This window comes from Marinobacter sp. G11 (assembly GCF_021282325.1).
Taxonomy (GTDB): domain Bacteria; phylum Pseudomonadota; class Gammaproteobacteria; order Pseudomonadales; family Oleiphilaceae; genus Marinobacter; species Marinobacter vinifirmus.
The window spans coordinates 1-102,248 of sequence record NZ_JAJSPB010000013.1; the positions used below are offsets into that span (position 1 = coordinate 1).

Sequence of the window (102,248 nt, forward strand, 5' to 3'; positions counted from 1 at the left end):
GGACCCCAGAGCGACTGACCGCCTGGGCAGCCAAGACTGGACCGGCAACTGAAAAGCTTATCCGTACCGCGCTGGGGGCAAGAAAGCATCCGCAACAGGCCTATCGGTCCTGTCTGGGCATTCTCCGGCTGGGCCAGAGTTACGGCGAGGCACGATTAGAGCGTGCCTGCCAACGCGCCCTGATGCTGGGCAGTTGCCGATACAAGAGCATCGAATCCATCCTCAAACACCGCCTGGATGAGCAGCCCCTGGAAGAGCAACAAGACCTGGCCTTACCCGACACACACGACAACATCCGCGGCCCTGCCTACTACCACTGAAGGAATCTGACATGCTGAAACACCCCACACTGGATAAGCTCCACGCCCTCAAACTGACCGGCATGGCCGCCGCCCTAGAGGATCAGTCGGCCACCCCCGACATCACCGATCTGAGCTTCGAGGAGCGCCTCGGGCTGCTGGTCGACCGGGAAATGACGGAACGGGACAACCGACGCATGAGCAGCCGCCTGCGCCGGGCCAAGCTGCGACACGCCGCCATCCTCGAAGACATTGATTACCGGAACTCACGGGGCCTGGATAAAGGGCTTATCCAGGGCCTAGCCAGCTGCCAGTGGGTGAAGGAACACCTGAACGCGCTGATCACCGGTCCCACCGGGGTCGGGAAAACCTGGCTGGCCTGTGCTCTGGCACACAAAGCCTGCCGGGAGGGGTACACCGCCCAGTACGTCCGCCTGACCCGGCTGCTACGAGAGCTGACCATCGCCAAGGGCGATGGCCAATACTCAAAGCTCCTGACCAGCCTGGCCAAGGTCGACGTGCTGATCCTGGATGACTGGGGGCTGATGAAGCTGAGCGCGGAGAACCGGCGGGACTTGCTGGAGGTGCTGGAAGACCGACATGGCCGGCGCTCCACCATCGCCACTAGCCAATTACCCATCGAGGAATGGCACGGCGTCATCGGTGACGCCACTCTGGCAGATGCCATCCTGGACCGGCTCGTACACAACGCCTACAAGATCAATCTGCGGGGCGAATCCATGCGAAAACAGCAGGCAAAGTTGACGGGCACTGAGACTTCGGAGTAAGAAGAGAAACCCCGCGTCGCTACGCTCCGATGGGTGGCAGCCTTGCTCCGGTCCGGGTGGCAGGCTTCACGTGGAATGGGTGGCAACCTTCAGCGGTTTACGCAGGCATTCACAACGGATGCCTTATCCCAGGCTTCGGTAAGCTCCTGCGCGTTGTGGACCCGTTCTAGCCGGCCACGCAACCGATCTACTTCCTGAACCATCCCCTCGAGCGCAGCAAGAGACGCACAACACTGATCGGATAGATCACCAAGCCCTGGGCACGCATCCGTTTTTATGCGCTGGATTAATGCTTCAACAGTCGGCAGAAACCTCATATTCAACCTCACTTCAACTTTGTCAGCGTCAGAAGCAGCAGGGATACCGAGCAATTCGTAAAGATCATTACCGCTCATAACACCCACCATCCACCCGATTAGTTATGCAACAGACTTGCTCTCAGTAGACTGAGGACGCTGGCCATAAATATCCGGCCGCATGAAGTAACGGTCGATGTCGCCGCCCTTTTCACGAATCGCGCCTTCGATTTTTAGAACATGGTGAGCCGGAATCCGGCTCCAGCGACACGGAGTACTTCTGTCACAGCCGAGCAGCTTCACCAGCTCAGGTCGACCACCCAACTGATCGGCAACCTGATTAACAATTGGAACAGCCATAAGAACTCCCGAAACACTTATGTTGATTTTAAGTCAACGCGTTGACTTTGCATCAACATTACGCGCTCACACTACGAGAGGTCAAGCACTACAATGCATAGCATGTCACTAGACCCTCCAAACAATGCCCGCGCCGCAAGGCTCCGCGAAGCGATTGAAGAAGGCCCATTAAAGGCCTACGAGATCGCTGACAGACTCCATTCCTCCAGAACATCAGTCCTTAACTGGAAGAAGCGGGGCGCCATCAATGTTGACAATCTCAGAGGACTGTCTGAACTCACGGGCTATCGGTTCTGGTGGCTTGCTTTCGGTGAGGGCCCGAAAACGATCGACGATACGGCAGCCGACGAGATTCAAGTTGCGGACTCGGACAATATCGCCAACGCCTCACCCGAACACACACGACTGATTAAGGTCTTGACCCAGGCTACTCAATCCGGCCGACTCAATGACCAAATGGCCGCATCCCTCGCAGACTTCATCTCAGGAATGATGAGCAGCCGCTCGCAAACCAGAGAAGACTAAGAGCACCGAACGCGACCAACAAAGAAACCTCTGCGCAATTTGCTCAGAGGTTTTTTTTCGTCCCATCAAAAAAAATGACCTGTTTTGTTTATTTTTTGAATCAACTATGTTGACTGCGTATCAACGCGATACTAGGATAACAACAAAATTGATCCGGAATAATCACAAATGGTCACTTCCAAAGGCACAGAATTCGAAATCCAAGACCCAGGCCGCACCCTGACCCCACGTCAGCGCGAAGTCCTGGTCTGGATCGTCGAAGGCAAGGAAAACGAAGCCATCGGCATGCTGATGGGCATCACGCTGGGCACCGTTAAATTCCACGTGATCGCCCTTCTGCGCCGGTTCGATGCACCCAACCGGCAACTGCTGATCAGCCGCGCCTGGAAGGCCGGGCTGGTGAAGGCACGGCAGCTGGCCATTGGCTTGCTGATTCTCGGCAACGCCATGCCAGGCACCGGAGACCAGCCGGTAACACTCCGCTCTCCCCGCGTTGCACGGATTCGACTATCCGGCCGCCGGGATGCAGACGACTACCCCATTGTTATGCCAACCAACCTTAATGATCTCCGCACCGGAGACAGGGAGGCCGCATGATCCCCGAATACATCACCCTCGCCGAAGCCGCGAAAACGCTGAACCTTGGCCCGCGCAAGATGATCCAGGCACTGAAGCGCCGGGGCATCATCGACCAGCACCGCCTGCCCAACTGGCGCTACACCCAGCGCGGCCTGTTCAAGGTGGAAACCAAGGCATTCAACCACCCCGTTCGCGGCCTGCAGCACAGCGCCAAAACACTGGTTAGCCCTGCCGGCCTGGAATTCCTGCGCAAAGAGTTCGCAGAGCAGATCGAAATGGAGAAAGCCTCGTGAAGCAGATTTCCACGTTTTTCGCCCTGATGGCCGAGTTCGGTACCGCCGAAATCCCGCTGGAAGATATCAGCGAGAAGTTTTTCGGCCTGCAGCCAGACATGGCCAAAAAGCGCGCCGCCCGCCGGCAGCTGCCGGTAACCGCCTACCGGGGCGGCACACAGAAAAGCCCATGGCTGGTGAGCGCGCAGGATCTGGCCGACTACATCGACACACAACGCACCAAAGCCAAACGTGAATGGGACCAGGTGAACGCCGCCTGATCACGGCCGAAAAGGACAAGACGATGAACATCAGAACTCTGTGCGACACGCTGCAGCCGCTGTTCGATCTCTCTAACGAGGTGATGGGAACCAACTCCCATTACCAGCAACTGCTGGCTGAACGGATACAGAACGCCGGCAAACCGCTGGAACAAATGACACTCGCCGAGGTTCGCCAGCTGGTGGACGCGGCCACCGCCGACTACCAGGCAGCAACCAACACCAGGGAGAAGCAATGAGAACCATCGATGAAATCGAGCTGCTGAGCTGGAAGGCCATCTGGCTGGCAGCGCAGAGCGGCAAGAACACCCACATTCAACGCGCGATCAACGATCACGTGGAGCGCTTTCAAGCCTCCGAGCAAGATCTGGTTCGGCTGAGAACCATCCACATTGTGCGGGACACACAACGCCAGCCACACGAGGTTGCCAGCCGGATTCAGCGGGTATCCCGCACCATTCGAACGCTGCAAAAGGGCAACTTCAACGCCCACCGCCAGGAGGAATGCCATGCGTCTTGATCTGCCAGAAAGCACACGGGTTATTGACCTGATTCGCTTCGCCAACTCCCAGGGCAAACGCCTGGTGTGGAAGCAAGAGGGGTTCCGGTACCGCGCCCACCTGGAGGATGCCGCCAATGATCAGCCACCTGTTGTTACTCGCCTGCGCCCTCGGTTGCGTGTGGTGGATAGCCCAAACCCCTGAGGACCACATCATGATCACACTCAAAGCCAGCGCCAACGATATCGAAGGCGCCCTGATTGAGCTGCACCACACGGCCAGCAATGGAGCCAACAGCGATGCCCGCCACGCAGGCAACTTCCTGCTGGCCCTTTGGGACAGCGACCACCACCCGTTGCACATTCAGGACTTCCAGTACCTGGACCCAACCCTGATGCGCAAGGCCCTGCAGCTGTTCACCTTCCTGATGACCACCGGCACCAGCCTGGACAAATTCATCAGCGCCGAGGCCATGCAGCAGGTGGCAGACAATCTGAGCACGCTGAATAGCCAAGGCTTTATCAGCCAGAACTACGCCACCAACGACTGGCGCCGAAAGCGCCCTGCTCCACCCACAGCACCAGCAGCCCGCACGCTGCCCTGAAATCACCAATAACAGAAGCAACAGGAGTATCACCATGAGCAAACCCGTACCCACACACCGGGATACAGACGTTTCCACCTTCCTGGCCGATCTGGACGGCGGTGTATTCATCCAAAAGCTGGCCCGCGCGCTCAGCGAAGTTGCCGGCGGCGTTGTCGACAACGACGACAAAGGCCGCATCGACATCCAGCTGAACCTGAAGCGCATCGGCCAAAGCTACCAGGTAAACATCGGCCACACCCTGAAATACACCGTGCCCACGCTGCGCGGAAAGATCTCCGAGGAAGACACCACCGAAACGCCCATGCATGTGAACACCGGCGGCCGGCTGAGCATTTTCCCGGAGAACCAGCACCAGATGTTCACCCGCACCGGTGAGCCTGAAACCACCCCGAAGACTGAGGACTGAACCCCATGAAGCTTGAACACACCACAGACGCCGATCTGCTGTTTGCCCAGCTGCAGGCCAACAACACCCTGGAAACCATCAAAGAGCTAACCATTAACTCAGCCATCCCGGTGCACAAGGATGTAACCATCCAGGATCTTGAAGCCTTTATGCCCTGGCGCCGCCGGTATCGCGGCACCATGACTACAACCCAGATTGACCAGTTCGCCGAGTACACCAACCGCACCGCCGGCGAGGTTCAGGCCAACGGTGAAGAGCCAGGCGTAACCGTTCCCTGCTTTGTGGACCCGGAAAACATGACCGCCAAGGTGTTTTTTGATCTGGGCACCGTGGAGCATCCCGGCCACGCGGACTTCACCGCCCGGCTGAACCTGCCCAAAACCGCCGCCTTTGAGGAACTGCTGGGCAAAGACGGCCGTGCGCTAGACCAGAAAGAACTGGCCGAATGGCTGGAAGACTGGGCACCGCAGCTGAAGGTAACCAGCGACACCGGCGAACCGCTGAACCTGCCCGCCGCCGTTGGCGCCGTGCGCCGAATCACCATCGGCGCCAAATCCGAAAGCACCAGCGAGGAACGCACCTTCGGCGGCCGCCGCAGCTCCATGGCGGAAGTGGAAGCCCAGAACAAAGACACCCTGCCGGCTTTCGTTGAGTACACCTGCGAGCCTTACCACGGCCTGCAGGAGCGCACCTTCCGCCTGCGGGTGAGCCTGATCACCAGCGAAAAGCCCCGCCTGGTTATGCGGATTGTTCGCCTGGAGCACCACCAGGAGGAAATGGCGAAAGAGTTCCGGGAGCACCTGGAGCACGCGCTGGACGGCAACCTGGTGGATACGTTTGTTGGGAAATTTCAGGCCTGACTGATCGCCCCTGCGGGGGCGCTTTAATCAACAATCATGAGTAAGAACAGGTAAACATCATGGAAAAGCGAATTCTTACCGAACAGCTGATGACCGAGATTATCCGGGAGCGCGCGCTGAAGATCTGCCAGCTGTCACTCGAAATCACCACACGCAGACTGGCCCAGGCGCGAGCAGAGGTGCACGGCCCCATCAACACCTTCAGCGCCGAAGTCCGGCCAATTGACGCCCCTATAAGTGGCGATAGTCCGCTCCTGGCGGAACTCCGCATGGAGCTGGACCACTACGATTTTTATAGCCCGAAAGAGCAAGAACAGGATTTCAGCAGGCGACTTAAGGAAGCCGATCAGTACATTGCGTATCTGAATCTGATTCTGGCCCGGGGCACAGCTATGACCATGGAAGCAGTAAGGGGCGCAGCATGAGAAACGAGAAGATAGCGGGAGATGCGGCCTTTGAGAAAGCTGAACGCTCCAACAAGCGCAAAGAGCTGATGCAACGATACACCGGCACCAGTGCCGACGATTGCAGGATCATGATGGAGCTGAGCGCCGAGAAAAACCCTGGCACCACGCTGTGCGAAATTGCTCTGATTCTGGCTGAAATGAACCACCTGGGCATCGCAAAGAAATCTCACCGGCAAGCCTTGGCCAAAGCCGGCCGCAACGCACTGAACAAACTGTCGGAGCTTTCGGAGTGAACCAGGCGCAACCCAGCCAAGCTCAGCAAGCGAACAAGAAAGGCGGCTTTCTCGCGAAGAACGCCGCCCTGCTCTGCCAGGACAGCCAATTCAGGCTGTATCTGGACAGACGCAGAGCCGCGAAATTCAACCTGTTAATCCCGGACGGCACCCATACAGAGGAAGACGCCCGGGATTTCATCTTGCAGGCCTGCGGCATCAGCTCTAGGGCGGAGCTGGATCACAACCACGAGGCTGCAACAGTTTACCGGCAGATCAAGTACCATTATCAGAGGTGGGAAGCTCGGCAGCGCCGGCGAGGTCTGCAATCTCGGTGAACAACACACCGCAGGCATCTGCCACTCTTGTAGACACCAAGCCAGAAGACAGCACCTCCTGAAGCTTTCTCCCGCTTGAGGCGATATCGCCTATGGCCACCAAGGCGTCTTCACACGGTATCCGTTTGTTCAACTTCTCATCCATTTGCATCTCTATACTCCGTTGAGATTGATAGAAAAACCTGTGGCCACGCAATCAAGCTACAACGGGTTCTTCAATCTGCAAGAGGGTGAAGCATCACATTTGACAATGTTTTTACAGTCGAAGGGCAAACATCAAATAACCTTGCGCTCCTACAAGGTTTAACCTGGCTGGTTCTGAGGGGCATTTATGATCATTGCTTGACCTAGGCTATTTTCCACTATCTTCAAGACGGGACTGTTCGCCAAGGTATGCTGGTAAGAGTGATGGACCGTAAGCACCAGATCCTGCAACTCATCATCATCTTCAAGCGCAGTAACCTTCAACCCAAGCTCCCGAGCACGGTCCATATGAATGTGCCGAGAATGAGTTTTGGTTTCGACAAAGTTATTGAGCCCATCCACTACGATTTGGGCCTTAGCTGCAGCGTCTCTCTCACCATCGAACATACCGGTTTGCAACCACTCTTCGACCAGGCTTTTTGAAAGCTCTATAGCTTGCTCACAAGATTGCAGAAACGTTGGATGGTATTTACCAATAATAGGCTGCCATATTGCTGCAGATGCTGGATCTCTGCGAATTTCCTCTTTTGCTCGGTCAAACTCAGAAATCACACCGTGAGCCGGCATCCCGTATACCTGCGGATCAATCGGGCCTATGTTTGACTGCTTCCCCATTACAATCCAGCTACATGCGCAAGCGATCATCGTGCCAGCAGACATTGCAATCTGGGGTATGATAGCCCTGATGTTTGAGCCGAACATTTGACGAAGATAGTAAACTAGAGACTCCGTTGCCGCGATGTCACCACCTGGCGTATGAAGTATTAGATCAAGCCCTTTGCGCCTATCCATAGTGTGGACGGCGGCCATAAAAGCATTCTTATCATCATCGGTAATGCTGGTTTTCGAAAGCCCCGGTTTTTGAAGCCATGCAGAGTAATAGCAGATTGTATTCCGACCGGTTCGTTCACTCAGCCTACTTACATAACTCTTGCGGACAACATCTAACGGGCTATGGTTCTGATTATATTTGTTGAGATCCGCTCCATGCTGCTGGATCTCCGCCAATACTTGGCTCCAGGAGGGCATATTACGTCCTTAATAACTCCGAGTAATCAGCTGACGCGCTGAACGACCCGCTTTCTCTGAGCGGCATACTCATCGACATATTGGGTGCTAGAGGAATAACTTACCTCAACATCCTTGAGAACTGTGCAGATCTCAAAACCCATACCAGAGCTTTCACTATAAAACTGCTTTTCACTGGGGGTTAAGTTCAGCTCTTCATAAATCCGCTGAAAGTCTTGCTCGGTTCTCATGTAGCGTTCCCTCTATCCAGTAACAACCCATATGCATTCTGCACGGTTCGTTTGGGTGGTAAGACTAGCCGATAACAAGGAAAGTTCACAGGTCCCAGTGTTATTTTTTGTACATTCTTCACTATTATTTGACTATTCGTGGCCGCCAAAGCCAACCTCGATACTTATCATGCGGCTCGTGCTGGCTGAGATGGGTGTACCTCTGGAGTGACGACCAGGTGGTATGCCCACTCACACCCGCCACCCTGGGGATATCCCACCCCCGCTCGAACAACCAGCTTACACACTCGTGCCGCAGGTCATGAAAATGCAGGTCAGGGATTCCGAGGAACTTGCACCACTCGGTAAACCGCACACTGACCGACTTTGAGTTATAGGGAAAGATTCGCTCATCCGCTTCAGGTTGCCGGTGGATGATGGCCCACGCCTCGTCTGTCAGGTAAACCCGGCGGTTGTTACCCATCTTGTGGCTCGGGTGCTTCATATCTGGAACGATCACGCTCTGGGTTCGCTTATCCAGATCCGCCCAGCGAATCCTTGTGATCTCGTCTTGCCGCCGAGCTGAGAACAGGGCGAATAGGATGATCTCGGTGGTTGGTATGGCGCTCCGGGCCTCTGTGCTTTTTCCATATTCCAGAAGCTTCTCCAGTTCAGCCAGGGATGGCCGACGATCCCGTTGATCAGGCTTACTAACTAACCGCTCCCGCCGGCAGGTTTCTGCAGCATCATTAAGAGCATCGATTGCAGCCGGAATCCCCCAGGCGCTGCGAGCGGTTTTGAACACACCACGAATCCAGATAAGGTCATTTGAGGCAGTCTGTGGCTTAACCGTTTTCAGCCGATCCATCACGTGTGCCACGAAATCTTGACTGGTAACCTCTATCGCATCGAGGCCGGCGAGATCATATCCCTGCAGGCGCTCCATATCCCTGGCCTTGCTCCGCCCAAACCCAGCGCCAAATTCCTCCTGGTAGCGCTTGATCAGATCGCCGATGGTCACCCCTCGGTGCTGAACTTTGTTCAGTGCCCCGGGCTCCTGGAGCTCCAGCTCCCGCCGGTTTGCCCAATCCTTCGCCAAAGCCTTACGGTCAAAGGTGCGGCTTTCACGATATACTACCTTCCCTTTCCGTTTGAGGCGGATAGCAGCCCGGTATGATTTGGTACCATCGGCACGGGTTCTGACAGTAATGGTAGCCATGGTGCTCCACGCTCCTTGATGCGGTGCTCCAAATCGATCTCAGGAGCATTTTTGGAGCACCAAGAATACAAAAACGGGTAAAAACAGGCAATAAATGGTCTATATTAGTGACACAGAAAAGGCAGGAAATTCAGCGGGAAGCGTTGGGAATGCTGGTGTAGAGCTGTCTCGGCGGTTCAGCGTTGCACCGATGATGGATTGGACTACGCCGCATTTTCGGTACCTGGCGCGTATTCTTAGCCGCAGGGCTTTGTTGTATACCGAGATGGTGACGACCGGGGCGTTGATTCATGGCGATACGGCGCGGTTTCTGCGGCATGATCCGTCGGAATTTCCGCTGGCGTTGCAGCTGGGTGGTAGTGATGCCAACGAGCTGGCGCAGTGTGCGAAGCTGGCGCAGGCGTTCGGGTTTGATGAGGTGAACCTGAACGTGGGCTGCCCGAGCGATCGGGTGCAGAACAATATGATTGGCGCCTGCCTGATGGGCCACCCGGATAAAGTGGCGGAAGGCGTGGCGGCGATGATCGAGGCTACGGATTTGCCGGTTACGGTGAAGCACCGCATTGGCATTAACGGCCGCGAGTCCTGGGATGAGTTGTGCGAGTTTATCGAGACGGTGGCTGCCGCTGGCTGCAAGACCTTCATTGTGCATGCACGCATTGCCATTCTTGAGGGCTTGAGCCCGAAGGAAAACCGCGATATTCCGCCGCTGAAGTACGACTGGGTGTACCGCCTGAAGCAGGCCTATCCGCACCTGGAAATCATCATCAATGGCGGCATCAAAACCTTCGAGGAATGCCACGAGCACCTGGCCCATACCGACGGCGTGATGCTGGGCCGCGAGGCATACCACAACCCCTGGCTGCTGGCCGGGGTGGATTCTGAATTCTTTGGCGAACAAGCCGCGGTCACCAGCCGCCACGAGGCGCTGCGGGCGATGTTTCCGTTCATTCAGCAGGAGCTGGACCGGGGCGTGTACCTTACCCACATTACCCGCCACATTATGGGCCTGTTCCTGGGCCAGCCCGGCGGGCGGCAGTTCCGCCGGCACCTGAGCGAGAACGCCAACAAGCCCGGTTCCGGGCTGGAAGTGATCGAACAGGCCCTGGCCAAGGTACGCGAGCCGCAACCGATAGCGGAAAGCTGATAACAGGCATACCTTTTGTTGTCTTGTTCCTGTTGTAACCTGCCGTTATTGTAGGGGTTGCCAAAGCATTCGGGAGCTGGATGCTGCACCAAAACAGAACAACCGGGACGACAGGACGAATGACCAGCAAGCTAGACCAACTGAAAAACATGACCACCGTGGTAGCCGACACCGGCGATATCGACGCTATTGCCCAATGGCGGCCGGAAGATGCCACCACCAACCCTTCCCTGCTGCTGAAGGCCGCAGCGTCTGACGCCTATCGCCCCATGCTGGATAAAGCCGTGGCCATTGCTGCGAAACACGGCGGTTCCTCGGCAGACCAGCTCTCGGTGGCTACCGATATGCTGGCCGTTCTGGCCGGCAAGGAAATCCTGAACCTGATTCCCGGCGTGGTATCCACCGAGGTAGACGCCCGCCTGTCGTTCGACACTGCCGCTACCCTGCAGAAGGCCCGTGGCCTGATTGAGCTGTACGACCAGCAAGGCGTAGACACCAGCCGGGTGCTGATCAAGATTGCCTCCACCTGGGAAGGTATCCGTGCGGCCGAGCAGCTGGAAAAGGAAGGCATTCGCTGCAACCTGACTTTGCTGTTCTCGTTTGTGCAGGCGGTTGCCTGTGCCCAAGCCGGCGCGCACCTGATTTCACCGTTTGTGGGCCGCATCCTGGACTGGCACCTGGCCAGTTCTGGCCGCGACAGCTATCCGGCGGCGGAAGACCCCGGCGTGCAGTCGGTTACCCGCATCTATAATTACTACAAGGCCCATGGCTTCAACACCGTGGTGATGGGCGCCAGCTTCCGCAATACCGGCGAGATTGAAATGCTGGCCGGCTGTGACCGGCTGACCATCAGCCCTGCCCTGCTGCAGGAACTGAAAGAAGACCAGGGCGAACTCAGCCGCAAGCTGAGCCCGGATTCCGCCACAGTCTCCGAGAAGATGGGCTGGGTAGACGAAAAGCTGTTCCGCTGGGAATCCAATGAAGACGCCATGGCCACCGAGAAACTGGCCGACGGCATCCGCCGCTTTGCGGCCGACCAGATCGAGCTTGAGAACCGGGTGCGCCAGCTGGCTTCCCGGGCCGCGTAATTTTAAGGACGAGGACGTTCCATGCTAGCCATTCTTCACCCCAATACGGCGCTGGACAGCGATGCCTATCGCCAGACCATGCATTACCTGGAAAACCTGCCTGGCGTGAGCATTCGCGTTCACGAAATCCAGGGCGCCAGCCAGCGGCTGACCGAGGTCTACCTGCTGGGCGATACCAAGACCCTGGACAAGGAAGAGATCGAAGCGCTGCCGGCGGTTGAGCGGGCCATTCGCATTTCCGATGACTACCGGATTCTGGGCCGCCATAAAGATGACAATCGCCAGAGCGGTTTCACCTACAACGGCGTGGAGTTCAGCCAGAACAACCTGAATATCTTTGCCGGCCTGTGCGCGGTGGATGTACCCGAGCACGTTGAGCAGATGATGCAGGCGCTGGAAGACGCCGGCGAAGTTTGCACCCGCATGGGCGCCTACAAGCCCCGCACCAACCCCTATTCCTTCCAGGGCCACGGTAAGGGCTGCCTGCCCTGGGTGTTCGAGAAGGCGGGCAAGCATGGCATCAAGGTGGTGGCCATGGAGATTACCCACGAAAGCCACATCGAAGAAATCGATACTTGCCTGGAGAAGCTGGGCCGTCCTACCGGCGTGATGCTGCAGGTGGGCACCCGCAATACCCAGAACTTCGAGCTGTTGAAAGCCATTGGCCGCCAGACCACCTACCCGGTTCTTTTGAAGCGCGGCTTCGGTATTACCCTGAACGAATCCCTGAACGCGGCGGAATACCTGGCCAGCGAAGGCAACGCCAATGTGATTTTCTGCCTGCGCGGGATGAAAACCGAGGCCGGCCAGCCGCACCGCAACATGGTGGACTTCGCCCACGTGCCGGCGGTAAAACGCCTGACCCGTATGCCTGTGTGTGTAGACCCGTCCCACTCTGTGGGCAGCCGTGATCGCGCTCCGGACGGCATCCTGGATGTGATGCACGCCACCGCTCAGGGCGTGATTGCCGGTGCCAACATGGTGCTGGTGGACTTCCACCCGAAACCGGAAAAAGCCCTGGTAGACGGCCCCCAGGCCCTGCTGATGAACGAGCTGCCAGCGTACCTGGAAGATATCCGCCTGTGCCACGACACCTGGAAGAAGCGCCAGGCTATTTATCAACGTCTTAAGGACAACACTGCAGAATGATCGTTTATGGTCACCGGGGGGCCAAGGGTGAGGCCCCCGAAAATACCCTGCCCGGCTTTGTGCATGCATACCGGCAGGGCATCCGGCATTTCGAGCTGGACCTTGTGCTGTCGAAAGACGGCATTCCCGTGCTGGTGCACGACCTGACGGTAGACCGCACCACCGGCCAGAAAGGCAACGTGGGTAACTACACGGCAGCCGAGCTGGAAAACATGGACGCCCGGCGCAACACCAGCGCCTGGCCCCGCAAAACCGGGATTCCGGCATTGGAAACCCTGCTGGACCAGTTTGACGACCTGGAACACGTGCAGCTGGAGGTAAAGAAAGACAGCCGTTCGCGCCTGAACATTCTGTGCAACCGGCTAACCGAGGTTATCCAGCGCCGCAACCTGTACCAGACCTGCGCAGTCACCTCCACAGACCCGTGGTTCTTGCGGCAAATCCGCCGGAGAAACCGTAATATCCGCATTGGCCTGGTGGCGGAGCGCAAGTTTCCCAAGCCCCTGAATCTGGCCACCCGGCTGGGTTGCGAGTATTTCTGCGTTAACTGGAAAATCCTGAACAAGGAGATGGTGGACACCGCCCACAAGCGCAACATGCACGTGTCTACCTGGACGGTAAACCGTATTCACGACATGCTGAAGCTGGAAGAAATGGGCGTGGACAGCATTATTTCTGACTATCCCACCAGTACCAAAATGTTCTTCGATAACCGGGCCAAGGCGTTACTGAGCCTGCCGGCAAGGGAAAGCAGCCCGGAACCTGCCTGAGGCAGGCCCGGGCACCACGGCCTGGTCAGAAGATTCTGTTCAGGCCGTTCAGTGCAGCTACCCGGTAGGCTTCCGCCATGGTCGGGTAGTTGAAGGTGGTGTTGATGAAGTAGTTCAGGGAATTGGCTTCCCCTTCCTGGTTCATGATGGCCTGGCCGATGTGTACGATCTCGGCTGCCTGGTCACCAAAGCAGTGAATGCCCAGGATTTCACGGGTTTCACGGTGGAACAGGATCTTCAGCATACCGACCGCTTCACCGGTAATCTGCGCTCGGGCGAGGTCTTTGAAGAAGGCCTGGCCTACGTCGTAGGGCACCTTGGCTTCGGTCAGCTCCCGCTCGGTTTTACCCACTGAACTGATTTCCGGAATGGTGTAGATGCCGGTGGGCACATCGTTCACAAAACGGAAATACTCGTCCTGGGTAATATCGGAAGAGGCCGCACGGCCCTGGTCGTAGGCAGCACTGGCCAGGCTTGGCCAACCGATTACATCACCTGCAGCGTAGATATGCTCTACCTCGGTGCGGTAATGGTCATCCACTGCCAGCTGGCCGCGGCCGTTCGGCACCAGGCCGACATTTTCCAGGCCCAGGTTCTCGGTGTTGCCGCTACGGCCGTTACACCACAGGAAGGCATCGGCACGGATTTTCTTGCCGGATTGCAGCGACAGTACTACGCCGTGGTCGTCGCCCTTCACCGATTCATACTGCTCGTTATGACGAACCAGCACGCCGTTGTTGCGCAGGTGGTAGCTCAGCGCATCAGAGATTTCGTCATCCAGGAACGACAGCAGGCGGTCACCCGGGTTGATCAGGTCTACTTTCACACCCAGCCCGGCAAAGATGGACGCGTATTCTGAACCGATAACGCCGGCACCGTAGATAATCAGGGTACGCGGGGTGTGGGACAGGTTCAGGATGGAATCCGAGTTGTAGATCCGGTGATGGCGGAAGTCCACATCGGGCGGCAGGTACGGGCGGGAGCCAGTGGCAATGATCGCCTGTTTGAAGTGGATGGTTTCCACCGATTTGTTGCCACGGATTTCCAGCCGGTGCGTGTCAACAAACGAAGCACGGCCGTTGATCAGGTCTACCCGGTTACGGGAGTAGAACTGGGTGCGCAGCTTAACCTGCTTGCCAATGACCTTCTGGGCGTTCTGCAGCACACGGGGGAAGGAGAACCAGCGCGGCTCGCCGATGTCCCGGAACATCTGGTTGGTGTTGAAGGTGATGATCTGCTTGACCGAGTGCCGCAGCGCCTTCGACGGGATGGTGCCCCAGTGGGTGCAGTTACCGCCAACGGTGGGCTTGTCTTCAATGATGGCGACGCGCTTGTTGTGCTTGGCCGCGTTCATCGCCGCCCCTTCCCCGGAAGGGCCGGCGCCGATCACGACTACGTCGTAATGATGCTCTGCCATGTGCGCAGTGACTCCTTATCTACGTCTTGAGTGCGTAGCTGTCGTTATAGTGATTGTAGGTGACCCGTTGCGGTTACTTGTCGGCTTTGCTGGCGTCGTAGGCCAGGTCTTCCATCTTTGCCGGCTCGTCGGAGCCATTCCGGCTCTCTTCACACTTCTGGGTGTTACCACCGCAAATATCGCAGGAAGCACTGATACCCAAGGCACCAATACCACCACAGGTTCCGCTGATCGGCTTGCGACCGAAAATAACGCCGATCGACATGCCGGCAACCAGCAGTACCACAATAAACAGAACTAAAAGAAAGGTACCCATTACTGCCCTCCTTTACTGGACAACGTAAGACGAGAATGCCGGTGTCTGATGGGTTTCAAAACCGTTGTCTCCCCTTACGATAAAGTATGCGGGAATGTTTTCCCGGGTCGCCAGGCTCGCAGCCCTCTCATAACCCATCACGTTGAATGCAGTCGCCAGTGCGTCGGCTGTCATGCAATCATCCGCCAGTACGGTTACCGATGCCAGTTTGTGGCTTATCGGTTTACCGATATCAGGGTCAATTGTATGGGAATAGCGCTGCCCTTGTGATTCGTAATAGTTACGATAGTCGCCGGAGGTTGCCATGGCCTGCCCGCTAAGCGCCACAACCTTGTTTACCTGCCGGGCATCCTCTGTGGGCTCTTCCACGGCCAGCCGCCAGGCGTCGCCACCAGGCTTGCGGCCAAGGGTACGAACCTCGCCACCGATCTCCACCAGGTAAGCCTGTACCCCTTCGCTGTCGAGGTAACGGGCCACCACATCCACGCCATAGCCCTTGGCAATGCCGGACAGGTCAATGTACTGGGGCTGCTGGCTGCGGATTGCCTGGCGCTGCTCATCCAGCTCCAGTTTTTCCCAGCCGGTGGCCGCCATCCGGGCTGCCAGTTCTTGCTCTGAAGGCGCCTTTTCCAGTCGCGCTTCCGGCCCGAAACCCCACAGGTTCACAACGGGGCCGATGGTGACGTCAAACGCGCCATCGGTCAGGGCAGAGATTTCCTGCGCCCGCTGGATCACCTCGAACAGTGCCGGAGACAAGGGCGTCCACCGGGACTGGTCCTGTTTCCGGTTCAGCTCAGACAGTTCCGAGTCCGCCTTCCAGGTAGACATGCTGGCGTCTACATCGTTCAGTGCGGTTTCAATGCCATCAGCCAGGGCCTGCAACCGGGCTTCGTCTTCGGGCAATACCACGTTGATATGATAGGTGGTGCCAAAAATGCCGCCGGAGATCTCCCAGATTTTTTCCTCGTCCTGAAACGAGCAACCCGCCAGGGCAGCCATAACCAGCGCCCAGAAAACGCTGATTATAACCACCCTGGCGGGCTTCATCTTGCCGGATGTCATTTGAGTGAATTAACCCCCGAAATCATCCAGCATGATGTTTTCGTCTTCTACACCAAGGTCTTTCAACATCTTGATGACAGACGCGTTCATGATTGGGGGCCCGCACATGTAGAACTCACAGTCTTCCGGAGCCGGGTGGTCCTTCAGATAGTTTTCGTACAACACGTTATGGATAAAGCCGGTCGGGCCTTCCCAGTTATCGCTCGGCAGCGCGTCAGACAACGCCACGTGCCACTCGAAGTTCTCGTTCTCCCGGGCCAGCATGTCGAAATCTTCTACGTAGAACATTTCGCGCACACTACGGGCACCGTACCAGAAGCTGATCTTGCGCTTGGAGTTCAGGCGCTTCAGCTGGTCGAAGATGTGGGAGCGCATGGGCGCCATGCCCGCACCACCACCAATGAACACCATTTCCGCATCGGTATCCTTGGCGAAGAACTCACCAAACGGTCCCATTACGGTTACCTTGTCACCCGGCTTCAGGTTGAACACGAAGGTAGACATGATGCCCGGCGGATGATCGGTGCCAGGAGGCGGTGTTGCAATACGGATGTTGAACTTGAGAAGACCCTTCTCTTCCGGGTAGTTCGCCATGGAATAGGCCCGGATGGTGTCTTCCTTGTTAACGCCCGTGTAGCGCCAGATGTCGTGCTTGTCCCAGTCTTCGTGGAACTCTTCCTCGATGTTGAAATCCTTGAACGGGATTTCATACGGAGGACACTCCAGCTGTACGTAACCGCCAGCGCGGAAGTCTACTTCCTCGCCTTCCGGCAGCTTCAGTACCAGTTCCTTGATGAAGGTGGCCACGTTGTGGTTGGAGATAACCTCGCATTCCCACTTCTTCACGCCGAAGAACTCTTCCGGTACTTCGATCTTCATGTCCTGCTTTACAGGAACCTGGCAGGACAAGCGCCAGCCTTCTTTCTCTTCACGGTTGGTGAAGTGGGTCTTTTCGGTAGGCAGCATGGCGCCGCCGCCGTCCAGAACCTTACATTTACACTGGGCACAGGTACCACCGCCGCCGCAGGCGGAAGACAGGTAGATACCGCTGTTGGCCAGGGTACCCAGCAGCTTGCCACCGGCACTGGTTTTTACCGTGTGCTCGGGGTCGTCGTTGATCTCAATAGTCACATCACCGGTGCTTACCAGCCTGGAGCGGGCCGCGAGGATAATCGCCACAAGCGCCAGAACGATAACGGTGAACATGACCACGCCGAGAATAATTTCTGTATTCATGGTCTCGCCTTTTCGTTAAACCGAATCACCGGGTGAATTACAGGGAGATGCCGGAGAACGACATGAAACCCAGAGACATCAGACCCACAGTAATGAAGGTGATGCCAAGGCCACGCAGTCCGTTCGGGACATCGCTGTACTTGAGCTTTTCACGGATACCTGCCAGGGCGATGATGGCCAGGGCCCAGCCAACACCGGCGCCGAAGCCGTACACCACACTCTCGCCAAAGGTGTAGTCACGCTCAACCATGAACAGTGACGCACCCATGATGGCGCAGTTAACCGTGATCAGCGGCAGAAACACACCCAGGGCGGAATAGAGGGCCGGGATGTATTTATCCAGCACCATTTCCATGATCTGTACGATCGCGGCAATAACTCCGATGTATGTCAGCAGGCCCAGGAAGCTCAGGTCTACGTTCGGCAGGCCGGCCCATTCCAGGGCGCCTTCCCGCAGGATGCCGTTATACAGCAGGTTATTCACCGGTACGGTAACGGTCAGAACCACAACAACCGCAATACCCAGGCCGGTGGCCGCTTCGATCTTCTTGGAGATCGCCAGGAAGGTACACATCCCCAAAAAGAAGGCCAGCGCCATGTTTTCAACGAAGATCGCCTTCATCAAGAGGCTCAGATAATGTTCCATCAGAAGGCCTCCTTAACGGTATGGCGGGACATTTTGTAGTCCGGCTCTTCAACCTGCTCCGGCTTCCAGGTACGCAGGCCCCAGATGGCTAGGCCAATGATGAAGAATGCGCTCGGCGGCAGCAGCAGCAAGCCGTTGGTTACATACCAGCCACCGTCATTCACGGTCGGCAGCAGGGTAATGCCGAACAGCGAGCCGGCGCCCAGCAGTTCCCGGAAGAACGCTACGAACAGCAGGATAATGGAGTAGCCCAGACCGTTACCGATACCGTCCAGGAAGCTGAGCAGCGGAGGGTTGGTCATGGCGAAGCCTTCCGCGCGGCCCATAACGATACAGTTGGTGATGATCAGGCCAACGAATACCGACAGCTGCTTGGAGATCTCGTAGGCGTAGGCCTTGAGGATCTGGTCTACCACGATTACCAGGGAGGCAATGATGGTCATCTGTACGATGATCCGGATGCTGCCCGGAATCTGGGCACGCACCAGGGAGACCGCCAGGCTCGAAAACGAGGTTACTGCGATAACCGCCAGGCACATAACGATACTGACGCTCATGCTGGTGGTTACCGCCAGCGCCGAACAGATACCGAGGATCTGCAGGGCGATAGGGTTATTGCTGAAAATTGGTTCGAAGAGAACCTGTTTGGCTGATGCACCGGCCATGATCAGACCTCCCCTTCACGAAGTTTTTTCAGGAACGGGGCGAAGCCGCGCTCACCCATCCAGTAGTTCACAAGCTGCTCCACGCCGCGGCTGGTCAGTGTGGCACCAGAGAGCGCGTCAATCTTGTGTTCCCGGTCTTTGGTGTCGGAGCTTACGCCACCTTTCACCAGGCGAATCTGTGGCTCGGAGGGGTTATCGGCATAAAGCTCTTTACCCACCCACTGCTGTTTCCAGCGCGGGTTGTCCACTTCGCCACCCAGGCCCGGTGTTTCGGCATGAGCGTAGAAACCCAGGCCTTCGATGGTGTTCAGGTCGCCTTCAAGGGAGACGAAGCCATACAGGGTAGACCACAGGCCATAACCGTGAACCGGCAGTACCACACGCACCAGGTCACCGTTCTCGCTCAGGGTGTAGATCTTGGCGATGTTCGGGCGACGCTTGATGCCGGCTTTGTCTTCAGACGCCGGGATGTTGGTAGACATCGCCGGATCGGAAGCGGCCTTGTACATGTCGTACTTCATGGGGTCTTCAACGCCAACGGCAGAAGGCTCCACGAAATCACCGGTATCGAGGTCCACCAGGCGAACGTCGAAACGCTCGAAGGTCTGCTCGATCTGCTCGGCGCTGGCGCCTTGCTCAAGCATGCCGGCGGCTGACAGGATGTTGGTTTTGATGTCCAGGTTCTGGTTCTGGATCTGCGCCGGGCGCAACAATACTGCTGCGGTGGAGACCACTACCGAGAAAACAATACTCAGTACCAGCGCAACCATCAGGGTTCTGGAGACGGTATCTTTAGCTTTAGCCACGAGCAAGCCTCCGTTTGATGTTGGCCTGAACCACGTAGTGGTCCATCAGCGGCGCAAACAGGTTAGCGAACAGGATCGCCAGCATGATGCCTTCCGGGAACGCCGGGTTGATCACACGGATCAGCACGGTCATCACGCCCACCAGGATGCCGAAGCACCAGCGACCGGTGTTGGTCATGGCGGCAGATACCGGATCCGTGGCCATGAACATCATGCCGAAGGCAAAGCCACCCATCACCAGGTGCCAGTGTGCCGGTACGCCAAACATCGGGTTGGTTTCAGAACCGATGATATTCAGCAGCACAGACATACCGATCATGCCGATCAGCACACCACCGACAATGCGGTAAGAGGCAATCTTCATGGCCAGCAGGATAAGGCCGCCGATCAGAACCGCGATGGTGGAGGTTTCACCCATGGAACCCTGAATGGTGCCGACAAATGCGTTCATCCAGCCAATCTGGGCTTCCAGTGCTTCCAGGCCGCCAGAGGCAGCCCAGCTCAGGGCGGTTGCGCCACTGAAGCCGTCTACGGCGGTCCATACGGTGTCACCGGAAATCTGTGCCGGGTACGCGAAGTACAGGAAGGCACGGCCGGTCAGTGCCGGGTTCAGGAAGTTCTTGCCGGTACCGCCGAACACTTCCTTACCGATCACCACACCGAAGGTGATACCCAGGGCCACCTGCCACAGCGGGATGGTGGGCGGGCAGATCAGTGCGAACAGTACGGAGGTCACAAAGAAGCCTTCGTTCACTTCGTGCTTGCGCACGGTGGCGAACAGGACTTCCCAGAAGCCACCCACAATAAAGGTAACCGCGTAGATGGGCACAAAGTACGCCAGGCCATATACGAAGTTATCCCAAAGGCCGGCTCCGGCTCCGGTTACCGCCAGGGCGGTAATGAAGGCTTCGCGCAGGCCGCCGTCGGCAATCTGGGCGCCGGCGTTTTCCGCCAGGAAGCTATTGGCCTGGAAACCGATGTTCCACATACCGAAGAACATGGCCGGGAAAGTACACAACCACACGGTGATCATGATGCGCTTGAGGTCTACGCCGTCACGCACATGGGAGGTGGTCTTGGTTACGCTCGAAGGCGAATAGAAAATTGTATCGACGGCTTCGTACAGGGCGTACCAGCGCTCGTACTTGCCGCCTTTTTCAAAGTGATGCTCGATTCCATCGAGAAACTGTCGGATTGCCATCGTATTAGCCCTCGATCTCGATTCGGGTCAGGTTCTCGCGGAGAATCGGACCGTATTCATATTTGCCGGGGCACACGAAGGTGCACAGCGCCAGATCTTCTTCATCCAGCTCCAGGGCACCCAGTTTCTGTGCCATTTCGGTATCACCCACAATCAGCGAACGCAGCAATTGCGTTGGCAGGATATCCAGCGGCATGATCTGCTCGTAGGCGCCCACCGGCACCATGGCGCGTTCACTGCCGTTGGTCGTGGTGGTGAAGTTGAACAGCTTGGCCGGGTTGAGCTTGGACAGATAGATGTTCAGCACAGAGAACTTGTTGGGGCCCGCAGACAACCAACCCATGAACTCACGCTTGGTTTGCTCTTCCAGCACGCTTACCTGGTTGGCAAAGCGGCCGAGGTAGGCACAGGGGCCTTCGCCGCGACGACCACCGAACACAGAACCGGAGATAGCACGAACCTGGCAGTCAGTCGCCGTTTCACCATCCAGCAGCTCCTGCAGGCTGGCACCCAGGCGGGTACGAACCAGGCGGGGCTTGGAGGCTTTCGGGCCAGCAATCGCCACAATGCGCTCTACCGGCACTTCACCGGTTTCGAACAGCTTGGCGATGTCGATGACGTCCTGGTAGTTGATGGACCAGACAGTTTTGCTGGCAGATACCGGATCCAGGTGATGGATATGGGTACCTACGTTGCCGGCCGGGTGCACACCGTCAAACTGGCGTACTTCGATGTTATCGGCCTTGGGCACAGAAACATTGGCGCCGAGCTTGCCGGTTACAAAAACCTTGCCGTTGGTCAGGCGGGAGATGATGGTCAGGCCTTTTTCAAAAGCCTTGCTGTTCTCGCCGATGATAACGGTGGGGTCTGCCGCCAGGGGGTTGGTGTCCATCACAGACACGAAAATGGAATTCGGTGCGGAATCGATTTCCGGAACCTTGCTGTAGGGCCGCGTGCGGAAAGCTGTCCACAGGCCGGACTCTACCAGGTTGTCGACCACCTGCTGGCGTTCCAGGCCGGCAAGGTCCGAATCGCTGTAACGGGCATAGGTTTCCGCATCGTTGCCATCGATTTCGATAACAACAGACTGGAATACACGACGCTCACCGCGATTGATTTCTTTCACCACGCCTGCGGCTGGTGAAGTATAACGAACGCCCTCGGTCTTCTTGTCCGTGAACAGCAGCGTACCGCGCTTGACACGGTCTCCCTCTTTCACAGCCATGGTCGGCTTCATGCCGTGATAGTCAAAACCGATCAATGCCACGTGGCGAATCGGCTTGCCATCTGTAATGGTCTGTTCGGGAGCGCCGCTGATGGGAAGATCCAGGCCTTTTTTGATCTTGATCATTAGCCTCGTCCAATCATCAGAAACTGTTTCTGTGGATTATTAACGCCCGGCCCCCTGCGGCCCAGGAAAGGTTGAGAAACGGGGTGCCAGACATACCCAAAATCGCGCCAATTATAGAGATTAAGGAAACCTATTTCCACCGGTAACCAAAATGGTTTTAGCTGTCCCTTAAAGCAGGAAAGCCCCGGTAACTTACGCTACCGGGGCCGGTCCGATCACTTCTCGAGGAAGCGGCCTACGACTTTAGTCGCGGGTGCGCTTCGGGAAGATCGGGTAGGTTACGCCGGCCATCTGGTTAACGCAGCGGATAACCTGGGCGCTGTAACCGAACTCGTTGTCGTACCATACGTACAGGATCAGGCGCTTGCCGTTGGCAATAGTGGCCTGGGCATCCACAACACCGGCGTGGCGGGAGCCTACGAAGTCGGTAGACACCACTTCCGGAGAGTTCACGAAGTCGATCTGCTTCTGCAACTCGGAGTGCAGGGCCATGTCGCGCAGGTAGTCGTTTACCTTATCCGCTTCAACGTCTGACTTCAGGTTCAGGTTCAGGATCGCCATGGACACGTTCGGAGTCGGCACGCGGATAGCGTTACCGCTCAGCTTGCCCTTCAGCTCCGGCAGGGCCTTGGCAACAGCCTTGGCAGCACCGGTTTCGGTGATAACCATGTTCAGGGCCGCACTACGACCACGACGGCTACCCTTGTGGTAGTTGTCGATCAGGTTCTGGTCGTTGGTGTAGGAGTGAACGGTTTCAACGTGGCCGTCTTCAATGCCGTACTCGTCGTTGATGGCCTTCAGTACCGGGGTAATGGCGTTGGTGGTACAGGAGGCGGCAGACAGGATCTTGTCTTCGTCGGTGATCCAGTCGTTGTTGATACCGTAAACGATGTTCTTGATGTCGCCCTTGCCCGGCGCGGTCAGGATGACGCGGCTGACACCCTTGGATTTCAGGTGCAGGCCCAGGCCTTCTTCGTCGCGCCACTTACCGGTGTTGTCGATCACGATAGCGTTGTGGATGTCGTAGTCGGTGTAGTCCACCTTGTCCGGGCCATCGGAGTAGATCACCTTGATGAAGTTACCGTTGGCGATCAGCGCGGAGTTTTCTTCGTCTACGGTGATGGTGCCGTCGAACGGACCATGCACGGAATCACGGCGCAGCAGGCTGGCACGCTTTTCCAGGTCATTTTCAGCGCCGCCCTGACGAACCACGATGGCACGCAGGCGCAGGTTGTTACCGCCACCGGCCTTCTCGATCAGGATGCGGGCCAGCAGACGGCCGATACGGCCAAAGCCGTACAGGACCACGTCTTTGGTTTCGTTTTTGGAGTCTTCTTCAGACTGGCTGGCGTACTGGCCAACCACCGGGCCGATTTCGCGCTTCAGGAATTCGGCGAGGTCGCCACCTTCTTCCTTGAATTTAACGGCCAGCTTGCCGATATCCACGTGGGCACGGCCCAGTTCCAGCTTGTCCATTTCCTGCAGGATAGGCAGGGTGTCGTGAACAGACAGCTCGCTGTGCTCAACCTGGCGAACAAAGCGGTGGGCACGGATGATGTCGATCACAGACTGGTTGATGATCGCGCGGCCGTAAACAGACGTAACAACGTTGTTTTTGCGGTACAGGCGGCCGATCAGCGGAATCATGGCTTCCGCGGTGGACTCTCTCTCTGTCCAGTTGGACAGGTGCTGGTTGATCTGCTCGTGACTCACGGTTGGGACCTCGTTTAGCACAGGGAATAATTTGAGGCGCGTATTATCCAACTTAACGGCGCCTACGGCAAATAGGTTTCTGCCCGACCTTCGTCGCCCGGCCATGACACTGTCACCCCCGAACGCTAGAATAGCGGCCGCTTTCGCTTCCGATGCGCCAACCCAGGAGATTTGCCAGCCCATGCCCCAAGGTTCCGCCCGCTCCTTTACTGCCACAGCCCTTATTGCGCCCGTGGCGCCGGAAAAACCGTCAGACCACCGAAAGTGGGGGCAGCTGGCAGGTTGCAGCGACGCCCTGGCCATCTGCGAAAGCGCGAGGGACCATAAAGGTCTGACCCTGGTGATCACCCGCAGCACCGATGACGCCATCCGGCTGGAACAGGCCATCCGGTTCTTCCTGAACCTGCCACCAGAAGAAGACGGCGCCGCCATTACCGAAGACGGGCTGGAATTGCTGTCACTGCCAGACTGGGAAACCCTGCCCTACGATCTATTCTCGCCACACCAGGACATCACCTCCCGGCGAATCCGCACCCTGCACCGCCTGCCATCTACCCGGCACGGCATATTGGTGGTCCCGGCCCGCACCCTGATGCACCGGCTGGCACCCCCCAGCTACCTGCAGGGCAACACCCTGCTGCTGAAAGTCGGCCAGAACCTGGATATCGACAGCTGGCGCATGCAACTGGAAGCCGCCGGCTATCACCACGCCGAAAATGTGTACGAGCATGGTGAATACGCGGTACGTGGAGCCATCCTGGACATCTATCCCATGGGCTCCAACCTGCCCTACCGGATTGACCTGTTCGATGATGAAATCGAAACCCTGCGCACCTTCGATCCGGAAACCCAGCGTTCTATCGACCGCATCGAGCAGATCGAACTGCTGCCGGCCCATGAATTTCCCTGGCATAAGGATGCCCGCTCCGGCTTCCGCAACCGCTGGTTCGAGCATTTCCCGAATGCCGATAAAGAGGCCCCGGTGTACCAGGATGTCAGCAACGGCATTACACCGCCGGGCATCGAGTACTACCTGCCGCTGTTTTTTGACGAAACCGCCACCCTGTTCGATTACCTGCCAGCCTCCACCCTGGTGTTCACGGCCGACGGCCTGAACGATGCCGTTGCGGCATTTGATGCCGAAACCCGAGCCCGCCATGAAGACCGGCGCCACGACCGGTTGCGGCCTATCCTGCCGCCCTCGGAGCTTTTCCTGCAGCAAGACGAGGTGTTTGGCCAGCTTAAACCCTACCCCCGGGTAACCTGCGCCCCGGATCCGGTTGAGGGCGCCGGCAGCGCCAATTGCCACGCCGAAGCCCTGCCGGACGTAGCCATGGACGGACGGGCGGCGGACCCTGCCGGACGACTGAAACGGTTTATCAGGGAATTTCCCGGCCGGGTACTGATCTGCGCCGAATCCTCCGGCCGGCGGGAAGCGCTGATCGAAAACCTGGGTGACCATAAACTGAAACTGGCCACCGTCAGCGGCTGGCAGGAGTTTCTGGAGAAATCCGACTCTTCCCTGGCCATTACCATTGCCCCCATGGAACAGGGCATGGTGCTGCCGGAGCAAAACCTGGCGCTGATTACCGAAACTGCCCTGTTTGGCGAGCGGGTACTGCAGCGCCGGCGGCGCGAGAAGCCCACCGAGGTGGACGACCACGGTTACCGGGACCTGTCCGAACTGCGCATTGGCTCGCCGGTGGTGCATATCGACCACGGGGTTGGCCGCTATAAAGGTCTGGAAACCATCACGGCCGGCGGCCAGGCGGACGAGTTCCTGACCCTGGAATATGCCGGCGGCTCGAAACTGTACGTGCCGGTATCCAGCCTGCACCTGATTTCTCGCTACGCCGGCACCGACGAAGAACACGCCCCCTTGCACAAGCTGGGCACCGATCGCTGGAGCAACGCCAAGCAGAAAGCGCTGGAGAAGATTCGCGATACCGCCGCCGAGCTGCTGGACGTGTATGCTCGCCGCGAAGCCCGCAAGGGCTTCCAGTTCGAAGACCCGAAAGAAGCCTACCGGGCCTTTGCCGCCGGCTTCCCGTTCGAGGAAACGCCGGACCAGCAGGTGGCGATTCAATCCGTGTTCGAAGACATGACCGGCGAGCGCCCCATGGACCGCCTGGTGTGTGGCGATGTCGGCTTCGGGAAAACCGAGGTGGCCATGCGCGCGGCGTTCCTGGCCACCTGGTCGGGCAAGCAGGTGGCGGTACTGGTGCCCACTACCCTGCTGGCGCAGCAACATTATGAATCCTTCCGGGACCGGTTCTCTGACACCCCGGTGACCGTGGAACTGCTCAGCCGTTTCCGCAGCGGCGCCCAGACCACCAAGGCCATTGCCGCCATTGAAGAAGGCAGGGCCGATATTGTGATCGGCACCCACAAACTGCTGCAGGGCGACATCAAGTTCAAGAACCTGGGGCTGGTGATTATCGACGAGGAACACCGGTTCGGCGTTCAGCAGAAAGAAAAGCTGAAGTCCCTGCGGGCCGAGGTAGACATGCTTACCCTCACCGCCACGCCCATCCCGCGGACATTGAACATGGCTATGGGCCACTTGCGGGATCTTTCGATTATTGCCACCCCGCCGGCCCGCCGGCTGTCGGTGAAAACCTTTGTGCGCCAGCGCGACGAATCCATGGTGAAAGAAGCCATTCTGCGGGAAATTCTGCGGGGTGGTCAGGTGTACTTCCTGCACAACGATGTCTCGACCATCGAGAAAACCGCTGAAGACCTGCGCCGGCTGATTCCCGAAGCCCGGGTAGGCGTGGCCCACGGCCAGATGCGCGAGCGCCAGCTGGAACAGATCATGTCGGACTTCTACCACAAGCGCTTCAACGTGCTGGTGTGTACCACCATTGTGGAAACCGGCATCGACATTCCCAGTGCCAACACCATTATTATCGAGCGGGCGGATAAATTCGGCCTGGCCCAGCTGCACCAGCTGCGGGGCCGGGTTGGCCGCTCCCACCACCAGGCCTACGCCTACCTGCTGACGCCACCGCCCAAGAGTATTTCCACCGACGCGAAAAAACGGCTGGATGCCATTTCCGAAGCCCAGGACCTGGGCGCCGGCTTCATGCTGGCCACCCACGACCTGGAAATCCGGGGCGCGGGCGAGCTGCTGGGCGAGGAACAGAGCGGGCAGATTGAAAGCATCGGCTTCACTCTGTACATGCAGCTGCTGGACGAAGCGGTAAAAGCCATCCGCGAGGGCCGCACACCCAATGCGGAGCTGCCCCTGAGTCATGGCACCGAGATGAACCTACGCATTCCGGCGCTGATTCCCGACGACTACCTGCCGGATGTGCACAACCGGCTGATGCTGTATAAGCGCATCGCCAGTGTGCAGAACGAAGAAGAATTAAAAGAACTTCAGGTTGAAATGATTGACCGGTTCGGATTATTACCGGAACCGGCAAAGAACCTGGTGAACCAGACCCGCCTGCGCCTGAAAGCAGACGGCCTGGGCATTGTAAAAGTGGACGCCGGCAAGGAATGGGTGCGCCTGGAGTTCGGCGCAAGCACGCCGGTGGACCCGCTGGTGCTGGTTAAAAAAGTGCAATCCGCACCGGACACCTACCGGCTGGAAGGGGCCAACAGCTTCCGCTTCCGGCTGAATGATGATTCAACCAGTGGTAAACTCGACGCCATCTCAGCCATGCTCATGGAACTCGGGCCGGAGCAGAGCAAGCCGGCACCGGCAAAGAAAGCCTGAGCCAACCCGAATCAGCTGGAGTGACACACTTGCAAGCACGTGATCTCTGTTTCAAGCAGGCTTTGACTGCTGCACTGGCCCTGGCATTCGTATTGGTGCCAGCCAGCAAGGCCCTGGCCCAGACACCGGATGATTTTTACCGCGCAGAAGTGGTGATTGTCGAACGGCTGGCAGACCCCTCTGCCATTGAAGAGCAGATGGCCGGCATGCCGGTGGAACCACCCCTGAGCGGTATCCGCTCACTGTGGGTGGAAGACGCCAACGGCAACCGGGCTTCTGATGTCCGGCTGGCTGCCCGCAACGAACTGTACCTGAACCAGGCTGCCGCCCGCCTGGAAAACAGCGGCAACTACCGGGTTCTGGCCACCGCCGGCTGGTATCAGACGTTTCCGCCCAACTATAACGGCCGCCCCATGCGGGTCGCCGTGGGCAAATGGCTTGGCGAAGCCGGCGAGCGCGCCGTGGAAGGCCATATCGAAATTGATCGCCAGCGTTACCTGCACGTGAAGGTGCATCTTAACCACTGGCAGGAAGGTGAAGAACAGCAGGAGCTGATTACCTGGATTCGCGAAACCCGCCGCATGCGCAGTGAGGAAATCCACTTTATCGATTCCCCCACTGTTGGCGTGCTGGTGTTCTTCAGGAAGATCGAGGGCTAAGCTGGCCCAGGCCGGCCATTGACCGCTCCAGGACTGTCTTCACGCCTGCCATGCCCTGGTCAATGGCCTGGTCGATTTCTTCCATGGTAATGATGTGGTCGGACTTTCCGGCCGCCCAGTTCACCACCAGGGCCAGGCACACGTAACGCATCCCCAACTCGGCAGCCAGCACGGCTTCCGGCATACCGGTCATTCCCACCAGGTCACAGCCATCCCGCTCGAGTCGTTTGATCTCGGCCGCGGTTTCCAGCCTTGGCCCCTGGGTAGCGGCGTAGACTCCGAAATCCGAGAAATCCAGCTTCAGCCCCCGGGCGGCATCAATCAGCAACTGCCGGCCTTCCTTGTCATACGGGTAGGTGAAATCAATGTGGGTAACATGCTCCAGCTCGCCCTCAAAAAAGGTGCTGGCCCGCCCCCAGGTGTAATCAATCACCTGGTCTGGCACCACCACATGGGCCGGCCCCATGGCCTTGTGGATACCACCCACGGCATTCACTCCCACCACGGTTCGCACACCGGCGTCGTAGAGTGCCTGCAGGTTGGCGCGGTAGTTCACCTGGTGGGGCGGAATGCGGTGCGGGTTACCATGGCGGGCCAGGAACACCACGGACTGGTCACCCAGCCGGCCATGCACCAGCTTGTCTGAGGGCTCGCCCCAACGGGTGCTGACGGTTTCTTCGCCAACAATTTCGAGGTCACTCAGACTGGTCAAGCCGGTACCGCCGATAATCCCGACCGGGTTGGTGCTTGCGGTCATGCCTTGTCTCCTGCAGATTGTCCGCCCTGCTCGCTTTCGCCACGGGATTCCGGGGCTTCTTTGCTACCCTCACTGCGGGCTTCACCTTGTTCGCTCGCCTCGCCACTGAGCCTGACACCGTCCGGCAAATGCAAGGTACGGGTCGGGAAGGCAATCTCGGCGCCATGGGATTCGATAATGTCGCTGACCTTCAGCAGTACATCTTCCTTGATCTCATGGAAGCGCACCCATTCGGTGGTCTTGGTGAAGGTGTACAGCATGATATCCAGCGATGAGGCATTGAACGCCAGAAAGTTCACAATCAGGGTCTGGTTGCTGTCGATTTCTTCGTGGTTTTTCAGCATCTCGCGGATTTCTTCCACGATCTTCTGCATGGAGTGTACATCGGCATAGCGAATGCCGATGGTTTCGGAGATACGGCGGTTGGTCATGCGGGACGGGTTTTCCACGGCGATGGTGGTGAATACCGCGTTGGGCACATACAGTGGCCGCTTGTCGAAGGTGCGAATGGTAGTCAGGCGCCAGCCAATGTGCTCCACGGTGCCTTCAATGTTACGGTCCGGCGAGCGGATCCAGTCACCTACCTTGAACGGACGGTCCAGGTGAATGATGAAGCCGCCAAAGAAGTTGGCCAGCAGGTCCTTGGCGGCAAAGCCGACCGCGATACCACCCACACCACCAAAGGCCAGAACCCCGGAAATACTGAAGCCCAGGGTCTGCAGGGCGGTCAGCACCGCGGTGATGATAATAACCGCGCGCAACAGCTTGCTTATAGCGTTCACCGTGGTGTAATCCATCGGCTTACGCATTTTGATGGGCGATGTCAGGACCTTTTCGACTTCCTTCACCAGGCCGAACAGGAACCAGACCAGCACCCAGACAAAGCCGATCTGCAGCACCGTGCCGTTGGCCTTGAAGACTTCCGCGTCGCTGAAGTGATGGGCCACCTCGGCTGCCCAGTACACACCCTGCAGCCAGACAAACGCCACCATGGGCCGGCGGGCGGCATGCAGGAAGGCATCGTCCCATTTGTTTTTAGTCGACTTGAACTTGTTCTCGACGGCCAGAATTAACCGGCTGACTATAAAGGCAACGGTGGCCGTGCCCAGGACCAGGAGGAATATCAGGACGCCCGCACGCCACCCGTCTGACAGCAAGCCGAATTTTTCGATCCAGCCATTCACCAAAGCCAGCATTTGACCAATCATTGTGTTCCTCTGAGTCTGTCAGTTCATCCAATAACAACGCGGGTGCCGGCCCTTACCCGCGCAAACAGTTCGGCGATGTCGGTGTTTCTCATCCGCACACAGCCGTGGGACAGGGCCTCGCCCATGGGTTCGGTATCCGGGGTGCCGTGAATGTAGATAAAGCGCCGGAAGGAATCCACCCCGGGGCCACGGTTGCGCCCCCACTCCCGGCCACAAAGCCAGAGTATACGGGTCAGTATCCAGTCCCGATCAGGGTGTTCAGCCGCCAGTTGTGGTGAGTATATCTCACCGGTGGGCCGGCGGCCCCGAAAGACCGTATTCAGCGGCTGGCCTTCGCCGATGCGCGCGCGGATATAGTGCTCGCCCCGGGGGGTGCAGCCGCTGCTATCCTGCTCACCCGGTCCGTTCAGGGCGGTAGATATGGGGTAACGGTCCAGCGCCCTGCCATCAGCAGCACACACCGTTAGCACCTGGCTGGCGATATCAATGGTCAGATAAGCCCCGGGGGGCAAGGGGGTATTCAAAAGGGAAGCTCCCTCCGGCCGGAAACCAGAGGGAAGCCTAACCGAGGCGGGGGAACTCAGGCAACCGGCGCGGGCCGGGCCGGGGCAGAAACCAGCATTTTGTCCGGTGCGGTCATGCCGGCCGCCAGGAACGGCACCAGGCGCGCGGCAATTTCCTGCACCGTGGTGTGCACACCCAGCTTGTTTTCCAGGATGTCGATCAGGGCATCGCTGCTGGACATGGTAAAGGCGGTGGCTCCCAGCATGAACTGGATGCGCCAGTAGCGGTCTACCGAGGACAGCTCAGGGGTGGCCTCTTTCAGAAGACGCATGAAACGACTGAACGGCTCGCTGTATTCCTGCTCCAGGAACTTGCGCAGGTGGCCCTGGCTCTGGGTGTAGGCCAGCCCGAGCAGGCGCATGAAAATGGAAATGCCCTTTTCGTTACGCTGGGGCATGCGCACAGCACTTTCCGTGAGCGCCCAGAGGGTCTGGTTCAGGGTAGCCGGTTTGCCGTCACACTTTGCTTCCAGTTCGTCGAACGCAGTCTCGAGAGTTGCGGAGAAAGGCGTCAGAAAACGCGCGAAAACCGCGTGAATCAGCGCGTTCTTTGAACCAAAGTGGTAATTGACAGCGGCCAGATTTACTTTAGCCTTACTGGTAATCATGCGAAGGGACGTTTCCGAGAAACCACGCTCGGCAAAAAGCTCTTCAGCAGCATCAAGTATGCGGTCTACGGTATCTGACTGCGCCATTTTGTTATCCATGCCTCTAACAAACGTCTGTTTGAAACATACGTTTGACACCCCGCCGTGTCAAGCATACCTTGGCATGACTGCAACCGTTCAGGAGATTCGTGATGTTTACAGGTATCGTTCAGGGGGTGGCCACCATTGCGGAAGTCATCAAGGCACCGGGGCTGAACACACTGGTGGTGCGCTTTCCGGAAGCCAAGGTGCAGGGTGTAACCATCGGCGCCTCGGTGGCGATAAACGGCACCTGCCTGACGGTGACCCGCCAAGACGGCGACCTGCTGTACTTTGATGCCATGCAGGAAACCCTGAGGCTGACCACGCTGGGCAACCTGGCCGAAGGGGATTCGGTAAACTTTGAACGGGCAGCCCGCATTGGTGACGAGATTGGCGGCCACCTGCTCAGCGGCCACGTGCATACCACTGCGGTTCTGGCCGAGATTATCCGCACAGAGAACAACGTCACCCTGTGGTTCGAGGTGCCGGAGAGCTGGATGAAGTATGTGTTCCCGAAAGGCTATATCGCCATCAACGGCGCCAGCCTGACCATTGGCGAGGTCACCGGTAACCGCTTTAACGTTCACCTGATTCCGGAAACCCTGCGGGCCACGACTTTCGGTACGGCCGAACAGGGCCAGTCAGTGAACATCGAGATCGACAGCCAGACCCAGACCATCGTCGATACCCTGGCCCGGCTGGGTTACGACCGCCCTGCCCCTGCCCTTTAACTGCAGCTCTTTAACCGCGGTTAACAGCGGCGCTCAGGGCGCCGCCTCGAATACCACAAAGCGCGGGCTTGCCGCCCGCTGCTCTACCTTGCCAAAGAAGCGCTTCAGGGACTTGTGGTAGCCCAGGTGGCGGTTGCCCACCATCAGCATTCGCCCGCCCGGCACCAGGTGTTTTGCGGCGTCCCGGAACAGTCGCAGGGCAATGTGATCCCCCACCACACCGCCTTCATGGAACGGCGGGTTCAGCAAAATCACGTCGTACTGCCCGGTTCCTTCCCGGATTCCGTCGCTGTGCTGGCACTGTCCGGCCCGGTAACCACAGGTACCCAGGTTATGCTGCACGCTGGCAATGGCCTGGCTCGACACATCGCTGAAATCCACCGTAATATCAGAGCCACAAGCCAGTGCAATTAAGCCCAGCACGCCATTGCCACAAGCGAGGTCCAGCACCCGCGCGCCAGGCTTCAGCCCGGCTACGGCAGGGCCCACAAGCGGCAACAGTTCCCGGGTTCCGATGTCCAGCTTGTCCCGGGCAAAGACTGCCGGTAATGCCTCTACCGGCGCAGGCAGACCCTCCTGCGGATAACCTTTCCAGCTTTCAGCCCAGCCCTGCAGTTGTGCCTGCCCTTTGCGACAGACCACTACCCGGGCCTTTTTACGGGCCGGCAGTACCGTTTCGGTATCCACGGCTTCGGCAAACACATCCACGCTGCGGTCCGGCAAATGCTTGATCATGCCGCCAGCCAGCAAACAGCCGTTGTCTGCCAGCACAGAGTTTACCCAGCGCAACAGCCAGCCCAGATAGGCGCCGTGGCGGGGAATGCGCAATACCACCAGGTCAAACGGCCCCTCCGGCGGGTTCAGCCAGCTGTGCAGCAGCGCTGGCCGGGCGATACCGGGATTAAGCCTGGCGTTGTAATCGAGGGCATCCGGCAGCACTGCACTGTCGGCCACGCTGGTTACCGGCCCGTGGGCCTGGGCCAGCCCGAGCGTAAGCGTTCCGAACTGGTCGTCTACCACCAGCACGCGGGGGCTGTCCGCCAGCCGGTTACCGGCTTCTGCCAGCAGCAACTCGTCCGCCGCATCCCAGGCCCGCAGGCCAGGCTCGGCGCCGGGGCGGCTGAGCTTCAGGTTACCGGCAGTCAGCGGCAGTACTTCAGCGGATGGCACGATTGAAAGCCCTGTAAACGGTGAAACGGCGATCCTGGGCCAGCTTCTCGACCGGCCCGATAAAGCGCTGGATAACGGACTCATAGGGCAGGAAGCTGTTGGCCACCAGCCGCACCTCGCCCCTGGGGGCCAGGTGGGCGGCCACTTCCCGAAGGAACTGTTCGGTCATGGAGGTATCGGTTTTCACGCCACTGTGAAACGGCGGATTGGTGACCACCGCCGGCCACCGGCCCTGAATGCCGGCCAGGCCATCGGAGGCGTAGATCTGGCCTTCCGCGCCGGCCCGGGCGTAGGTTTCCCGGGCGCAGGCAACCGCCTGGGCCTGGACATCCACACCGTCTACCACACCCAGTGGCAGGCCCTGATCGCGACGGTAGCCTTGCAGCCAGCTGCCGATCACGCCGGCGCCACAGGCAAAGTCCAGCACCTTGTCCGCTTTCAGCGGAGTTTGTTCCAGGGTTTCCAGCAACATCCGGGTGCCGGCATCCAGCTCCCCTTCGCTGAACACACCGGGCAGGCCGGCTACGTCAAGGCTTACGCCGGCACAGGAAACCTGCGTCCAGCGCAACCAGTCGGTCAAGTCAAAACGGGAAAGGGGTTGGTGGTTGCTGCCGGTCCACACCTGGCAGTGGCGGGCACTGTCGACTTTCAGGGCGTCGGCCACCATGGCGGTGAACTGTTTGACGGCTCCGGCGATGCCTTCTTTCTTTTCGCCCACCAGAACCAGGCTGGCGCCTTCGCGGCCCAGATAACGGGCCATGGCCAGGCGTAATTCCAGTTCCGCCCGGGCCTTGGGCAGGAAGATGACCAGGGTGTCGAACCCCCCGGCGCTCTGGTCGTTGCACTGATAGCCGAAACAGGCTTGCCAGTTTGCATGCTGGCACAGCTGTTCATACACACCGGCGTGTTCGCTCATGGCCAGCCCGGGCTCTGGGCAATGGGCCAGCAGCGCCGGCTCGGATACGCCCAGCAGGGCCACCTTGCCGGTCAGCAATTCGGCATTCCGGAGCAGAACGTCGTGTGTGTTGGTTTGTAGCTGCGCCATAAATCCTGCCTTTGCGGTTGATTCCCGCGCGGAATTGAACGGGAATCAACAGCATAACGCAAGCCTCAGATACTGCCGTCGCTGTCCGTATTCTGGTGCATGGTGCTCTGGGCCAGGTCCAGCAGCTCACGCAGGGCAACGGAGAACATGGCGTATTCCGGCTCCCGCACACTCTTCAGCTCCGCCAGCATGGCACTCCAGCGCTCGATCATGTGCTGGTGCTTCTGCTCCCAGGCTTCCACGCTTTCGGGCACCTTGCCGGCCTTGCCCGCCAGGCGCAGTACGCCGGTGGTCAGGGCGCGTTGCTGCCAGTCCAGGTCTTCCCGGAAGCTTTCCCTTGCCAGCGCCTGCCAATGGGAGTTGGGCGTGAGCGAGGCAATGGAGTTGGCAAACCAGGTCAGGTCGAGGCGGTCGCCCAGGTCGTAGTACAGGTTAGCCACGGTTTTCAGCGGCAGGCCGGTGGCCTCCTGGGATTCGATAATGCCCAGCGACGAGTACAGGTAACCGGTGCCGGCCAGTACCGAGGCCAGGTCTTTCGGCAAGCCGGATTCTTCCAGGTATGCGTGGCGTTGCTCCCAGTTGCTGCGAGCCTGGTCGCCCAGGTAGTCCGGCAGGCTGGAGGTAATCGCCCATACGCTGTCGGCAAACCGCTCCATATGGCTCTGGATATTGAGCTCGGCCCGGCGGTTACGCAGCAGCCAGCGAACGGCACGGCGCATCAGGCGCATGAGGTCTTGCATCAGCTCCATCTGCAGCTTGGCGGGCACATGGTAGTCCAGCGCCTCGATGCGGTCCCACCAGTTGTCGATCCGGAACACATCCCGGGCGATGATCCAGGCCAGGGCGATGGATGCAGCATCGGCACCGGTAGACTGGTTCAGGCGCTCCACAAAGGTAATGCCCATGTGGTTGACCATGTCGTTGGCAATCTGGGTGGCGATAATTTCCCGCCGCAGCTGGTGCTCGCCCAGCTCCTTCGAGAACTTCTTGTTCAGTTCCTTCGGGAATACCTTGTACATTTCGCCGGCCAGCAGAGGATCATCCGGCAGAGTGCTGGCGATCAGGGTCTGCTTCAGGTCACCCTTCACGTAGGAAATCAGTACCGACAGCTCCGGCCGGGTCAGGCCTTTCTTGGCCAGCTTGCGCTCGGCCAGGGCCTCGTCGTCGGGCAGGAATTCCAGCCCCCGGTTCAACTTGCCTTCGCTTTCCAGGGTGTTCATCAACCGGCGGTATTCTTCCAGCCTTGGCGCGGTATCGGCACTGGCAATGCTGATGGCCTGGGTTTGCCGGTAGTTGTTCTTCAGCACCAGGGCCGAGACATCGTCGGTCATCTCTTCCAGCATCACGTTGCGCTGCTTGGCGGTGAGATCACCCATGGCCACGGCACGGTTGAGCAGGATTTTCATGTTTACTTCGTGGTCTGAACAATCCACCCCACCGGAGTTGTCGATGAAGTCGGTGTTCAGCCGGCCGCCTTTCAGGGCGTATTCAATACGGCCCAGCTGGGTGAAGCCCAGGTTACCGCCCTCGCCCACCACTTTGCAGCGCAGGTCTTTGCCGTTCACCCGCAGGCCGTCGTTAGCCTTGTCGCCTACGTCGGCATGGGTTTCTTCAGCGCCCTTCACATAGGTGCCGATACCGCCCACCCAGAGCAGGTCCACTTCGGACTTCAGGATGTGGCTGATCAGCATGTTCGGCGGCATGCGGTCGGCATTAATGCCCAACAGTTTTTTCATTTCCGGGCTGACCGGGATCGACTTGGCGTTCCGGCTGAACACACCGCCGCCCTTGGAGATCAGCTTGGTGTCGTAATCGGTCCAGGCCGAACGGGGCATTTCGAACAGGCGCTTGCGCTCCTTGTAGCTCTTCGCCGAATCCGGCTCCGGGTCGATAAAGATATGGATGTGGTTGAAGGCCGCGACCAGCCGGGTTTTCTCGGAACACAGCAGGCCGTTACCGAACACGTCGCCGCCCATGTCGCCGATACCGATAGCGGTGAACTCGTCTTCCGCCGGGTTAATGCCCATTTCGCGGAAGTGGCGTTCAACCGATACCCAAGCGCCCCGGGCGGTGATACCCATCTTCTTGTGGTCGTAGCCGTTGCTGCCACCGGAAGCGAAGGCATCGCCCATCCAGAAGCCGTATTCAGCGGCCAGGCCGTTGGCAATATCGGAGAAGGTGGCAGTGCCCTTGTCGGCGGCCACAACCAGGTAGTGGTCGTCTTCGTCGTGGCGGATAACCCGCTCAGGCGGCTGTATGCCGGCATCCACCAGGTTGTCGGTGATGTCGAGCAGGCCACGGATAAAGGTTTTGTAGGCAGCGATGCCTTCGGCCTGGAAGGCCTCCCGGTCGGATGGATCCGGCAGTTGCTTGGCCACGAAGCCGCCCTTGGCGCCCACCGGCACAATCACCGCGTTCTTCACCTGCTGGGCTTTTACCAGGCCCAGGATCTCGGTGCGGTAGTCCTCGAAGCGGTCAGACCAGCGCAGGCCACCACGGGCCACCTTGCCACCACGCAGGTGCACGCCTTCCACCCGGGGCGAGTACACGAAGATCTCGAACATGGGCATGGGCAGCGGCATGTCGGGAATGCGCGTGGGGTCAAACTTCACACTGATGTATGGCTTGGGCTGGCCTTCGGCGTCCGGCTGGTAGTAGTTGGTACGCAGGGTGGCCTGCATCAGCTCCAGATACAGCCGCAGCACCCGGTCTTCACTGAGGTTTTCCACCTCTTCCAGGCCGGCGTTAAATTCGATTTCCAGCTTTTTCTGGGCCGCTTCACTCTTGCCCGGGCTCTTGTAGCGATCCGGGTTGAAGCGGATTTCAAAGTATTCCAGCAGAATCTGGGTCAGGTTCTCGTGGTTGACCAGGGTATTGGAAATAAAGGTCTGACTGTTAGAGAACCGGATCTGCCGCATGTAGCGGGCGTAGGTACGCAGCAGCGCAATCTGGCGCCAGCTCATGTAAGACGACAACAGCAACCGGTTGAAGGCGTCGTTTTCTGCCTCGGTGTGCCATACGCGGCGGAACAGCTCTTCAAAAATGGGCCGGATACGGTGGATATCCACGCCACCGGAATGGGCCTGCAGGGTGAAGTCGTGAATCCACACGGTTTTGCCGGTGCGGTCGATCACTTCAAACGGATGCTCACCAATAACCCGGAAGCCCAGGTTGTCGAAGATGGGCATCACATCCGACAGCGGCAGCGGCTCGTCCGGGTAGAACAGCTTGAAGTGCAGCGTGCTGTCGTCTTCTTCCAGCGCCCGGTAGAAACTCATGGCCAGGTCATCGGCGCTGGCCGCCTTGGTAATGTGGTCCAGGTCGATGGCGGCGCGACGGGGCGAGAACATCTCGGTGTAGCTGGCCGGGAAACCAGCCGCCCATACCCGGTAGAACTCGTTGCCGCGCTCCTCGCCATAGGCTTCGTGCAGGGCCTCGGCCAGGCCTTCACTCCAGGACTGGGCCAGCTCGATCACGCGGTCGCGGATTTCCGCCAGCGGCAGCTGCCGGTTCTCCACCTGGGGCACGCGGATGGTGAACTGCACCCGGGCCAGTGGCGATTCGGAGAAGTGGGTAACAAACTCGATGTCTTCCGCTTCCAGGCGCTCCAGCAACACCTGCTCGACCTTCAGGCGCAGCTCGGTGTTGTAGATGTCCCGGGGGAAGAAGGCCAGGCAGGTAACAAACTGGCCGTAGACGTCTTCGCGCATGAACATTTCGATGCGGCGGCGTTCCTGGATGTACAGGATGCTCTTGGCCACCCGCAGCAGCTCTTCGGTTTCAATCTGGAACAGCTCGTCGCGCGGATACAGGGTCAGAATCTGCTCCAGTTCCTTGCCGGCGTAGTCGGTACGCATGAAGCCGGAACGCTTCATCACGGTCTGGAACTTGCGGCGCAGCAGCGGGATCTCGTCCGGGCGTTCGTTGTATACCCGGGCGGTGTACAGGCCGAGGAAACGGCGTTCACCCACCACTTCACCCTTGCTGTTGAACTTCTTCACCGCAATGTAGTCCGGGTAGGCCGGGCGGTGTACCCGCGAACGCTGGGCCGACTTGGCGAAGATGAAGATATCGTCGGTGCGGGTCATCTCATGGCGGGTGCGCTGGGGCAATTCGTTCAGGCGAACCTTGTCCGGGCGTTCGTTGTTGACCCGGAAGATACCCAGCTCGGAGTTTTCCACCCGGCGCACGGCCATGCCCTGCCTGTCTTTGACGAAGTCGTATTCGTCGTAGCCCAGGAAGGTAAAGTGGTCTTCGGTGAGCCAGCCCAGAAACGCCCGGGCTTCTTCCTTGTCTTCTTCGCTGATACCGGCGGTGGTGGCATCCAGTTCGCCCAGGATTTCACTAACCTTGTCTTTCACAATCGGGAAATCGTCCACGGCAATGCGCACTTCGTGCAGCACCGATTGCAGGGTTTCTTCCAGGCCCCGCAGGTCTGCCGGATCGCTGTGGCGATCGATTTCCAGAACGATCAATGCTTCGTAGGAGGCCGCAGACGACTTCTTGGCCGAATGCAGTTTCTTCAGCTTGCCGTTACCGTCTCGCTCCACCTGCAAAATCGAATGCTGGATGGAATGGGTACCGATTTCCCGGCGGTTGATGGCCATACGCAGGGAATCGATCAGAAACGGAATGTTCGGATGCAGGATAAAAATAACCGAGTGGGTAGACTGCCAGCCGTCACTTTCCAGGTCCGGATTGAATACGGTAACCGGGGTTTCCTCGGCGCTGCGCTTCTGCAGGAACTGCCAGGCCGCCAGTACCGCGCCATAGGTGTCCGAGAAGCGCCGGCTGACAAGCTCTTCCAGGGGACTGTGGGCGTAATGCTGCTTTGCGAACTCTACAACCTTCCTGGCTTCGGTTTTCGCAAGCTTGTCTGCGAATGCTTCAGCCAGTTGCTCGAAAAACTGATCCTTGCTGGCAATTGTCAGCGCATTCATATCCAACCTCTGGTTTTGTGTGAAAGAAACGTAATCACGGTATCGTCACATAAGCATAGTCAAGCTCTTGATTTTTGCCGGCCAGACCTCAAAACTGCGGCAACTACCTACGGGCGCAAACACCCGCGCCGCCGGACCTTCAAAACCGAGAGCAGTGAATTCCATGTCGTTACAGCAAACGTTCGGTAATCTCAGAACACAGTTGGCAAAACGCATCATCGGTCAGGACAAGCTGGTAGACAGACTACTGATCGCCCTGCTGGCCGATGGCCACCTTCTGGTAGAAGGGGCACCCGGCCTGGCCAAGACCACCGCGGTAAAAGCCCTGGCCGATCACCTGGAAGGGGATTTCCACCGCATCCAGTTCACCCCGGACCTTCTGCCGTCCGATGTTACCGGCAGCGAGATCTACCGGGCCGAAACCGGCCTGTTCGAATTCCAGCGCGGCCCCATCTTCCACAACCTTGTGCTGGCCGATGAAATCAACCGGGCCCCGGCGAAGGTGCAGTCTGCCCTGCTTGAAGCCATGGGCGAACGCCAGATCAGTGTCGGCATGCAAACCTTCCCGCTGCCAAAGCTGTTCATGGTGATGGCCACCCAGAACCCCATCGAGCAGGAAGGCACTTACCCCCTGCCCGAAGCCCAGCTCGACCGTTTCCTGATGCATGTGGTGATCGATTACCCGGATGCCGATGCTGAGCGTCAGATTCTGCACCTTGCCCGTAGCGACTACCGTCAGGGAATACCACAGGTAGACATTCGTCTTACAGAGCAACAGGTTATGGAGGCCCGGCAGGCGGTATCCGACATCTACATGGCGGAGCCGGTGGAGCAGTATTTGCTGGCCCTGATCCTGGCCACCCGGGATGCCGCCAGCCTGGATCCGGAACTGGCCCGCTGGACAGCTTTCGGCGCCAGCCCCCGGGGCACCATTGCCCTGGACCGCTGCGCCCGGGCCCTGGCCTGGCTAGATGGCCGGGACTACGTAACCCCGGACGACATCCGCACCATGGCCTTTGACGTGCTGCGCCACCGCATCCTGCTGACCTTCGAGGCCGAGGCCGAAGGCATGACCGCAGACACGGTTCTGCAAAGGCTAATCGACCGCGTACCGGTAACCGCCTGAACACCATGGCGCAGAGCAACGCAGCAACCCATATCACCCTGCCGGAACTGGTTCGGCTGCAAGCCGACGCCAGGGCCCTGAAGCTGCCTTCTGCCCGCCCGGTGCGTTCGCGCCAGGCCGGCTTGCGCCAGTCTCGCCAGCGTGGTCGCGGCATGACCTTTGCCGAAGTACGGCAATACCAGCCCGGCGACGATATCCGCAGCATTGACTGGCGGGTAACGGCGCGGCGCCAGTCACCCCACACCAAACTCTACGAAGAAGAGCGGGAGCGGCCGGTGCTGCTGATTGCCGACCTGGGCCCGACCCTGTTCTTCGCCAGCACCGGGGCCTACAAACAGGTGCGCTGCGCCCAGGTTACCGCGCTGCTGGCCTGGCTGGCCCTGTGGGCCGGCGACCAGGTGGGTGGCCTGGTATTTAATGACCAGGAGCTGGAGGTGCTGCGCCCGGCCCGGCGCAAGAAATCCGTACTGCGCCTGCTGGATACCCTGGCCAGCCACCAACACAAGCCGGACGTGCCACCCCGGCCTTCAGCCCCCGACCACGGGCTGGACACAGCGCTGGCCGAAGCCCGACGGGTGGCCCATACCGGCAGCCGGATTTTCATCATCAGCGACTTCATGAACATCAGCGATAACACCACCAGCCTGCTCGGCGCCCTGGGCCGCCATAATACCGTCAGCGCCCTGCGCATTATGGATCCGCTGGAGAAACAGCTGCCGGACAGCGGCCAGTTTGCGGTGGCCGGGCCGGAAGGACCGATCTGGTTTGATGCTTCCAATCCCGCGTTTAAAAAGGCCTGGCAGGAAAAGGTTGTGACCCATGAACGGCTGCTGGAAGACTGTTTTCGCACCTCCGGTGTGCAGGCGGCCACCATCATGACCAGCGAAGAGCCGGCAGCCGCCCTGCGCCAGCTTTTAGGCCCGGGAGGGCGGATCGGATGAACCCGCAAGATCCGTTAGCCCAATTGCGCGATATTCACCTGCCGGAAACCGGTGGCTGGTGGCCGCCGGCGCCGGGCTGGTGGATTCTGGCGGTGGTCGTTCTGGTTCTGGCCGCAGTCGCGTTCTGGCTGCTGCGCCGGCGCAGCAACCAGAACCTGTGGAAACGCCAGGCTCGCGAGGAACTGGTGCAACTGGCCGCTAACCCGCGCCAGTGCAACGAATGGTTCAGTGAACTTAACCGGCTGCTCAAGCGGGTAGCCCGGCAGGCCTATCCGGACCGGCATCCGGAAACCCTCACCGGCCAGGGCTGGGCCGAATTCCTGCTGGAAACCTCGCCTTCCGAACGCATTGCCTCAAGGCCGGTGGCTGAAGCGCTGGTGCAAGCACCCTGGCGCCCGAACACCAACCTGGACCCGGGCCAGGCACTCGACTTTGCCCGGTTCTGGCTGGAGGCCCAGCTATGATTTCCCTGGCCTATCCCTGGCTGCTGTTACTCGCCCTGTTGCCGCTGCTGTTCCTGGCCGGCAAACGTTATGGCAAGGGTGAACCGGTAGATGCACCGGTCATCCCGGTTGGCCACTGGTTGTCGGGCATGCCCGGCGTCAGCACCCAGGGGCGCCGGACACCGCGCTGGCGCCAGTTGCTGCTTCTTCTGGCCTGGCTGTGCCTGGTGCTCGCCATCGCCCGGCCCCAGCATGTGGGCGAGCAGGTGCAGATGCCGGTCAGCGGCCGTGACCTGATGCTGCTGGTGGATATATCGCCCAGTATGGATGAGCGCGACATGGTTATTCAGGGCCGCAGCATCAACCGCCTGCAAGCGGTCAAGCGGGTGCTGGACCAGTTTATCGACCGCCGGGAGGGTGACCGCCTGGGGCTGATCCTGTTCGGCACCCAGCCCTACGTGCAGGCACCCCTGACCTTTGACCGGGAAACCGTAAGAACCCTGCTGCTGGAAGCCGGCCTGGGCATGGCCGGCCGGGCAACGGCAATTGGCGATGCCGTGGGCCTTGCAGTGAAACGCCTGCGGGATCGACCCCAGGAGCAGCGGGTAGCCATCCTGCTGACTGACGGCGCCAACACCGCCGGTGAAGTGAGCCCGGACAAAGCCACCGAGATTGCCGCGGCCGCAGGTGTGCGGCTGTACACCATCGGTATCGGCGCCGATTCCATGATCCAGCGGGGGCTGCTGGGCTCACGGCGGGTGAACCCGTCCCGGGACCTGGACGAAGCCCTGCTCACCCGCATGGCGGAACAGACCGGCGGCCGGTATTTCCGGGCCCGCAGCCTGCCGGAGCTGGAAATGATCTACGACAGCATCGACCAGCTGGAGCCCATTGAGCAGGAAGGCCAGTTCTATCGCCCGGTTACCGAACTCTACGTGTGGCCGGCGGGCACAGCGGTTGCCCTGTGGCTGCTGTTGTCAGCACTGCGGTTACTGGCCAGCCGGGCCCGCCGCAATGAATCCGGGGAGGTGCACCATGGCTGATTTTCACTTCCTGAGGCCCCTCTGGTTATTACTGTTGCTGGCACTGCCGGCGTTATACCTGGCAAGGCACAAGCTGCGCCAGGCCGATTCCGGCTGGAGCCGTTACATTCCCCAGCCACTGCTGAAACCACTGTTAAACAAACCGGGGCAAGGTGCCCCGGGCGGTGCCAGCCGTTCGCCGCTGCTGCCACTGAACATCGCCCTGCTGGTCCTGGCCATCAGCCTGGCTGGCCCGAGCTGGCGCCAGGCCCCTACCCCGCTCAAACAACCGGAAGACAGCCTGGTGATTGTGCTGGACCTGTCGCTGTCCATGCTGGCCACCGATGCCGAACCGGACCGGCTGACCCTGGCCAAGCGCAAGGTTCGGGACCTGCTGGCGCAACGGCGCGGCGGCCTGACCGCCCTGCTGGTGTACTCCGGTGATGCCCACACCGTTACGCCATTGACCGAAGACTTCCACACTATCGAAGCCATGCTCGGAGTTCTGGACCCCGCCATCATGCCGGCACAGGGTAACCGGGCAGACCTGGCCATTGGCCAGGCGGTGGATCTGCTGCAGCAGGGCGCACCGGGCCGCGGGCGGATATTGCTGATATCCGATGATGTGCCCCGAAGTTATCACAGCGCCATCAGTAATCACCTGGCCGGCACCGGCTACGCCCTGAGCACACTGGTTGTGGGCACGCCGGAAGGTGGACCGATTCCCCTGGCCAAGCGGGGCTTCCTGCGCAGTAACGGCGAGATTGTTATCGCCAGGGCCGACCCCGATGCCATGGAGAGACTGGCCCGGGACAACGGCGGTGACAGCCACGAACTGACCCTTGGTGACGCGGATATCCGTGCCCTTGCGCTGGAACCGGGAGCGGAAGAGGATTGGTCGGAAACCGATGCCGGACTGACCATCAATCGCTGGCAAGACGACGGCTACTGGCTGCTCTGGCTGGCGCTGCCCCTGCTATTGCTGGGCTGGCGCCGGGGTGCCTTTGCGGTACTGGCCCTGAGCCTTGTACCTCTGACCCTGACACCCCGCCCGGCCATGGCACTGGACTGGGGTGGCCTGTGGCAGCGGGACGACCAGCGCGGGCGGGAACTGATCGAGCAGGACGCGGAGCGCGCGGCAGAGGTTCTGCAGCAGCCGGACTGGAAAGGCTCGGCCCTGTACCGCAGCGGCCGCCACGAAGAGGCCGCCCGGGCCTTTACCGAAACACCCACGGCCACCGGCCACTACAACCGGGGCAATGCCCTGGCCCGGGCCGGCGAGCTTGAACAGGCACTGGACGCCTACCAGCAGGCCCTGGCGCAGAACCCCGACTTCGAAGACGCCCGCTTTAACCGGGACCTGGTTCAGCAGTTGCTCGACCAGCAACAGCAGCAGGAGCAAGATCAGCAACAAGGCGATTCCGGCGACCAGCAGTCGGAGAACAACCAGCAGCAGGGTGAGGATTCACAATCCGGCGAGGACAATCAGCAGAACCCGGGCGATCAAAGCGATCAAGGCGATCAAGGCAGTCAGGGTGAGCAGGAAAGTCAGCAGCAAGGCCAGCAAGACAGCCAGCAGGAATCCGAACAACCCGGCGACACACAGGATTCCGGACAGAGCGGCCAAGACGCCGAGCCACAGGCTGGCGAAGACATGCAGCAATCCGGGCAAGGCCAGCCGTCAGACCATGAGCCGGCCGACAACGGGCAGGCTGTAGAAGCTCCGGCCGAAATTTCCGAACAACCGCTGGACCAGGGCCAGGAGCAGTGGCTACGGCGTATTCCTGACAACCCCGGCGGGCTGTTGCAGCGCAAGTTCCTGCAGCAGTACCAGCAGCGCCAGACGCAACCCGACGAGGGCGATACATCATGGTAAAACGCATTCTTCTACCCGTTTTTCTGTTACTGATACAGCTTGCCGCCCTGCACCCGGCCCAGGCCAGTGAGCTGTCGGTCGAGCCGGACCGCACGCAGCTTTACGAAGGCGAAGTATTAACCCTGACCGTGCGCGGCTCCATGGAAATCGACCTGAACCTGAGCAACCTGTTCAACTTTGACCTGTCTGACCTGCCTTCCCCCGACATTGAAAAGGTAGAGCCGGATTTCGAAATCCTGGCCCGGAACCAGCGTTACAGTGTGCAGACCGTCAACGGCGATATGACCGGGGAGATCACCTGGACCTACCAACTGGCACCCACCCGAACCGGCAAACTGACCATTCCGGAGCTGACCTTCAAGGATGCCACCTCCGAACCGGTAGAGATTGACGTGGTGACCGGCACAGCGCCGAGCCAAGAAGCCGGCGCCCGCGACAGTTTTATCGAACTGTCGGCCGACAAAGCCGAAGTCTATGTGCAGGAACAGCTGGTACTGACCATACAGCTGTTTTTCTCGGGCAACCTCATACGGGGCGAATTGTCGGAGCCGGAGCACCCCGATGCCATCATCGAATCCCTGGGCAAGCAGCGCGAATTCACCCGTTACCGGGATGGCGTCCGTTACCGGGTGGTTGAGCGACGCTATGCCATCTTTCCCCAGCAGCCGGGCCAGCTGAGCCTGGCCCCGATCCGCTTCGAAGGCCAGGCACGGGACGCCAACGGCCAGCTGAAGTTCCTGCGGGATCAACAGCAGCTTTATGATGTCCCGGTAAAACCGGTGCCGGATGCCTACCCGGCAGACCAACCCTGGCTGCCGGCTCGCAGCCTGGCACTGGCTGAAGACGGCCTGCCGCCAGCAGGGGAACTGAACGCCGGAGCCAACCTGACCCGGAAAATAACCCTACATGCCGATGGCTTACCGGCAGAAGCCCTGCCGCCACTGCCGCAGGAAACCCCGGCGGCCATACGCAGCTACCCGGAAAGCCCCCTGAGAAATACCGAAACCACCGTCGACGGCCTTCGCTCCACCCTGCAGCAGGAAGCGGCGCTGGTGCCGGTCCAGGCCGGCAATGTGGTGTTGCCCGCCATCCGCATCCCCTGGTGGAACACAGAGACCGACCAACTGGAGCAGGCGATCTTGCCCGAGCGTCGCTACACCATCACCGGCAACAGCGCGGTCGCCGCTGCGCCGGTGCCGGATAACAGAGCCCCGGAGACACCGCCCGCCACTCATCCGGTCACCGCAGATGACCTGCCCCCGGCAGACCGCACGGGCTCATTCTGGCTTTGGCTTTCGCTGGTACTGGGATTGCTCTGGCTGGCTACCCTGGTGCTGTGGTGGTTGTCCCGAAAACCGTCCGGCGGCGCGCTATCATCCGGGCCGCTGGAAGACGCCACCGAAAAACACGCCTATGAGCAGCTGATTCGTGCGGCTAAAAACGGTTCCGCAGACACCACCGGCCAGCTTCTGCACTGGGCCAGGTTACGTTTCCCGGAGCAGCGCTTTGCGACGGTCAGCGATGTAGTCAGGTTCGGTGATGACCCGGAACTGGCCGGCCATCTGGAGCAACTGCAGGCACAGCTGTTCTCGCAACACCAGCAGGCGGTTTCGAATGAGGCACGACAGGGGTTGGAGAAAGCATTGGAAAGGTTGAGAAAGCGGAAGGCGCAAAGCGAAGACAGCCGCTACGGACTGCCTCCGCTGAATCCGGTCAGTCGATAAGTTCCTGGCTTATCACCAGTTCAACCGGCTCGCCACCAGCCTCCGGTGGCAGCACTTCCGCTTCCACCTGGCCCTGCCAGTCACCGGCTTGCGGGTTGATGCTGCCGCTGCGGCTCAGGCGGGCAACAATCACCACCTCTTCTGCGGAGGAAATGGTGGCCTCCGGCGACATGGCGTAGCTGTCATCCAGGCGGATATCTACCGGCAGAACACCTGCAGTCATGCGGGCGACAGCCACCGGCGCCCCACCTGATGTGCCCTTTGCGCGGGCAAAGACAAACAGGGTGGTGTCACCTGGCACGCTGTCCTTGAACGCATCATCCAGGGAAATTCTCAGGGCCACACCGGCAGACGGTGCCGCAGGCTCCGGAGCCTGCGCAGCCGGAGGTGTTTCGCCCAGGCGGTTGTAGGCTTCGGCAATGCCACCGCGAATAGAGGCAATCTGCGGATGGTCCGGCGTTACCTCAACAATGGTTTCCCAGTACTCGATAGCTTCACGGTAGTTCTGCTGGCTGAAGGCATTGATGCCCAGCAGGCCCAGCGAGTTCACTTCGTTCGGGTTCAGGGCGCGGGCTGACTCGATGGCCGCCATCACACCCGGCGTCATCTGCCCTTCACTCTGGAAGTACAATGCCTGGGCTGACAGGCCCCAGGCCACTGAGCTGGCATTGCGATCCTGCTCGGTAATTGCAGCCAGGCGCTGGAAGGCTTCGGCCGCATCCTCGTAACGTTCGGTACGCATGTAGGTCTGGCCCAGCATGGCCCAGCCGTCGGCGTTCTCCGGATCCTGCTCGAGGCGGTCCCGCAGCTGGTCTGCCAGTGCGGACATGCGCGCGGTCTGGTCATCGTTACCGGAAGCACCCATTTCCTGCATGGTGATGAACTGCTCTACCCGGTCCATAGCGCCCCATTCCTGGTAGCCCAGGTAGGCACCGGCGGGCAGCAGGAGCACGGCCAGCAAGGCAACAGCCATGGCGCTGCGCCGGCCTGCCAGCCGCTGGCGTGGCTGTTCGTTTTCCGGAACGTCGTCAAGCATGGCGCCCGCCAGCTCTTCTTTCAGTTGCTGGTAGCCTTCCGCATCCAGGATGCCGGCTTCATGTTCATCATCCAGCTCTTTCAGGCGGGACTTGTAGGCCAGCAGGTTCTGGTTTCTGAGGTCTGCATCCATCCGCGCCTTGGGGCGGTGAAAGAACACCGGGTACAACACAAATGCCAGGGCGATGAGAATGAATACCGTCGCGGCAATCCAGAATGTTTCAGTCATGGAGTCTTCGTCGCAGTTGGGGATGTGTTACGCGGATCAGCGCTCGGATGGCTGATCCTTATCGGCCAGCATCTGTTCGACCCTGGCTTTTTCTTCGGGGCTGAGTGCCGTTTCCTGCTGGCCCTGTTTGCGCGAGCGCATTACCACGCCAGCCACAATCAGCAAGCCGCCAATCACGGCAATGGCCGGGAAGGCCCAGAGGAAAATCGTGCGCTTGTCGACCGGCGGTTTGTACTGCACAAACTCGCCAAAACGGTCCACCAGGGCGCCGACGATTTCATCGTTGGAAGCGCCGCCCTGCATCATCCGGTACACCTCGTCCCGCATATCCTTGGATATGGGAGCATTGGAATCAGCGATATTCTGGTTCTGGCACTTGGGGCAGCGCAGCTCGGCAATCAGGTTCTGGTAACGCTGCTCTTCAGCCCGGGTATCGAAGTCGTAGACCTCCATCACCTCGGCCCGGAGCGGTGAAACCACAAACAGTATGGCCAACAGTAGCGGATAAAAACGCATCAGCTATTTCCCTTTGCCTGATTGAACACGGGCAGCAGGACTTCCTGCCAGACCCGCTCGTTCACCACACCCACGTGGCGGTAAAGCACCACGCCATCGGCGTCGATCACGTAGGTTTCCGGTGCGCCATACACGCCGAGGTCAAAGCCGAGCGTGCCCTGAGGGTCGAAGATGATGGTGTCGTAGGGATTGCCCAGCCGGCCCAGGAAGCTGAACGCAGTTTCACGCTGGTCCTTATAGTTAAGCCCGACGATCCGTACACCCTGCTCTTTTGACAAGTGCATCAGGTATTCATGCTCGTCCCAGCAGGACGGACACCACTCGGCCCAGACATTCAGCAGGGACACCTGCCCCTGGAAAACCGAGGTATCCAGCATATGTTCCGGGTCGTGCAGGTCCTGCAGCTGGAATTCCGGTACCGGTTTGCCGATACGGGCCGATTCCAGCTTGGTGGGATCCTTGCCGATACCGGCAAACAGGAAGACCCCGATACCCACCGCAATCAGCAACGGAACAAACAGCAGCAGGCGCCTCATGACGACGCCTCCGCCGGCTTTCCGGGAGCCGTGTTGCCAGCCTGGGCCTTCTGTTTTTCCTCAGCTTTTACACGAATGCGGTAACGCTTGTCGGCAATGGCCAGGAAGCCGCCGATGGCCATCACCAGGGAACCCAGCCACAACCAGCGTACCAGCGGCTTGTACTGCAGGCGGATGGCCCAGGCGTCGTCTGAAATCCGCTCGCCAATGGCCACAAATACATCCCGGAACAGGCCGGCATCAATATCCGCCTCGGTCATCACGCTCATACCCACCGGGTAGTTACGCTTCTCCGGGTGCAGGTCGGTAACCAGCTTGCCATCCAGGAACACATTAAAGCTGCCGTACTGGGCGGTGAAGTTGGCGCCCTGCCGCTCACCGATGTCGGTGAACACGATTTCGTAATCGCCCACCATGGCGGAATCGCCCGGAGTCATGCGGACATCCCGCTCGACACCGTAATTGGACACCACAGTGGCACCGGCCATCACCATGGCCACACCAAGGTGCCCCAGCACCATGCCCCAATAACTGCGGGACTGGCGTTTGAGGCCATGCAATCGGCCCTGGCGGGAAGCAGACTTGTCCCACAGGTCCCACAGGGTAGCCACGGCAATCCAGATGGCAGTGAACACACCGGCAAAGGCCCAGGGCGCAAAGCTGCCGTAGTTGACCATCACCGCAGCCGTCGCCACCAGGCTGATCGCCAGCGGCCACAACAGTTTACGGGCCAGCATTCCGCCGTCGGTTTTCTTCCAGCGGGAGAAGATACCGGCACCCAGCAACAGGCCGGTGGCCACGGCCAGCGGGCTGAAGGTGGTATTAAAGAACGGCTCGCCGATGGACAGCTTGCCGGCATCCAGGTAGTCCAGGACCAGCGGATACAGGGTACCGATGGCCACCAGCAGCGTGGCGGATACCAGCAGCACATTGTTCAGGAGCAGGAAGATCTCACGGGACAGGGAGCCGTAACGGGAACGCACGTGCACCACCGGTGCCCTGAACGCGTAGAGCAGCAGGCTGCCTACTACAGTGATACCCAGCAGCATGAGCAGGAAGCTGCCCCGCTCCGGATCAGAAGCGAAGGCGTGAACCGAGGTGAGAACGCCGGAGCGCACCAGGAAGGTACCCAGCAGGCTCAGGGCGAAAGTCACGATGGCCAGCAGTACCGTCCAGCTCTTGAACACGCCACGTTTTTCCGTCACCGCCAGCGAGTGCATCAGGGCCGTACCGGACAACCACGGCAGCAAGGAGGCGTTTTCAACCGGGTCCCAGAACCACCAGCCGCCCCAGCCAAGTTCGTAGTAAGCCCACCAGCTGCCCAGGGCAATACCGATGGTCAGGAACGACCAGGCAACGGTTGTCCAGGGCCGGGACCAGCGGGCCCAGGCCGCGTCCAGACGACCGTTGATCAGGGCGGCAATAGCGAAAGCAAAGGCCACCGAGAAGCCCACATAGCCCATGTACAGCATGGGCGGGTGCATGATCAGGCCGATGTCCTGCAGAAGCGGGTTCAGGTCCTGGCCATCCGCCGGTACGTTCGGCAGCAAGCGGTCAAAGGGGTTTGAGGTAACGATGATAAACAGGAAGAAGCCGACACAGACCATGCCCATAACCGCCAGCACCTGGGACACCATGGTCGATGGCAACCTGCGGCTGAAGATGGCCACTGCCAGGGTCCAGCCGGTGAGCATCAGGATCCACAACAGCAGTGAGCCTTCATGGCCACCCCACACGGCACTGAACTTGTAGTACCAGGGCAGCATGCTGTTGCTGTTGTTGGCCACGTAGGCCACGGAGAAATCGTCTACCAGGAAGGCGTGGGTCAGGATGGCAAAGGCCAGGCCGGTAAACACAAACATGCCCGACGCCAGGGGCCGGGCAAACGCCTGCAGACTGTCACGCCCGGTGAGCGCACCGGCCAACGGGACGACGGCAAGAAGCACCGAGAGCAACAGCGCGAGTATCAGTGCAAGCTGTCCGAGTTCCGGATACATCAGAAATCTCCAAGGTCAGTCATGATTCGGGGCTCAGTAAGCCGCGCTTTCTGCAGCTTTCTCTGCGTTCGCCTTGTTCAGGCCCTTGGATGATTTCTCCAGGGCATCGGCTACTTCCGGCGGCATATAGTTTTCATCGTGCTTGGCCAGAACCTGGTCTGCCACAAACAGGCCTTCTTCGTTCAGTCGACCCATGGCCACCACGCCCTGCCCTTCTGCGAACAGGTCCGGCAGGATGCCTACGTACTGTACCGGCACAGACGCGGCATAATCCGTCACCCGGAAGTTCACCTTCAGGCTTTCGGTATCACGTATCACACTGCCTTCTTCCACCATGCCGCCGGCACGGATGCGTACATCAACCGGGGCATTGCCGGCAGAGATTTCTGTCGGGTCGTAGAACAGGTTGATGTTCTGGCGCAGTGCATAGGTCGTCAGGCCCACCGCCAGCGCAATGCCGGCAACCAGGAAGGCAAGAATGGTCAGTCTTTTTTTGCGGATCGGATGCATGGGTTACCTGCTGTTCAGTCCTGGGAAACTTCAACTCGGGTGAAAGTGGCCGCCGCTTTCGGGCGGGCGCTGTCTTTGCTTCCCTGCTGCTGTTCTAGCCTGCGTCTGCAGGAATCGTATACGGCACGGTTGCGGCGTGCAGACCAGATCATCAGCCCGCCCAGCAACACAACAAATACGGCGTAGCACGCCCACACATAGGGGCCGTGCCCTTCCATGGCAATAAATGCGGAGAACGAATCGAATGCCATTGGTTATTTCCTTCCCGCCAGAACAAGTTCTCTGACCCAGCGGGTACGCTGCTCCCGCAACAGGATCTCGGTTTTCATTCGCAGACAGGCCAGCCAGCCAAACAACAGGTACAGGCCAAGCACTGAAAGCAGCAACGGCACCCACATTTCCATCGGCATGGAGGGCTTTTCAGTCAACTTGAAGGTGGCCGGCTGATGCAGTGTATTCCACCAGTCCACCGAATATTTGATGATAGGGATATTTACTACCCCCACCAGTACCAGCACAGCCACGGCGCGGGCGGCAGATTTCTCGTCGTTGATGGCACGGTCCAGCGCGATGGCGCCCCCGTACAGGAACAGGAGAATGAGCATGGAGGTCAGGCGAGCGTCCCACACCCACCAGGTGCCCCAGGTGGGCTTACCCCACACGGCTCCGGTGAACAGTGACAGGAAAGTGAGCACCAGCCCCACCGGCGCGATGGCTTTGACAAACACGTCCGCCAGTTTCATGCGCCAGACCAGGGTGACCACGGCAGCAACCGCCATCATTATGTAGATTGACTGGGCCAGGAACGCTGCCGGCACATGGATGAAGATGATCCGGTAGCTGTTGCCCTGCAGGTAATCTTTCGGTGCAAACGCCAGCCCCCACACCAGTCCGGCCAGCAGCACGATCAGCCCGCCGGCCAGCAACCAGGGCATCAAGCGGTTAGCGATGCCGTAAAACCACTTGGGGGAACCCAATTTGTGAAACCATTGCCACATCAGTTGGTCACCGTCTTTCTTTTAACTGTTAGACATGCTGATTCGCAGCGCGGCGGCGGCTGCAAATGGCGCCAGAGTCAGCGCCAGTACCAGGAATGCCCCCATCAATGCGAGATAACCGGCCACGGGCGCGCCCTCGGCTGCTGCCGCCACGGTCCCGGTACCGAAAATAAGCACGGGAATGTACAGCGGAATGATCAGCAGTGACAAGAGCACACCGGCAGACCGTAACCCCAGTGTCAACGCCGCGCCGATGGCACCAATCAGGCTCAGTACCGGGGTACCGATCAGCAGCGTTAGACACAGAATTGCCACAGAGTTCCCGTCCAGGTGCACCATTATTCCCAACACTGGCGTAAGCAGTACCAGCGGCAGGCCGGTGAGTATCCAGTGGGCCAGTGTCTTGGCCAGGATCAGCAGGAACAGGGGCTGTGGCTGTAATATCAATTGCTCCAGGGTGCCATCATCAAAGTCGTGCCGGAACAGGTGGTCCAGCGACAGAAGCACCGACAACAAGGCCGCTACCCAGAGAATACCGGCACCGGACTGCTTGAGAAATGCCACTTCAGGGCTAACCCCTAACGGAAAGAGGGTTACCACCATAATAAAGAACAGCAGCGGGTTGAGCAGATCCTGGCGCTGCCGGAAGGCCACCCGGACATCCCGCATGAAGACCGCCGCCATGGCCTGCACTGGGCCGATGGCACTCTCTACCGGTTTCAACGCCGGCCGGGATTCAGCATTCATCACTCTGCCCTCCCCCCAGTGTAATGCGCTTCATTCCGGGCAACTGCAGGTCGTGGTGGGTCGTCACCAGCACCGCACCGCCTTCTGCAGCCCGCTGCTGCAATAATTCTTCAATGGCTTTGACGCCATCCGCATCAATCGCCGTGAACACTTCATCCAGCAGCCACAAGGGTTCGTCTGCAATCAACAGGCGCGCCAGTGCCACCCGGCGCTGCTGGCCGGCGGACAGGTTGCGACAGGGTACATTCTCGAAGCCCGCCAGTCCTGTTCCCGCCAGTGCCTGCGACAATATGTCGTCGCTGACGGTGCGGCGGCCAGCCATCAGGGCCCGAAGGTTTTCCATGGGAGTGAGCAGGGGTTTGATGCCGGGGCGGTGCCCAAGGTACAGCATGTTGCGCAGGAAGGATTCACGGTGCCAGGCCCGGGGTTCGCCACACCAGAGCAATTCACCTGACCAGGCGTCGTTCAAACCGGCAAGGATTCTGAGCAGGGTGGTTTTGCCGGTGCCGTTGGGGCCTTCAATACGGGTAACGGTACCCGGCATTACCGAGAAACTGAGATTCTGGAACAACAGGCGCTCGTCGCGCTCACATTCGAGATTTACAGCCTGTAATAACGGCTCGGACATCGGGGCCCCGTCTGCAGAGCGAAGGACGCCACGCAGGCATCCGGTGAATGAGTGCGCATTATAACGAATGCGACACCGGATTACCCATGCGTGACGTCAAATACCGATGTACTCAGCAAGCCTAACTTATTGAATCAGGGTGCGCAGTGCCCAAACCTGCTGCCAGTGATCACCCTTGCGCGGGGCGACCGCAGTTTCGAAGTAATGCTTCAGGCGCCGGCGGTCATCCGGCTGGTCTTTCAGGGCCGAACCGATGATGTGGTGCACCAGGTGTTCGATGGTCATGGTGCCGCCACCGTAATACCAGGCATTGAGGCTCGCCGCATGGGCCACGGAAACCGCCTCGGCCGTCGACAGCGCCGCACCGGCCAGCCGGTCGGTACTTCGGCCGTCCAGGGTCTGGCCATTACGGAGTTCATGGAACAGGGTTACCAGGACTTCCACCACCTTTTCATCCAGCGCTACCTCTATGCCGGCGCGCTGGTTGGCCTTGCGCACTTCCCGCAGCACCACGTCCATTTCATCGGCAAGCAGGCGGATGGGGCGGATTTCCTCGAAGTCCATCCGGCGCTTGAGGGCGGCACTCATCTGGTGCACCCCTTCATCCACGCTGTTGGAGGTGGCCACCAGGTTGAAACCTTCCTGGGCGAGAATCACCCCGTCTTCGCCCAGCTCGGGAATAACCACTACCCGGTCTGACAGCACAGACAGCATGGCATCCTGCAGGGCCTGGGGGCAGCGGGCGATTTCCTCGAACCGCACCAGCCGGCCTTCCATCATGCCCCGCAACAGGGGCGTGGGTACCAGGGCCCGGCGCGTAGGGCCTTCGCTGTGCAACAGTGCGTCGTTCCAGCTGTACAACAACTGGCTGACCTGGCTGATGGCGCCGCCTTGTAACGTGAGGGTCGAATTGCCCGAGATGGCAGTACACAGCAGCTCTGACAACCAGGACTTAGCGGTACCTGGCTCACCTACCAACAGACAGCCCCGGTTGGTACACAGGGAAATGATAATACGGGTGACCATGGCCCGGTCTGCCACGAACTTGCGCTCGATACCGAGTTTTTCGTCGCCCACCAGGAACTTCTCCACTGCCCGGGGCGACATCTTCCAGCCCGGCGGCACCGGCCCCTGATCCATAGCGACCAGCTTGTCGAGCTCTTCCCGGTAGATGACTTCCGCTGGCTCCCGCTGGGCCGCTTTTACCGTTGTTTTGGTGCTGTTCATCCGTTACTCCTTCGACCACCACGGACTTCCGGTGCCATGCGCTCCCTGGGCAGGATACGCGGCAATTCAGACAGCGGGATCAAGCCTTCAATCACATGGTCCAGCGCACTGTCGCGCATGGTAATCAGTCCGGCATCCAGCGCCCGCCAACGCAACTCACCGATCGGCGGCTGGCTGGAAATGGCGTTCCGGATGTCCGAATCCACTTCCATATATTCAACGATGGCCACCCGGCCGTGGGTGCCCCGTCCGTTGCACTTGTCGCAGCCCTCCCCTTCGAAACAGCGGAAATCTGCAGGTGCCCCGTTCGGGAAGACCTCGGCCAGAATCGCCGGATCCGCCCCGGCCGGTTTGCGACAATGCTTGCAGATACGCTTGGCCAGTCGCTGGGCAATCACTGCCAGCAATTCGCCGGCAATGGAGTTGGGGTGAATACCCAGGTCGTACAGACGCTGCAGGGAATCCACCGCATCGTTACAGTGCAGGGTTGAAAGCACCACGTGGCCGGTCTGGGAGGCCCGGATGGCTTCCAGGGCGGTTTCCTGGTCCCGGATTTCGCCCACCAGGATCACGTCCGGGTCTTCCCGGACGAAAGCCCGCATGGCGTCCGCAAAACTGAAACCGATTTCGGTACGCACCCGGGTTTGCTGGATGTTGTCGATGGAGTACTCGATGGGATCTTCCACCGTAATCACCTTGCGCCGGCCATCGTCCGCCAGCGTCTGCAAACCGGCATAAAGCGTGGTGGACTTACCGGAGCCGGTCGGCCCCACCACCAGCACCAGGCCAGCGGGGTTATCCAGCAAGCGCTCATAGCGGGCGCCGATCGCCGGCGACATACCCAGCTCGGCAATGGTCATGGCCCGACCGGTTTGTGGCAGCAGGCGGATAACGGCGTTCTCGCCGTGCAGCGAGGGCTGGGTCTGGATCCGAAGGTCGTAGGAAGTATTACCCAGCTGCAGCCGGGAACGGCCGCCCTGGGGCAGCCGGTGCTCGGCGATGTTCAGCTCCGCCCTCAGCTTGATAACGTTGATAACGCCCCGGATTTCCCGGGCCGAGAGCTGGTACTGGGGCAAGTCGTGCAGGTCGCCATCTACCCGCAGGCGGATGCGCACCCGGTTCTCGTACTGCTCGATGTGGATGTCACTGGCCTTCTCGCTGACGGCATCCAGCAGGATGGCCTCGTAGACCGACACCAGGTACGGGCTGATGCTCCTGGAGTTATCCTTGCCCAACAAATCCTTGCTGGCCCCGGTTTCCGACGGCTTTACTCCGGTATTCGTGCCCTGCTCCGCGACAAAGCGGCTGCCCTTGACGGTCAGATCCAGGGCCGACCAGATGCGCCGGAAATCCGTCGGGGTAACCAGCATGCAGACAATACGGTGCCTGGGCGTCAGCCGCTCCAGCTGGTCTGTACGGGCGTCCGGGTCATCAGTGACAACGGTCAGGGTACTGTCTTCCTCCGATACCGGAATCAGCCGGGACAAATCCAGGAAGGTGCGGGAGAAGCGCCGGAACAATTCCGCGTTCAGGCTGTTCAGCACCTCGTCACCGTCGGTGAATTTCATGCCCCGCTGCTGGGCCACCGACCGGTACAGGTCGATTTCTTCCAGGTTCAGCTTGCGGCGCACCACATCCAGAACCCGGTCGTTGCCGGTGGCGGCTTCGATTCTGGCCTGGGCCAGCACCGAATCGCTGACCAGCCCCAGGTCGATCAGGATCTGCTCGGAGTTCCGGTTGAAGTCGACCCAGCCAAGGGTGCGAACCCGCTCCAGCTGGCCACCCGTGTTCCGGAATATGGCTAGGCTGGGCACCGGGCCGGCGCGCCCCTCCAGGCAAAGGATATGGCCATCCCGCTTCACGCAGGGCAACAGAAGTGCCGGATCTTTGATAAACGTTGTGCACAGCACCAGGTCGCAGAGTTCATCGACCTTGATACCGGCATCGGCAGACACCTGCATGACGTCCACATTATGCAGGCTGCACTGGAAGAACCGTTCACGGGCTTTTTCCGCCAGCACCGGGTTCTTGTCGACGTAGATCACCCGGCGGGCCAGCCGCGCCAGCACGGCCGTCAGATAGCCGGAACCCCCACCCACGTGCATAACAACCTGGTGGCTGTCGATTTCGGGTATCAGCCCCAGCAGGTGGCGGACGGTTTCTTCCCGGGGAATGGAATGGCCGGTAATGGATGGCGCGAGATCCGCACCGGAAACAAAATCCTGGCGGGATACCGCCAGCAGGGCCTCATGGGCACGGGAATACAGTTGTTTCATTCAACGGCTCCAACCAGACGCTCCACAAAAAACTCAAGATGCCCCCCGGGAGCAGAGGGTAAAGGCCAGTTTTCGACTTTTTCTGCCAGTGCCCGCATGGCGAGGGACGCCCTCGCCTTGGGGTAGGCTTCCATAAACGCCTTTTGCCGCTGCACGGCCTTGCGCACGGCGTCGTCACTGGGAATGGCTCCACTGTAGTGTAGCCCCGCATCCAGGAAACGACCGGTGACTCTGGTCAGTTTTTCAAACAGTTGGGTGCCCTCCCTGTCGTTGCGCACCTGGTTGGCCAGCACCCGGAAGCGGCTGGTGCCGTAATCGCGGTGCATCATGCGGATCAGGGCGTAGGCATCGGCAATGGAAGTGGGTTCGTCACACAATACCAGCAGAATCTCCTGGGCGGCCCGCAAAAACGCCAATACAGAGTCGGATACACCGGCTGAGGTATCGATGATCAATACGTCGGTCTGGTCGCCCAGATCACTGAAGGCGTGGATGAGCCCTGCGTGCTGGGCCGCAGTCAGGCGGGTCATCGCCAGGCTGCCGGACGCAGACGGTGCCACCCGGATACCACCGGGGCCATCTACCAGAATGTCTTCCAGGGCGCACTGGCCATCCAGCACGTGCTGAAGGTTATAGTGGACCGTCAGGCCCAGCAGCACATCCAGGTTACCCAACCCCAGGCCGGCGTCGAGCACCAGCACACGACGGCCCCGTTCGGCCAGTGCAATACCAAGGTTAACGGCTATATTGCTTTTCCCTACTCCACCCTTGCCGCTGGACACGGCAATTACCTGAACCGGACGGGGTTTATTCATGATTGTTATGGTTCTCTGAAAAACTTGCTGCGCGGCCTGTTCATGGCCCTCTGAGTGCCTGACTCGGAGCTAAAGATACGGTATCCTTGCGCCATTTATTTCAAGCAAATCCACGCCAGATTATCCGAACACACAGGTGACCACAAATGCCAATCCACGAAGTAAAGCACCCCCTGATCCAGCACAAACTTGGCCTGATGCGCCGGGCAGACATCAGCACCAAGAATTTTCGTGAACTGGCCCAGGAAGTTGGCGCCCTGTTGACCTACGAGGCAACCAAGGATTTCAGCCTGCAGGAGAAGACCATTGATGGCTGGGCAGGCCCGGTCACCGTTGAGCAGATTCACGGAAAGAAGATTACCATCGTGCCGATTCTGCGGGCAGGCCTGGGCATGCTGGACGGCGTGCTGAGCCTGATTCCGGTAGCAAGGGTAAGCGTGGTTGGCCAGATCCGTAACGAAACTACCCTGGAAGCGGAAACCTACCTGGAAAAACTGGTGGGTGAGCTGGACCAGCGTATGGCGCTGATCATCGACCCGATGCTGGCGACCGGCGGCTCGATGATTTCCACCATCGACCTGCTCAAGAAAGCCGGAAGCACCGAAATCCGCGCCCTGGTCCTGGTGGCGGCCCCGGAAGGCGTGGAAAAAGTGCTGGAGAAGCATCCGGACGTTTCCATCTACACCGCTTCGGTGGACGACCGCCTGAACGAGAAAGGCTACATCCTGCCAGGCCTGGGCGATGCCGGTGACAAGATCTTCGGCACCAAGCAGAAGGACGTCTGAGTATGCAGGACCACAACAACGACCCGGTCTGGAAGCAGGCGCTGGCCGGCTCCCAGATGCTGCTGGTAGCCTTCGGCGCGCTGGTGCTGATGCCACTGATTACCGGGCTGGATCCGAACGTAGCCCTGTTCACGGCCGGCATCGGCACCCTGATCTTTCACGTAGTGACCGGGGGCCAGATTCCGATCTTCCTGGCATCTTCCTTTGCGTTTATCGCACCGATCATTGCGGCCAAGGGCCGGTTCGGGCTGGAAGAAACCCTCGGCGGCCTGATGGCGGCAGGTATCCTGTACATTATCCTGTCCGGCGCGGTTCGACTGCGGGGCACCGGGTTTGTTACCCGCCTGCTGCCGCCGGTGGTCATTGCGCCGGTCATCATGACCATCGGTCTTGGCCTGGCGCCCCTGGCCGTGCACATGGCCTCTGGCCGCACGGGCGATGGTGCCGCAGAGCTGGTGCCCTACGATACGGCCATCTGGATTGCCATGATCTCACTGTCCGTCACGGTTGTGATGTCAGTCTGGGCGAAAGGTATTTTCCGGTTGGTGCCGATCATGTTCGGCGTGATTGTGGGCTATGTGCTGTCCTGGTTTGCCGGCATTGTCGACACCACCGCCATCGAGCAGGCGGCCTGGTTCTCGGTGCCGAATTTCGTCGCACCCGCGTTCAGCTGGGGCGCCATCCTGTTCATGATTCCGGTGGCCATCGCCCCGGCCATTGAGCACATTGGCGATGTACTGGCCATTGGCAACGTTACCCGCAAGAACTACCTGGAAAAGCCCGGCCTGCACCGCACCCTGCTGGGCGATGGCCTGGCCACCAGCGCCGCGTCTATGCTGGGCGGGCCACCCAACACCACATACTCGGAAGTGACGGGCGCAGTGATGCTGACCCGCAACTTCAACCCGAAAGTAATGTGGTGGGCGGCCGTTGTTGCCATTGTACTGGCCTTTGTGGGCAAGTTTGGTGCCGCGCTGCAGACCATTCCGGTGCCCGTGATGGGCGGCATCCTGTGCCTGCTGTTTGGTTCGATTGCCGTGGTGGGCCTGAATACCCTGATCCGCCACCAGGTGGACTTGTCTCAGTCACGTAACCTGGTGATCGTCGGTGTTACCCTGGTGTTCGGTATTGGCAACATGGTGCTGGGGCAGCTGGAAGGGATCGCCCTGTGTGCCGTGGTGGCGATTATCCTGAACCTGGTCCTGCCAGGCGAGAAAGAAGCCTGGGGCCGCAAGATCTACGAAAGCAAAAACGATTAACCGAAGTTCTCGAGGCGCTGCTGCACCTCCCGAAACTCCGTGTAAATCTGCTCCAGTACGGCCGGAGCCTGTTCCAGTGCTCCGGCCTTACCCAGCTTCTCCGCTTCAAAGCACGCCTGCCCCAGCCGGGGCGCACCAATATTGATGCTGCTGCCCTTGAAGCTGTGGGCGGTCTTGGCAAAAACGTCCGGATTATTCTCTGACAGCGCCTGCTCAAGGCTTTCGATGCGGCTCCTGGAGTCGGCCAGATAGGTCTGGATCAGGACATCAAACTCTTTTTCCATGACATCCTTCAGTTCAGCCAGCGCCTCTTCATCAAGATGCGGTTTGTCGTTCATCGGTCAACTCCCTGTCGTGCGCATATCCCGATACTTTCTCAGAAAGGCCGCCGGAATCAAAGCCCCGCAGGCAAACTCGGGGCGCTTCAGCGTCAGGAGGACGGGGTTTCTTCCCGCAGGCCGTACTTGCGCACCTTCTCTACCAGTGTGGTTCGGCGGATACGCAATTTCTCTGCAGCCCGTGCCACCACGCCCCCGGTTTCGTGGAGGGCCTGCTCGATCAGTTGCTTCTCGAGATTGGCCAGGTAGTCCTTAAGGTCAATGCCGTTAACCGGCAGCAGTACCGGCCCGTCCAGCCCCACCAGGCCGGGAACGGCAGAGGGCAAGCCCTGATCTTCCGGAGCCTGGTGTTCGTCGTGGTCATCCAGGTAGCGGAATTTCCGGGGCAGCTCCTGAACACCAATCACGCCGTAGGGGTACATGATGGCCAACCGCTCCACCAGGTTGGCCAGCTCCCGCACGTTGCCCGGCCAGTCATGCCGGCACAGGCTCATGATGGCAGCCGAGTTCAGCCGCAGGGAGCCGCGCTTTTCCTTTTCCATGCGGGAGATCAGTTCGTTGATCAGCAGGGGAATATCTTCGACCCGATCACGCAGGGCGGGCATATCGATGGGAAAAACATTCAGCCGGTAGTAGAGGTCTTCACGGAAGCGGCCGGCTTCGATCAGCTGCTCGAGATTCTTGTCTGCCGCCGCAATAATCCGCACGTTGGTAGGCCGGGAGCGGTTACTGCCGATGCGTTCGAAGTTGCCATCCTGCACCAGCCTAAGCACCTTCACCTGGGTGTTCAGGGGCAGCTCGCTGACATCATCCAGGAACAAGGTTCCGCCGTTGGCCAGTTCACAGCGTCCGGCCCGCTCGGTGATGGCACCGGGAAAGGCTCCCTGTTCATAGCCAAACAGCTCGCCTTCAAGCAGCTCCGCCGGTATGGCGCTGCAGTTTACCGGCACGAAGGGCTGGTCGCGACGGTCGGAATGGTAGTGCAGGTTGCGGGCAACCACCTCCTTGCCGGTTCCGGACTCTCCGGTGATCAGCACGCTGACGTCCCGGTCGGCGACCTGCTCCATCAGATCCCGCACCTGCTGTATGCGACGGCTGGTGCCCACCAGGCTGCGAAACAGCTGGACACCCCGCTGGTGCCCGCGGCCATTGCCCTGGTCAAACTGGGAACGGTACACCTGGGCCCGGTGCAGGGAATCGACAAACTTGGCGTAATTCAGGGGCCATTCAAGGCGGGCGATAATGCGGCTGGCGAGATCTCTGGGCAGGTCGGCAGCCTCAGGCCCGCCGGCCAGCAACACCGGCAAAGCCGGGGCGATGCGGGCAAGCTCCTGAAGGCTATTCTGCACGGCCTGGCCGTCACCTGCCAGCACGGCCACGGAGAAACCCTCCGGCTGACCCTCCCCATCCTGCAATTGCGCTGCCACTGACAGGTCGTCAGCAGCCACCGGGCCTTCACCCAGAAACTCCAGGATAGTAACAAGATCCCGGCGCAGGCCGGGATCTTCACTCACTACCAGTACTTTATTGTTGTTGGGCATTAACCGGTGTCTCTGTCAGGTATCAGCGTCGTGCTGCCCGCCGTGCCGCCGAGGCGGTAAATTCATTACCCCGGAAGCCCGGATCGAAATCGTAGGCCGGGTAACCGTTATCCAGGCCATCAATGTAATAACGCTGCGCTTTGAGGTCGTAGGTCATTTCCATGGTGGTCCAGAACACCGGCACACTGTAGTAGCTGATGTTGTGGGCTTCCGACACGCGCCACAGCTCACCCTCTTCGTTGTACTCTTCAGAGGCCATGATTTGCCAGCTATCTTCATCAATGTAGAACACCCTGCGATCGTAGATATGGCCAATACCAACGCGGCGCTTGGCTTCCACTACCCAGACCCGGTGCAACTCGTAGCGGGTCAGCTCCTGGTTGATGTGGTTCGGGCGAATCACATCCGAGGGGCGAATGTTGTCGTCATGCAGCTTGTACGCATTGTACGGCACCAGCAGTTCCCGCTTGCCTTTCAGCTCCCAGTCGTACTGGTTAGGGGCACCGTTGTACATGTCTTTCTGGTCAACGGAACGCAGCGACGAGGAGTTGGGCAGATCTGTCTCGTAGGCCAGGTTCGGTGACCGGCGCAAACGCCGTGAACCGGAATCATACCGCCATGCCAGCCTCGGTGAACGGACCTGGTCCAAAGTTTCGTGCACCAGTGTGATGGTGCCGGCCAGGGTGCTGGGCGCGATGGTCTCGGTTTTCAGGTAGAAGATCTTGTTGTCGATATCTGCCAGCTCGGCGCCAATCTGGCTGTAGGCAAAGTAGTAATCGTACTGGTTAACCACTTCGTTGTAGGCGCCATCCCGCTGGGGCGTGGCGGAGGCACTGCGGAACGAAACCTCTTCACCCCGATAACGGAGGATGTGATTCCAAATCGCCTCAAGCCCATTCTGGGGAATGGGGAACGGACTGGTCATGATGGTATTTCGCACGCCGTTGCCGTTATCCAGCAGCTCTGCGCTCAAGGCATTCTCGAAAGACTTTTCGTAGACATGCTCGGGGAAGGCTGCAGTCCGGCGCGTCTGGTAAACCGGCATAAAGAATTCCGGCCCGTACTGTTCCAGCATCCGGATATGGCCATCCGACAGCACATCACGGTACTGGTCCATGTTATCGCGAGTAACGGTATAAAGCGGCTTGTCTTCCGGGAACGGATCAATCTCCTTGGTTCCCTCTCGCCAGTTTGCCGGTGGTGTTGCCAGGCCGCCGTTCCAGGCCGGAATAGTGCCTTCGGCATTACCGGCGCGTTCGGCACCGACCGGTGTGAGCTCATTGTTCAACCGCTCTGCTTCGGCAGGTGAAACCTTTGCCACAGCGGATCCGGACAACCCCATTACTGCTGCGGTAACCGCCGCAACCAACTGGTTTCGCATCCCTCAACCTCCATTCTGAATGGTCGGGCGATCGACCTTCGCCCGAATTGCGGGTCTTTTTGCCAGTTTCAAACGCCCGTTTCAAGTGAAGGTTTGTAGTTTCTTGTGAACAGGCACCTGCATCAACAGCGACCATCAAAGGGGAGGAAATGGGTGGACAAAAATGATACTATTAGTCGCTTGGCCTGATCGATATACAAGGGTGTGGTCTTCAGGCGGGCAACTGATCATCCGGCACTGCATGTGGGCAGGTATTGCATGGCTTCAACGTGGTATTCACTGGTTTCACAAAAACTGTACCTGGCCCAGGTACTGATCCGGGAATTTGACCAGCCAGCCAGTACCGCCAGCACCGGACTGCCGGCAGCCGTGATCGGAGAAGCCCGGTCCCAGGCAGTGGCAGAAGTTCTGCTGAGAGCCCGCGACGTACTACTGACCATGATCGCAAGGCTGCACCAGAAAAAGACGGAAACGCCGCACAGCCTGGCCGAGTTAAAGGCGCTGTTCGAATACGATGTGGCGGAAGTCGAGACTCTCGACAGCCTCGCACAGCAGCGGGACAGCTGGTGGAACCACCTGGTTCAGCTGGACAAGGCCCTGGGCCAACCACCAGCGCAGAAAAAGACGGTCTCTGCCGACAACATTATTGCGGTAGCCGCAGAAGAAGGCCCGGACCGCTCCCTGCAGGCACTGGAACAGACCAGGGCAGCCATGGCCATTTTTGCAAGGGAACTTGAAGAGCGGCACGGCGAGTGGTAGCAGCCCTGACCACGGCTGCACCGAAACAACCCGAATGACGACAAAGGTTTAACGAATGTCACCATCGTTTTTTGAAATTGTACAACTCTCTGACGGCGACTACGCGTTGCGCCGGATAGATGATGATGCCGCCCCACTGGTGCGCATTTCTTTTTCCGAAGAAGCCCGGGAAATGATGGAGAACCGGGATATGAACGTGGCAAAGGCCATGATTGCTGCAGGCATTGAAGCCGCCGGCAATATCGACTACGACATGGGCCATGAAATGGAATGGGATGACGAAGACGGCGACGCAATCGACCCCCAGCCCAGCTATACCCTGCACTGACCGATACTGCGCCAGCCTTCAGCGCTGGCGCAAAATCACCCCGTGACTGTTTCCTTTCGCAGAAGCCTTTTGCAGTGAATCGAAGGCGGCGCGCCCCAGCTTGTTGGTCCAGAGCACTACCGCATGACAGGTACCTGCGCCCAGGGCGCGCTCTGCCAGCTGCTGGGCCGGGTATTCCGCGGTTGAACGCAGCACCAGGATCTCATTCGCCACAATGCCGTGCATCTTCTGCCACTTGGCCACCAGCGCCTGAGGCGGATCAATCCACGCCAGCCAGCGCTTTTCCTGGTTCAGCTGGGTGAGCATGGGCAATAACAGCTGAAAGTTCTCTACCTGCCCTTCCGGCAGGATAATCTCCGTCACATTGCCGCCCAGGCCCGAATGACCCGCTGCCGAACCACCTGCAGGCCGGCGCATGCTTGCCGGGCGCTGCCCCGCAGAGATCGCTTGCGCCGGTGCCACTGTGGCCGGATGAAACGCCATGTTCTGATTGAAGCTCAACTGTTCCATAACTCACCTGCCTGTTCAGTGAAGATCGGAGCGCCGGATTACACCCACACCAAGACCTTCGATAAACAATTCCTGCTCACTCAGATCCACTTCGATAGGAGCAAACTCTTCGTTCTCCGCAATCAGCCAGACCCTTGAGCCTTCACGGCGGTAGCGTTTAACGGTAACTTCCTCGCCCACCCTGGCCACGACTACCTGGCCATTGTGAACATCCTGGGTGCGATGCACCGCCAGCAGGTCGCCATCCAGGATGCCGATATCCTTCATACTCATGCCCCGCACCCGCAGCAGGTAATCTGCCGAGGGCGAGAAGAAGTCGGGTTTCAGGGTGCAATGATCTTCCACATGCTCCTGCGCCAGGATCGGGCTACCCGCTGCTACCTGACCAATGACCGGCAACCCCAGATCCGGCTCAGCCTCCGGCAGGCGAATACCGCGGCTGGCGCCCGGCACCATCTCGATCGCACCTTTGCGAGCCAGCGCCCTGAGATGCTCTTCCGCCGCATTGGCCGAGCGGAACCCCAGCTCGGCAGCGATTTCTGCGCGAGTGGGCGGATAACCGGTTTCATCCAGATATCGCCGGATAATATCCAGCACCTGGGACTGTCGGGCGGTCAGCTTCATGCTTTTTCTCCGGGGTTGTTCGTCCTGGTTTTTTATACAGTGATTTGACTATATACAGTGTTTTATCCAGTGTAAAGTCCCTGTGCAGTTTCTTTCCTTTGGGTAACGGGACACGGCGCAAGCCTATGTTAAGGTGACCTGAAACGAAGCAAGGGGATGCAAACACTCCATGAACGCAGCCAATCGTTGCAAGATGCCGGAAAGACTGAAAAACCACGAAGGTGAAGAACGCCGCGTAGGGGTCGAAATCGAGCTTTCGGGGCTCGGTTACGAACAACTGGTGCAGCATGCCGCCCGCTTGCTCGGCGGATCGCCGGAGCTGACCTCACGCTACGTGACCGCACTGGACACCGAACATGGCCGCTTTACCATCGAACTGGACTCCGATCCCATCAAGGAGCTGGACCTGGACGACGAGCGCCTGCCGCAATCCATCCGGGAGCTGGGCAGCCATGCCATGGATGTGATCGACTTTGCTGCCGAGAAGGTCGTTCCGCTTGAGATTGTCGGCCCGCCGCTGGCGTTCTCGAAACTGGAACTGATCGAAACCCTGATGGATGAGCTACGGGAACTGGGCGCAGAAGGTAGCCGTGAAGCCATCTACTTTGCCTTTGGCCTGCAGCTGAACCCGGAATTGCCGGACCTGGAACCCGCCACCCTGGTAGCCTACCTGCAAGCCTTTGCTGCCCTTTACGACTGGCTTAAAGCCCGGCACCAGCTGGATATCAGCCGTAAGTTCACCACCTATATCGAACCCTGGAGCAGCCGGTATACCGAGAAGCTGATGGCGGATGACTATCGCCCGGATTTGGAAACCCTGATGCGGGATTACCTGCACTACAACCCCACCCGCAACAAGGCCCTGGACCTGCTGCCGCTGTTCGCCCATCTCGACAAGGAACTGCTGGCAGGCTACGTGAAGGACCCCAGGATCAAGAGCCGCCCTACCCTGCATTACCGTCTGCCGGACTGCGACATCGACAACCCGCGCTGGCATTTCTCCACGGTGTGGAATGACTGGGTGGTTCTGGAGCAGCTGGCCGCACATCCGGAAGACCTGGCCGATTTACGCAGCCGGTTCCGGGAAGCCCAGAAGTTCAGCTTCCACAACCTCACCCATTCCTGGCGTGAGACCACGGACAACTGGCTGAAACAACACGGTTATGTCTGATTATCAGGGCAACGACATGCCGATGGCAGAAGAGCTGCCGGAGAAACCGGGGCTGACTATCGGCATCAGTGGCCCGGTGCGAAGAAGCCTGGCGCACCGGCTGATCAACCTGGCCCTGCGCCTGCACGGTGCCAACACCCATTACATTCGCCCCGGCAGTCATACCGATGTGTCCCTGCTGGACGGGCTGGTGCTGTCCGGCGGCACCCACGTACACCCGGAGCTTTACGGGCAACAGCCCCAGGTAACGGCCCGGTACGATCGCAAGCGGGATTCCACCGATCACCGGCTGCTGGTTCAGGCCGAAGCCATCAATATTCCGGTGCTGGGCATTTGCCGGGGCGCACAGTTTATCAATGTGTTCCACGGCGGCACCCTGTGCCAGAACGTAACTCCGCTGCGGGAACATACCCGCCACCGGCCTCTGTTGCTGCCCCTGCAAACCGTACAACTGGTGAAAGACAGCCGGCTGGGCCGGTTGATGCCTGCCACGGTGATTGGCGCCAACCGCATTCACAGCCAGGCCATCAAACGGCTGGGCCGGAACCTGCGGGTAACGGCCCTGGACAACGACCGGTTCGTACAGGCCATTGAAAACACCGGAGCCCAGTGGCTGATGGGCGTGCAATGGCATCCCGAGTACCTGCTTTATCACACCGGCCACCGGCATATTTTCAGCCACTTTGTGCATGCCGCCCGGGGCAGAAAACTGGAAAGACTGGAAAGCCGATATTCGGCCTTTGATCAATAAGGAGTTTGATGATGGTATCGCTGAAACACCCCCTGGCACTGACCGCCGCCCTGTTAGCGACCGCGGCCGTGCCCCTGGCCGCCAATGCCGGCGAAGTCAGCCTGACCGGTGAAGGCGTGGTGCGTTACAACCCGGACAGCGCCCGCCTGCAATTCTCGGTTTCTGCCGAGCACAGGCAACCGCAAAAGGCTTCCGCCCAGGTAGCTGACACCATGGACAAGTGGCGTAGCGCCATCAAAACCTGGCGAGACCAGTTGCAGGACTACTCCGACGCGGATGTAAACCTGTATACACGCACCCTGCCGGTTCAGGAGAAAGGCAAGGAGCCGGAACGGGTCTCCGTCGCCAGCCAGACCGTGAGCTTCTCGATCAATGACCTGGAACTGCTGAACCCGCTGCTGGAGCAGGCCAATAAACTGGGCCTCCAGTACAACCTTGGCAGCCACCAGTTTTTCCATTCCGACGAGCAGGGGCTTGAGCAGCAGGCGCTGGCCCGGGCCATCGAGGACGCCCGAAACCGCTGCCAGTTCGTGGCGGAGCAGCTGGACAAAACCTGCGGCGAGGTGGTGTCTATCAACATCAACGGTGGGCACCGGCCCGTGCCGATGATGATGGCAGAAGCCAAGTCCGCCCGGGATACCGTCTCGAGCGTGGGCCCCCGTGAGATTCAGTCCAGCGTGAGCGCCACCTTCGAACTGGACTGAACCGGGTCAGAAATTACGGGTATAGAAGATATCGAGGGAGGCCGCCAGCCCGCTGGCCGCTTCCAGATAGAAATACTTGCCCAGGTCATAGCGCAGCGCCACGGTCGTGATTGGCTCGAAAATACCCACCCCGTAGCGCAGGCTGAGCTCGTCGGTAATGTAACCACTGGCCACTACGGCAGACTGGTCGCCAGAGCCTTCCGCTTCCAGGGTCAGGTTACGGATACCCAACTCGTCTCCGATACTCTGGGTTATACCGCTGGCCTGGTTCAGCCCCAGCGAAATCGCCGCCCGGCTCATCTGGCCTTCATCCCCCTGGCTCTGGGGTGCCCGGCCGAGAATGATGTAAGACAGCGCATCACTCTGGGGCATGGACGGCTCCGAGAACACTTCCGTGGTCGGCGCGTTCACCGGCCCGCTCAGGCGAATACCCGCCACAACGGTATCGACGGTGCGCACGGCTTCAACATCCAGGTATGGCTCGGCCAGAGACCCCACAAAGATTATCCGCGCCCTGCGCAGGTCCAGGTCTTGCCCGAAGGCTTCGTAGCGACCGTCCACCAACTGCAGGGTGCCGCGGGTATCCATGTTGTTGCCAATGCGAAGGGTGCCCTCCAGGTTGCCGGTTACATCAAAGGCATTGAAGGATACTTCGTCTTCACCCACCACTACGGTGATATCCATCAGCATGGTGCGAATGGCGGGCTCTTCCTGTTCGACACCGACAATGACTTCGTCCTCGGATACCGAAACCGCCGATGGCGGCAGGCCCTTGATTTCGATATCACCCCGGGGCACATCCACCCGGCCTGACACCGCCAGCTCACCGGCGCGGAAAGCAATGGTCAGATCCGGGCCCACTTCTACCCGGGCATAGGGCTCGACCGAAACCGGCAGCCGCTCACCGCTGATATTCAGCTGGACTTCGGGCTCATCCTGCCAGTCCAGGTAGCCGCCCAGCTCGCCACTGCTGCGATCGTTACTCTTCCAACGGCCGCTGATGTCGGCCCGGCTGCCCAGAAATTCCAGCACCAGCACGATGTCTTCCATGGGCAGGGGCAGGCCCGGGTCGAACACCCGGCCGTCGGTGAGCGCCAGCTCCCCTTGCACCTGGGGCCGGAACAACGGGCCAGACAAAGTCCCCTGACCATTGACCTCGCCGGCCACCTCTTCAATGCCGGCAAAGGCCGACAGGAAAGCCAGGTTCAGATCTTCCAGGTTGAAGCGGCCATCGATGGGCCGGCTTTCGGTATTCGGGTCCACCGCCAGTTCCAGGTCAAAGCTGCCCAGTTCCGGGCCCCGAAGCGCCATGGCCAGTTCGGCGGTTTCAGGCTTTAGCCGGGCTTCCAGGGTCAGGGATTCATGCTGCAGGGTTTCCCAGTCATCCAGGATCAGGAATTCAAAGGCCCCACCCCCAGCATCAATACTGATCAGGCCATCCGGGCCCTGTTCGGTGAGTGCCAGGTCAATGTCTGCGTTCAGCGACGCCTGCCAGCGAAAGGTTTCCGGGAACAACGGCGCCAGCGCCTGCATGGGGAACTGGCGAATCTGATAGGCGATCCGGGTATCCGGCAGCAGCTGCTGGTCGTCGGCACACACCGAGCTGGCCTGCCAGCGCCAGCAGTGGGCGCCAAACAACACTTCGCCGTCAGCCGTGTAATCCAGGCTTGCCGGCGCTTCCAGCCGCCAGGTTTGCTCCGGGCCGGGCACATCGATTTCGCCCCGGGCCAAGGCGCCCTGCCAGCTGGTCCAGGCGTCACCCAGGGCGCCGGCGAACGTCAGCGCCACCGAGGCTTCCGGGTGCTGCACAGTCAACGCCAGCTGGTGATCCGCCCGGGTACCATCAAGGTCTGCAGTCACCGCAGCCAGTTCCTGCCCAGCTACACGCAACGCTTCTGCGTTGAGGCTGGCATCCAGCACACCGCCACTGGCAAGGCTGGCATCCAGCTCCATGTTTTCAATGCGCAGCAGGTCCTGCCATTCGAATTCACTGGCATCAAGCGTCACCTTGCCCGTGGGATCCTGCGCCGAACCCGCCAGGTCCACCCTGGCCGAGAAACGACCGGCCAGGCCGGGCAGCAGACGGTCCGGCTGCGGCAGGTTCACAGTCAGGCCGGCCCCCAGGCTCTCACCGTAGCGCCCCTCGCCTTCTATCCGGTTCTCCGCTATCGCCACCAGCAGATCCTGCACGCGCCAGTCGGTACCATCGCTGCTGAGCTTACCCCGGGCGGTGGCCGGCTCCTGCTGCCAGCGACCTTTCAGGTCCCAGTCGGCGGTCATTACCGGCAGGCTGTCCGGCACCAGCCGGCCCTCGGAATTGACTTCACCGTTGAGACTGGCTTCCAGCACCGGCACCCAGTAGCCAGGGTTGAACTGATCCAGCAGCAGCCGGGCCTGCCAGGCCAGCTGATCCGCGAAGGCCAGTTCGGCATCGCCGGTCAGGGAACCTGCACCGGTGGTCATATCCAGCTGTGTGATGCGAACTGCTTCCAGGTCCCCGTTCAGAGCTGCGGTAAGCTCCGCATCGCCTTGCGGACCTCTCACCGCCGCCTGTAAATCGGCGTTGTAGTTGCCATCGTTGTACTCAACATTCCCTTCCAGCCGGTTCACGGCAACCGGTGGCGGCTCCAGCCCGGGAATCAGTCCGAACCAGGGGAAACGGTCAAGGGCCAGGTCGGCCTCTGCCTGCAGGCCGCCAGACCAGCTCGCACTGCCCTGAACTTCCAGGGTACCCGGAGCGTCGGGATCTTCGCCGGATGGCTGTGTGGCCGCCGGCCCGGTCATGGTCAGGACCAGGTTGTCGACACCACCGGTTGTGACCAGGCCCCTGATGACAGTTTCGATGGTGCCGGTTGTACCGGGAAGGTTGGCACTGGTACGGGTACGGAAGCCGTTGGCAAGGGAACCGTCCAGCGACACCACCCAGTTTTCCAGGGTCAGAGTTTCCGGCAGGGTGTCGTAGGCCAGGAAGCTCTCTGACTCAATGGTGAGCGCCGCCGGCAACTGCGCTGCCAGCGGCTGCACGGTGCCGCTCAATTGTGCGTTCAGATAACCGCTGCTGGTTCCGGATACCCGAAGATCCCGCACGCTGCCCGCCAGGTTGGCTGCAATCGTCCAGCTGTCTCCGCTCGGGGGTGGCAACTGTGCCGTAACATCGAGATCCACCGGCCAGTCCCGGCGCATTTCAGCACGGCCACTGGCAGTCACCCGGATTTCGCCCAGCTGGTACAGGGCGTGGTTTACCGTAAGGCTGGCGCCGGATGCTTCACTGCGCAGCTCCACCTTGTCCCAGATGGGGCTGCCATTCAGCTTAAAGGGCCCCAGTTGTACATCCCCCACCACCAACGCCACCGGCAGGTTGATAGCGGGCAGGCTGATATCACCCCGTTCTGTGTCTTCGGCGGTATCAGAAGGCTGAACCGTGACATCGATCTGTTCGGCTTTCAGGGTATCCAGGCACAGGGTCTTTTCGAACAGGCAGCTGGGAGACCAGTCCACTTCCGGCGCCAGCAACAGTACTTCCACGCCATAGCCGCGCCATTCCAGCCGTTCCGCCTGCCACTGGCCCAGCAGGGAACCCTGGTCCGCCTCGGTTTGCAGCCCGGGAATCTGGTCGATGGTCCAGGCGGTGCCGGCATCGGTCAGAAGCGCCAGCAAAACAATAGCCACCAGCACCAAGGGCAACAGCAACACCAGCAACACAATCACCACTGGCCAGAACCACCAGCGTTTGTGTCGGGGCGGCCTGGCTGGCGCTGCGCCATGCTCCGGCTGCGGCTGCGGAGGTGTCTGGTTCGCTTCGGTCACAGTTCCGGCCCCATGGAGAAGTGAATCCGCCAGCCGCCGCCGAACTGGTCATCCATACCCTTGGCCACATCCAGGCGCAAGGGGCCCACCGGGCTCACCCAACGAATGCCCATACCCACGCCGGTGGCCAGGGGATCAAAGACATCATCCACGGCATTACCCTCATCAATAAAGGCCGCCACACGCCAATTTCGCACAAACTCATACTGGTACTCGGCGCTTCCCACCACCATGTAACGGCCACCGATGACGACATCATCCGAGTCTTTGGGTGCCAGGGTTTCATAGCCGTAGCCGCGAACGCTCTGGTCGCCACCGGCGAAGAAGCGCAACGAAGGCGGAACATCCCGGAAGCTGTTGGTGGCCACGCCACCGAAATTGAAGCGGGCGAGAAACCGGTGCTTGCCGGCCAGGGTATAAAGCCCCTTGGCCAGGAAATTCACATGCAGGATATCGGCATCCGAGATCACCGCCCGATGGGCCCCGGTCACGTCGAACTGAAGGCGATACCCCCGGGACGGGTCGAGCGGCGAGTTGGCGTGCAGCTTGGAATAACTGACACCCGGCAATAACAGGCTGGAGTTACCCTGCTCTTCCTCACCAATACTGAAGCGCTCCCCTTCCCAGCGCATGGACAATATCTGCATCCAGCCGTTGTCCAGCTGGTGGCTCCACTGCTGGCCGAAGGTGAGCCGTTCAGACTCCACATCTTCAATATGCTCGCGCTGGTAACCGGAGGTCAGGCGGATGGCATCCGTCATGGGCGGATCCAGCGGCAGCTCGTACCAGCCGCTCACGCTCTGGCGTAACTCGGACAGTTCGGTATCGGCGCCCCGGCGATGCCCCATGGGATTGATGTAGTGTTCCCGCCAGTTACCCCGGAACCGGGGGCCGACGTCTGTCGAAAAGCCAACACCGGCGGCCACGGAGCGCGGCGGCCGGGGCGTCAGGGCGATATCGACAGGGATTACCCGGTCTTCTGCCTTCGACGGCGCGGCGTCTACATCCACCCCGGAGAAATAGCCACTGTTGGACAAGTCATTACTGAGTTTTGCCACTTCATCGGCATGGAACGGAATACCGGGCTCGAAAGTAACAAACTGCTCCAGCAGGTTCTGTTCGAACTCGTGGCCTTCCAGAAAGGTGACCTTGCCCAGCCGGTAGCGTTCGCCGGACTGGTACTCCAGGGTGATGTCAGCCGCGTTTTTGGCGGGATCCACTTCCAGCCGGCGGGTCAGGAATTCGCCCTCGAAATAGCCCAGCCGGTTGGCGGTGTTCTGGATAGACTGGCGCAGGGCATCGTACCGGCCATGGTGCAGCACATCACCTTGTGCAGGCGATTTCGGGAGGTTCTGCCGGAAGTCTTCCTGTGCGCCATCCGGCCCTTCGATCATCACATTGCGGGAGCGGATAAGCACCGGCTCGCCGGGAATGAGGGTAAGCACCAGCTCCGCCGGTTCATCGCCGGCTTCTTCTACTTTCCAGCGTACCTCGGGACTGTAATAGCCCAGCGCCCGGGCCGCCTCTTTCACCTGGGCAATGGCGGTGTTGGCGTAACGGCGCAAGCCATCGGCAGTGCGGCCTTCCACTTCGCCAACAAAGATCTGGGCGTTGTCCTGGAGGTTATCCACATCGCCCTCAACCTCCACCCGAACCTGGCTGGCGAATACGGCAGGGGCAAGTACCAGCATCACCAGGCCCGGGCTGATGGTGGCAAGGCGTTGTAAGGTTCTGGCTAACAGCATGCTGGTTTTAATGGCGTCCGATCCGGTGTCCGGGCTGATTCCCTGAAACAGGTTGCTGAGTTTACCGACTGAATAGGCTAACCTTCCAGTCACTTAGCTTTGATATTGTAGGCCCCAAGGTAGCCCGGATGCTCAAGATAAACCGAGAAAACCTCAAATCCAGCCACCAGCTCACCTGGTTCATCATCGACTTTGTGATGCTGGGGCTGCTGATCCTCAATCTCGCGCTGATTATCTGGGACTCGATTTATAACTTCGTGGCCGTACAAAACCTTCTGAAAGACTACGCCCCGGTTATTCAGGAGCTTTACCACCCCATCCACGAACGCTTCATTTTCTACGACCTGATCTTCGTGTCGATCTTCCTGGGCGAGTTTGTCCTGCGCTGGGGTTACTCCATCAAGGCCCGGGTGTATGACCGCTGGTATTTCTATCCGTTCATCCACTGGTACGACCTGGTGGGGTGTATTCCGGTGGGCAGCCTGCGTTTTCTCCGGGTACTGCGGATTATTTCCATTATTTACCGGCTGCACCAGTACAAGATCATCGACTTCACCAGCACCCGCCTGTACCGGTTTGTCATCTTCTACTACGAAGCCTTTATGGAAGAGCTGTCTGACCGGATTGTGCTGAAGGTGCTGAGCGGCGTGCAGGATGAGGTGAAACGTGGTTCGCCCCTGTTCGAGCGTATCCAACACGACATTCTTTTCCCGCGGCGGGAAATGTTGTCTGACTGGCTGTCCGAAAGGGTCGCCCAGGCCGCGAAGCAGGGCTATATCCCCAATCGGGGTGCCCTGCGGGTTTACCTGGAAAACCGGGTAGACCATGCCCTGAAACAGAACCTGGAACTGTCACGCCTGAAGTACCTGCCGGTCGTGGGCCCGACCATCCAGGACACCCTGGAGAATGCGGTGGGTGACATCGTCGCCAACGTGGTGCACCAGATCCTGGATGACCTCGCCTCCTCCACCAACCATGCCTTTATTGAAGACATCGTTAACGTGTTCCTGCCGGAGCCCGGCGAAGGGCTGACCGAAGAGGGCGAGAAAGAGGCCTTGATCACCCTGATCCTGGAGGTGATCGACGCCATCAAGGACCAGGTACACGTAAAACACTGGCGGGAGAACCTGCCGTAACGGGATCCCTCACTGCCACCGGGCATTGGAATAGCTGAACACCGGCAGCGAAACCTGCCAGCGGATAGCACACATGCGCAGCAACAAGCCCAGGCTGAACGCCGCCAGCAGGGTAACGTCTTCATGGAACCCTTTGCGCACCAACACCAGATACACCAGCGCCACCACCAGCGACACGCTGGCATAGAGCTCATGGCGCAGCACCTGCGGCGTGCGGTTGCACATGATGTCACGCAGAATGCCACCAAAGATGCCGGTGGTAATGCCGGACATCACAATCACCGGGGTTTCATAACCCAGGCGCAGCGCCACATTGCAGCCAATCACCGTGAATGCCACCAGGCCGATCGCATCCAGCACCAGGAACAACTGGTGCAGGTGGCGCATAAACCGGGCAATAATGATTGTGGCCAGGCCACCGGTGATGGTGAGGTAGATATAGCTGGGATGCTGGGTCCAGGTAACCGGAAAGTTGCCCAACAGGATATCCCTGACCGTACCACCGCCCAGGGCGGTGAGAAAGGCAATAACCGCGACACCAAACAGATCCATATTGCGGCGCCCGGCGGCCAGGGCCCCGGACATGGCTTCAGCGGTGATAGCAATCAGATAGACAGAGGTCAGCACACAGAACTCCTGTGTAATCGTGGCCTCTCCCCCTGTCCCTGATACCTGAGAGTTTACAGGATGTACCCTGCTTGCCCCTTCGGTGGACTGCAACGGGGCAGTCACTCTCCAGTCGGCTGTTCATGATAGGTCGCAGTACATGGGCCTGAGCGTTTATGGGAGTTTGCGCCTTCGGCGGGGTGCGGCCGCACCCTCTCTCCTGCGAGGGGGCGGATTATATATCAATCCACACCACTTGCCACTCAATCAGGAAACAGCCATTCCGTTGATAGCAAGCCTGTATGGAAGTGATATAACCTTAGAGATTGATGAAATATAAGCGCTCACCTATCTTTACCGCCAGACAACCAAACCCGTTTCAACAGGAGCCTGCCAATGAAAACTGCTCACGACCTAGTAGAAGCCGCCCGCGCGGAGATTCGTGAAATTCCGCTGGACCAGGCCGACGACGCCATCAAGAAAGCGGACGTACTGCTGGATGTGCGCGAAGCAGACGAATACAACACCAGCCACATTCCCGGCGCCGTCAATGTGTCCCGTGGCATTCTGGAATTCAAGCTCACCAACGATCCGGCATTTGAAGACCGGGCCCTGAACCTGGTGATCTACTGCAAGAACAGCGGCCGATCAGCCCTGGCAGCCAGGGCCATGAAGGAAATGGGCTACATTCACGTTCAGTCCATTGCAGGTGGCATTGAAGCCTGGGAAGCAGCCGGCAAGCCGCTGGTAAAACCGGAACTGCCAAGCTTCGATTAAACCCGGGGGCAGATCAGTCTATAGAGGCAAGCAGCGCACGCACCATATGGTTCGCCTGCGCCTTGTCTCTGGCATCAAAGCTGAACACGGGCAGAACCAGCCCCTGTTCCGCCAAGTTGGCACGCAGAGATCGCAAGTCCGGCTTTGCCAGCAAGTCGGTTTTGGTCAGGCCAATGACAACGGGGGTGCCCGGCGCAATCTTTTCGATGGCGGCCAGCTTCTGGAACAGGCCTGCTGCCGGCAGCCGGTCGTTCGAGGCGGTTTTCGGATGTGGCGAAGGCATTTTCTGCTGGTCCGGAACGATCAACCCTGCGGCCTGGAATCCCCACAGAATACCCGATGCCTGTACCGGCTCTATGCCGGTCAGCCCGGCCACCTTTTGCAGGTCTCGATGGCCCTTGGCCAGCAGGCTCGCAACCCGAAGCGGCTCAATCAGATCCGGCGCGGTGCCAAGGTCCGGCCAGCACTTCATTCGTGAACCTTCCAGCGGGAACATCGGCAGGGCCTCGCCATGATGGATGCCGGCACGAATCATGAAAATATCCAGGCTTTCGGCATGGCCATTGGCAACCTGGCTGCCCACGGCCTCACGCAGCTGCCAGCCCGGCTGTCCCAACAATTGCTTGGCCTGAAGCATCACCTCAGACGACGCTGCATGGATGGTTCCAGTCGACGGGCAAATACCAAGCTCCACCCCGTCCAATGCCATCACCAGGTCACCCGTTTGCCGGCTAAGGGCCTGGGCCAGCACAATTAGCCCAGCCGTCCAGGATGTTACCGAAGCGAATACGCAGGCACTGTTGTTGCCCAGCACCCGGTCCAGGGTGGCCTGGCAGGCTTCGCTGAACTGGTCAACAACATTGGAATTTGCTTGTTTAACGGTAGCTTGCACAGGCCCAACCTATCACTTAGTTAAAACACATAGTTTCGACAAATCGAAACAGGTGACAGTGTTACGGCCTGAAAAGACAGGCAGATCAGTTATGTCGTAATAAGTTTCAGTTATTTTACGGAATTTTTCGTTTCAGCTTTTAAGCTTCTGGAGGTCAATGGGCGGCACCCCGAGGTCTTGCCATTTCTCGGGATGGCAGGTGAACAGCAGGATCTGGTGCCGGCTGGCAGCATCGAACAAGATACGTTTCATGTCTTCCAGCCGGTTCTGGTCGCTGTGCACCAGGGTGTCGTCCAGGAGAATCAGGGTGGGCCTTTGAGCTTCCCTCAACAGGTCGGCATAGGCCAGGCGGCTGATCAGCCCCATCTGTTCCCGGGCACCAAAACTCAGTTCGGCAATCTGGCCGAGCTCATTTCCCCGGTTGAAAGTTCCCGGCCGCAGGTGTTCGTCCACCTCCAGCGTTGCATTCGGAAACAGCAGCGACAGGTAATGGTTAAGATGTTTTTGCAATGGGGCCTGCAGGCGCCGGGTCAGCGCCTGGCGTTTGTCTGTCAGCAATGTGAGCAGCAAATCCAGTGCCCGGGCACGGCGATCCAGCTCCTGGTACCGGCGCTGGCACTGTTCCAGCTCTGCCTGCTTCTCGCTCAATTGCTCTTCCAGGCCTTCGGCACCCCAGGCCTCAAGCCGAACACGAATGTCCCGAAGTTCCCGTTGCCGGTCTTCCTGGGTTTGCTGCAAAGTCTGGATCGTGCGCTGAAAACGGTCGATATCCTGCCGCAGGATATCCGGCCGGGCCTCTCGGATTTGCTGCTCCCGCTTCGCCATGCTCTCGCGCAGGCTGACCTGTTGCTGTTCGATCCGGGCAAGCTCAGCCGTTAATCGGGTCAACTGTTGTTGGCGCTCGGGGCTGTTGGCCTCGTCTTCCAGCCGCTGCCATTCGGCCCTTGCGTTATCCCGGGCCTGCTTGCCGGTGAGCAGTTGAGCCTGATGGCTGCGGTCGCTGGCCTCGGCGTCATTCAAGCGCTTCTCGGCACTGGACAGGGCGCTTTCGGCCGCGGCCAGATCCAATACCTGAACGTCCTGATCCGATACGGGAGTGGTTTCCAGTTTTTCACGAACAGCTTTCAATTCTGCCTGCAGTTCCGCCAGCTCGGTTTCCAGTGGCTCCAGACCGGCCGGGGCAACCGAACGCAACAACTCGACGGCATGTTTACGTTTTTGCTCCGCTGCCTCCCAGGCGGAGGCACGGCTGTCTGCCTGCTCAACGGACGCCACAGCCATCGCCTGCAATTGCTCGTCCAGGGATTGTTCGAGCGTTTCGAGCTTGCGCCTGGTACTGGCCAGCTCCTCGCCGCCCGGGGCGATGCCCAGAGTGCCTACGCCCGGAATAACCAGCTGCGAGGCTTCCAGCAATTGCTGTTCGCCCTGCCCCTCCAGTTGCCGGTCGTCGAGGGTAATACTAGCGCCGGGCTGCAGCTGCCAGTTCAGGCGGGTGGCAACGGTGCCGGAACGGATGGTTTCGTCATTCAGTTCCCTGGCGGTTGTTTTCAGGCGGGCCACCGCGGCGGTATCAATGCGGTTTGCCTTTGCCTGCTCCCGGGCCTCGTCAACCTGTTGCTGGTATTCCCGGGCCCTGGCCAGGTTCTGGCTGAGGGCTTGCTGTCGCTGTTCAGACTGGCGCAGATCCTGCTCCAGCCGCTGCCGGATTTCCTGCTGGCGAGCAAGTTGCAGTTGTGACCGGGCATTTTCATAGGCAGCCCGGGCATCGTTCAGGGCGCCAGCCAGGGCAGCGGTCTGCTGCCCGGTTTGTTGCAGTTTGCGTTCGGCACTCTCCAGTTCTGCCTTGCGGGCGCTGCGCTGTTCGTCCAGCCGACTCAGGTGGCCGAGGTTCTGCTCCAGCAGCTCGCGGTTCTGAACCAGCTGCGCCAGGGTATTCTTTTCCTGTTCCTGCTGCTGTTCCAACTGCTCCACCTGCTGCAGCTGTTCACGGGCCTGGTCCAGTTGCCGCCGCGCTTCGTCCCAGGGCTTTTCCTGTTCGGTGCGATCAAACTCCTGCGACAACTGCCCGAGGCGATCCACCTGCCCCTGATACTGCTCAACCCGCAGCTGCAAATCGTCGACCTGTTGCTGCAGATCTTCCCGCTCTTTATCCAGTTTTTTGTAGTCACCCTTGGGCTGGCCGGTGGCCGTCAGCAACACGTCGCGCTTGCCTTTTACTTCTTCGATGATTGCATCGCCGCCGGTGCTGGCCACCTCGCCTACCAGGGCATTGAGGGCGGATTTCAGGTGATCGCCCGCGTGTTCAACAGCTTGCTCGATATCCTGCCCCGTGCCCTGCTCTACCCACAACAGGCCCGGAATACCCCAATGCTCCGCCTTGCTGGCGCCCCGCTTGGGATACTGGTAACCCAACAGCTCCGCCAGCTTTTCTTCTGCGTCGTCTTCGCTCCAGGTTTCGTTGCCGACCGACAAGTCACAGCGGGTGCGCTTCAGGAAACTTTTAACCAGGCGCCATTGGGCACCCTGATGCTCGAAGGCCAGTTCAACGGTGGGGGCTGCCGCAGAGTCACCCCAGGGGCGAAGGTCATCTACCGCCTGGGACCGATAACGTTCAAAGAACGCCGCCCGGATGGCCCGCACCAGGGTACTTTTGCCGGATTCGTTGGGGCCGTGGATCAGGTTCAGGCCGGGCTGAAGATGCTCAAGGGCAAAGGGTTGGCGGAACTGGCGCAGCTGTTCAACCTTCAGGCTCTGCAGTTTCATTGGCCTGCCTCCTGAGCCGGTGTTTTCAGCATGGAGGCCAGAATGGCCAGGGCATCCCGGGCGGCTTCGCCCTGCTCCCCGGCTTGCTGCTCCCGCAGGGTTTCGACCACCTCGCCAACGTAGCCGTCGGCTTTCAGGGCGGCAATATCATCGTCGGTAGGTGCCAGCTGAAGGTTACTGCGCTCGCAACGAATGCTGCGGAAACGGGCTTCGGCAACCGACAATCCGTGCAGCAGTTTTTCGTCGCCCGCCAGGGTGATCAGGCCATCCAGCCGAAGATCCACCACCGAGGATTCAGGCAGGTTTTGCAGGCGTTCCAGTAATTGGTCCAGGTCTGATTCCACAGAAAGGGTTTCCCGCCATTGATGCCACTGGTAACGACCGGTAGCTAACACCTGAACCTGCGGCAGCTCACCCGGCCCGGAAATATCGACAATCAGGGCATTACCGGCCTCGTTATCCCGGAACCGCTCCGGCTCCGGGGTACCGCTGTACCAGGTGCGTTCGTTGATTTCCTTGGTACCGTGCCAGTCTCCCAATGCCAGGTAATCCAGCTTGCTGGCTTGTACCCGATCCGGCGCAATAGGGTTGGTGGAATCGATTTCACCCGCCAGCAATCCCTGCACACTGCCGTGGGCGAGCCCCACCCGAACCAATCCTGCCGGAGTCTCGTAGCGGCCGAAAGCTTCTGTCAGATCGCCATAGGTATGACGCTGGGTCAGAGGTGCGTTCAGTATGGCGAGGCCTTCGGCAGCCAGTTCGATAACGCCCGGCACCAGCGCCAGGTGCACGTTATCCGGCACGGCACCCAACCGTTGAGCGCGGGTCCAGACACTTTCGGCGAGCGCCGCATCATGGTTACCCGGCAGCATCACCCAAGGGCCAGGGAATGCCTTGGTGGCATTGAACACCCGGCGAATAGTGCGATCAGATACCGTCTGGGCATCAAACACATCACCGGCCACCAGCACCGCCTGGCACTGAGATTCATTGGCAAGCCGGGCCAGCTTGTCTATGGCCTCGAACCGGGCTTCCACCAGCGCTGCACCGTCTTCGGTTTCAAAACGGCTGTAGGTACGCCCCATTTGCCAGTCGGCGGTGTGTAGAAATCTTGGCATTGCGTGCCCCTTCAAAATGTAGACTTTCGCTTAATCGCTTGCCGATTCTGGCGTGGGAGCCCGGCGGCTTCTGTACCATCCTAATCATGCTTGGGCTTCATGCAAGCAACCTTCACAGCTGACCCTGGCGAGGGTCTTAAATAAGGTTTGACAAGCACCCTACCCAGCTGTACTATGCGCACCTCGTTGATCGGGGACAGCCCCGAAGACAACAACCAGTTTTGATGCGGGGTGGAGCAGTCTGGTAGCTCGTCGGGCTCATAACCCGAAGGTCGTAGGTTCGAATCCTGCCCCCGCTACCATAAAAAAGAAAGGCAGATCAGTTACTTACTGGTCTGCCTTTTTTGCATCTGGGGCCGCCAAATTCCCCTGTGACGTATATGTGACATATATGTGCCAATCCTTGTGGCCCCCTATTTGGGTGGTTAGGTGAAATTGACCGTAAGTCCGCCACGCCGGGCACATCCTCGTTCACCGCAATGCTGGTCGCTTAGTCCGCCTTACCAGTCTTCACGTCCGCACTGGCACAGGAGGCGCCTCCCGCTGGGACCAGACCGCCTGCACCACGCCCGAGACGATGATCAACGCACCACCGGACATTTGCAGCAAGTTCAGGCTTTGGTCAAACAGCAGCCAACCCAGAATAATCACTGTAATCGGCTCCAGGTATGCGAGGGTGCCGTAGGTTGCCGCCGGCAATGCCTTTAACGCCACCACCGCCAGCATAATCGCCAGGAAGCCGGGCAGCACGCCGGCCGCCGCCAACCAGCCCCATTGCCCGGCCTGAATGGCCTCATCCTGCATGAGCATCAGCGGCAGCATGCAAAGCGCCCCGGCCAGCATCTGGTACCCGCTTCGGGTCAGTACATGCACCCGTTCGTGAATCAAGCGGTTGGTCAGGATAAACGCGGCGTAGCAGAGCATGGCGCACAGGGCATAAAACAGGCCTGCCGCCTCTTCCGCCCGGCCGGAGAGGTTAAAGTTGAATTCCATCATCATGGCAAAGCCGAACAGCGCCAAGGCGATCAAGGCTGCACCCAGGCCCGACAGCCGCTCCCCCATGAAAAAATGCGCCACTATCGACGCGGCAGCCGGGGCCAGGTACAGCAGCATCACGGCGTTCGCCATGCTGGTGTAATTCATGGCCATTACGTAGAACACCACAAAACCGGCCAGGTATGCCCCGGTCACCAGAACCTTGAAACCGGGCCAGGTGAATACCTTTGCTCGCTGTCCAGTCAGCAGGAGAAACGCGGCCATTAATGCCGCCCCTATAAACAAGCGATAGAAGGTAACAGTTTCCGCGCTGACACCGGCATACACCGAGATGGCGCCAATGGTGCCCATAAAAACTGCGGCAAACACGGCGGCAAGTATGTGCGAATTCATTTTACAAACACTCCCGGACGGGACGAAACGACCGCCGGTGCTCCGGCGTTGCACCTAACCGCTTCAGCGCTTCCAGATGCACGGGTGTGGGATAACCTTTGTGCTGGGCCAGTCCGTAGCCGGGATATTGCTGTTCCAGCATCTCCATTTCCCGGTCGCGGGTGACTTTGGCGAGGATAGACGCAGCGCTGATCGCCTCTACCCTGGCATCGCCCTTCACCACCGGCTCGGAGGGCCAGCGCCAATCCGGGCAACGGTTGCCGTCTACCAATACGTATTCAGGTTCGAGAGCCAGGCCCTCCACTGCACGGGTCATGGCCAGCATGGTGGCCTGGTAAATATTGATCTGGTCAATTTCCGCTGCCTCACACCGGCCCAGGCTCCAGGCAGCGGCCTTTTCGAGGATCTCGTCGTACAGCTTCAGGCGGCGCTTTTCGGTGAGCTTCTTGGAGTCCGCCAGGCCCTCAATCGGCCGTTCCGGGTCCAGTATCACGGCCGCAGTCACCACTGCACCAATCAGCGGGCCACGGCCCACTTCATCAACGCCGGCCAGTAACCGGCCCTTGTAGCTGCACTCAAACGGCGGAAGGTCTTTTGCGGCCATCAGCGCCGGCGCTCCATTAACTCGGAAATAGCGGTTGCTGCGCGTTCGTCCGCATTCTCGCGCAGGCTTTCGTGCAACTCGGTGAAGGCTTGCTGCAACTGCTCGCGCTCTTCGGTGTTTTCCATGCGCTCCAGCACGGCGGCGCCCAGGGCCTCCGGTGTGGCATCATCCTGCAGCAACTCCGGCACCAGGCCTTTTTGCGCCAGCAGGTTCGGCAGGGCCACCCAGGGCACCTTCACCAGACGGGACAGCAGTTTGTAGCTGAGATCACTCAACCGGTAACCCACCACCATGGGGCGTTTGAGCAGCATGGCTTCCAGGGTTGCCGTGCCGGATGCCAGCAACACCACATCGCTGGCGGCCATTACTTCCCGGGAACGACCGCGTACCAGGGTAACCGGCAGCTTCACTTCCAGCGCCTCGACCAGCCCCTCTACCTGCTTCTCCCGGTCCCGGTTGACGCAGGGAATCACCAGCTGGATGTCTGGACGGCGCTCCTGCAGCCAGCGGGAGGCCTCCAGAAACAGGGTACCAAGGCGCTCAACTTCCCCACCCCGGCTGCCCGGCAATACCGCCAGAACAGGCTGGTCGGGATTCAGGCCAAGTGCCTTACGGGCCGCGTCTGTGTCTGGCCGCATGGGAATGCGGTCTGCCAGCGGGTGCCCCACAAAGGCCACCGGCACATTGTGCTCTTCGTAGAAACGGGCTTCGAAGGGAAACAGGGTGAGCATCAGGTCGACAGACTTGGCAATCTTGAAGATTCGCTTCTGGCGCCAGGCCCAGACCGAGGGGCTTACATAATGAACCGAGGGAATACCGGCTTCCCGGCAGCGGCGTTCAATCGTCAGGGTGAAATCCGGGGAATCGATACCGATGACCACATCCGGCGGTGTGGTGAAGAAGTATTCCAGCAGGCGGGCACGGATACTGAACAGCTCGCGAATGCGTCCGAGCACTTCCACCAGCCCCATCACGGAAAGCCTTTCCATGGGTACCAGGGAGTGAAAGCCTTCGGCGATCATTTCGTCGCCGCCGATGCCCACAAAGCGGGCTTTCGGATAGCGTGTGCGCAACGAGCGAATCAGCCCGGCACCGAGGATATCCCCCGATGCCTCGCCGGCGATGATTGCAATGGTTACCTTGCGGGAGCTGACCTGCCCGGTTTCAGCGGTTGCCACCAGGGCCTCCTGGCTCAGCGAATGATGCCGCGATCCGCTCCCCGGAGCGAGTCAATCAGCGGGCGGACTTCCGGCACGTCATTGAAGGACTTCTCGAGTTCTTCAACCGCCTGCTCGGTGGTCAGGCCCTGACGGTAAACCACCTTGTAGGCGCGGCGCAGAGCCATCAGCACGTCTTTGCTGAAGCCACGACGCTTCAGGCCTTCCACATTCATGCCATGGGGCTGGGCAGACTGGCCAGACGCCATCACATAGGCGGGAATGTCTTTGAGTACGATGCTGCCGCCAGCCGCCATGCTGTGAGGGCCGATGTGGCAGAACTGGTGCACCATGGTGCCACCACCGAGAATAGCGTGGTCGCCTACGGAGACGTGGCCGGCCAGCGTGGCGCAGTTGGCCAGGATGGTGTTGTCGCCTACGATGCAATCATGGGCCACGTGCACATAGGCCATCAGCAGGTTGCCGCTGCCAATGCGGGTTTCACCCCGGTCCTGAACCGTGCCACGGTGAATCGTGCAGTTTTCACGGATAACATTGTTATCACCAATCACCAGCGTGGTGGGCTCGCCGGCGTATTTCTTGTCCTGGCACTCTTCCCCGATACTGGAAAACTGGAAAATACGGTTATTGCGACCGATTACCGTTGGGCCCTTGACCACCACGTGGGAGAGAATCTCGGTACCTTCGCCGATCTCCACACCGGGGCCGATGTAACTCCAGGGGCCTACGGTTACGTTGTCTGCCAGTTTGGCTGACGGGTCTACAATCGCCTGAGGATGGACACCCGACCAGTCATTTGTCGCCATCAAACTTCTCTCTCAGCGGTCATGATTTCTGCCACGCACACCACTTCGCCATCAACGAGTGCCCGGCAATTGAATTTCCAGATACCGCGCTTGGCGGAGACAAATTCAGCCTCCATATCCATGCGGTCTCCCGGCACCACGGGGCGCTTGAAGCGCGCTTTGCTGGAGCCAGCCAAATATTGTATCACGCCATCAGAGGGTTTCCGTTCTACGGTCACAAAACCGAGAATGCCCGCCAACTGGGCCATAGCTTCGATAATCAGCACGCCAGGCATGATCGGGTTATCCGGGAAGTGCCCGGTAAAGAACGGCTCGTTGAAGGAGATGTTCTTGTAGCCCTTGATCGACTTCCCTTTCTCCACATCGGTAACCCGGTCTACCAGCAGAAACGGGTATCTGTGTGGCAGGTACTCAAGAATCTCATCAATCTTCATCTGCATGTTGATCGGCCTCAGCCCTCTGATTTCTTTTCCAGTTCTTTTATGCGCCGGGCCAGGCTGTCCAGTTGCCTGAAACGCACGGCGTTCTTGCGCCAGTTCCGGTTGGTGTCGGCGCTGGTGCCGGAAGAATACACGCCCGGCTCGCGGATATCACCCGTTACCAGCGTCATGCCGGTAAGATGCACCTGATCCCCGATCTCCAGGTGCCCTGCCACCCCGGAGGCGCCACCAAACACACAGTGTTTGCCGATGCGGGTACTGCCGGCGATACCGACCATGGCGGCCATGGCGCTGTGATCACCGATATGAACGTTGTGGGCGATCTGGATCAGGTTATCCAGCTTCACGCCGTTGCCAATGACTGTGCTGTCGAGCGCGCCACGGTCGATGGTGGTGTTGGCGCCCACTTCCACATCATCACCCAGCACCACGCCGCCGAGCTGGGCAATGCGGTGCCACTGGCCCCGCTCGTTGGCAAAGCCGAAACCGTCTGAACCGATCACCGCACCGCTGAGGATATGGCAACGCTGCCCCACTACAATGTCGTGAGCCAGGGTAACCCGGGGGCGGATAATGGTGTGGTCTCCGATGCGGGTGCGTGCGCCGATGACGGTGCCGGCACCTATTACAACGTGGGCTCCAAGATGCACACCGGCTTCGATGACCGCGTGAGGGCCTACACTGGCAGTGCTGTCTATGCTGGCGCTCTCATCTACCACAGCGGTGGGATGAACACCGGCTGATGCCACCGGCGCAGGGTCAAACCAGTGACTGAGGCGAGCATAGCCCATGTACGGGTTGTCCAGTAACAGGACATTGGTAGGGCAATCATCCGCTGCTGCGGGTGAGAGGATAACCGCACCGGCCCGGGTGTCTTGCAGGTATTTGCCGTAGGCCGGATTGGCCAGAAAGCTGATCTGATCCGGGCCGGCCGCCTGCAAGGTGGCCAGGCCGCTGACCATGATATCGGGGTCTCCCCGGAGACTGGCTCCCAACGCATCGGCTATTTCCTGGAGCCGATAGGACTTCTGTGACATTGCCTTCTCCAAACACCGGGGCGGGGAGCCCCTTGTTCTTTACTTGTTCAGTTTGTCCAGCAGCTGGGACGTCAGATTCATTTCCGGCTTCACGTACACCACCGCTTCGCTGGGCAGGATCAGGTCCAGATCATGCTCTTCCAGCAGTTCTTTGACAGCCACGTCTACTTCCGGGCGGGCATTTTCAAGGAACTGCTGCTTGCGCTGGTTAACCGTGGCATCAAGGCGTTGCTTGAGGAAGTTGAACTCCTGCACCTTCTCCTGGAATTCACCCGCCACCTTGTTACGCTCGCTTTCATTCATCATCGAACCGTCTTTTTCCAGGCGGTCTTTCAGCTTGCGGGCTTCTTCCTGGGCCTGGCGGACCTTTTCTTCATCTCCGGCAAAGTCCCGCTGCAGCTGCTGGCTGAAGGTCTGGGCATCATCCGAGGAAAACAGGGCCTGGCGCAGATCCACCACACCAATGCGGGTTTCTGCAGCTGCCTGGGCAGAAAAGGCCAGCAAGGCGGCACCAATCAAAGCAGTCACACGGTTCATCATCAATCTCCTTTGTTTCATCCTTTATTTTTTATAGTGGCGTCAGAACGTCTGGCCCAGCGAGAACTGGAATACCTGGGTATCGTCACCTGCCTTGTCATTAAGCGGCTTGGCCAGGCTGAATGCAAGCGGGCCCACGGCCGTGATCCACTGGAAGCTGACACCCGCGGCGGTGCGCACTTCTGTCAGTTCCGGATCAAACCCGCGCTCGGTGTCGAACACCTGCCCGGCATCCAGGAAGAACGAAGTTCTCATGGAGCGGGAATCCCCGGCGAACGGCGTCGGGAAGATCAGCTCAAGGCCTGCTTCGGTGAGCAGGTTGCCGCCGAATGGATCTTCATCGGAATAGTCGTTTTTTGCATTCTCGGCCAGGTTACCCAGCGAGTTCGCACGGTAACCGCGCACCGAGCCATAACCACCTGAGTAGAAATGCTCGAAGAACGGCATCTGGGTGCGGTCACCATAACCGTCCCCGTATCCGATTTCTGTTCGGGCTCTCACAATCCAGTCCTGTGCATCAGTCACCGGGAAGTAGAAGTCGGTACGGTGTGAAGCCTTGTAGAAGGTCAGGTCACTGCCCGGCACCGCCACATCCAGCGACAGCGAATGGCTGTAACCATCGGTTGGCAACACGCCCCGGTTGAGGGTGCTGCGGCGCCAGTTACCAAACAGGAAGTAGTTGGTAAAGGAGTCGCCTTCCTCCGCCACGAAGTCACGGACTTCCTGGGCAGAGAACACCCCGGGCTTGATATCGGAACGAGTAATGCCGGCACCAAAGCTCAAGCGGGTGATAGAATCTGTCGGATAACCGAAGGTCAGGCGCCCGCCGTATTCATCCAGCAGGTAGGAGGAGATATCCTCTTCCTCGTAGTCGGTTTCCCGGGCGAACAGGCTGAAGCCACGGCTTACGCCATCGACGGTGAAGTACGGGTCCAAGTAGGAAACATTGGCGCTCTTGACCGAGTCACTCACGTTTACACCGAACGACACCCGTTTGCCGCTGCCGAAGAAATTGTTTTCAGACACCGAGGCACCAAGGATCACACCGGAGTTCTGGGAGAAACCCACAGACGCCGACAGGCTGCCGGTCGGCTGTTCCTGCACGCTGTAGTTCACATCCACCAGGTCATCGGTGCCGGGTACCGGGACGGTTTCCACATCCACCGTCTGGAAGAAGCCGAGGCGCTCAAGGCGGGTCTTGGAAAACTCGATGCGGTCAGACGATGCCACGCCACCTTCCATCTGGGTCATTTCCTGGCGCAGCACTTCGTCCTTGGTGGATACGTTGCCTTCGAAATTGACCCGGCGCACGTAGGCCCGCTTGCCCGGCTCGATGAAGAAGGTCACCGCGGCGGTATTGTCCTCGCCCGGTTCCGGCACGGCGTTCACGTTGGCAAAGGCATAGCCCTCACGCCCAAGGCGGAACGACAGGGCTTCGGAAATGGCGGTCATCTGGGCCCGGGAGAACACATCGCCCTCTTTAACCGGGATCAGCTTGCGCAATTCCTCTTCTTCAACAATCAGGTTACCGCGCAGGCGGATGTCAGAGATGGTGTACTGGGGGCCTTCATTCAGGGCGATGGCGATAAACACCTGCTTCTTGTCCGGTGAAATGGACACCTGGCTGGATTCGACGCTGAAATCCAGGTAACCGCGGTTCAGGTAGAACGACCGCAGAGATTCCAAATCACCACTCAGGCGTTCCCGGGCGTACTTGTCTTTGTTGGTCAGTGAATTCCACCAGCTGCTGGTGCGCAGCTCGAACAGGTCGATCAGCTCTTCGTCGCTGAAATCCTTGTTGCCGATGATGTTGATGTGCTGGATGGCGGCTACCGAGCCTTCGTTGATATCCAGGCGCACCGCTACCCGGTTGCGGGGCAACTCTTCTGCGGTCGCCTTGACCCGGGCGTTGTATCGGCCCTGGGCAATGTAGGAGCGCAGAATTTCCAGCTCCAGGCGCTCCAGCGTAGCCCGGCGGAACACCTGCCCTTCTTCCAGGCCCGCCCCGGCCAGGGCATCCATCAGCATATCGGTTTCGATGTTCTTGTTGCCTTCGATCTCGATCGAGGAAATCGATGGCCGCTCCTTCACCGTCAGAATCAGCACGCCACCATCACGGCTGGCCTGGATATCGGTAAACAATCCGGTGCCGAACAGATCCTTGATGGCGCCCGCCAGGCGGGTTTCGTCAATCTGCTCACCAATATTGACCGGGAATCCGGCAAATACGGAACCGGCGGATACCCGCTGCAGGCCTTCTACCTCGATGTCCGCAACCGTAAATTCATCCGCCAGCGCTGGCTTCATACCGGTTGCGGTAATGGCGAGGCCAACGGCTACAGCTAGAAGGGAACGTCTCATTCAGTTTTATCGCCTGGTTAATGTGCGGTAAGGAGCCCGCAATTCTCACAACCGCATCAGGTCGTTGTAAAGAGCAAACACCATTAAACTCAGAATCAAAGCCATACCAATTCGTAATCCCAGCGCCTGCGCGTGCTCCGACACCGGCTTCCGGCGGATGGCTTCGATGGTGTAATACACGATGTGGCCGCCGTCCAGAACCGGAACCGGCAGCAAGTTCAAAACCCCGAGACTGACGCTCAGATACGCCAGGAACCGGACAAAATCCTCGAATCCGGAACTGACGCTGGCTTCCGCCACCCGGGCGATGGTGATCGGCCCGCTCAGGTTAGTGGGCGACAACAGGCCGGTGACCATCTTCTTGATGGCCACCAGTGTCAGCCGGGTGTCGGCCCAGGTTTCTTCAAGCGCATTGGGAATCGCCGCCAGCGGGCCGTAGCTAATCTCCCGAAGCACGCTATCCGGCCAGCTTATGGCCTGCACCCCGGCGCCCACAAAACCGATGTCCTGGCCGTCTTCCAACGTTCTGGTGGCCGGCGTTACCGGAACATCCAGAGTCTGCCCGTTCCGCTCCACGGTTAACTGCAGCTGCTGCTCCGGGGACTCGCGAATGATATCTACCAGCGCGAACCAGTCCGCCACCGGCTCACCGTCAACAGCGGTAACCCGGTCATCGGGCTGCATCCCCGCCATGGAGGCGCGGCCGTCTTCACTGATCTGACCCAGCACCGCCGGTACGTCCGGGCGCCAGGGGATGATGCCGAATTCCGCCAGCGGATTGGGTTCGTCGTTGCTGAGGTTCCAGCCGTTCAGCGGGGCTGAAAAGGTACCACGGGCACCATCACGGGAAACTTCCAGCGAAATGGGGCCCTGCTCCCCTGCCCGCTCCAGCAGGCGCATGTTCACGTCGCGCCAGGACGTCACCTGGCGGCCGTCCACCCCCAGAATTTCCATACCTTCCTGCAGGCCCGCGCGCTCGGCCACGCTGTCTGGCGCCACTTCGCCAACAATCGGCGCCACCGTGGTCACTCCCACCACACTGATCAGCCAGTAGGCAAAGATAGCGAAAATAAAGTTGGCGACGGGCCCTGCTGCCGCAATGGCAATGCGCTGGGATGGCGGCTTGGAGGTGAAGGCCTGGTCTTCGAGTTCGGCCGGCACAGGGCCTTCCCGGGCGTCCAGCATTTTCACGTAGCCGCCAAGAGGGATGGCGGCTACGGCAAATTCGGTGCCGTGGCGGTCGTACCAGGAAAACAGCGGCTTACCGAAACCCACAGAGAAACGCAGCACTTTGACTCCGCAGCGGCGAGCGACCCAGAAATGGCCGAACTCGTGCAGCGTCACCAGAATGCCGAGGGTTAGTGCAAGTGCCAGTACGCTTTGAATAATCTGCATAGACTGTCCGGTTGATAACTGAAAGCCGGCGCAACACGCCCCGCCGGAATCAGACCGATAAAAGGCGAATCTGTTCCATTGCCCGTTCGCGGGCTTCGGCGTCTTTCCGGAAGATGGTATCGAAACTGTCCGCCGATACCACTTCGGTGGCCGCCAGTGTTCGCTCTATGATAGCGGGGATGTCCGCAAAGCACAGCCCGCCTTCAAGGAATGCCGCCACGGCCACTTCGTTAGCGGCGTTGAGGACAGCTGGCGCGGTGCCACCGGTGGCGAAGGCTTCAGCAGCCAGCCTCAGGCACGGAAAACGCTGCAAATCCGGGCGCTCGAAGTGAAAGCGGCCGATGGCGAACAGGTCCAGGGGAGCGACCCCGGCTTCAATGCGCTCGGGCCAGGCCAGGCCATTGGCGATCGGAGTTCGCATATCCGGGCTACCCAACTGCGCCAGCACCGAGCCGTCTGCATACTCCACCATGGAATGGATGATGCTTTCGGGATGAACGTGCACCTCCACCTTGTCCGGCGAGGTATTGAACAGCCAGCAGGCCTCGATGAGCTCCAGGCCCTTGTTCATCAGGGTGGCGGAATCGACGGAAATCTTCTGGCCCATGGACCAGTTGGGGTGGGCACAGGCCTGGGCAGGCGTTACCGAGCGCAACTGTTCGGCCGGCAAAGTGCGGAACGGGCCGCCAGAGGCGGTGAGCAGAATGCGGGTAATGCCAGCGGCTTGCGGATTACGCACCTTGTCTGCCGGCATGCACTGGAAGATGGCATTGTGTTCCGAATCGATAGGCAGCAGTTCAGCACCGGATTCAGCCACGGCATCCATAAAGAGCTGGCCGGACATGACCAGGGCTTCTTTATTGGCCAGCAACACGCGCTTGCCAGCGCGCACCGCCGCCAGTGTCGGCGCCAGCCCGGCAGCCCCGACAATCGAAGCCATTACGGTGTCGGCCTGTTCGGCTGCTGCTACGTCGATAAGCCCTGGCTCGCCACTGAGCACGTCAATGTCAGGGCAATCGGCGAGCAGGCCAGCCAGTTCCTCTGCCGCCCGGGCATCCGCCATCACCGCTACCCGGGGGCGGAATTCGCGGCAAAGCGCGGCTAATTCCGGTGCACGGGTTCCCGCCGTGAGGGCGTGAACCGAAAAACGCTCCGGGTGCCGCCGAATAACATCCAGGGTACTCAGGCCAATTGAGCCTGTTGCTCCCAGTACCGTAATGCTGCGTGTGATCATAGATTCCAGACACCCGTAGACAACCAGCCCAGCAGCGTGGTCATCAGGGCAAAGACGGGAATGGCGGCGGTAAGACTGTCAATACGGTCCATAATGCCACCGTGCCCGGGCAGCAACTGGCTGCTGTCTTTGATACCACGGAAGCGCTTGAGCATGCTTTCCAGCAAATCCCCCAGCACCGATACCAGGCCGGTAACGAGGCTTGCCAGCACCAGCAGAACGGTTTGCACGGCACCGGCACCGGCAATCAGGCTTGCCGCCACTGCCAGGGCAGCGACCGCTGCCAGGCCACCCCACACGCCAGCCCAGGATTTACCGGGGCTCACTTTCGGCGCCAGCTTCGCCTTGCCGAAGGCCCGGCCGGCAAAATAGGCGCCGATATCTGCTACCCAGACCACCAGGAAGATGTAGAGAATGGCCAGCAGGTTATTGGTCAGCTCACCGAACTGGAAGCTGCCGGTACGCAGATGGTTCAGCCCTACCCAGGCGGGAACCAGCACAAACAGCCCCATCAGGGCCCGTAGCGGCACGGCACCCCAGCGATCGGAGCCCGCCGGGTAACGGCTTACCAGCCCGAAGCACACCAGCCACCAGAGCAGGGCCAGCCAGAGCACTGTTATGGCCGGCACCTGCAACTGCCAGATCACGGCCAGAAGCCCTGCCATGACCAGGGCATAAATCACGCGCCCCGGCTGGCCTTCGATACCGGACATATTGGCCCACTCCCAGGCGCCAAGGGAGATAATGGCACCGGTAAACAGGGCGAAGCCCGCCGGAGGCAGGAAGAAAATCCCGCCGATCGCGATAGGGGCCAGGATAAGCGCGGTAATAATTCGGGTTTTTAACACGGTGTTGGTCGCTATATCGTTATTGTTTTGTGGCGCGGGCGGCGATCTGGTCATCGGTTTGCCCGAACCGGCGCTTGCGCCCGGCGTAGGCTTCCAGTGCCTTCTGCATTTGATCGGCCTTGAAGTCCGGCCAGAACACCTCAGAGAAATAGAATTCGGTGTACGCCAGGTGCCACAACAGGAAATTGCTGATGCGCTGCTCGCCAGCTGTACGGATCAGCAAGTCAGGCATGGGCAGGTCACCGATACTCAGGTGCTGCTGGATCAGGTCATCAGTGATATCTGAAGCTTCCAGCTCGCCAGCGCGCACTTTTTGGGCCACTTGCCGGGTGGCCTCGGTAATATCCCAGTGGCCGCCGTAATTGGCGGCAATCACCAGGGTCATGGCGGTATTGTCACGGGTGAGCGTTTCGGCCCGCTCCATGTGTTCCTGGAGGGTCGAATTAAACGCGGAGCGGTCGCCGATAATGCGAAGGCGAATGTTATTTCTGTGCAGCTTGCGGACTTCCCGTTCCAGGGCAATCAGGAACAGGCGCATCAGCGCCGAAACCTCGTCTTTCGGACGACGCCAGTTCTCACTGGAAAACGCAAACAGGGTGAGCACTTCCACACCTTGCCGGGCACAGGTTTCTACCACGGCTTTCACCGCATCCACGCCGGCCTTGTGGCCTGCCACTCCCTTGAGCCGGTGCGCCTTGGCCCAGCGGTTATTGCCATCCATGATAATGGCCACGTGCCGGGGGCGGCTGTCTGCCTCCACCGGAATTTCTGCGGTTACTTGTCCCGTCATGAAATCCTCTGCGCGGCGGACATCCAGCCGCCGCTCATTCTGCTCTGAACAGACCCGGGCGATTATACCGCCATCAGGTCCTCTTCCTTCACCTTCAGCAGCTTGTCGACTTCAGCGATGTGCTTGTCGGTCAGCTTCTGGATTTCTTCTTCGCCACGGCGCTGGTCGTCTTCGCTGATTTCCTTGTCCTTCAGCAAATCCTTCAGCATGCTGTTGGCGTCACGACGGGCGTTACGGATAGAAACCCGGCCGTGTTCGGCATCGGCCCTGGCCTGTTTGACCATTTCCTTACGGGTTTCTTCGGTCAGCATGGGCATGGGTACGCGAATGGCGTCGCCATTGGTGGACGGGTTCAGGCCCAGGTCAGACATCATGATGGCTTTTTCGATGGTCGGTACCAGGTTCTTTTCCCAGGGCGCCACCAACAGGGTGCGGTTATCTTCTACGTTCACGCTTGCCACCTGCTTCAGGGGTGTTTCCTGGCCGTAGTAGTTCACCATGACGCTGTCGAGAATGGCCGGATGGGCACGGCCGGTACGGATTTTGTTAAACGCCGAACCCAGAGCCTCCAGGCTCTTTTTCATTTTCTTTTCGGCTTCTGCTTTGATGTCGTTAATCACGTAAAAATCCTCAATTCGTTATTCAATCAGTGTGCCTTCTCTCTCACCCGTCACAATTCGGGTAAGAACGCCGGGCTGGTTCATGTTGAAAACCCGCAGCGGCATACCGTGGTCCTGGGCGAGGACGATGGCTGTCAGATCCATCACACCCAATTTCTTTTCCAGAACCTCATCGTAGGTCAGGTGGTCATATTTTACTGCGGTAGGATCAAGATTGGGATCGGCAGAGTATACGCCATCCACCTTGGTGGCCTTGAGTACCGCATCTGCTTCGATCTCGATACCGCGCAGGCAGGCCGCCGAATCCGTGGTAAAGAACGGGTTACCGGTGCCGGCGCTGAAGATCACCACGTCGCCTTCTTTCAGGTCGCGCACGGCGCGGCGGCGGTCGTAATGTTCAACAATACCACTCATGGGGATGGCAGACATCACGCGGGTACGAATGTTGGAGCGTTCCAGGGCGTCACGCATGGCCAGGCCGTTCATCACCGTGGCCAGCATACCCATGTGGTCGCCGGTTACGCGGTCCAGGCCGGCAGCGCTCAGTGCGGCGCCACGGAACAGGTTACCACCACCAATCACCAGCCCCACCTGAACACCAATGCCTATCAGGGCACCGATTTCCAGGGCCATGCGGTCAAGAACTTTGGGATCAATACCGAAATCGTGCTCGCCCATCAGGGCTTCACCACTGAGTTTGAGCAGAACGCGCTTGTATCTGGGCTGGGTTTTTGAAGATGTCGACATGGTGATCCCCTTCTCGTCTGTTGGCTATCCGGTATCAAACCCGCTGCAGGCTTGTATCTGACATACTCCTCGAAAAAGGGGTATCTCAGATACAAGCCCGCCACGAAAGCCGGGAAATCCCGGCTGACGTGGCAGACTCAGGTAGCCCGGCCGCTTTGCGCGACCGGGCCGGGAAGAGGGATCAGGCCTTGCCTGTGCCAGCGGCAGCAGCCACTTCAGCGGCGAAATCCACTTCTTCTTTTTCGATGCCTTCACCCACTTCCAGGCGAACGAAGCCAACCAGGTCGCCACCGGCGGCCTTGATCAGATCACCCACTTTCTGGTCAGGGTTCTTGACGAACGGCTGCTCAACCAGGCTGTTCTCAGCCAGGAACTTCTTGATACGGCCACCCATCATCTTTTCAATGATCTCTGCAGGCTTGCCTTCCATGTCCGGCTGGGCCTTGATGATTTCCTTCTCTTTTTCCAGCTCTTCGGCAGGCATTTCGTCCGGCTTGCCAACGCGCGGGTTAACAGCGGCAACGTGCATGGCGATGTCGCGGGCCAGCTCTTCGTTACCGGCGCTCAGAGCTACAACAGAAGCAATCTTGTTGTTGCTGTGAACGTAGCCACCTACAACCGGGCCTTCAACCTTGATGATACGACGAACAGTGATGTTTTCGCCGATCTTCTGAACCAGCGCTTCACGCTTGGCTTCCAGGTCGCCAGCCATCAGGGCTGCAACGTCGGTTTCGCCTTTTTCGAAGGCAACGTTCAGAACGTCGTTGGCGAAGCCCATGAAGTTGTCGTCACGAGCAACGAAGTCAGTCTCGGAGTTCACTTCCAGAATGTAGGCAACGGTGTTGTCGTCAGACACTTTAACCAGAGACACACCTTCAGCAGCGGTACGGCCAGCCTTCTTGGCGGCTTTCAGGCCGGAAGACTTACGCAGCTCTTCGATTGCAGCGTCAACGTCGCCACCAGCTTCAACCAGTGCCTTTTTGCATTCCATCATGCCAAGGCCGGTACGCTCACGCAGCTCTTTGACCATTGCAGCGGTAATTGCAGCCATGTTCAATCCTCTTAAATCGTTTCCGAATTCGGTGGGGAGGTATGCCCGGATAAACAGGCGGGCATACCTTACAACTCAAACGTGAAGTTTAAGTGTTACTCGGCGGCCGGAGCAGCGCCTTCGGCGTTCTCGCTGACTTCAACAAACTCGTCAGCACCGCCTGCAGACTGGGAAGCTTCCAGGCAGGTGTCGGCAACAGCCTTCACGTAGATCTGGATGGCGCGGATGGCGTCATCGTTACCCGGGATCACGTAGTCAACGCCGTCCGGATCGCTGTTGGTATCAACAACACCGATTACAGGAATGCCCAGCTTGTTGGCTTCCTTGATGGCGATACGCTCGTGGTCTACGTCGATAACGAACAGCGCGTCAGGCAGGCCGCCCATATCCTTGATACCACCAATGGAGCGCTCGAGCTTGTCCATTTCACGGGTACGCTCAAGGGCTTCTTTCTTGGTCAGCTTGTCGAAAGTACCGTCTTTGCTCTGGGCTTCCAGGTCACGGTAGCGACGGATAGACTGACGGATGGTCTTGTAGTTGGTCAGCATGCCACCCAACCAGCGGTGGTTAACGAACGGCTGGCCGGAACGCTCGGCTTCTTCCTTGATGATCTTGGCGGCAGCACGCTTGGTGCCAACGAACAGGATCTTGTTCTTGTTCTCAGCCAGGGACTGAATGAAGTTCAGGGCTTCATTCATGGCCGGAACAGTCTGCTCCAGGTTGATGATGTGAATCTTGTTGCGGGCACCGAAAATGAACTTGCCCATTTTCGGGTTCCAGTAACGAGTCTGGTGACCAAAGTGAGCACCTGCTTTCAGCAGGTCACGCATATTTACCTGAGCCATGATATTTACCTTTTAGCTTCGGGTTAGACCTCCACGCGTCCGATTGCCCCAACCAGTCTCTGCAAGCGCATTATGTGAGCTGCTAGCAGGTACCGGCACCCTGGGACAACGTGCTGACACGTGTGTGAATTTGCCGGATTCGTTTCCAGCGGGCGCGTTTATACCACAAAGCACCTGCCGCACGCCATTATTTTTGCCCCGTAACTTAACCCGGAGCTATGGCATCCATAGCACCACCCCGCCTTGTACCTTACCCCCATGCCCCTTAAAATGGCTGTTTGACGCAAATCAACAGGAAGTCCGATGCAGGTATCTATCAAGACCCCCGAAGAAATCGAAAAGATGCGCGTAGCCGGCCGCCTGGCTGCTGAAGTTCTGGAGATGATCGGCGAGCACGTGAAGCCCGGCGTAACCACCGAAGAACTCGACCGCATCTGCCACGACTACATTGTGAACGAGCAGAAAGCCATTCCGGCCCCGCTCAATTACAAGGGATTTCCGAAGTCTATCTGCACCTCGGTCAACCACGTTGTCTGCCACGGCATCCCTTCAGACAAGAAAGTACTGAAAGACGGCGACATCATTAATATCGATGTGACAGTTATTAAAGATGGCTACCACGGCGACACCAGCAAGATGTGGGTTGTCGGCAAGCCCAAGCCCGGCACCGAGCGACTGATCCAGATTACCCGGGAGTGCCTCTATAAAGGTATCGAGCTGGTCAAGCCGGGCGCACGCCTGGGCGACATCGGCCATGTGATCCAGCAGCACGCAGAGAAACACCGTTACTCGATCGTTCGGGATTACTGCGGCCATGGCATTGGCGCGGTATTCCACGAAGAGCCACAGGTGATGCACTACGGTAAGCCCGGAACCGGCCTGGAACTGAAAGAAGGCATGACCTTCACCATCGAACCCATGCTGAACCAGGGCAAGTACCACACCAAGATGCTGGCCGACGGCTGGACCGCCGTGACCAAGGACCACAAACTGTCTGCCCAGTGGGAACACACCATCCTGGTAACTGCCGATGGCCACGAAGTACTGACCAAGCGATCGGAAGAGTCCTTCTAAGTGGACCGGAGTGAGCTGGAGTCCCGCATCAGTAACGACCGCTCACCGGTCTCCGCGGCCCGGCAATTACTGCGGGAGAGTTACGACGCCGATGCCGATGCATTCCGCGAGGGCGCAGACGTCCGGGCCCTGGTTCGCTCAAGGGCCGACACCGTAGACACCGTACTCCGGCTGATCTGGAATCGATATCCGTTCGCCCGCTCCGAAGACATCGCCCTGATTGCCGTAGGTGGCTATGGCCGGGGCGAATTGCACCCCCACTCCGATATTGACCTGCTGATCCTCACCCGCAAGGGCATGGCGCCCGAGTGGCAAGACGATCTGGGCGCCTTCATTACCCTGCTATGGGACCTGAAACTGGATATCGGCCACAGCGTGCGCAGCATGGACGAATCCATCGCCGCCGCCCGGGAAGATATCTCGATACTTACCAACCTGCTGGAAACCCGTACCATTGCCGGGCCAGACAGCCTGCGGCAAGCCTTGAGCGAACAGGCCTACTCCGACGAGGTGAGTTCCGACAAGGCCTACTTTGTGGCCAAGCGGGAAGAGCAGCAGCAACGCCACAAGAAATACGGCGACACCGAGTACAACCTGGAGCCCAACGTAAAAGGCTCCCCGGGCGCCCTGCGGGACATCCAGACCATCGGCTGGATTACCAAGCGTCACTTCGGCCTGCAAAGCATCGCCGACCTGACCCGCTTCAGCATCCTCACCGAGGAAGAGCACCAGATTCTGCACGAAGGCGAAACCTTCCTGTGGTGCCTGCGCTATGGCTTGCAGCTGATTGCCGACCGCAACGAGAACCGCCTGCTGTTCGACCACCAGCGGGCACTGGCCCATATGCTGGGCTACCAGGACCAGGGCAAGCGGCTGGGCGTCGAACTAATGATGCAGCAGTACTACCGTACGGTGCTGGCCCTGGCTGAAATCACCGATGTGCTTTTGCAGTATTACGACGAAGCGATTATCGGCAGCGGCACGGAAGACGAAATCCGTCCGCTCAACAAGCGCTTCCAGATGCGCAACCTGTATATAGAAGCCATCAACAACCAGGTGTTCGCCTACGCCCCCTACGCCATCATGGAAATCTTTGTGCTGATGGCGCAGCATCCGGAGATCAAGGGCATTCGCGCCACCACCATCCGTTCACTGCGGGCGCACCGGCACCTGATTGACGATGCCTTCCGTAACGACCTGGCTGTCACTACCCTGTTCATGGAACTGATGCGCACGCCCCATGCACTGGACCAGACCCTGTCCGCCATGAAGAAATACAACGTGCTGGGCCGCTACCTGCCGGAGTTCGGCCAGATCATCGGCCAGATGCAGCACGACCTGTTCCATATTTATACCGTGGATGCCCACACCATGCGGGTAATCCGCAACATGGTGCGACTGACCGGCACCGAGGCCCAGAGCGAATACCCCCTGGCCTCGCGCCTGATTCATCGGCTGCCCAAGCTGGATACCCTTTACATTGCCGGCCTGTACCACGATGTGGCCAAGGGCCGGGGCGGTGACCATTCCGAACTGGGCGCTATTGATGCCGAGGCCTTCTGCCAGCGTCATCACCTGAGCGAACGGGATACCCAGCTGATTTCCTGGCTGGTGGAGAACCATCTGTTCATGTCCATGACCGCCCAGCGCAAGGACATTTCCGATCCGGATATCATCCAGGCCTTCGCCCGGGCCATGCCCAGCCAGGCCCACCTGGACTACCTGTACATCCTCACGGTGTGCGACATCAGTGCCACCAACCCGAAACTCTGGAACACCTGGCGCGCCTCGCTGTTGCGCCAGCTGTATATCGAAGCCAAGCGAGCCCTGCGCCGGGGTATCGACACCCCGGTAGACCGCCAGGCCTGGATAGACGCCACCCGCGAAGAGGCCCGGGAAATCCTGCGCGCCCAGAACATGACTGACGAGCAGGTCGACAAAATCTGGGACACGGTCGATGAGGAATATTTCCTGCAGGATTCCACCGTGGATATCGCCTGGCAAACCGCCGCGATTATCCGCCATGGCGACAACCCGGACCCGCTGGTACTGATCCGCGACACCCGGGGCGGCCCCACAGACGGCTACTCGCAAATCATCATCTACATGAAAGACCGGGTTGCCCTGTTTGCCGCCACCACCGCGGTACTGGAACAGCTGAACCTGAACATTGTCGACGCCCGCATAAACTCCAGTGAAGGCCCCTACTCCATCAGCTCCTACGTGGTTCTGGACGAGCAGGGCCAACCGCTGGGTGTTGACCCGGCCCGCAAAGAGCGGGTTCGCAAGCGCCTGATCGAAGAACTGGACGATCCGGAAGACTACCCCGACATCATCCACCGGCGCACTCCGCGCCAGTTGAAGCACTTCGCATTTCCTACCGAAGTGACTTTCTCCAACGACACCATTAATCAGCGCACGGTGATGGAAGTCATCACCCCCGACCGTCCGGGCCTGCTGGCACGGATTGGCCAGGTATTACTGGAACACCGGGTGCGCCTGACCAACGCCAAGATTGCCACCCTGGGCGAACGGGTAGAGGACGTTTTCTTTATTACCGACGAACACGGTGAACCCCTGAGCGACCCGAACGTGTGCCAGGCCCTGCAACAGCACATGAGTAAAATGCTGGACGATATTCAATGAACCCGAACCTGGAAAGACTGCACCCCTACCCCTTTGAAAAGCTGGCCAAACTGAAAGCCGGCATCAGCGTGCCGGAGCACCTGGCACCGATTTCACTGGGCATCGGCGAACCCAAACACCCGTCACCCGCCTTTGTTAAACAGGTGATTGCCGACAACCTGGACAAACTCGCCAACTACCCGACCACCAAAGGCCTGGACGAGCTACGCCAAGCCATCGCCAACTGGGCCAGCCGCCGGTTCCAGCTGGCCGAGGGCACACTGGACCCTGCAAAACACGTGGTGCCGGTTAACGGTACCCGCGAGGGTATCTTTGCCCTGGTGCAGGCGGTTGTAGATTCCAGCAAGCCAGCAACCGTGGTGAGCCCAAACCCGTTTTACCAGATTTATGAAGGCGCAGCGTTCCTGGCCGGTGCCGATCTGGTCTACCTGCCCTGCGACGCAAGCAACGGCTTTATTCCGGACTTCGATGCGGTTCCGGAATCTGTCTGGAAGGACTGCCAGATTCTGTTCCTTTGCTCCCCCGGCAACCCCAGCGGTGCCGTAATTCCCCGGGAAACCCTGGTAAAAGTGATCGAACTGGCCGACCGCCACGATTTCCTGATCGCCTCCGACGAATGCTACTCCGAACTCTACCCGGACGAAGCCAACCCGCCCGAAGGCCTGCTGCAAACCTGCGCAGCCATCGGCCGGCACGACTTCAAACGCTGCGTGGTGTTCCATAGCCTGTCCAAGCGCAGCAACCTGCCGGGCCTTCGCTCCGGATTTGTGGCGGGCGACGCCGAGGTACTGGCGGGCTACCTGAAATACCGCACCTACCACGGCTGCGCCATGCCCGTTCAAAACCAGCTGGCCAGCATCGCTGCCTGGAACGACGAAGACCACGTACGGGAGAACCGCGCCGCCTACCGGGCCAAGTTCGAGGCCGTGGTGCCCATCCTGCGTGAAGTGATGAACGTAGACTTCCCGGATGCCGGTTTTTATCTATGGCCGGAAACGCCCATGAGCGACGAAACCTTCGCCCGTGAACTATCCGCCCAGCAGAACGTACACGTACTGCCCGGCCGCTACCTCTCCCGCACCGTGAATGGCCACAACCCCGGCGAAAACCGCGTACGAATGGCGCTGGTGGCACCGCTGGAGGAGTGTGTGGAGGCGGCACGGCGGATTGTGGAGTTTGTTAAACAGAATTGATTAGCCACGGAATACACGGAAGGACACGGAAAAATGAAAAGATAAAGACTGTTTTGCCACGAAATCCACGAAAGAACACGAAATGAAAGACAAAGAACTTTTGGTTTTTCAAATCAATAATCTTTGTTCGTGTTTTTTAGTGGATTTAGTGGCGAAAAAATCTTTCAATCTTTTTTCCGTATCCTTCCGAGATGGGATGGTCTCCTCCCCACTCCAAATCGGCGTCGCAATGCGCCAGGATAGAGGTTGCAGACACTATCCAAGAGTTAAGGAGGAGACCATGCATCAGAATACCGTGATCGGCATCG

101 protein-coding genes, 1 tRNA gene, 1 pseudogene and 2 riboswitches are annotated in these 102,248 nt (G+C 59.5%); of the genes and pseudogenes, 42 read left to right on the forward strand and 61 right to left on the reverse strand.

The genetic code is table 11. The features are described from left to right. Positions 1-320, forward strand: a pseudogene (locus LWH94_RS09950) (IS21 family transposase); the annotation flags it as partial. A gap of 11 nt (positions 321-331) precedes the next feature. Then, positions 332-1,087: an IS21-like element ISSpu5 family helper ATPase IstB gene (gene istB / locus LWH94_RS09955; protein ID WP_219496319.1), complete on the forward strand. Its 756-nt coding sequence runs from the start codon at positions 332-334 to the stop codon at positions 1,085-1,087. 89 nt (positions 1,088-1,176) lie between these two features. Here istB and LWH94_RS09960 read toward each other — a convergent pair whose 3' ends face one another. Together LWH94_RS09960 and LWH94_RS09965 are read right to left on the reverse strand one after the other, a co-directional pair. Continuing rightward, on the reverse strand, positions 1,177-1,482 hold the full coding sequence (locus LWH94_RS09960; RefSeq protein ID WP_232902110.1) for a hypothetical protein: 306 nt from the start codon (positions 1,480-1,482) through the stop codon (positions 1,177-1,179). A 24-nt stretch (positions 1,483-1,506) separates the two neighbouring features. Further along, positions 1,507-1,743, reverse strand: a complete 237-nt coding sequence (locus tag LWH94_RS09965; RefSeq protein WP_138436541.1) for a YdaS family helix-turn-helix protein — start codon at positions 1,741-1,743, stop codon at positions 1,507-1,509. Between the two features lie 93 nt (positions 1,744-1,836). On the opposite strand from LWH94_RS09965, the gene LWH94_RS09970 reads away from it, so the two are divergent. The 13 genes from LWH94_RS09970 to LWH94_RS10030 all read left to right on the forward strand — a co-directional run bounded on the left by LWH94_RS09970 (position 1,837) and on the right by LWH94_RS10030 (position 6,790). Beyond that, entirely contained in the window at positions 1,837-2,268 is a 432-nt protein-coding gene (locus LWH94_RS09970) for a helix-turn-helix domain containing protein (protein WP_232902111.1), read from the forward strand. Positions 2,269-2,436: 168 nt separating this feature from the next. Continuing rightward, a complete protein-coding gene (locus LWH94_RS09975; protein WP_232902112.1) occupies positions 2,437-2,865 on the forward strand; it encodes a response regulator transcription factor in 429 nt (142 codons plus the stop codon). Then, a complete protein-coding gene (locus LWH94_RS09980) occupies positions 2,862-3,140 on the forward strand; it encodes a phage antirepressor KilAC domain-containing protein (RefSeq protein WP_138436544.1) in 279 nt (92 codons plus the stop codon). The genes LWH94_RS09975 and LWH94_RS09980 overlap by 4 nt, the downstream gene beginning before the upstream one ends. Further along, a complete protein-coding gene (locus LWH94_RS09985) occupies positions 3,137-3,400 on the forward strand; it encodes a pyocin activator PrtN family protein (RefSeq protein ID WP_232902113.1) in 264 nt (87 codons plus the stop codon). The genes LWH94_RS09980 and LWH94_RS09985 overlap by 4 nt, the downstream gene beginning before the upstream one ends. Before the next feature lie 23 nt (positions 3,401-3,423). Next, positions 3,424-3,639 carry a hypothetical protein gene (locus tag LWH94_RS09990; protein ID WP_232902114.1) on the forward strand — a complete coding sequence of 72 codons (216 nt, stop codon included), beginning with the start codon at positions 3,424-3,426 and terminating at the stop codon, positions 3,637-3,639. After that, positions 3,636-3,920, forward strand: coding sequence for a hypothetical protein (locus LWH94_RS09995; RefSeq protein ID WP_232902115.1), 285 nt, complete (start codon positions 3,636-3,638; stop codon positions 3,918-3,920). Before LWH94_RS09990 ends, LWH94_RS09995 begins: the two co-directional genes overlap by 4 nt. Beyond that, the gene (locus tag LWH94_RS10000; protein ID WP_232902116.1) at positions 3,910-4,104 is read left to right on the forward strand and encodes a hypothetical protein; all 195 of its coding nucleotides are present in this window, start codon (positions 3,910-3,912) and stop codon (positions 4,102-4,104) included. The genes LWH94_RS09995 and LWH94_RS10000 overlap by 11 nt, the downstream gene beginning before the upstream one ends. 10 nt (positions 4,105-4,114) lie before the next feature. Then, positions 4,115-4,504: a DUF7673 family protein gene (locus tag LWH94_RS10005; protein ID WP_232902117.1), complete on the forward strand. Its 390-nt coding sequence runs from the start codon at positions 4,115-4,117 to the stop codon at positions 4,502-4,504. A gap of 34 nt (positions 4,505-4,538) precedes the next feature. After that, positions 4,539-4,913: a hypothetical protein gene (locus LWH94_RS10010; protein ID WP_232902118.1), complete on the forward strand. Its 375-nt coding sequence runs from the start codon at positions 4,539-4,541 to the stop codon at positions 4,911-4,913. A gap of 5 nt (positions 4,914-4,918) precedes the next feature. Next, positions 4,919-5,773: a DUF2303 family protein gene (locus tag LWH94_RS10015; protein ID WP_232902119.1), complete on the forward strand. Its 855-nt coding sequence runs from the start codon at positions 4,919-4,921 to the stop codon at positions 5,771-5,773. A gap of 59 nt (positions 5,774-5,832) precedes the next feature. After that, positions 5,833-6,198: a hypothetical protein gene (locus LWH94_RS10020; protein WP_232902120.1), complete on the forward strand. Its 366-nt coding sequence runs from the start codon at positions 5,833-5,835 to the stop codon at positions 6,196-6,198. Next, positions 6,195-6,473: a hypothetical protein gene (locus LWH94_RS10025; protein ID WP_232902121.1), complete on the forward strand. Its 279-nt coding sequence runs from the start codon at positions 6,195-6,197 to the stop codon at positions 6,471-6,473. Before LWH94_RS10020 ends, LWH94_RS10025 begins: the two co-directional genes overlap by 4 nt. Then, on the forward strand, positions 6,470-6,790 hold the full coding sequence (locus tag LWH94_RS10030; protein WP_232902122.1) for a hypothetical protein: 321 nt from the start codon (positions 6,470-6,472) through the stop codon (positions 6,788-6,790). The genes LWH94_RS10025 and LWH94_RS10030 overlap by 4 nt, the downstream gene beginning before the upstream one ends. Before the next feature lie 303 nt (positions 6,791-7,093). Here LWH94_RS10030 and LWH94_RS10035 read toward each other — a convergent pair whose 3' ends face one another. From LWH94_RS10035 to LWH94_RS10045, 3 genes are all read right to left on the reverse strand, one after another. Further along, entirely contained in the window at positions 7,094-8,002 is a 909-nt protein-coding gene (locus tag LWH94_RS10035; protein WP_232902123.1) for an SDH family Clp fold serine proteinase, read from the reverse strand. Positions 8,003-8,049: 47 nt separating this feature from the next. Beyond that, positions 8,050-8,253 carry a hypothetical protein gene (locus LWH94_RS10040; RefSeq protein ID WP_232902124.1) on the reverse strand — a complete coding sequence of 68 codons (204 nt, stop codon included), beginning with the start codon at positions 8,251-8,253 and terminating at the stop codon, positions 8,050-8,052. Positions 8,254-8,377: 124 nt separating this feature from the next. After that, complete coding sequence (locus LWH94_RS10045; RefSeq protein WP_232902125.1) at positions 8,378-9,451, reverse strand: site-specific integrase; 1,074 nt, start codon at positions 9,449-9,451, stop codon at positions 8,378-8,380. Between the two features lie 94 nt (positions 9,452-9,545). On the opposite strand from LWH94_RS10045, the gene dusA reads away from it, so the two are divergent. The 4 genes from dusA (at position 9,546) to LWH94_RS10065 (ending at position 13,605) form a co-directional block, all read left to right on the forward strand. Beyond that, positions 9,546-10,598, forward strand: coding sequence for a tRNA dihydrouridine(20/20a) synthase DusA (gene dusA, locus LWH94_RS10050; RefSeq protein ID WP_269802552.1), 1,053 nt, complete (start codon positions 9,546-9,548; stop codon positions 10,596-10,598). Between the two features lie 119 nt (positions 10,599-10,717). Beyond that, positions 10,718-11,686: a transaldolase gene (tal, locus tag LWH94_RS10055; RefSeq protein WP_058340134.1), complete on the forward strand. Its 969-nt coding sequence runs from the start codon at positions 10,718-10,720 to the stop codon at positions 11,684-11,686. A 21-nt stretch (positions 11,687-11,707) separates the two neighbouring features. Further along, entirely contained in the window at positions 11,708-12,835 is a 1,128-nt protein-coding gene (locus tag LWH94_RS10060) for a hypothetical protein (protein ID WP_058340135.1), read from the forward strand. After that, on the forward strand, positions 12,832-13,605 hold the full coding sequence (locus tag LWH94_RS10065; protein ID WP_232902127.1) for a glycerophosphodiester phosphodiesterase: 774 nt from the start codon (positions 12,832-12,834) through the stop codon (positions 13,603-13,605). The genes LWH94_RS10060 and LWH94_RS10065 overlap by 4 nt, the downstream gene beginning before the upstream one ends. Positions 13,606-13,630: 25 nt before the next feature. On the opposite strand, the gene sthA is transcribed toward LWH94_RS10065, so the two are convergent. The 10 genes from sthA to LWH94_RS10115 form a co-directional block, all read right to left on the reverse strand. Beyond that, positions 13,631-15,022 carry a Si-specific NAD(P)(+) transhydrogenase gene (gene sthA, locus LWH94_RS10070; protein WP_022988784.1) on the reverse strand — a complete coding sequence of 464 codons (1,392 nt, stop codon included), beginning with the start codon at positions 15,020-15,022 and terminating at the stop codon, positions 13,631-13,633. A gap of 73 nt (positions 15,023-15,095) precedes the next feature. Continuing rightward, complete coding sequence (gene nqrM / locus LWH94_RS10075; protein ID WP_022988783.1) at positions 15,096-15,338, reverse strand: (Na+)-NQR maturation NqrM; 243 nt, start codon at positions 15,336-15,338, stop codon at positions 15,096-15,098. Between the two features lie 12 nt (positions 15,339-15,350). Then, positions 15,351-16,400 (reverse strand): FAD:protein FMN transferase, encoded by a 1,050-nt coding sequence (locus tag LWH94_RS10080; protein ID WP_232902128.1) that lies wholly within the window; start codon positions 16,398-16,400, stop codon positions 15,351-15,353. A gap of 9 nt (positions 16,401-16,409) precedes the next feature. Beyond that, on the reverse strand, positions 16,410-17,636 hold the full coding sequence (gene nqrF / locus LWH94_RS10085; RefSeq protein ID WP_232902129.1) for an NADH:ubiquinone reductase (Na(+)-transporting) subunit F: 1,227 nt from the start codon (positions 17,634-17,636) through the stop codon (positions 16,410-16,412). 37 nt (positions 17,637-17,673) lie between these two features. Continuing rightward, positions 17,674-18,282: an NADH:ubiquinone reductase (Na(+)-transporting) subunit E gene (gene nqrE, locus LWH94_RS10090; protein WP_022988780.1), complete on the reverse strand. Its 609-nt coding sequence runs from the start codon at positions 18,280-18,282 to the stop codon at positions 17,674-17,676. Next, positions 18,282-18,947, reverse strand: a complete 666-nt coding sequence (locus tag LWH94_RS10095; RefSeq protein WP_022988779.1) for an NADH:ubiquinone reductase (Na(+)-transporting) subunit D — start codon at positions 18,945-18,947, stop codon at positions 18,282-18,284. Before LWH94_RS10095 ends, nqrE begins: the two co-directional genes overlap by 1 nt. Before the next feature lie 2 nt (positions 18,948-18,949). Continuing rightward, positions 18,950-19,753: a Na(+)-translocating NADH-quinone reductase subunit C gene (locus tag LWH94_RS10100; RefSeq protein WP_022988778.1), complete on the reverse strand. Its 804-nt coding sequence runs from the start codon at positions 19,751-19,753 to the stop codon at positions 18,950-18,952. After that, entirely contained in the window at positions 19,746-20,954 is a 1,209-nt protein-coding gene (locus LWH94_RS10105; RefSeq protein ID WP_232902130.1) for an NADH:ubiquinone reductase (Na(+)-transporting) subunit B, read from the reverse strand. Before LWH94_RS10105 ends, LWH94_RS10100 begins: the two co-directional genes overlap by 8 nt. A gap of 4 nt (positions 20,955-20,958) precedes the next feature. Further along, positions 20,959-22,305: a Na(+)-translocating NADH-quinone reductase subunit A gene (locus LWH94_RS10110; RefSeq protein ID WP_232902131.1), complete on the reverse strand. Its 1,347-nt coding sequence runs from the start codon at positions 22,303-22,305 to the stop codon at positions 20,959-20,961. Positions 22,306-22,548: 243 nt separating this feature from the next. Further along, entirely contained in the window at positions 22,549-24,018 is a 1,470-nt protein-coding gene (locus tag LWH94_RS10115) for a glyceraldehyde-3-phosphate dehydrogenase (protein ID WP_058340140.1), read from the reverse strand. 181 nt (positions 24,019-24,199) lie between these two features. Here LWH94_RS10115 and mfd point away from each other — a divergent pair, with 181 nt between their 5' ends. Together mfd and LWH94_RS10125 are read left to right on the forward strand one after the other, a co-directional pair. Continuing rightward, positions 24,200-27,742, forward strand: coding sequence for a transcription-repair coupling factor (gene mfd / locus LWH94_RS10120; RefSeq protein WP_232902132.1), 3,543 nt, complete (start codon positions 24,200-24,202; stop codon positions 27,740-27,742). A 29-nt stretch (positions 27,743-27,771) separates the two neighbouring features. Then, positions 27,772-28,401: a CsiV family protein gene (locus tag LWH94_RS10125; RefSeq protein WP_269802553.1), complete on the forward strand. Its 630-nt coding sequence runs from the start codon at positions 27,772-27,774 to the stop codon at positions 28,399-28,401. Here the strand turns inward: LWH94_RS10125 and LWH94_RS10130 are convergent. From LWH94_RS10130 to LWH94_RS10145, 4 genes are all read right to left on the reverse strand, one after another. Beyond that, the gene (locus tag LWH94_RS10130; RefSeq protein ID WP_232902134.1) at positions 28,382-29,158 is read right to left on the reverse strand and encodes an S-methyl-5'-thioinosine phosphorylase; all 777 of its coding nucleotides are present in this window, start codon (positions 29,156-29,158) and stop codon (positions 28,382-28,384) included. The genes LWH94_RS10125 and LWH94_RS10130 overlap by 20 nt on opposite strands. Beyond that, on the reverse strand, positions 29,155-30,366 hold the full coding sequence (locus LWH94_RS10135) for a mechanosensitive ion channel family protein (protein ID WP_232902135.1): 1,212 nt from the start codon (positions 30,364-30,366) through the stop codon (positions 29,155-29,157). Before LWH94_RS10135 ends, LWH94_RS10130 begins: the two co-directional genes overlap by 4 nt. Positions 30,367-30,389: 23 nt before the next feature. Then, on the reverse strand, positions 30,390-30,878 hold the full coding sequence (locus LWH94_RS10140; protein ID WP_269802557.1) for a L,D-transpeptidase: 489 nt from the start codon (positions 30,876-30,878) through the stop codon (positions 30,390-30,392). 68 nt (positions 30,879-30,946) lie between these two features. Continuing rightward, the gene (locus LWH94_RS10145; RefSeq protein WP_058340439.1) at positions 30,947-31,624 is read right to left on the reverse strand and encodes a TetR/AcrR family transcriptional regulator; all 678 of its coding nucleotides are present in this window, start codon (positions 31,622-31,624) and stop codon (positions 30,947-30,949) included. Positions 31,625-31,728: 104 nt separating this feature from the next. On the opposite strand from LWH94_RS10145, the gene LWH94_RS10150 reads away from it, so the two are divergent. Beyond that, positions 31,729-32,349, forward strand: coding sequence for a riboflavin synthase subunit alpha (locus LWH94_RS10150; RefSeq protein WP_199455822.1), 621 nt, complete (start codon positions 31,729-31,731; stop codon positions 32,347-32,349). A 33-nt stretch (positions 32,350-32,382) separates the two neighbouring features. Here the strand turns inward: LWH94_RS10150 and LWH94_RS10155 are convergent, their stop codons facing one another. From LWH94_RS10155 to LWH94_RS10165, 3 genes are all read right to left on the reverse strand, one after another. Further along, entirely contained in the window at positions 32,383-33,519 is a 1,137-nt protein-coding gene (locus LWH94_RS10155) for a class I SAM-dependent methyltransferase (RefSeq protein WP_232902136.1), read from the reverse strand. After that, complete coding sequence (locus tag LWH94_RS10160; RefSeq protein WP_232902137.1) at positions 33,506-34,564, reverse strand: class I SAM-dependent methyltransferase; 1,059 nt, start codon at positions 34,562-34,564, stop codon at positions 33,506-33,508. The genes LWH94_RS10155 and LWH94_RS10160 overlap by 14 nt, the downstream gene beginning before the upstream one ends. Positions 34,565-34,629: 65 nt before the next feature. Then, complete coding sequence (locus tag LWH94_RS10165; protein WP_232902138.1) at positions 34,630-39,504, reverse strand: NAD-glutamate dehydrogenase; 4,875 nt, start codon at positions 39,502-39,504, stop codon at positions 34,630-34,632. 163 nt (positions 39,505-39,667) lie between these two features. Here LWH94_RS10165 and LWH94_RS10170 point away from each other — a divergent pair, with 163 nt between their 5' ends. The 6 genes from LWH94_RS10170 to LWH94_RS10195 are packed head-to-tail and all read left to right on the forward strand — an operon-like array spanning position 39,668 to position 46,636. After that, complete coding sequence (locus LWH94_RS10170) at positions 39,668-40,630, forward strand: AAA family ATPase (RefSeq protein WP_036219357.1); 963 nt, start codon at positions 39,668-39,670, stop codon at positions 40,628-40,630. Positions 40,631-40,635: 5 nt separating this feature from the next. Beyond that, positions 40,636-41,571: a DUF58 domain-containing protein gene (locus tag LWH94_RS10175; protein ID WP_232902139.1), complete on the forward strand. Its 936-nt coding sequence runs from the start codon at positions 40,636-40,638 to the stop codon at positions 41,569-41,571. Continuing rightward, the gene (locus tag LWH94_RS10180; protein ID WP_232902140.1) at positions 41,568-42,035 is read left to right on the forward strand and encodes a DUF4381 domain-containing protein; all 468 of its coding nucleotides are present in this window, start codon (positions 41,568-41,570) and stop codon (positions 42,033-42,035) included. Before LWH94_RS10175 ends, LWH94_RS10180 begins: the two co-directional genes overlap by 4 nt. Continuing rightward, positions 42,032-43,057, forward strand: coding sequence for a vWA domain-containing protein (locus LWH94_RS10185; RefSeq protein ID WP_232902141.1), 1,026 nt, complete (start codon positions 42,032-42,034; stop codon positions 43,055-43,057). The genes LWH94_RS10180 and LWH94_RS10185 overlap by 4 nt, the downstream gene beginning before the upstream one ends. Beyond that, the gene (locus LWH94_RS10190) at positions 43,050-44,912 is read left to right on the forward strand and encodes a vWA domain-containing protein (protein ID WP_232902142.1); all 1,863 of its coding nucleotides are present in this window, start codon (positions 43,050-43,052) and stop codon (positions 44,910-44,912) included. The genes LWH94_RS10185 and LWH94_RS10190 overlap by 8 nt, the downstream gene beginning before the upstream one ends. Next, complete coding sequence (locus LWH94_RS10195; RefSeq protein ID WP_232902143.1) at positions 44,906-46,636, forward strand: BatD family protein; 1,731 nt, start codon at positions 44,906-44,908, stop codon at positions 46,634-46,636. Before LWH94_RS10190 ends, LWH94_RS10195 begins: the two co-directional genes overlap by 7 nt. Here the strand turns inward: LWH94_RS10195 and ccmI are convergent. The 12 genes from ccmI to LWH94_RS10255 form a co-directional block, all read right to left on the reverse strand. Then, positions 46,626-47,900: a c-type cytochrome biogenesis protein CcmI gene (ccmI, locus tag LWH94_RS10200; RefSeq protein ID WP_232902144.1), complete on the reverse strand. Its 1,275-nt coding sequence runs from the start codon at positions 47,898-47,900 to the stop codon at positions 46,626-46,628. The two genes, LWH94_RS10195 and ccmI, sit on opposite strands and share 11 nt — an antisense overlap. A 36-nt stretch (positions 47,901-47,936) precedes the next feature. After that, a complete protein-coding gene (locus LWH94_RS10205; RefSeq protein WP_199455832.1) occupies positions 47,937-48,416 on the reverse strand; it encodes a cytochrome c-type biogenesis protein in 480 nt (159 codons plus the stop codon). Beyond that, positions 48,416-48,952, reverse strand: a complete 537-nt coding sequence (locus tag LWH94_RS10210) for a DsbE family thiol:disulfide interchange protein (RefSeq protein WP_232902145.1) — start codon at positions 48,950-48,952, stop codon at positions 48,416-48,418. The genes LWH94_RS10205 and LWH94_RS10210 overlap by 1 nt, the downstream gene beginning before the upstream one ends. Continuing rightward, positions 48,949-50,949 (reverse strand): heme lyase CcmF/NrfE family subunit, encoded by a 2,001-nt coding sequence (locus tag LWH94_RS10215; RefSeq protein ID WP_232902146.1) that lies wholly within the window; start codon positions 50,947-50,949, stop codon positions 48,949-48,951. The genes LWH94_RS10210 and LWH94_RS10215 overlap by 4 nt, the downstream gene beginning before the upstream one ends. A 33-nt stretch (positions 50,950-50,982) precedes the next feature. Next, positions 50,983-51,459, reverse strand: a complete 477-nt coding sequence (gene ccmE, locus LWH94_RS10220) for a cytochrome c maturation protein CcmE (protein WP_022988754.1) — start codon at positions 51,457-51,459, stop codon at positions 50,983-50,985. A gap of 14 nt (positions 51,460-51,473) precedes the next feature. Then, on the reverse strand, positions 51,474-51,710 hold the full coding sequence (gene ccmD / locus LWH94_RS10225; protein WP_022988753.1) for a heme exporter protein CcmD: 237 nt from the start codon (positions 51,708-51,710) through the stop codon (positions 51,474-51,476). Positions 51,711-51,713: 3 nt separating this feature from the next. Further along, positions 51,714-52,457 carry a heme ABC transporter permease CcmC gene (ccmC, locus tag LWH94_RS10230; protein WP_022988752.1) on the reverse strand — a complete coding sequence of 248 codons (744 nt, stop codon included), beginning with the start codon at positions 52,455-52,457 and terminating at the stop codon, positions 51,714-51,716. 21 nt (positions 52,458-52,478) lie between these two features. Continuing rightward, positions 52,479-53,204, reverse strand: a complete 726-nt coding sequence (gene ccmB / locus LWH94_RS10235) for a heme exporter protein CcmB (protein ID WP_058340158.1) — start codon at positions 53,202-53,204, stop codon at positions 52,479-52,481. Continuing rightward, the gene (ccmA, locus tag LWH94_RS10240; RefSeq protein WP_058340159.1) at positions 53,194-53,832 is read right to left on the reverse strand and encodes a cytochrome c biogenesis heme-transporting ATPase CcmA; all 639 of its coding nucleotides are present in this window, start codon (positions 53,830-53,832) and stop codon (positions 53,194-53,196) included. Before ccmA ends, ccmB begins: the two co-directional genes overlap by 11 nt. A 126-nt stretch (positions 53,833-53,958) precedes the next feature. After that, on the reverse strand, positions 53,959-55,059 hold the full coding sequence (locus LWH94_RS10245; RefSeq protein WP_232902147.1) for an ATP-binding protein: 1,101 nt from the start codon (positions 55,057-55,059) through the stop codon (positions 53,959-53,961). Further along, positions 55,056-57,335 (reverse strand): ATPase, T2SS/T4P/T4SS family, encoded by a 2,280-nt coding sequence (locus LWH94_RS10250; protein ID WP_232902148.1) that lies wholly within the window; start codon positions 57,333-57,335, stop codon positions 55,056-55,058. Before LWH94_RS10250 ends, LWH94_RS10245 begins: the two co-directional genes overlap by 4 nt. Next, positions 57,332-58,150: a MinD/ParA family protein gene (locus LWH94_RS10255; RefSeq protein WP_094625572.1), complete on the reverse strand. Its 819-nt coding sequence runs from the start codon at positions 58,148-58,150 to the stop codon at positions 57,332-57,334. Before LWH94_RS10255 ends, LWH94_RS10250 begins: the two co-directional genes overlap by 4 nt. Positions 58,151-58,296: 146 nt before the next feature. On the opposite strand from LWH94_RS10255, the gene upp reads away from it, so the two are divergent. Next, complete coding sequence (upp, locus tag LWH94_RS10260) at positions 58,297-58,935, forward strand: uracil phosphoribosyltransferase (protein WP_232902149.1); 639 nt, start codon at positions 58,297-58,299, stop codon at positions 58,933-58,935. A gap of 2 nt (positions 58,936-58,937) precedes the next feature. After that, the gene (locus LWH94_RS10265) at positions 58,938-60,194 is read left to right on the forward strand and encodes a uracil-xanthine permease family protein (RefSeq protein WP_232902150.1); all 1,257 of its coding nucleotides are present in this window, start codon (positions 58,938-58,940) and stop codon (positions 60,192-60,194) included. On the opposite strand, the gene LWH94_RS10270 is transcribed toward LWH94_RS10265, so the two are convergent. The 3 genes from LWH94_RS10270 to LWH94_RS10280 form a co-directional block, all read right to left on the reverse strand. Further along, the gene (locus LWH94_RS10270; protein WP_232902151.1) at positions 60,191-60,532 is read right to left on the reverse strand and encodes an Hpt domain-containing protein; all 342 of its coding nucleotides are present in this window, start codon (positions 60,530-60,532) and stop codon (positions 60,191-60,193) included. The two genes, LWH94_RS10265 and LWH94_RS10270, sit on opposite strands and share 4 nt — an antisense overlap. A gap of 92 nt (positions 60,533-60,624) precedes the next feature. Continuing rightward, positions 60,625-62,073, reverse strand: coding sequence for a sigma-54 dependent transcriptional regulator (locus LWH94_RS10275; RefSeq protein WP_232902152.1), 1,449 nt, complete (start codon positions 62,071-62,073; stop codon positions 60,625-60,627). A 22-nt stretch (positions 62,074-62,095) separates the two neighbouring features. Next, the gene (locus LWH94_RS10280; protein ID WP_232902153.1) at positions 62,096-63,454 is read right to left on the reverse strand and encodes a DUF1329 domain-containing protein; all 1,359 of its coding nucleotides are present in this window, start codon (positions 63,452-63,454) and stop codon (positions 62,096-62,098) included. Positions 63,455-63,712: 258 nt separating this feature from the next. Here LWH94_RS10280 and LWH94_RS10285 point away from each other — a divergent pair, with 258 nt between their 5' ends. Further along, positions 63,713-64,213 carry a DUF6586 family protein gene (locus LWH94_RS10285; RefSeq protein WP_232902154.1) on the forward strand — a complete coding sequence of 167 codons (501 nt, stop codon included), beginning with the start codon at positions 63,713-63,715 and terminating at the stop codon, positions 64,211-64,213. 55 nt (positions 64,214-64,268) lie between these two features. Further along, the gene (locus LWH94_RS10290) at positions 64,269-64,541 is read left to right on the forward strand and encodes a hypothetical protein (protein ID WP_232902155.1); all 273 of its coding nucleotides are present in this window, start codon (positions 64,269-64,271) and stop codon (positions 64,539-64,541) included. Between the two features lie 18 nt (positions 64,542-64,559). Here LWH94_RS10290 and LWH94_RS10295 read toward each other — a convergent pair whose 3' ends face one another. Together LWH94_RS10295 and lexA are read right to left on the reverse strand one after the other, a co-directional pair. Next, on the reverse strand, positions 64,560-65,051 hold the full coding sequence (locus LWH94_RS10295) for a cell division inhibitor SulA (protein WP_094625566.1): 492 nt from the start codon (positions 65,049-65,051) through the stop codon (positions 64,560-64,562). A gap of 15 nt (positions 65,052-65,066) precedes the next feature. Further along, entirely contained in the window at positions 65,067-65,675 is a 609-nt protein-coding gene (gene lexA / locus LWH94_RS10300; RefSeq protein ID WP_036219354.1) for a transcriptional repressor LexA, read from the reverse strand. 169 nt (positions 65,676-65,844) lie between these two features. Here lexA and LWH94_RS10305 point away from each other — a divergent pair, with 169 nt between their 5' ends. Genes LWH94_RS10305 through LWH94_RS10315 form a run of 3 tightly spaced genes read left to right on the forward strand, consistent with a single transcriptional unit; the run spans position 65,845 to position 68,301 of the window. After that, positions 65,845-66,846 (forward strand): amidoligase family protein, encoded by a 1,002-nt coding sequence (locus tag LWH94_RS10305; RefSeq protein WP_232902156.1) that lies wholly within the window; start codon positions 65,845-65,847, stop codon positions 66,844-66,846. Then, entirely contained in the window at positions 66,839-67,597 is a 759-nt protein-coding gene (locus LWH94_RS10310) for a gamma-glutamyl-gamma-aminobutyrate hydrolase family protein (protein WP_022988739.1), read from the forward strand. The genes LWH94_RS10305 and LWH94_RS10310 overlap by 8 nt, the downstream gene beginning before the upstream one ends. Positions 67,598-67,605: 8 nt before the next feature. Next, positions 67,606-68,301 carry an SIMPL domain-containing protein gene (locus LWH94_RS10315; protein WP_232902157.1) on the forward strand — a complete coding sequence of 232 codons (696 nt, stop codon included), beginning with the start codon at positions 67,606-67,608 and terminating at the stop codon, positions 68,299-68,301. 6 nt (positions 68,302-68,307) lie between these two features. Here LWH94_RS10315 and LWH94_RS10320 read toward each other — a convergent pair whose 3' ends face one another. Together LWH94_RS10320 and LWH94_RS10325 are read right to left on the reverse strand one after the other, a co-directional pair. Continuing rightward, a complete protein-coding gene (locus tag LWH94_RS10320; RefSeq protein WP_232902158.1) occupies positions 68,308-72,108 on the reverse strand; it encodes a translocation/assembly module TamB domain-containing protein in 3,801 nt (1,266 codons plus the stop codon). Next, entirely contained in the window at positions 72,105-73,946 is a 1,842-nt protein-coding gene (locus LWH94_RS10325; RefSeq protein ID WP_442914985.1) for an autotransporter assembly complex protein TamA, read from the reverse strand. Before LWH94_RS10325 ends, LWH94_RS10320 begins: the two co-directional genes overlap by 4 nt. Positions 73,947-73,981: 35 nt before the next feature. Between LWH94_RS10325 and LWH94_RS10330 the strand changes: the two genes are divergently transcribed. Next, positions 73,982-74,989 (forward strand): hypothetical protein, encoded by a 1,008-nt coding sequence (locus tag LWH94_RS10330; RefSeq protein WP_094625563.1) that lies wholly within the window; start codon positions 73,982-73,984, stop codon positions 74,987-74,989. Between the two features lie 9 nt (positions 74,990-74,998). On the opposite strand, the gene LWH94_RS10335 is transcribed toward LWH94_RS10330, so the two are convergent. Further along, positions 74,999-75,616 (reverse strand): trimeric intracellular cation channel family protein, encoded by a 618-nt coding sequence (locus LWH94_RS10335; protein WP_058340172.1) that lies wholly within the window; start codon positions 75,614-75,616, stop codon positions 74,999-75,001. Positions 75,617-75,638: 22 nt separating this feature from the next. Beyond that, a riboswitch (glycine riboswitch) is annotated at positions 75,639-75,738 on the reverse strand. Between the two features lies 1 nt (position 75,739). Then, positions 75,740-75,828, reverse strand: a riboswitch (glycine riboswitch). Between the two features lie 163 nt (positions 75,829-75,991). Here LWH94_RS10335 and LWH94_RS10340 point away from each other — a divergent pair. Beyond that, positions 75,992-76,372, forward strand: a complete 381-nt coding sequence (locus LWH94_RS10340; RefSeq protein ID WP_022988734.1) for a rhodanese-like domain-containing protein — start codon at positions 75,992-75,994, stop codon at positions 76,370-76,372. Positions 76,373-76,385: 13 nt separating this feature from the next. Here LWH94_RS10340 and LWH94_RS10345 read toward each other — a convergent pair whose 3' ends face one another. The 3 genes from LWH94_RS10345 to LWH94_RS10355 form a co-directional block, all read right to left on the reverse strand. Continuing rightward, positions 76,386-77,264, reverse strand: coding sequence for a hypothetical protein (locus tag LWH94_RS10345; RefSeq protein ID WP_232902159.1), 879 nt, complete (start codon positions 77,262-77,264; stop codon positions 76,386-76,388). A gap of 132 nt (positions 77,265-77,396) precedes the next feature. Continuing rightward, the gene (locus LWH94_RS10350) at positions 77,397-80,027 is read right to left on the reverse strand and encodes an AAA family ATPase (RefSeq protein ID WP_232902160.1); all 2,631 of its coding nucleotides are present in this window, start codon (positions 80,025-80,027) and stop codon (positions 77,397-77,399) included. Then, positions 80,024-81,145 (reverse strand): metallophosphoesterase family protein, encoded by a 1,122-nt coding sequence (locus LWH94_RS10355; protein ID WP_232902161.1) that lies wholly within the window; start codon positions 81,143-81,145, stop codon positions 80,024-80,026. The genes LWH94_RS10350 and LWH94_RS10355 overlap by 4 nt, the downstream gene beginning before the upstream one ends. Positions 81,146-81,370: 225 nt before the next feature. On the opposite strand from LWH94_RS10355, the gene LWH94_RS10360 reads away from it, so the two are divergent. Continuing rightward, positions 81,371-81,447, forward strand: a tRNA-Met gene (locus LWH94_RS10360). A gap of 208 nt (positions 81,448-81,655) precedes the next feature. Here the strand turns inward: LWH94_RS10360 and LWH94_RS10365 are convergent. The 16 genes from LWH94_RS10365 to rpsB all read right to left on the reverse strand — a co-directional run bounded on the left by LWH94_RS10365 (position 81,656) and on the right by rpsB (position 97,027). Further along, positions 81,656-82,534, reverse strand: a complete 879-nt coding sequence (locus tag LWH94_RS10365) for a DMT family transporter (RefSeq protein WP_232902162.1) — start codon at positions 82,532-82,534, stop codon at positions 81,656-81,658. 1 nt (position 82,535) lies between these two features. Further along, complete coding sequence (rnhB, locus tag LWH94_RS10370; protein WP_232902163.1) at positions 82,536-83,138, reverse strand: ribonuclease HII; 603 nt, start codon at positions 83,136-83,138, stop codon at positions 82,536-82,538. Beyond that, the gene (gene lpxB, locus LWH94_RS10375; RefSeq protein ID WP_232902164.1) at positions 83,138-84,316 is read right to left on the reverse strand and encodes a lipid-A-disaccharide synthase; all 1,179 of its coding nucleotides are present in this window, start codon (positions 84,314-84,316) and stop codon (positions 83,138-83,140) included. The genes rnhB and lpxB overlap by 1 nt, the downstream gene beginning before the upstream one ends. 14 nt (positions 84,317-84,330) lie before the next feature. After that, complete coding sequence (gene lpxA / locus LWH94_RS10380; RefSeq protein ID WP_199456920.1) at positions 84,331-85,122, reverse strand: acyl-ACP--UDP-N-acetylglucosamine O-acyltransferase; 792 nt, start codon at positions 85,120-85,122, stop codon at positions 84,331-84,333. After that, positions 85,122-85,556 (reverse strand): 3-hydroxyacyl-ACP dehydratase FabZ, encoded by a 435-nt coding sequence (gene fabZ / locus LWH94_RS10385; protein ID WP_201785316.1) that lies wholly within the window; start codon positions 85,554-85,556, stop codon positions 85,122-85,124. The genes lpxA and fabZ overlap by 1 nt, the downstream gene beginning before the upstream one ends. A gap of 17 nt (positions 85,557-85,573) precedes the next feature. Next, entirely contained in the window at positions 85,574-86,599 is a 1,026-nt protein-coding gene (lpxD, locus tag LWH94_RS10390; protein WP_232902165.1) for a UDP-3-O-(3-hydroxymyristoyl)glucosamine N-acyltransferase, read from the reverse strand. 39 nt (positions 86,600-86,638) lie between these two features. Beyond that, a complete protein-coding gene (locus tag LWH94_RS10395; RefSeq protein ID WP_058340184.1) occupies positions 86,639-87,136 on the reverse strand; it encodes an OmpH family outer membrane protein in 498 nt (165 codons plus the stop codon). 42 nt (positions 87,137-87,178) lie between these two features. Beyond that, complete coding sequence (gene bamA, locus LWH94_RS10400) at positions 87,179-89,497, reverse strand: outer membrane protein assembly factor BamA (RefSeq protein ID WP_232902166.1); 2,319 nt, start codon at positions 89,495-89,497, stop codon at positions 87,179-87,181. A 45-nt stretch (positions 89,498-89,542) separates the two neighbouring features. Next, the gene (gene rseP / locus LWH94_RS10405) at positions 89,543-90,892 is read right to left on the reverse strand and encodes an RIP metalloprotease RseP (RefSeq protein WP_232902167.1); all 1,350 of its coding nucleotides are present in this window, start codon (positions 90,890-90,892) and stop codon (positions 89,543-89,545) included. A gap of 49 nt (positions 90,893-90,941) precedes the next feature. Further along, positions 90,942-92,126: a 1-deoxy-D-xylulose-5-phosphate reductoisomerase gene (gene ispC, locus LWH94_RS10410; RefSeq protein WP_232902168.1), complete on the reverse strand. Its 1,185-nt coding sequence runs from the start codon at positions 92,124-92,126 to the stop codon at positions 90,942-90,944. Further along, positions 92,123-92,974, reverse strand: coding sequence for a phosphatidate cytidylyltransferase (locus LWH94_RS10415; protein ID WP_232902177.1), 852 nt, complete (start codon positions 92,972-92,974; stop codon positions 92,123-92,125). Before LWH94_RS10415 ends, ispC begins: the two co-directional genes overlap by 4 nt. Positions 92,975-92,993: 19 nt before the next feature. Beyond that, positions 92,994-93,764 (reverse strand): polyprenyl diphosphate synthase, encoded by a 771-nt coding sequence (gene uppS / locus LWH94_RS10420; RefSeq protein WP_022989867.1) that lies wholly within the window; start codon positions 93,762-93,764, stop codon positions 92,994-92,996. A 62-nt stretch (positions 93,765-93,826) separates the two neighbouring features. Continuing rightward, on the reverse strand, positions 93,827-94,384 hold the full coding sequence (gene frr / locus LWH94_RS10425) for a ribosome recycling factor (protein WP_232902169.1): 558 nt from the start codon (positions 94,382-94,384) through the stop codon (positions 93,827-93,829). A gap of 18 nt (positions 94,385-94,402) precedes the next feature. Further along, on the reverse strand, positions 94,403-95,131 hold the full coding sequence (gene pyrH, locus LWH94_RS10430) for a UMP kinase (protein WP_022989865.1): 729 nt from the start codon (positions 95,129-95,131) through the stop codon (positions 94,403-94,405). Positions 95,132-95,312: 181 nt separating this feature from the next. Continuing rightward, positions 95,313-96,182: a translation elongation factor Ts gene (tsf, locus tag LWH94_RS10435; RefSeq protein WP_022989864.1), complete on the reverse strand. Its 870-nt coding sequence runs from the start codon at positions 96,180-96,182 to the stop codon at positions 95,313-95,315. A 95-nt stretch (positions 96,183-96,277) separates the two neighbouring features. After that, positions 96,278-97,027 carry a 30S ribosomal protein S2 gene (gene rpsB, locus LWH94_RS10440; RefSeq protein WP_022989863.1) on the reverse strand — a complete coding sequence of 250 codons (750 nt, stop codon included), beginning with the start codon at positions 97,025-97,027 and terminating at the stop codon, positions 96,278-96,280. Positions 97,028-97,330: 303 nt separating this feature from the next. Between rpsB and map the strand changes: the two genes are divergently transcribed. The 4 genes from map to LWH94_RS10460 all read left to right on the forward strand — a co-directional run. Further along, a complete protein-coding gene (gene map, locus LWH94_RS10445) occupies positions 97,331-98,101 on the forward strand; it encodes a type I methionyl aminopeptidase (protein WP_232902170.1) in 771 nt (256 codons plus the stop codon). Beyond that, positions 98,102-100,747: a [protein-PII] uridylyltransferase gene (locus tag LWH94_RS10450; RefSeq protein ID WP_232902171.1), complete on the forward strand. Its 2,646-nt coding sequence runs from the start codon at positions 98,102-98,104 to the stop codon at positions 100,745-100,747. Next, a complete protein-coding gene (gene dapC / locus LWH94_RS10455; RefSeq protein ID WP_232902172.1) occupies positions 100,744-101,940 on the forward strand; it encodes a succinyldiaminopimelate transaminase in 1,197 nt (398 codons plus the stop codon). Before LWH94_RS10450 ends, dapC begins: the two co-directional genes overlap by 4 nt. A gap of 82 nt (positions 101,941-102,022) precedes the next feature. Further along, positions 102,023-102,248 (forward strand): hypothetical protein (locus LWH94_RS10460; RefSeq protein ID WP_232902173.1); only part of this gene is annotated, 226 nt, incomplete at its 3' end.

Bases quoted from the DNA above. Each gene is read 5' to 3' on its own strand.
- istB (WP_219496319.1), top strand. From the start codon at position 332: ATGCTGAAACACCCCACACTGGATAAGCTCCACGCCCTCAAACTGACC.
- LWH94_RS09960 (WP_232902110.1), bottom strand. From the start codon at position 1,482: ATGAGCGGTAATGATCTTTACGAATTGCTCGGTATCCCTGCTGCTTCT.
- LWH94_RS09965 (WP_138436541.1), bottom strand. From the start codon at position 1,743: ATGGCTGTTCCAATTGTTAATCAGGTTGCCGATCAGTTGGGTGGTCGA.
- LWH94_RS09970 (WP_232902111.1), top strand. From the start codon at position 1,837: ATGCATAGCATGTCACTAGACCCTCCAAACAATGCCCGCGCCGCAAGG.
- LWH94_RS09975 (WP_232902112.1), top strand. From the start codon at position 2,437: ATGGTCACTTCCAAAGGCACAGAATTCGAAATCCAAGACCCAGGCCGC.
- LWH94_RS09980 (WP_138436544.1), top strand. From the start codon at position 2,862: ATGATCCCCGAATACATCACCCTCGCCGAAGCCGCGAAAACGCTGAAC.
- LWH94_RS09990 (WP_232902114.1), top strand. From the start codon at position 3,424: ATGAACATCAGAACTCTGTGCGACACGCTGCAGCCGCTGTTCGATCTC.
- LWH94_RS09995 (WP_232902115.1), top strand. From the start codon at position 3,636: ATGAGAACCATCGATGAAATCGAGCTGCTGAGCTGGAAGGCCATCTGG.
- LWH94_RS10000 (WP_232902116.1), top strand. From the start codon at position 3,910: ATGCGTCTTGATCTGCCAGAAAGCACACGGGTTATTGACCTGATTCGC.
- LWH94_RS10005 (WP_232902117.1), top strand. From the start codon at position 4,115: ATGATCACACTCAAAGCCAGCGCCAACGATATCGAAGGCGCCCTGATT.
- LWH94_RS10010 (WP_232902118.1), top strand. From the start codon at position 4,539: ATGAGCAAACCCGTACCCACACACCGGGATACAGACGTTTCCACCTTC.
- LWH94_RS10015 (WP_232902119.1), top strand. From the start codon at position 4,919: ATGAAGCTTGAACACACCACAGACGCCGATCTGCTGTTTGCCCAGCTG.
- LWH94_RS10020 (WP_232902120.1), top strand. From the start codon at position 5,833: ATGGAAAAGCGAATTCTTACCGAACAGCTGATGACCGAGATTATCCGG.
- LWH94_RS10025 (WP_232902121.1), top strand. From the start codon at position 6,195: ATGAGAAACGAGAAGATAGCGGGAGATGCGGCCTTTGAGAAAGCTGAA.
- LWH94_RS10040 (WP_232902124.1), bottom strand. From the start codon at position 8,253: ATGAGAACCGAGCAAGACTTTCAGCGGATTTATGAAGAGCTGAACTTA.
- LWH94_RS10045 (WP_232902125.1), bottom strand. From the start codon at position 9,451: ATGGCTACCATTACTGTCAGAACCCGTGCCGATGGTACCAAATCATAC.
- dusA (WP_269802552.1), top strand. From the start codon at position 9,546: ATGGTCTATATTAGTGACACAGAAAAGGCAGGAAATTCAGCGGGAAGC.
- tal (WP_058340134.1), top strand. From the start codon at position 10,718: ATGACCAGCAAGCTAGACCAACTGAAAAACATGACCACCGTGGTAGCC.
- LWH94_RS10060 (WP_058340135.1), top strand. From the start codon at position 11,708: ATGCTAGCCATTCTTCACCCCAATACGGCGCTGGACAGCGATGCCTAT.
- LWH94_RS10065 (WP_232902127.1), top strand. From the start codon at position 12,832: ATGATCGTTTATGGTCACCGGGGGGCCAAGGGTGAGGCCCCCGAAAAT.
- sthA (WP_022988784.1), bottom strand. From the start codon at position 15,022: ATGGCAGAGCATCATTACGACGTAGTCGTGATCGGCGCCGGCCCTTCC.
- nqrM (WP_022988783.1), bottom strand. From the start codon at position 15,338: ATGGGTACCTTTCTTTTAGTTCTGTTTATTGTGGTACTGCTGGTTGCC.
- LWH94_RS10080 (WP_232902128.1), bottom strand. From the start codon at position 16,400: ATGACATCCGGCAAGATGAAGCCCGCCAGGGTGGTTATAATCAGCGTT.
- nqrF (WP_232902129.1), bottom strand. From the start codon at position 17,636: ATGAATACAGAAATTATTCTCGGCGTGGTCATGTTCACCGTTATCGTT.
- nqrE (WP_022988780.1), bottom strand. From the start codon at position 18,282: ATGGAACATTATCTGAGCCTCTTGATGAAGGCGATCTTCGTTGAAAAC.
- LWH94_RS10095 (WP_022988779.1), bottom strand. From the start codon at position 18,947: ATGGCCGGTGCATCAGCCAAACAGGTTCTCTTCGAACCAATTTTCAGC.
- LWH94_RS10105 (WP_232902130.1), bottom strand. From the start codon at position 20,954: ATGGCAATCCGACAGTTTCTCGATGGAATCGAGCATCACTTTGAAAAA.
- LWH94_RS10110 (WP_232902131.1), bottom strand. From the start codon at position 22,305: ATGATCAAGATCAAAAAAGGCCTGGATCTTCCCATCAGCGGCGCTCCC.
- mfd (WP_232902132.1), top strand. From the start codon at position 24,200: ATGCCCCAAGGTTCCGCCCGCTCCTTTACTGCCACAGCCCTTATTGCG.
- LWH94_RS10130 (WP_232902134.1), bottom strand. From the start codon at position 29,158: ATGACCGCAAGCACCAACCCGGTCGGGATTATCGGCGGTACCGGCTTG.
- LWH94_RS10135 (WP_232902135.1), bottom strand. From the start codon at position 30,366: ATGATTGGTCAAATGCTGGCTTTGGTGAATGGCTGGATCGAAAAATTC.
- LWH94_RS10145 (WP_058340439.1), bottom strand. From the start codon at position 31,624: ATGGCGCAGTCAGATACCGTAGACCGCATACTTGATGCTGCTGAAGAG.
- LWH94_RS10150 (WP_199455822.1), top strand. From the start codon at position 31,729: ATGTTTACAGGTATCGTTCAGGGGGTGGCCACCATTGCGGAAGTCATC.
- LWH94_RS10160 (WP_232902137.1), bottom strand. From the start codon at position 34,564: ATGGCGCAGCTACAAACCAACACACACGACGTTCTGCTCCGGAATGCC.
- LWH94_RS10165 (WP_232902138.1), bottom strand. From the start codon at position 39,504: ATGAATGCGCTGACAATTGCCAGCAAGGATCAGTTTTTCGAGCAACTG.
- LWH94_RS10170 (WP_036219357.1), top strand. From the start codon at position 39,668: ATGTCGTTACAGCAAACGTTCGGTAATCTCAGAACACAGTTGGCAAAA.
- LWH94_RS10175 (WP_232902139.1), top strand. From the start codon at position 40,636: ATGGCGCAGAGCAACGCAGCAACCCATATCACCCTGCCGGAACTGGTT.
- LWH94_RS10180 (WP_232902140.1), top strand. From the start codon at position 41,568: ATGAACCCGCAAGATCCGTTAGCCCAATTGCGCGATATTCACCTGCCG.
- LWH94_RS10185 (WP_232902141.1), top strand. From the start codon at position 42,032: ATGATTTCCCTGGCCTATCCCTGGCTGCTGTTACTCGCCCTGTTGCCG.
- LWH94_RS10190 (WP_232902142.1), top strand. From the start codon at position 43,050: ATGGCTGATTTTCACTTCCTGAGGCCCCTCTGGTTATTACTGTTGCTG.
- LWH94_RS10195 (WP_232902143.1), top strand. From the start codon at position 44,906: ATGGTAAAACGCATTCTTCTACCCGTTTTTCTGTTACTGATACAGCTT.
- ccmI (WP_232902144.1), bottom strand. From the start codon at position 47,900: ATGACTGAAACATTCTGGATTGCCGCGACGGTATTCATTCTCATCGCC.
- LWH94_RS10205 (WP_199455832.1), bottom strand. From the start codon at position 48,416: ATGCGTTTTTATCCGCTACTGTTGGCCATACTGTTTGTGGTTTCACCG.
- LWH94_RS10210 (WP_232902145.1), bottom strand. From the start codon at position 48,952: ATGAGGCGCCTGCTGCTGTTTGTTCCGTTGCTGATTGCGGTGGGTATC.
- LWH94_RS10215 (WP_232902146.1), bottom strand. From the start codon at position 50,949: ATGTATCCGGAACTCGGACAGCTTGCACTGATACTCGCGCTGTTGCTC.
- ccmE (WP_022988754.1), bottom strand. From the start codon at position 51,459: ATGCATCCGATCCGCAAAAAAAGACTGACCATTCTTGCCTTCCTGGTT.
- ccmD (WP_022988753.1), bottom strand. From the start codon at position 51,710: ATGGCATTCGATTCGTTCTCCGCATTTATTGCCATGGAAGGGCACGGC.
- ccmC (WP_022988752.1), bottom strand. From the start codon at position 52,457: ATGTGGCAATGGTTTCACAAATTGGGTTCCCCCAAGTGGTTTTACGGC.
- ccmB (WP_058340158.1), bottom strand. From the start codon at position 53,204: ATGAATGCTGAATCCCGGCCGGCGTTGAAACCGGTAGAGAGTGCCATC.
- ccmA (WP_058340159.1), bottom strand. From the start codon at position 53,832: ATGTCCGAGCCGTTATTACAGGCTGTAAATCTCGAATGTGAGCGCGAC.
- LWH94_RS10245 (WP_232902147.1), bottom strand. From the start codon at position 55,059: ATGAACAGCACCAAAACAACGGTAAAAGCGGCCCAGCGGGAGCCAGCG.
- LWH94_RS10250 (WP_232902148.1), bottom strand. From the start codon at position 57,335: ATGAAACAACTGTATTCCCGTGCCCATGAGGCCCTGCTGGCGGTATCC.
- LWH94_RS10255 (WP_094625572.1), bottom strand. From the start codon at position 58,150: ATGAATAAACCCCGTCCGGTTCAGGTAATTGCCGTGTCCAGCGGCAAG.
- upp (WP_232902149.1), top strand. From the start codon at position 58,297: ATGCCAATCCACGAAGTAAAGCACCCCCTGATCCAGCACAAACTTGGC.
- LWH94_RS10265 (WP_232902150.1), top strand. From the start codon at position 58,938: ATGCAGGACCACAACAACGACCCGGTCTGGAAGCAGGCGCTGGCCGGC.
- LWH94_RS10270 (WP_232902151.1), bottom strand. From the start codon at position 60,532: ATGAACGACAAACCGCATCTTGATGAAGAGGCGCTGGCTGAACTGAAG.
- LWH94_RS10275 (WP_232902152.1), bottom strand. From the start codon at position 62,073: ATGCCCAACAACAATAAAGTACTGGTAGTGAGTGAAGATCCCGGCCTG.
- LWH94_RS10280 (WP_232902153.1), bottom strand. From the start codon at position 63,454: ATGCGAAACCAGTTGGTTGCGGCGGTTACCGCAGCAGTAATGGGGTTG.
- LWH94_RS10285 (WP_232902154.1), top strand. From the start codon at position 63,713: ATGGCTTCAACGTGGTATTCACTGGTTTCACAAAAACTGTACCTGGCC.
- LWH94_RS10290 (WP_232902155.1), top strand. From the start codon at position 64,269: ATGTCACCATCGTTTTTTGAAATTGTACAACTCTCTGACGGCGACTAC.
- LWH94_RS10295 (WP_094625566.1), bottom strand. From the start codon at position 65,051: ATGGAACAGTTGAGCTTCAATCAGAACATGGCGTTTCATCCGGCCACA.
- lexA (WP_036219354.1), bottom strand. From the start codon at position 65,675: ATGAAGCTGACCGCCCGACAGTCCCAGGTGCTGGATATTATCCGGCGA.
- LWH94_RS10305 (WP_232902156.1), top strand. From the start codon at position 65,845: ATGAACGCAGCCAATCGTTGCAAGATGCCGGAAAGACTGAAAAACCAC.
- LWH94_RS10310 (WP_022988739.1), top strand. From the start codon at position 66,839: ATGTCTGATTATCAGGGCAACGACATGCCGATGGCAGAAGAGCTGCCG.
- LWH94_RS10315 (WP_232902157.1), top strand. From the start codon at position 67,606: ATGATGGTATCGCTGAAACACCCCCTGGCACTGACCGCCGCCCTGTTA.
- LWH94_RS10330 (WP_094625563.1), top strand. From the start codon at position 73,982: ATGCTCAAGATAAACCGAGAAAACCTCAAATCCAGCCACCAGCTCACC.
- LWH94_RS10340 (WP_022988734.1), top strand. From the start codon at position 75,992: ATGAAAACTGCTCACGACCTAGTAGAAGCCGCCCGCGCGGAGATTCGT.
- LWH94_RS10350 (WP_232902160.1), bottom strand. From the start codon at position 80,027: ATGAAACTGCAGAGCCTGAAGGTTGAACAGCTGCGCCAGTTCCGCCAA.
- LWH94_RS10355 (WP_232902161.1), bottom strand. From the start codon at position 81,145: ATGCCAAGATTTCTACACACCGCCGACTGGCAAATGGGGCGTACCTAC.
- LWH94_RS10365 (WP_232902162.1), bottom strand. From the start codon at position 82,534: ATGAATTCGCACATACTTGCCGCCGTGTTTGCCGCAGTTTTTATGGGC.
- rnhB (WP_232902163.1), bottom strand. From the start codon at position 83,138: ATGGCCGCAAAAGACCTTCCGCCGTTTGAGTGCAGCTACAAGGGCCGG.
- lpxA (WP_199456920.1), bottom strand. From the start codon at position 85,122: ATGGCGACAAATGACTGGTCGGGTGTCCATCCTCAGGCGATTGTAGAC.
- fabZ (WP_201785316.1), bottom strand. From the start codon at position 85,556: ATGAAGATTGATGAGATTCTTGAGTACCTGCCACACAGATACCCGTTT.
- lpxD (WP_232902165.1), bottom strand. From the start codon at position 86,599: ATGTCACAGAAGTCCTATCGGCTCCAGGAAATAGCCGATGCGTTGGGA.
- LWH94_RS10395 (WP_058340184.1), bottom strand. From the start codon at position 87,136: ATGAACCGTGTGACTGCTTTGATTGGTGCCGCCTTGCTGGCCTTTTCT.
- bamA (WP_232902166.1), bottom strand. From the start codon at position 89,497: ATGAGACGTTCCCTTCTAGCTGTAGCCGTTGGCCTCGCCATTACCGCA.
- rseP (WP_232902167.1), bottom strand. From the start codon at position 90,892: ATGCAGATTATTCAAAGCGTACTGGCACTTGCACTAACCCTCGGCATT.
- ispC (WP_232902168.1), bottom strand. From the start codon at position 92,126: ATGATCACACGCAGCATTACGGTACTGGGAGCAACAGGCTCAATTGGC.
- uppS (WP_022989867.1), bottom strand. From the start codon at position 93,764: ATGACGGGACAAGTAACCGCAGAAATTCCGGTGGAGGCAGACAGCCGC.
- pyrH (WP_022989865.1), bottom strand. From the start codon at position 95,131: ATGTCGACATCTTCAAAAACCCAGCCCAGATACAAGCGCGTTCTGCTC.
- tsf (WP_022989864.1), bottom strand. From the start codon at position 96,182: ATGGCTGCAATTACCGCTGCAATGGTCAAAGAGCTGCGTGAGCGTACC.
- rpsB (WP_022989863.1), bottom strand. From the start codon at position 97,027: ATGGCTCAGGTAAATATGCGTGACCTGCTGAAAGCAGGTGCTCACTTT.
- map (WP_232902170.1), top strand. From the start codon at position 97,331: ATGCAGGTATCTATCAAGACCCCCGAAGAAATCGAAAAGATGCGCGTA.
- dapC (WP_232902172.1), top strand. From the start codon at position 100,744: ATGAACCCGAACCTGGAAAGACTGCACCCCTACCCCTTTGAAAAGCTG.